This window comes from Naasia lichenicola, assembly GCF_004801885.1.
Lineage (GTDB): Bacteria > Actinomycetota > Actinomycetes > Actinomycetales > Microbacteriaceae > Naasia > Naasia lichenicola.
This window is the reverse complement of sequence record NZ_SSSM01000002.1, coordinates 114,647-212,731: the sequence shown is the minus strand read 5'-3', so window position 1 is coordinate 212,731 and position 98,085 is coordinate 114,647. Positions and strand designations below refer to the sequence as shown.

81 protein-coding genes and 1 pseudogene (1 of these 82 running past the window's edge) are annotated in these 98,085 nt (G+C 70.2%); 48 read left to right on the top strand and 34 right to left on the bottom strand.

All coding sequences use genetic code 11. The annotated features are described in order from the left end of the window. The 6 genes from E6C64_RS05180 to E6C64_RS05155 all read left to right on the top strand — a co-directional run. On the top strand, positions 1–5,684 hold a 5,684-nt coding region (locus E6C64_RS05180), incomplete at its 5' end, for an Ig-like domain-containing protein (protein WP_136426574.1). Positions 5,685–5,771: 87 nt separating this feature from the next. Continuing rightward, complete coding sequence (locus E6C64_RS05175) at positions 5,772–6,743, top strand: AAA family ATPase (protein WP_136426573.1); 972 nt, start codon at positions 5,772–5,774, stop codon at positions 6,741–6,743. 116 nt (positions 6,744–6,859) lie between these two features. Continuing rightward, positions 6,860–8,260, top strand: coding sequence for a DUF58 domain-containing protein (locus E6C64_RS05170; protein ID WP_136426572.1), 1,401 nt, complete (start codon positions 6,860–6,862; stop codon positions 8,258–8,260). Positions 8,261–8,274: 14 nt separating this feature from the next. After that, entirely contained in the window at positions 8,275–11,016 is a 2,742-nt protein-coding gene (locus tag E6C64_RS05165) for a transglutaminase domain-containing protein (protein WP_136426571.1), read from the top strand. A gap of 584 nt (positions 11,017–11,600) precedes the next feature. After that, complete coding sequence (locus E6C64_RS19355; RefSeq protein ID WP_233255477.1) at positions 11,601–12,029, top strand: FHA domain-containing protein; 429 nt, start codon at positions 11,601–11,603, stop codon at positions 12,027–12,029. Positions 12,030–12,249: 220 nt separating this feature from the next. After that, a complete protein-coding gene (locus E6C64_RS05155) occupies positions 12,250–15,018 on the top strand; it encodes an FtsK/SpoIIIE domain-containing protein (protein ID WP_136426569.1) in 2,769 nt (922 codons plus the stop codon). Between the two features lie 9 nt (positions 15,019–15,027). Here the strand turns inward: E6C64_RS05155 and ald are convergent, their stop codons facing one another. From ald to gabT, 3 genes are all read right to left on the bottom strand, one after another. Beyond that, a complete protein-coding gene (ald, locus tag E6C64_RS05150) occupies positions 15,028–16,146 on the bottom strand; it encodes an alanine dehydrogenase (protein ID WP_136426568.1) in 1,119 nt (372 codons plus the stop codon). A 112-nt stretch (positions 16,147–16,258) separates the two neighbouring features. Further along, entirely contained in the window at positions 16,259–17,260 is a 1,002-nt protein-coding gene (locus tag E6C64_RS05145; RefSeq protein ID WP_136426567.1) for an asparaginase, read from the bottom strand. Between the two features lie 51 nt (positions 17,261–17,311). Beyond that, complete coding sequence (gene gabT / locus E6C64_RS05140) at positions 17,312–18,703, bottom strand: 4-aminobutyrate--2-oxoglutarate transaminase (protein WP_136426566.1); 1,392 nt, start codon at positions 18,701–18,703, stop codon at positions 17,312–17,314. 139 nt (positions 18,704–18,842) lie between these two features. Here gabT and E6C64_RS05135 point away from each other — a divergent pair, with 139 nt between their 5' ends. Together E6C64_RS05135 and E6C64_RS05130 are read left to right on the top strand one after the other, a co-directional pair. Next, the gene (locus tag E6C64_RS05135) at positions 18,843–19,310 is read left to right on the top strand and encodes an OsmC family protein (protein ID WP_136426565.1); all 468 of its coding nucleotides are present in this window, start codon (positions 18,843–18,845) and stop codon (positions 19,308–19,310) included. A 112-nt stretch (positions 19,311–19,422) separates the two neighbouring features. Beyond that, entirely contained in the window at positions 19,423–19,845 is a 423-nt protein-coding gene (locus tag E6C64_RS05130; protein ID WP_136426564.1) for a nitroreductase/quinone reductase family protein, read from the top strand. 21 nt (positions 19,846–19,866) lie between these two features. Here E6C64_RS05130 and E6C64_RS05125 read toward each other — a convergent pair whose 3' ends face one another. Beyond that, the gene (locus E6C64_RS05125) at positions 19,867–20,817 is read right to left on the bottom strand and encodes a LasA N-terminal domain-containing protein (protein WP_136426563.1); all 951 of its coding nucleotides are present in this window, start codon (positions 20,815–20,817) and stop codon (positions 19,867–19,869) included. Positions 20,818–20,885: 68 nt separating this feature from the next. Here E6C64_RS05125 and dxr point away from each other — a divergent pair, with 68 nt between their 5' ends. Continuing rightward, the gene (gene dxr, locus E6C64_RS05120; RefSeq protein ID WP_136426562.1) at positions 20,886–21,974 is read left to right on the top strand and encodes a 1-deoxy-D-xylulose-5-phosphate reductoisomerase; all 1,089 of its coding nucleotides are present in this window, start codon (positions 20,886–20,888) and stop codon (positions 21,972–21,974) included. Between the two features lie 16 nt (positions 21,975–21,990). Here the strand turns inward: dxr and E6C64_RS05115 are convergent, their stop codons facing one another. Next, on the bottom strand, positions 21,991–23,982 hold the full coding sequence (locus E6C64_RS05115; protein ID WP_136426561.1) for a serine/threonine-protein kinase: 1,992 nt from the start codon (positions 23,980–23,982) through the stop codon (positions 21,991–21,993). 302 nt (positions 23,983–24,284) lie between these two features. Between E6C64_RS05115 and E6C64_RS05110 the strand changes: the two genes are divergently transcribed. The 10 genes from E6C64_RS05110 to E6C64_RS05065 all read left to right on the top strand — a co-directional run bounded on the left by E6C64_RS05110 (position 24,285) and on the right by E6C64_RS05065 (position 35,921). Continuing rightward, positions 24,285–25,613, top strand: coding sequence for a M50 family metallopeptidase (locus E6C64_RS05110; protein WP_136426560.1), 1,329 nt, complete (start codon positions 24,285–24,287; stop codon positions 25,611–25,613). A gap of 176 nt (positions 25,614–25,789) precedes the next feature. Continuing rightward, entirely contained in the window at positions 25,790–27,031 is a 1,242-nt protein-coding gene (locus tag E6C64_RS05105) for a sensor histidine kinase (RefSeq protein ID WP_158437742.1), read from the top strand. Beyond that, positions 27,028–27,738, top strand: a complete 711-nt coding sequence (locus E6C64_RS05100) for a response regulator (RefSeq protein ID WP_136426558.1) — start codon at positions 27,028–27,030, stop codon at positions 27,736–27,738. Before E6C64_RS05105 ends, E6C64_RS05100 begins: the two co-directional genes overlap by 4 nt. Before the next feature lie 175 nt (positions 27,739–27,913). Beyond that, positions 27,914–28,225 carry an SHOCT domain-containing protein gene (locus E6C64_RS05095; RefSeq protein ID WP_136426557.1) on the top strand — a complete coding sequence of 104 codons (312 nt, stop codon included), beginning with the start codon at positions 27,914–27,916 and terminating at the stop codon, positions 28,223–28,225. A gap of 190 nt (positions 28,226–28,415) precedes the next feature. Then, entirely contained in the window at positions 28,416–29,567 is a 1,152-nt protein-coding gene (ispG, locus tag E6C64_RS05090) for a flavodoxin-dependent (E)-4-hydroxy-3-methylbut-2-enyl-diphosphate synthase (RefSeq protein ID WP_199240961.1), read from the top strand. Positions 29,568–30,039: 472 nt separating this feature from the next. Continuing rightward, a complete protein-coding gene (locus tag E6C64_RS05085) occupies positions 30,040–30,708 on the top strand; it encodes a hypothetical protein (RefSeq protein ID WP_136426556.1) in 669 nt (222 codons plus the stop codon). Positions 30,709–30,857: 149 nt separating this feature from the next. Next, the gene (locus E6C64_RS05080; RefSeq protein WP_158437741.1) at positions 30,858–31,421 is read left to right on the top strand and encodes a signal peptidase I; all 564 of its coding nucleotides are present in this window, start codon (positions 30,858–30,860) and stop codon (positions 31,419–31,421) included. Between the two features lies 1 nt (position 31,422). Beyond that, on the top strand, positions 31,423–32,280 hold the full coding sequence (locus E6C64_RS05075) for a hypothetical protein (RefSeq protein ID WP_136426554.1): 858 nt from the start codon (positions 31,423–31,425) through the stop codon (positions 32,278–32,280). A gap of 41 nt (positions 32,281–32,321) precedes the next feature. Next, entirely contained in the window at positions 32,322–34,088 is a 1,767-nt protein-coding gene (locus E6C64_RS05070) for a choice-of-anchor G family protein (protein WP_136426553.1), read from the top strand. A gap of 54 nt (positions 34,089–34,142) precedes the next feature. Further along, positions 34,143–35,921 carry a proline--tRNA ligase gene (locus tag E6C64_RS05065; protein ID WP_136426552.1) on the top strand — a complete coding sequence of 593 codons (1,779 nt, stop codon included), beginning with the start codon at positions 34,143–34,145 and terminating at the stop codon, positions 35,919–35,921. A 111-nt stretch (positions 35,922–36,032) separates the two neighbouring features. On the opposite strand, the gene E6C64_RS05060 is transcribed toward E6C64_RS05065, so the two are convergent. Further along, on the bottom strand, positions 36,033–36,338 hold the full coding sequence (locus E6C64_RS05060) for a hypothetical protein (RefSeq protein ID WP_136426551.1): 306 nt from the start codon (positions 36,336–36,338) through the stop codon (positions 36,033–36,035). Between the two features lie 155 nt (positions 36,339–36,493). Between E6C64_RS05060 and nusA the strand changes: the two genes are divergently transcribed. The 3 genes from nusA (at position 36,494) to rbfA (ending at position 41,233) form a co-directional block, all read left to right on the top strand. Further along, a complete protein-coding gene (gene nusA, locus E6C64_RS05055) occupies positions 36,494–37,495 on the top strand; it encodes a transcription termination factor NusA (protein WP_136426550.1) in 1,002 nt (333 codons plus the stop codon). 362 nt (positions 37,496–37,857) lie between these two features. Beyond that, positions 37,858–40,686: a translation initiation factor IF-2 gene (gene infB, locus E6C64_RS05050; RefSeq protein ID WP_136426549.1), complete on the top strand. Its 2,829-nt coding sequence runs from the start codon at positions 37,858–37,860 to the stop codon at positions 40,684–40,686. A 109-nt stretch (positions 40,687–40,795) separates the two neighbouring features. Beyond that, the gene (rbfA, locus tag E6C64_RS05045; protein WP_136426548.1) at positions 40,796–41,233 is read left to right on the top strand and encodes a 30S ribosome-binding factor RbfA; all 438 of its coding nucleotides are present in this window, start codon (positions 40,796–40,798) and stop codon (positions 41,231–41,233) included. A gap of 202 nt (positions 41,234–41,435) precedes the next feature. Here rbfA and E6C64_RS05040 read toward each other — a convergent pair whose 3' ends face one another. Next, positions 41,436–42,293, bottom strand: a complete 858-nt coding sequence (locus E6C64_RS05040; RefSeq protein ID WP_136426597.1) for an iron-sulfur binding domain-containing protein — start codon at positions 42,291–42,293, stop codon at positions 41,436–41,438. Positions 42,294–42,456: 163 nt separating this feature from the next. Here E6C64_RS05040 and E6C64_RS05035 point away from each other — a divergent pair, with 163 nt between their 5' ends. Next, on the top strand, positions 42,457–42,942 hold the full coding sequence (locus E6C64_RS05035) for a nucleoside/nucleotide kinase family protein (protein WP_136426547.1): 486 nt from the start codon (positions 42,457–42,459) through the stop codon (positions 42,940–42,942). 197 nt (positions 42,943–43,139) lie between these two features. Here the strand turns inward: E6C64_RS05035 and E6C64_RS05030 are convergent, their stop codons facing one another. After that, positions 43,140–44,123 carry a ketopantoate reductase family protein gene (locus E6C64_RS05030; protein WP_136426546.1) on the bottom strand — a complete coding sequence of 328 codons (984 nt, stop codon included), beginning with the start codon at positions 44,121–44,123 and terminating at the stop codon, positions 43,140–43,142. A gap of 80 nt (positions 44,124–44,203) precedes the next feature. On the opposite strand from E6C64_RS05030, the gene truB reads away from it, so the two are divergent. The 4 genes from truB (at position 44,204) to E6C64_RS05010 (ending at position 47,060) form a co-directional block, all read left to right on the top strand. Next, a complete protein-coding gene (gene truB / locus E6C64_RS05025) occupies positions 44,204–45,172 on the top strand; it encodes a tRNA pseudouridine(55) synthase TruB (RefSeq protein ID WP_136426545.1) in 969 nt (322 codons plus the stop codon). Further along, positions 45,169–45,537, top strand: coding sequence for a hypothetical protein (locus tag E6C64_RS05020; protein WP_136426544.1), 369 nt, complete (start codon positions 45,169–45,171; stop codon positions 45,535–45,537). Before truB ends, E6C64_RS05020 begins: the two co-directional genes overlap by 4 nt. Positions 45,538–45,619: 82 nt before the next feature. After that, positions 45,620–46,114, top strand: coding sequence for a hypothetical protein (locus E6C64_RS05015; protein WP_233255476.1), 495 nt, complete (start codon positions 45,620–45,622; stop codon positions 46,112–46,114). A 1-nt stretch (position 46,115) separates the two neighbouring features. Then, positions 46,116–47,060: a bifunctional riboflavin kinase/FAD synthetase gene (locus E6C64_RS05010; protein WP_136426543.1), complete on the top strand. Its 945-nt coding sequence runs from the start codon at positions 46,116–46,118 to the stop codon at positions 47,058–47,060. A 35-nt stretch (positions 47,061–47,095) separates the two neighbouring features. Here the strand turns inward: E6C64_RS05010 and E6C64_RS05005 are convergent, their stop codons facing one another. From E6C64_RS05005 to deoC, 3 genes are read right to left on the bottom strand one after another with little or no spacing between them, the layout of a single operon-like run. Then, entirely contained in the window at positions 47,096–47,875 is a 780-nt protein-coding gene (locus tag E6C64_RS05005; RefSeq protein ID WP_136426542.1) for a hypothetical protein, read from the bottom strand. Between the two features lie 9 nt (positions 47,876–47,884). After that, on the bottom strand, positions 47,885–48,802 hold the full coding sequence (locus E6C64_RS05000; RefSeq protein WP_136426541.1) for an ROK family protein: 918 nt from the start codon (positions 48,800–48,802) through the stop codon (positions 47,885–47,887). Positions 48,803–48,858: 56 nt separating this feature from the next. Next, the gene (gene deoC, locus E6C64_RS04995; protein WP_136426540.1) at positions 48,859–49,587 is read right to left on the bottom strand and encodes a deoxyribose-phosphate aldolase; all 729 of its coding nucleotides are present in this window, start codon (positions 49,585–49,587) and stop codon (positions 48,859–48,861) included. An 86-nt stretch (positions 49,588–49,673) separates the two neighbouring features. Here deoC and E6C64_RS04990 point away from each other — a divergent pair, with 86 nt between their 5' ends. The 3 genes from E6C64_RS04990 (at position 49,674) to E6C64_RS04980 (ending at position 52,849) form a co-directional block, all read left to right on the top strand. Further along, positions 49,674–51,260: an SDR family oxidoreductase gene (locus E6C64_RS04990; protein ID WP_136426539.1), complete on the top strand. Its 1,587-nt coding sequence runs from the start codon at positions 49,674–49,676 to the stop codon at positions 51,258–51,260. Between the two features lie 81 nt (positions 51,261–51,341). After that, on the top strand, positions 51,342–52,196 hold the full coding sequence (locus E6C64_RS04985) for a CAP domain-containing protein (RefSeq protein WP_136426538.1): 855 nt from the start codon (positions 51,342–51,344) through the stop codon (positions 52,194–52,196). Positions 52,197–52,312: 116 nt separating this feature from the next. After that, positions 52,313–52,849, top strand: coding sequence for a GDSL-type esterase/lipase family protein (locus E6C64_RS04980; protein ID WP_136426537.1), 537 nt, complete (start codon positions 52,313–52,315; stop codon positions 52,847–52,849). A gap of 44 nt (positions 52,850–52,893) precedes the next feature. On the opposite strand, the gene E6C64_RS04975 is transcribed toward E6C64_RS04980, so the two are convergent. The 3 genes from E6C64_RS04975 to E6C64_RS04965 are packed head-to-tail and all read right to left on the bottom strand — an operon-like array spanning position 52,894 to position 55,720. After that, positions 52,894–53,427, bottom strand: coding sequence for an O-acetyl-ADP-ribose deacetylase (locus tag E6C64_RS04975; RefSeq protein WP_136426536.1), 534 nt, complete (start codon positions 53,425–53,427; stop codon positions 52,894–52,896). Continuing rightward, on the bottom strand, positions 53,424–54,377 hold the full coding sequence (gene mmuM / locus E6C64_RS04970) for a homocysteine S-methyltransferase (RefSeq protein WP_136426535.1): 954 nt from the start codon (positions 54,375–54,377) through the stop codon (positions 53,424–53,426). Before mmuM ends, E6C64_RS04975 begins: the two co-directional genes overlap by 4 nt. After that, a complete protein-coding gene (locus E6C64_RS04965; RefSeq protein ID WP_233255475.1) occupies positions 54,377–55,720 on the bottom strand; it encodes a M20/M25/M40 family metallo-hydrolase in 1,344 nt (447 codons plus the stop codon). Before E6C64_RS04965 ends, mmuM begins: the two co-directional genes overlap by 1 nt. 292 nt (positions 55,721–56,012) lie before the next feature. On the opposite strand from E6C64_RS04965, the gene E6C64_RS04960 reads away from it, so the two are divergent. Further along, complete coding sequence (locus E6C64_RS04960) at positions 56,013–57,962, top strand: DUF2207 family protein (protein ID WP_136426534.1); 1,950 nt, start codon at positions 56,013–56,015, stop codon at positions 57,960–57,962. A 105-nt stretch (positions 57,963–58,067) separates the two neighbouring features. Further along, positions 58,068–59,669: a stealth family protein gene (locus tag E6C64_RS04955; protein ID WP_233255474.1), complete on the top strand. Its 1,602-nt coding sequence runs from the start codon at positions 58,068–58,070 to the stop codon at positions 59,667–59,669. A 76-nt stretch (positions 59,670–59,745) separates the two neighbouring features. Here E6C64_RS04955 and E6C64_RS04950 read toward each other — a convergent pair whose 3' ends face one another. From E6C64_RS04950 to E6C64_RS04940, 3 genes are all read right to left on the bottom strand, one after another. Further along, on the bottom strand, positions 59,746–60,849 hold the full coding sequence (locus E6C64_RS04950) for a phosphodiesterase (protein WP_136426532.1): 1,104 nt from the start codon (positions 60,847–60,849) through the stop codon (positions 59,746–59,748). 246 nt (positions 60,850–61,095) lie between these two features. Then, positions 61,096–61,992, bottom strand: coding sequence for a carbohydrate kinase family protein (locus E6C64_RS04945; RefSeq protein WP_158437740.1), 897 nt, complete (start codon positions 61,990–61,992; stop codon positions 61,096–61,098). Between the two features lie 55 nt (positions 61,993–62,047). Next, positions 62,048–62,977, bottom strand: a complete 930-nt coding sequence (locus E6C64_RS04940; protein WP_136426530.1) for a pseudouridine-5'-phosphate glycosidase — start codon at positions 62,975–62,977, stop codon at positions 62,048–62,050. 362 nt (positions 62,978–63,339) lie between these two features. Between E6C64_RS04940 and E6C64_RS04935 the strand changes: the two genes are divergently transcribed. Continuing rightward, complete coding sequence (locus E6C64_RS04935; RefSeq protein ID WP_136426529.1) at positions 63,340–65,457, top strand: DEAD/DEAH box helicase; 2,118 nt, start codon at positions 63,340–63,342, stop codon at positions 65,455–65,457. Between the two features lie 77 nt (positions 65,458–65,534). Here E6C64_RS04935 and E6C64_RS04930 read toward each other — a convergent pair whose 3' ends face one another. The 3 genes from E6C64_RS04930 to E6C64_RS04920 form a co-directional block, all read right to left on the bottom strand. Beyond that, a complete protein-coding gene (locus tag E6C64_RS04930) occupies positions 65,535–67,688 on the bottom strand; it encodes a S9 family peptidase (RefSeq protein ID WP_136426528.1) in 2,154 nt (717 codons plus the stop codon). Then, a complete protein-coding gene (locus E6C64_RS04925) occupies positions 67,685–69,052 on the bottom strand; it encodes a maltokinase N-terminal cap-like domain-containing protein (RefSeq protein ID WP_136426527.1) in 1,368 nt (455 codons plus the stop codon). Before E6C64_RS04925 ends, E6C64_RS04930 begins: the two co-directional genes overlap by 4 nt. An 80-nt stretch (positions 69,053–69,132) precedes the next feature. Further along, on the bottom strand, positions 69,133–69,366 hold the full coding sequence (locus E6C64_RS04920) for a hypothetical protein (protein WP_136426526.1): 234 nt from the start codon (positions 69,364–69,366) through the stop codon (positions 69,133–69,135). 138 nt (positions 69,367–69,504) lie between these two features. Here E6C64_RS04920 and E6C64_RS04915 point away from each other — a divergent pair, with 138 nt between their 5' ends. Next, positions 69,505–69,954 carry a hypothetical protein gene (locus E6C64_RS04915; RefSeq protein ID WP_136426525.1) on the top strand — a complete coding sequence of 150 codons (450 nt, stop codon included), beginning with the start codon at positions 69,505–69,507 and terminating at the stop codon, positions 69,952–69,954. A gap of 65 nt (positions 69,955–70,019) precedes the next feature. On the opposite strand, the gene E6C64_RS04910 is transcribed toward E6C64_RS04915, so the two are convergent. After that, on the bottom strand, positions 70,020–70,256 hold the full coding sequence (locus E6C64_RS04910; protein ID WP_136426524.1) for a hypothetical protein: 237 nt from the start codon (positions 70,254–70,256) through the stop codon (positions 70,020–70,022). Positions 70,257–70,457: 201 nt separating this feature from the next. Between E6C64_RS04910 and E6C64_RS04905 the strand changes: the two genes are divergently transcribed. From E6C64_RS04905 to E6C64_RS04895, 3 genes are all read left to right on the top strand, one after another. Next, positions 70,458–71,642 carry an inorganic phosphate transporter gene (locus tag E6C64_RS04905; RefSeq protein ID WP_136426523.1) on the top strand — a complete coding sequence of 395 codons (1,185 nt, stop codon included), beginning with the start codon at positions 70,458–70,460 and terminating at the stop codon, positions 71,640–71,642. After that, positions 71,639–71,926, top strand: a complete 288-nt coding sequence (locus E6C64_RS04900) for a hypothetical protein (protein WP_136426522.1) — start codon at positions 71,639–71,641, stop codon at positions 71,924–71,926. The genes E6C64_RS04905 and E6C64_RS04900 overlap by 4 nt, the downstream gene beginning before the upstream one ends. A gap of 71 nt (positions 71,927–71,997) precedes the next feature. Then, positions 71,998–73,548: an aspartate ammonia-lyase gene (locus E6C64_RS04895; RefSeq protein WP_136426521.1), complete on the top strand. Its 1,551-nt coding sequence runs from the start codon at positions 71,998–72,000 to the stop codon at positions 73,546–73,548. A gap of 114 nt (positions 73,549–73,662) precedes the next feature. Here the strand turns inward: E6C64_RS04895 and E6C64_RS19190 are convergent, their stop codons facing one another. The 4 genes from E6C64_RS19190 to E6C64_RS04880 are packed head-to-tail and all read right to left on the bottom strand — an operon-like array spanning position 73,663 to position 78,169. Further along, positions 73,663–74,223: a hypothetical protein gene (locus E6C64_RS19190; RefSeq protein WP_199240960.1), complete on the bottom strand. Its 561-nt coding sequence runs from the start codon at positions 74,221–74,223 to the stop codon at positions 73,663–73,665. Beyond that, on the bottom strand, positions 74,220–74,375 hold the full coding sequence (locus tag E6C64_RS18900) for a hypothetical protein (RefSeq protein WP_158437739.1): 156 nt from the start codon (positions 74,373–74,375) through the stop codon (positions 74,220–74,222). The genes E6C64_RS19190 and E6C64_RS18900 overlap by 4 nt, the downstream gene beginning before the upstream one ends. Before the next feature lie 9 nt (positions 74,376–74,384). Next, entirely contained in the window at positions 74,385–75,584 is a 1,200-nt protein-coding gene (locus E6C64_RS04885; protein ID WP_199240959.1) for a YihY/virulence factor BrkB family protein, read from the bottom strand. Then, positions 75,581–78,169 carry an ATP-dependent DNA ligase gene (locus tag E6C64_RS04880; protein WP_136426520.1) on the bottom strand — a complete coding sequence of 863 codons (2,589 nt, stop codon included), beginning with the start codon at positions 78,167–78,169 and terminating at the stop codon, positions 75,581–75,583. Before E6C64_RS04880 ends, E6C64_RS04885 begins: the two co-directional genes overlap by 4 nt. A gap of 92 nt (positions 78,170–78,261) precedes the next feature. Between E6C64_RS04880 and ku the strand changes: the two genes are divergently transcribed. Continuing rightward, a complete protein-coding gene (gene ku / locus E6C64_RS04875; RefSeq protein ID WP_136426519.1) occupies positions 78,262–79,179 on the top strand; it encodes a non-homologous end joining protein Ku in 918 nt (305 codons plus the stop codon). Between the two features lie 190 nt (positions 79,180–79,369). Here ku and E6C64_RS04870 read toward each other — a convergent pair whose 3' ends face one another. Continuing rightward, a complete protein-coding gene (locus E6C64_RS04870) occupies positions 79,370–79,906 on the bottom strand; it encodes a DUF6328 family protein (RefSeq protein WP_136426518.1) in 537 nt (178 codons plus the stop codon). 54 nt (positions 79,907–79,960) lie between these two features. Between E6C64_RS04870 and E6C64_RS04865 the strand changes: the two genes are divergently transcribed. Continuing rightward, complete coding sequence (locus tag E6C64_RS04865; protein ID WP_136426517.1) at positions 79,961–81,427, top strand: FAD-binding oxidoreductase; 1,467 nt, start codon at positions 79,961–79,963, stop codon at positions 81,425–81,427. 166 nt (positions 81,428–81,593) lie between these two features. Here the strand turns inward: E6C64_RS04865 and E6C64_RS04860 are convergent, their stop codons facing one another. Then, positions 81,594–81,800, bottom strand: a complete 207-nt coding sequence (locus E6C64_RS04860) for a hypothetical protein (protein WP_136426516.1) — start codon at positions 81,798–81,800, stop codon at positions 81,594–81,596. 326 nt (positions 81,801–82,126) lie between these two features. Continuing rightward, a complete protein-coding gene (locus E6C64_RS04855; RefSeq protein WP_136426515.1) occupies positions 82,127–82,927 on the bottom strand; it encodes an SDR family NAD(P)-dependent oxidoreductase in 801 nt (266 codons plus the stop codon). A gap of 72 nt (positions 82,928–82,999) precedes the next feature. Here E6C64_RS04855 and E6C64_RS04850 point away from each other — a divergent pair, with 72 nt between their 5' ends. Together E6C64_RS04850 and E6C64_RS04845 are read left to right on the top strand one after the other, a co-directional pair. Further along, the gene (locus E6C64_RS04850; RefSeq protein WP_136426514.1) at positions 83,000–83,908 is read left to right on the top strand and encodes an SMP-30/gluconolactonase/LRE family protein; all 909 of its coding nucleotides are present in this window, start codon (positions 83,000–83,002) and stop codon (positions 83,906–83,908) included. 94 nt (positions 83,909–84,002) lie between these two features. After that, positions 84,003–85,172 (top strand): PrsW family intramembrane metalloprotease, encoded by a 1,170-nt coding sequence (locus E6C64_RS04845; RefSeq protein WP_136426513.1) that lies wholly within the window; start codon positions 84,003–84,005, stop codon positions 85,170–85,172. A gap of 54 nt (positions 85,173–85,226) precedes the next feature. Here the strand turns inward: E6C64_RS04845 and E6C64_RS04840 are convergent, their stop codons facing one another. Together E6C64_RS04840 and E6C64_RS04835 are read right to left on the bottom strand one after the other, a co-directional pair. Then, positions 85,227–86,411, bottom strand: coding sequence for a hypothetical protein (locus E6C64_RS04840; protein ID WP_136426512.1), 1,185 nt, complete (start codon positions 86,409–86,411; stop codon positions 85,227–85,229). A 115-nt stretch (positions 86,412–86,526) separates the two neighbouring features. After that, positions 86,527–87,285: a M50 family metallopeptidase gene (locus tag E6C64_RS04835; RefSeq protein WP_199240958.1), complete on the bottom strand. Its 759-nt coding sequence runs from the start codon at positions 87,283–87,285 to the stop codon at positions 86,527–86,529. Between the two features lie 26 nt (positions 87,286–87,311). On the opposite strand from E6C64_RS04835, the gene E6C64_RS04830 reads away from it, so the two are divergent. The 6 genes from E6C64_RS04830 to E6C64_RS04805 all read left to right on the top strand — a co-directional run bounded on the left by E6C64_RS04830 (position 87,312) and on the right by E6C64_RS04805 (position 92,970). After that, complete coding sequence (locus tag E6C64_RS04830; RefSeq protein ID WP_136426511.1) at positions 87,312–87,683, top strand: FKBP-type peptidyl-prolyl cis-trans isomerase; 372 nt, start codon at positions 87,312–87,314, stop codon at positions 87,681–87,683. A 399-nt stretch (positions 87,684–88,082) separates the two neighbouring features. Continuing rightward, on the top strand, positions 88,083–88,538 hold the full coding sequence (locus E6C64_RS04825; RefSeq protein ID WP_136426510.1) for a PaaI family thioesterase: 456 nt from the start codon (positions 88,083–88,085) through the stop codon (positions 88,536–88,538). Positions 88,539–88,541: 3 nt separating this feature from the next. Then, positions 88,542–89,336, top strand: a complete 795-nt coding sequence (locus tag E6C64_RS04820) for a DUF1353 domain-containing protein (protein ID WP_136426509.1) — start codon at positions 88,542–88,544, stop codon at positions 89,334–89,336. Positions 89,337–89,479: 143 nt separating this feature from the next. Then, entirely contained in the window at positions 89,480–90,004 is a 525-nt protein-coding gene (locus tag E6C64_RS04815) for a MarR family winged helix-turn-helix transcriptional regulator (RefSeq protein WP_136426508.1), read from the top strand. Positions 90,005–90,070: 66 nt separating this feature from the next. Next, positions 90,071–92,287 (top strand): HelD family protein, encoded by a 2,217-nt coding sequence (locus tag E6C64_RS04810; RefSeq protein WP_136426507.1) that lies wholly within the window; start codon positions 90,071–90,073, stop codon positions 92,285–92,287. Positions 92,288–92,472: 185 nt separating this feature from the next. Further along, entirely contained in the window at positions 92,473–92,970 is a 498-nt protein-coding gene (locus E6C64_RS04805) for a VanZ family protein (RefSeq protein ID WP_136426506.1), read from the top strand. Between the two features lie 81 nt (positions 92,971–93,051). On the opposite strand, the gene E6C64_RS04800 is transcribed toward E6C64_RS04805, so the two are convergent. Together E6C64_RS04800 and E6C64_RS04795 are read right to left on the bottom strand one after the other, a co-directional pair. Next, positions 93,052–93,825, bottom strand: coding sequence for a siderophore-interacting protein (locus E6C64_RS04800; protein WP_136426505.1), 774 nt, complete (start codon positions 93,823–93,825; stop codon positions 93,052–93,054). A gap of 90 nt (positions 93,826–93,915) precedes the next feature. Beyond that, positions 93,916–95,103 carry a MarP family serine protease gene (locus E6C64_RS04795; protein WP_136426504.1) on the bottom strand — a complete coding sequence of 396 codons (1,188 nt, stop codon included), beginning with the start codon at positions 95,101–95,103 and terminating at the stop codon, positions 93,916–93,918. Positions 95,104–95,302: 199 nt separating this feature from the next. On the opposite strand from E6C64_RS04795, the gene E6C64_RS04790 reads away from it, so the two are divergent. After that, positions 95,303–96,067 carry a dienelactone hydrolase family protein gene (locus tag E6C64_RS04790; RefSeq protein WP_136426503.1) on the top strand — a complete coding sequence of 255 codons (765 nt, stop codon included), beginning with the start codon at positions 95,303–95,305 and terminating at the stop codon, positions 96,065–96,067. Between the two features lie 106 nt (positions 96,068–96,173). Here the strand turns inward: E6C64_RS04790 and E6C64_RS04785 are convergent, their stop codons facing one another. After that, positions 96,174–97,481, bottom strand: a complete 1,308-nt coding sequence (locus E6C64_RS04785) for an MFS transporter (protein ID WP_233255473.1) — start codon at positions 97,479–97,481, stop codon at positions 96,174–96,176. Between the two features lie 81 nt (positions 97,482–97,562). After that, positions 97,563–98,085, bottom strand: a pseudogene (locus tag E6C64_RS19350) (DUF6518 family protein); it runs 95 nt beyond the window's last position.

The window sequence follows — 98,085 nt, the reverse complement described above, 5'->3', positions numbered from 1 at the left end:
TCGACAGCAGCAACAGCACCGTCGACATCATCGACACCGCGACGTCGACGGTGGATCGCACGGTTCCCGTGCCGCCCGAGGACACCGCGATCTACACGACCGGCGCCCAGGTGGAGGACGGCCGCGCGGTGATCCACGCGCGCGGCACCGGCGACGTCTGGATCCTGCCGGTCAGCTCGCTCGACGGCTTCGACGCGCAGACCGCCCCCGATCTCAACCTCGGGGCAGACTCCGTCTCCTCGATGGAGTCGGATGGCACCTTCTTCGCCTTCAACCCGGGCACGGGGGAGCTCTTCAGGGTGGATGCCGCCACCGGCGACGTCGTCACCCAGACGGTGGAGCTCTCGTTGCCCACCGACGACAGCTATTCGCTGACCTCGGTGGCCGGGGAGTGGGCGCTGCTCGACGAGACCACGCGCATCCTGCACCTCGCCGACTCGACCGTGGACCTCACGGGGGTCATCGGCTCGAACGACGCACCCGTCCTCCAGGCGCCGGTCACCCGGACGGAGGCGGGTCGCGAGGGCGCGGGGCACCTCTACATCGGGTCCTCCGCCGGCCTGGTCTCCGTGCCGATCGGCGGGGGCACGGCAAGCGTCGTCGTGCCGGCCGCCGTCTCCACCGGCACGGCCGCCATCGCCGCGCAGCCCCTCGTCCGCGCCGGCTGCGCCTACGCGGGGTGGACCGACGGCAGCGTGTGGACCCGCTGCCTCGGCGGATCCGATCCGACCGGCGAGGGCGGCCGGCTGACCACCGTGGAGGGCATGCCCAGCAACGCGGTGCTCACCTTCGCCGCGAACGGCGACCAGGTCGTGCTCAACGACACCCGCAGCGGCGCGACCTGGACCGTGCAGAGCACTGGCGCGCTCATCGACAACTGGGATCAGCTGCTGACCCGGGCCACGGACAGCGAGGTCGTCGCCGAGAACTCGGACGACACCCCGCCGGTCTACGAGAAGACCCAGGAGCCGCCCGTCGCCGTGAACGACGACTTCGGCGCCCGTCCCGGCCGCAGCAGCGTGCTCCCGGTGCTGCTCAACGACTACGACGCGAACGGGGACGTCCTCGCGATCAGCGAGCTCACGGGCATCCCCGAGGACCAGGGCACGCTCGACTTGGTCAGCGACGGCCAGCAGGTGCTGATCAACCTGGCCGCCGGCGCGCAGGGCCAGCTGAGCTTCGGCTACACCGTCACCGACGGCCGGGGAGGCTCGGCCGACGCGACGGTCACGGTGACGGTCCGCGGCGACGAGGAGAACTCCGCTCCCGTGCAGTCGCGGCGCAGTCTCGCCACGGTGGCCGCCGGCGGACGGGTGACGACCTCCGTCCTCGGCGACTGGTACGACCCCGACGGGGATGCGTTCTTCCTGACCAGCGCGTCCATCGGAGCGCCTGACACCGTGACCTACAAGCCGGGTGGCGACGTCGTCGTGGTCGACGCGGGCGCGTCCGCCGACACCAAGGACGTCCCGCTCGTCGTCTCAGACGGACGGCTCGACGGCGCGGGATCGCTCGCCGTCACGGTCAAGGAGCCGGGCCAGGTCCCGATCATCGCCGAGCCGTTCATCGTCCAGGCCTACGCCGGCCAGGAGGTCGAGGTCAGCCCACTGGTGCATGTGCGGGGCGGCAGCGGCACGATCCGCCTCACCAACGTCCCCGACAAGGTCGACGTCACCATCGAGCCCGACTACGACGGCGGCACGTTCCGCGTTCGCAGCTCGTCCGTCGGCACGCACTACCTCGACTACACGGTGACCGACGGCACGGTGACGGCCACCGGCGCTCTGCGCGTCGAGGTGTCCGCGCCGCCGGATGCCAACGGCACCCCGATCGCCGTGCAGCACACCGCATTCGTGCGCGAGCAGAGCACGGCCGACGTCGACGTGCTGGCCACCGACGTCGATCCGGCCGGCGGCGTGCTGCTCGTCACCGACGTCGACGACATCTCCGGCGACACCGGGGTGCGGATCGAGATCCTCGAGCAGCGACTGCTGCGGATCACCCTCACCCGTCCTCTCGACAACGGGTCGGTCGATTTCGGCTACACCCTGTCCAACGGCCTCGCCGAGGCCCGCGGCACGGTGACCGTCGTCGAGATCCCCCAGCCCGATCGGACCCAGCCGCCGATCGCGGTGCCCGACCAGATCTCGGTGCGAGTGGGCGACACGGTCGACATCCCCGTCCTCGCCAACGACGAGCAGCCCGACGGCGAGGAGCTGAGCCTCGCCCCCGATCTCATCGAGGCCCTCCCGGCCGGCGCGGGCCTGCTCTTCGCCTCGCAGAACCGCCTCCGCTACCTCGCGCCCGACGAGCCGGGCAACTACACCGCGGTGTACCGGGTCAACGGACCCGACGGGCAGTGGGCGACCGCGCAGGTCTCGATCGCCGTGCGCGAGGCCGACGTGGCCTCCAACAATCCGCCCGTTCCTCCCACCATCACCGCTCGGGTGCTCGCCGGTCAGACGGTGCGGATCCCGATCGACCTGTCGGGCATCGACCCCGACGGCGACTCCGTGCAGCTGCTCGGCCAGCAGTCCAACCCGGAGAAGGGCGCCGTCACCGAGATCGGCGACGACTGGCTGGAGTACGAGGCGGGCGAGTACTCGGCCGGCACCGACACCTTCACCTACCGGGTGATCGACGCGCTCGGCGCCCAGGCGAACGGCACCGTCCGCGTCGGCATCAGCGCGCGAGCCGATGGGGTGCGCAATCCGATCGCGGTGCCCGACGAGGTCACCGTGCAGCCGGGCCGCGCCGTCGCCGTCCAGGTGCTCGCCAACGACTCCGATCCGGACGGCGCTGCGCTCTCGATCATCGACCTCGAGGCCACCACCGACGGGGCGAGCGGTGTCATCGACGGCGATGTCGTGGTCGTCACGGCGCCCAGCACTCCGGGGCGATACGGCTTCGTCTACACGATCGAGAACGCGACGGGCGGCGTCAGCTCCAACTTCATCACGGTGACCGTGGCGTCCGACGCGCCGCTCGCCCGGCCCATCGTCAGCGACACCGTGCTCGGACTGAGCGACATCCTCGGCCGGCAGACCGTGGATGTGAACGTGCTCGACGGCGTCTTCTTCGCCGAAGGGTCGTCGAACCTGCTCGACCTCGACCTGGTCCCCGGCTACTCGGACAGCGCGCAGGTCACTGCCGGCAAGCGGATCCGCGTGACCATCGAGGACACCGCTCAGATCATCCCGTTCACCGTGAGTCACCCGGATGATGCGTCGGTGAACGCCACGGGCTTCATCCGGGTCCCCGGCTTCAACGACGCCCTGCCGCAGCTGCGCAAGTCCGCGCCGCGGCTGACCGTCGTGAGCGGCGAGGCGCTCACCATCCCGCTCGAGGACTACGTCGTCGCGGTCGGCGACGGCGCGGTGCTGCTCACCGACTCGAGCACCGTCCGCGCGACCCACTCCGACGGCTCGTCGCTGGTGGTCGACGGGTCGACGCTGCGCTTCCGCAGCGCGAGCGACTACTTCGGCCCCGCCTCGATCTCCTTCGAGGTGACCGACGGCTCGTCGGCCGCCGATCCGAACGGCCGGGTCGCCACCCTGGTGCTGCCGATCACGGTTCAGCCCCGCGAGAACCAGCCGCCCTCGTTCGACGGCGGCATCCTCGAGGTCGAGCCGGGCAGCACCCGCACCCTCGATCTCACCAAGCTCACCACCTATCCGTACCCGGATGACACCGATCAGCTGACCTACCTGCTGACCGGTGGTCAGCCTGATGGCTTCACCCTGTCCCTGACCGGTCAGCGGCTGACCATCGCCGTGGCGCCGTCCGCAGAGGTGGGCACCGTCGGATCGGTGGTGGTCGGAGTCAGCGACGACACCAATGACGGCGAGTCTGGCCGCATCGAGCTCGACGTGGTGGCCTCCACCAAGCCGCTGGCGAGCCCTGCGCCGGACACGGCGGTCGTGCGACGCGGCACGACGACGGTCGTGGACGTGCTCGCCAACGACCAGGCCACCAACCCGTTCCCCGGCCAGCCCCTGGTGGTCGGCGCTGTCCGCGGGACCAGCTCCGCATCGCTGCCCGACGGCATCTCGATCACCCCGAGCACCGATCGCGCCAGCCTCACCATCCGCGTCTCCGACAGCGCGGAGCCGCAGGACGTCACCCTCCAGTACGAGGTGCTCGACGCGACGGGGGAGCAGTCGCGGGCCGCGTGGGGCACCGTGACCGTCTCGGTCCAGGACGCTCCTGTCGCCGTGTCCAACCTGCGGGCCACCGCATTCGCCGACCGAGCGATCACGGTGAGCTTCAATCCCGGCGCGGCCAACAACTCGCAGATCCTCGGCTACGACATCTCCACGTACGACACCGACGGACGCAGGATCTCGACCACCACCTGCCAGTCGACCACCTGCACCGTCGGCACGCCCGGCAACGGATCGAGCAATGAGGTCCAGATCGGCGTCGTGGCACGCAACTCCGTCGGCTCGTCGGCCGAGGTGCGCCTGGCCGACGGAGTCTGGTCGGATGTCGTGCCCGCCGCGCCCGTCGGGCTCTCATCGCGGGCTCTCGATCACGGACTCCGGGTGTTCTGGAACAAGCCGAACGAGACCGGCGGCTCGGCGATCACCTATTACACGGTCACGGTGGCCGGCTTCAGCGGAACCCTGACGGTGCCCTCCGACGATCCGGTCGGCACGAGCTACTCCCTGGATGTCCGGAACTCGTCGATCGGCAACGGCGCCGCGGTCGCGTACAGCGTGAGCGCGCGCAACGGCTCCTTCGGCGGGCTCACCTCCTGGAACAGCGCAGGAGGCAGCGGCACCCCGGCGGGCTCGCCGTCGGCGGTCGGCACGCCGAGCGCGAGCGTCGTCGACTCCGGCGGCGGCAACGGGACGGTGACCGTGGACTGGGCGGGCACCTTCGACGGCAACGGGGCGGGGATCGGCGAGTACTTCGCCGCCATGTACACGGGGACCCCGCCCGTCTGCTCGGCCACCGACGACGGCGGACGCGGCACCGACCTGAGCGTGCCGGCCGCCAGCGCCACGTTCCAGCATGTGGGGACGGCGACGACCGCGACCTTCAGCGTGCCGACCAATCAGCGCTACACGTTCGTCGTCTACGCCTACAACGGGCAGGGCTGCAGCACCAGCGGCGAGATCACCGCCGTCACCCGCAAGGCCCCGTCGGCGCCGACAGCAGTGGGCATCAGCGGACCGTTCTCGAGCGGCGACACCACCTTCAGCGAGCGCCTCGACTCTGTCGGCTACGCGACGGGCGGCGGCGGACCGAGCGTCGCGTACTACTACCGGGTCGGCGCCGACGCGACGGCGTACCGCACCTCGCTCGGCAGCCTGCTCACCAGCGGCATCACCGCGGGGGAGCCGACCCAGATCTCCGTGCAGGTCTGCGAGAGCTGGCCGGAGAAGACCCTCTGCTCGCCGTGGTCCGGCCCGACCGCGCCGTTCACGGCGGTCGACACGGCTGTCACGGGCCTGCAGTTCAGCCCCGACATCGTCGGCGGCACGTGGAGTTGGACGGCGGCTCCGGCGGGAAGCGGATACTCTGCCGTGGAGTACAGCTGCGACGGGGACGCGACGTGGACGGCCATGCCGCAGTCGGGCAGCTGCGACGCGGGGCTCGTCGCCTCATTCCATGTGAGGGTGACGACAGCGGCGGGGACCTTCACGGGGCCCGTCCGACTCGGGGCGTTCACGGGCTGAGCGCCCGGCCGCGCGGAGCTCGGACAGAACCCGCAGGACAGCAGCACCCGCACAGCACCGAACTGACAGCACCGAGAGGCCCAGCAGATGACGATGACACCGGAGCAGGCGTCCTGGTTCAGCGAGGTCTTCAACCGTCTCTGCGCGAACGTCGAGCAGGTGCTTCTGGGCAAGAACCACGTCATCCGGCTGGCCTTCACCGCCATGCTGTCCGAGGGCCATCTCCTGCTCGAGGACTTCCCGGGCACGGGCAAGACCTCGCTCGCCCGCGCCATCGCGCAGAGCGTCCAGGGCTCCGCCAGCCGCGTGCAGTTCACGCCCGACCTGCTGCCCGGAGACATCACGGGCGTCAGCATCTACGACCAGCGGACCGGCGACTTCGAGTTCCACCAGGGTCCGGTGTTCGCGAACATCGTGCTCGCCGACGAGATCAACCGGGCGAGCCCGAAGACCCAGTCCGCCCTGCTCGAGGTGATGGAGGAGGGATCGGTCACCGTCGACGGCATCCGGCACATGGCCGGCGCCCCGTTCATGGTCATCGCCACCCAGAACCCCATCGAGCAGGCGGGCACCTACCGACTGCCCGAGGCGCAGCTCGACCGCTTCATCATGAAGACCTCCATCGGCTATCCCGACCATGCGGCGACCCTGCGGATCCTCGAAGGGTCGATCGTGCGGTCGCACGAGACCGTCGTTCCCGCGATCGTTCCGGCCGACGTCATCGTCGACATGTCCCAGCTCGCGCGGACGGTCCATGTCGACCCGTCGATCGCGGACTACGTCTCGCGCATCGTCGAGGCCACCCGCAGCGCCAGCGAGGTGCGGCTCGGCGGCAGCGTCCGCGCGGCCATCGCCCTGCTGAGGACCGCCAAGACCTTCGCCGCGTCGAACAACCGGCACTATGTCATCCCCGACGACGTGAAGGCCCTGACCGAGCCTGTCCTCGCGCACCGGCTGCTGCTCGAGCCCGAGGCGGAGTTCGACGGAGTGACCGCGTCGAGCGTGATGGCTCAACTGCTCATCGAGGTGCCGCCGCCGAGCGAACGGCAGTCCGTGTGACCCTGCCCGACTCCCGACTGCCCGACCCACGGCGGCCCGCGTCCAAGCGGAGGCTCGGACGCGGCGCAGCCGCAGAACGTGGTGCTGGCTCGGCGTCCACGCGGACCGGTCTGCGGATGACCGGCACGCGCTCCCGGGCGGCCGGCATCCCGTCGAGCACCACGCAGCTGCGCGCCGACATCGTCGGCCCCGCCGCGACCGAGGGACTGCGCAATGAGCGCACCCGCCTGGTCGGCACCCGCACCGGCCTCGGCGCGGACGCGCTGATCACCCTGGTCCGACTCTGGAGGGCGGTCAGCGGGGCAGCCCTCCGTGCCGCCCGGCAGGTGTCCGCGGTCGTCACGCCGCTCGGCTGGACGATGCTGAGCGTCGTCGTCGTCGCCTTCCTCGTCGGCTACGGCTTCGGCTGGGCGGAGCTCGCCGCCGTGGCCTGGGCGGGAGCGGTCATCATCGTGGTCGCGTCGCTGTTCCTCATCGGCGGTCATTCCCAAGGGATCGAGCTGACCATGGCGCATCCTCGCGTCGTGGTGGGAGACCGGGCGGTCGGCGGCATCACGGCCGTCAACCCGACCCGACGGCGGCTGCTCGGCACGACCCTCGAGATCCCGGTCGGACGGGGTCTGCTGGAGTTCCCGCTGCCCTCGATCGCCCCCGGAGCGACGATCGACGACGTCTTCGTGGTGCCCACCACGCGTCGCGGGCTCATCACCATCGGACCCGTCCGCAGCGTGCGGGCCGATCCGATCGGACTGGTGCGCCGTGAGCACATCTGGCCGGGCTCGATCGAGCTGTTCGTCCATCCGCAGACGGTGTCCATCCCGTCCACGAGCACGGGCTTCGTCCGCGACCTGGAGGGCCAGGCCACCCGGGACCTGACCTCGTCGGACGTCGCCTTCAACGCCCTGCGCGACTATCAGCTCGGCGACGACCGCCGCTGGATCCACTGGAAGTCGACCGCGAAGACCGGCGTCTACATGGTCAAGCAGTTCGAGGAGACCCGCCGCAGCCACCTGATGGTCGCGCTCAGCCTGGCCGGCGACGACTACGCCGACGACGAGCAGTTCGAGCTCGCCGTGAGCGTGGCGGGATCGCTGGGGGTGCGTGCCATCCGCGACGCCCGCACGGTCTCCGTCGTGGTCAGCGAGCGCACGCCCGAGTTCGCCAAGCGGAAGACCTTCGCGGTGCGCTCGCTGAGCACCATCACCCGCACCCGGCTGCTCGACGAGCTCGCCGTGATCGATCGCGCCACCGCCGCGCTCGGCGTCGTCGACCTCGCCCGCGTCGCGGCCGAGCAGGTCGCGGGCACCTCCGTCGCGTTCGTCGTGCTCGGCTCGACGGCCACTCCCTTGCAGCTGCGCGCGGTCTCATCCGCATTCCCCTCGGGAGTCGAGGTGATCGCGGTGCTCTGCGATCCCGGGTACACCCCGAGCCTGCGCCGGGTGAGCGACCTCACCGTGCTGACCATCGGCTATCTGGAGGATCTGCAGAAGTCCCTGGCCCGATCGCAGGCGGCCTAGTGAGCATCGACCAGATGAGCACGAGCATGAGCACGGACGTCACCGCCGATGCGGCGGCCAGGGCGCGGTCGCAGCGCGGGCGCCGCCTCCCGGTGCGGTTCGTCCTCATCGCCGCGCTGCTGCTCGATCTCGCCGTGGCCATCGCCGCGGCTGGCTTCTGGCCGATCCACCGCAGCGGCGCGCTGCTCGTCGCCGTCGGCATCGCTCTGGCCGCCGGCACCGCGATCGGAGTGCTGGGTGCCTACCGCCGGTCGCCGGGCTGGGCCGTCGGCGCGGCCACGATCGTCGCGTACCTGCTCCTCGGGGTGCCCGCCGCCGTGCCGGGGGCCGCCGCGTTCGGCGTGCTGCCCACCGTGCGGGGGCTCGGCGACCTGGTCGCGGGCAGCGCGCTCTCCTGGAAGCAGCTGCTCACCATCTCGCTGCCGGTCGGCAGCTACCAGACCCTTCTCATCCCCGCATTCCTCTCGACCCTCGTCGTGACGGTGACGGCGATCAGCGTCGGCCTGCGTGCGCGCTTCGGCGAGCTGGGCGCCATCCCTCCCATCGCCCTCTTCCTGGCCGGCATCCTCTTCGGACCTACCTTCGCCACCTGGCCGCTCCCCATCGCGCTCGGGCTCCTCGCGACCCTGCTCGTGTACCTCATCTGGTTCCGCGCCCGCCGCCGCGCCGCCGCCCTCGCGCATCTGGCCGAGCAGACCGGAACCCGGGTCGAGCACGGAGGGGATCGGCGATCCGCCGGGCTGCGAAGCGTCATCGGGGCCGTCGTCATCCTCGCGCTCGCAGTGGGCGGTGCCGTGGTGGCGCAGACGTTCGCGCCCGTGACCCGGGATCGAGCAGTGCTGCGCAGCACGGTGGAGGTCCCGTTCGACCCCAACGACTACGCCAGCCCCCTGTCCTCGTTCCGCCGCTACTTCCAGAGCGACCGTGCCGAGGCGCCGATGCTGACCGTCTCAGGTCTCGAGGCCGGTGAGCTGCTCCGCATCGCCACTCTCGACGACTACGACGGGGTCGTCTATTCGGTCGGCGGCGCCTCGGGTCCGAGCGCATCCGGGACGTTCAGCCGTGTCCCGTACGAGATCGAGCCGACGGGCAGCGGACGCCAGGCGAACCTGTCCATCACCATCGACGGCTACTCCGGCGTCTGGGTGCCCGACGCCGGCTCGCTCGAGACGATCGCGTTCGGCGGCTCGCGCGGTCCCGAACTGCAGGACTCCTTCTACTACAACGCGTCGAGCGGCACTGCGGCCGCCACGGCGCAGCTCGAGTCGGGCGACAGCTACACCCTCGACGCACTCATCCCCGCCCGGCTCGACGACGCCGCGCTCGCGCAGCTCGTCCCCGGCTCCGCTCCGCTCCCACCGCTCGGGGAGCTGCCCGACGGCGTTGCGGATACCCTGACGGAGTATGTCGGAGGAGCGGACACCCCGGGAGCGAGCCTCGTGGCGATGATCTCCGCGCTCAAGGCCAACGGCTACGTGAGCCACGGAGTCGGCGACGAGCCGTTCAGCCGGTCCGGGCACAGCGCGGATCGGATCACCGAACTGCTCGCATCCCAGCCGATGCTGGGCGACGCCGAGCAGTACGCGGTGACCGCCGCCCTGATGGCGCGCTCGCTCGGCTTCCCCGCCCGAGTGGTGATGGGCTTCATCGCACCGGAGGGGTCCGATCCAACCGGCTCCGCCGCCGTGGACGTGACCGGGTCGGACCTGTCCGCATGGATCGAGGTCAACACGGGCGGCGAAGGATGGGTGGCGATCGATCCGAACCCCGCCGTGCGTGAGATCCCGGAGCAGCAGGCGGAGGACCCTACGCAGATCTCCCGGCCGCAGTCCGTCGTGCAGCCGCCCGTCGAGGATCGCACCGACACGGACGATCCCGCTCCGCCGGACGTCACCCAGGGCGATCCGACCGAGGTCGAGCCGCTCTGGCTGACCATCCTGCTGCTCGCCGTGCGGATCATCGGTGTCACCGCGGCCGTCCTGGGCATCCTTGTCGCTCCGTTCCTCGGCGTCATCGCGGCGAAGTGGCGTCGCCGACGCCGCCGCCGGCAGGCCGAAGAGCCGGTGCTCCGGGTCGCGGGGGGCTGGGACGAGTTCGCCGACACCGCCATCGACTACGGCTACGACCCGCTTCCGCACGCCACGCGGCGCGAGCTCGCCGACGTGGTCGGCGGACCGGTGCCTGCGGCCCTTGCGGTCGACGTGGACCGCGTCACCTTCTCGCCCGAGCCGCCCAGCATGGAGCAGGCCGATCGGATCTGGTCCGTCGTCGGCGAGCTGCGCGGCACGCTCAGCGAGGGGCGCACCCGCTGGGAGCGTCTGCGCGCGGCGATCTCGCTGCGGTCCTTCGCGGCTCGACGACGGGACCGCGAGTCGCCGGAGCAGGTTCTCGCACGGCTGCTGCCCACCCTGCCGTCGCTGCCCACCCTTCCGTCGTTGCCCGGCGGCTCCCGCGGGGACGCAGGGGGAGTGCTGCGGGTATCTGCCGAGCCCGTGGGCCGTTCGTCGTTCGCTCCCGTCGAGCGGGTCGGCGCGCCGGATGCCTCTCCCATGCCTCCGCTGTCGTCCGACGAGGTCCAGGAGACGAGTGCAGAGCGTCCGCTCGGCGCGCCCGGCATCCCTGGCACGGACCGGATCGAGCCCGGCATCGAGCCCGAGAACGAGCCCGAGAACGAAGTCGGCGTCTACGGCGAACCGGCCGATGCCGATGATCGTGCAGGCGACCGTGCCGACGGGAACACCGAGGAGCGCTCGTGAGGGCGTGCACGGTCTGCGGCGCCGAGCTGTCGCCGAGGGCCGCCTTCTGCGCGGAGTGCGGCGCTTCCGTCGGCCGGCGCCGAGAGGCCGCGAGCACCGGACCGACGCCGGGCATCGCCAGCACCGCGCCGACCGCCGTGGCCGTTTCCGACTTGCCTGCGCCGCCGGTTCCTGGGCCGTTGCCGTCGACCTCTGCACCCGAGCCGGGAGGACTCGCAGCGCCGGTCAGCCTCCCGTCCCCGCTCGCCCCGCCGGCTCCATTGGCCCAGCCGACGACCGGAGCCGTGGCGCCGCGCCCGCCGATGCTCGACGACGCGGTTCCTCCGCCTGTGCCCGCTCTGCCCGAACCTCTGCACGGTCGCCTGCCGCCGCTTCTGCCGGGCGCGGCTGTCCTCCCGCCTGCCCCTATGCCGCCCGCTCCCGTTCGGATGACTGCCTCGATGCCCCCGGAGCTGAGTGCGGTGCCCAGTGCTGTGTCCGGTGGTGGGTCCGATGCTCCGTCGCAGCCAGCGCGCCAGGAATTCACCTCGTCCCTGGATCTCGAGCCCGGTTCGTCTGCCGGTGGCATCGGCGACCCGGTCGTCATGGAGCCGGCGCCTGACCCGGCGACCGTTCCGCCCGAGCCCTCCTTCCGGCAGGTGCTGGACGAGCTGACTCGGCTGCCCGCCCAGCGCCCGGCGCCGACGGCCGCCCGCTTCGTTCTGCAGTTCAGCACCGGCGAGACGTACACGGTCGAAGGCACGGGCCTGATCGGTCGACGCCCCTCGGAGCAGCCGGGGGAGAACTACGACCTGCTCATCAGCCTCAACGACCAGGGGCGCTCCATCTCCAAGACCCATCTCGAGTTCGGTCAGGAGGGCGGGGTGTTCTGGATCAGCGATCGCTACTCGGCCAACGGCACCGTTGTGCGAGAGCCGGATCGGCCGCCGCGCCTCAGCGCGCCGGGCATGCGCAGCAGGGTGGCGCGGGGGAGCCGCGTGGAGATCGGTGAGCAGTTCTTCGTCGTCAGCTGACCCACTTCCCTCGGGTGCACCCTTCCGGTGAGCTGCCCACTTCTGCCGCCTGAAACGCGTGTTGAGCGGCAGAACTGGGCAACTCGCCTTTCGCGGTCGGTCGAGGTGCGTGGCCGATCTCGATGAGTGGCTGTCGCTCACAGGGAGGTCGGACACCGACCTGTACACAGATGCGGGTTTCCGGTGCCCGAGCACACGGGTAGAGGGCTCAGATGTTCGGATGCGACTCGCTCTGCCGCCACCCGTCGCCGAGCGGGCACCGACGCGCTTCCCGCTGCTCGGGGCGCTGCTGCCGATGGTCGCCTCGATCGCGCTCGCCGTGATCCTCCGTGCGCCTCTGCTGCTCGCGTTCGCTGCGCTGGGGCCGGTCCTCGCCGTCGGGGCGTATCTCGACGGCCGGCGGGTCGCTCGACGTGACCTCCGGGTGGCGCAGGCGCGCCGTGCGACCGCGCTCGAGCGGCTGGAGCGCGACATCGCCGATCGCCGGGACGAGCTGCGACGAGCCCTGCTCGCCGCCCACCCGGGGCCGCGCGGAATGCTGGGCGGGCCGCGGCCCGCTGCGGCCGATGCTCCCCTCGTCGTCCTCGGCCACGGCGATGTGCCGAGCGGCATCGAGCTCGACCCGCTGGACGACGCTGATCGGCCCATCGCCGCCCGCGCCGGGCTCGTCGACCGAGCACCGGTCCTCGCGAGGAGCGACCGCGACGGCTGCATCGGCGTCGTCGGCCCTCGCATCCTCCGCGAGGCCGCAGCACGGGCGATCGTCCTGCAGCTCGCGTGGTGGGGCGCCGAACCAGCCCCCGAGGCCCTGGCGGCCCGGATCTGCACGGCTCCATCCGCAGCGGATCTCCTCCGTCATTGCGAGGTCGTCGTACGCATCGACGCCGCAGATCGTGCGGAGGTGATCCGCCACCCGAACCCCGGCGCCCTTGTTGCCATCCGTCCCGGCCTGGTCTCGCATGCCGAACTCGCCGCCGAGCTCGCGCGGCACCGGGTATCGATGCCTGCTTCGGGAGATCCGCCACGCTCCGTGGAATTGGACGTCGCCCTCGCGGAGTCCCCTCGGCATCCCGGCGGCCCTGCCTTCCTCGTGGACGCCGTTGGGCCCTTGCGGGTCGACCTCGTGTCCGACGGCCCGCATGCGGTGATCGGCGGGACGACCGGCAGCGGCAAGAGCGAGCTGCTGACCTCCTGGGCTCTGGCGCTGGCGGCGAGGAGCTCGCCTGACGAGCTGGCGATGCTGCTCTTCGACTTCAAGGGCGGCAGCGCGCTCGACCCACTCGTCGCCCTGCCGCATGTGTCCGGACTCGTCACCGACCTGGACGGGCGGATGATCGATCGCGCGGCGCGAAGCCTCCGAGCCGAGCTGCGCCGACGCGAGGCGGCCCTGCGAGACGCTCGGGCGCGCAGCATCGACCAGGCGCCGGGGCTCGGCCGCCTCGTCATCATCGTCGACGAGTTCGCCGCGCTTCTCGACGGACGAGGCGAGCTGCACGACGTCTTCGTCGACATCGCGGCACGGGGCCGCTCACTGGGCATGCATCTGATCCTCTGCACCCAGCGCCCGTCGGGAATCATGCGCGACTCCTTGCTCGCCAACTGCGGCCTGCGCGTCTCGCTCCGGGTGGTCGCCGCCGACGACAGCACCGCCCTTATCGGCAGCCCTGCCGCGGCCGAGCTTCCGCGATCGGTGCCGGGACGCTGCCTGGTGAGCATCCACGGGGAGCGGCCCGTGCTCGCCCAGGTCGCAATGGTCGCTCCGGATCGACTCGACGCCGAGATCGCGCGCATCGCGCAGCATTGGGCGGGCGATCGCTCGCTCACCCGGCAGCCCCGGGTGGGCTGGCTGCCGCCCCTCGCCACCTCCATTGCGCTCGAACCGCTGCTCGAGCGGCCGCTCAGCGCGACGCGACCACTCGGCGCGGTCGTGCTCGGGGTCTCCGACCGGCCCGAGCTGCTTGACCAGCCGGTCGCCTGCTGGAACTCCGACCTTGAGCGATCGCTCGTGGTCATCGGCGCTCCGGGTTCGGGGCGATCCACCGCTCTCGACAGCATCGCTCAGCAGCTGCGTCGACCAGCCATCCACGGACGCTCCGCCTCCGCCTGCGAAGCGCTGTGGGATGCGATCGAGCGACTCGACGGCGTCGGTCCGGACCGGCAGCGGGCAACCCGCCCGGACGACCCGAGCCCTGAGGACGCACCGACCCTCATCGTCGACGACTTCGACGCCGTGGTCGGCCGGCTCGACCCCGACCACCTGGAGGCGATGACCGATCGCCTCATTGCGTCGCTCGGCAGTCGGCGATGTCGCATCGTGCTCTCGGTGTCCGCCCCGCTCGCCCCATCGGTCCGCGCACTCGTCAGCCGGATGGAGCGCCGCGTGCTGCTGAGGATGCCGACCCGCGACGAGCACCTGATGCTGGGCGGCGCGGCTGCGGACTTCGACGACAGGGCGGCCCCGGGTGGCGGCAGCTGGGACGGGCTGCCGCTCCAGATCGCACGACCCTCGCAGCGTTCCGGGTCTGAGCCCGTCGACCCGGCGACCCATCAGCTCGCGAACCGGCAGATCCTCATTACGCATCGACCCGCGATGCGCGCCATGCAGCTGACCGAGGCGGGAGCGCTGGTGGTCACCGACATCGACGGACTGAGCCAGGGTGGCCTGCGCGCCGCGGGAGCGACCGATCGTCCGCTGGTGCTGGTCGTCGATCATCCGACCTGGTCGTCGACCCCGCAGCTCTGGCGCGCGCTGGAGGAGGTACCCGTGCTCGTCGACCGGTGCGCGAGCGTCGAGTTCCGTCAGATCAGCCGCCGTCGCACGCCGCCTCCGCCGCTCGCCGATCTGCCCGACCGAGCCTGGCTGCTGCATCCCGAGGGAGAGCCGACGAGGGTGCGGCTGCCGCTCGTGCAGACGACGGCCCAGACGCGCACAACGGCCCAGACGCGCACAACGGCCCAGACGCCCACGACGGCGTCAGACGCCGGGTGACGTCAACGCTCAGGCAGCGAGCGCCGCCTCCACCGTCGTGGATGGGAGCCCGTGAGCTGCGGCCACCGCGCTGTTGGTGATCGATCCACCGTAGGTGTTGAGTCCGAGCGCCAGCGACGGATCCGCCGCGAGCGCTGCCCGCCAGCCGAGCGCAGCGAGTGAGCGCACGTACGGGAGGGTCGCGTTGGTCAGTGCGTAGGTCGACGTGTTGGGCACCGCACCGGGCATGTTCGCCACGCAGTAGAACAGCGACCCGTGCACGAGGAACGTCGGGTCGGCATGCGTCGTCGGCCTCGAGTCCTCGAAGCAGCCGCCCTGGTCGACCGAGATGTCCACCAGCACGCTGCCGGGCTTCATCTTGGCCACGAGAGCGTTGCTCACCAGCTTGGGCGTCTTCGCCCCGGCGACGAGGACCGAGCCGATCACGAGATCCGCGTCCACGAGCGATCGCTCGATCTCGTAGCGGTTCGAGGCGATCGTCTTGATCCGGCCGGCGTACAGGGCGTCGAGCTCGCGGAGGCGCTGGACGTTGGTGTCGAGCACGGTCACGTCGGCGCCCAGCCCGACGGAGACCGAGACGGCGCTCGTGCCGGCGACGCCGCCGCCGAGCACAGTGATCTTGGCCGACCGGGTTCCCGGGACGCCGGGCACCAGCAGGCCGGGGCCGCCGTTCGGCCGCAGCATCGTCGACTGGCCGACCAGCGGCGCGAGACGTCCGGCGACCTCGCTCATCGGCGCCAGCAGCGGCAGGGCGCGCGAGGGCAGCTGCACGGTCTCGTAGGCGATCGCGGTGATGCCCGAGGCGAGCAGCGCCGCGGTCAGCTCCGGCTCCGCGGCGAGGTGGAGATAGGTGAAGAGGGTCAGATCGGAGCGGAAGTAGCCGTACTCGGACTCGATGGGCTCTTTGACCTTGAGGAGCAGCTCCGCGCCGGCCCACACGCTGGCCGCATCGGGGGCGATGGTCGCGCCCGCCTCGATGTACTCCTCGTCGGTGATCGACGAACCGAGTCCGGCACCCTGTTCGATCGTGACCTGATGCCCCATCGCCACGAGGTCGTGCACGCCCGGCGGGGTGATGGCCACCCGGAACTCGTTATTCTTGATCTCTTTCGGCACACCGATACGCATGGCATCAGGCTATCGGCGCGGGCAGTCGAAATCAGCAGTGCAATCGTGCGCCGATGACGGATTTCGTGAAGATCGCGTTACCGGAGTGCCGTTCCGGTCTGCCGAGCTGGGCTCACGCGCAGGTGACCCGCAGCCGTCCCACGACGTCGGAGCCGCCTTCGACCTCCAGGCCCAGCCGCGAGATGGCGCGATCCGACGCCTCGCGGGTGATGGCTCCGGCTTCGAGGAGCAGTGCGATGCCCACGGCGACCGGTGCGCGGTTCGCGCCGTCGAGCACCTTGACGGCGACGGTCGTGCCGTCCGGAGCGCTCATCCCGAGCACGCCCTCCGCGCCGAACTTGGCGAAGACGCCGAGCTCCTCGATGGCGACGGCATCGGGACGGCCCCGTCCCGAGATCAGCCACGGGGTCTCTCGGACCGCGGCGGCAAGACGCGCGGCGTCGCGATACAGCGGCCAGGGGGACTCGCCGCTCGCCGTGCTCAGCCGCTGGTAGCTGGTGGCCAGCGCGACCAGCGACAGCGCGTAGACCGGCGCCCCGCAGCCGTCGATCCCGGTGGCCTGGATCTGCTCGCCCGAGATGCGCTGCAGCACCTCGCGGATCCGGACCTGCAGCGGGTGGACCGGGTCGAGGTAGCTGGCCAGATCCCAGCCGTTCGCACGACAGGCCAGCAGCATCGTGGCGTGCTTGCCGGAGCAGGTCATGAAGATCGGGTGCGCCTTGTGTCCATCGCGCACGAGGTCGTCGTGCGCGGCCCGATCCTCCGGCCAGGCGGCCGGACAGCCGAGGGCGGCCAGCGGGATGTCGCCCTTGCGGAGTATGTCTCGCACGATGGTCGCGTGCACCGAGGTGCCGGTGTGGCTGGCGGTGGCCAGCACGAGCTCCTGGCCGGCCAGCTCCGCACCGCTGGTGATGGCGGCGAGTGCCTGGAACGGCTTGAGCGCGGACCTCGGGAAGATGGGCGCGCGGACGTCGCCCACCTTGCGGCGGATCGTGCCATCGGGGGAGAGCACGACGGCGGAGCCGATGTGCCGCGACTCGACGAAGCCGCTGCGCTCGACGACGGCGAGCTCGACGGCGTCGGACGTCGCGAAGGTGCCCTTCGCGGGACTCATTCTTGTGAGGGCCCTCTTCCGGGTTCTCTGACGGCTCTTGGGGCGCCGGTGCTAGAGCGCCGCGAGGGCGTCGTCCAGCACGCTGAGCGCGTCGAGCAGCAGCTCGTCGGAGATGGCGAGGCTCGGCAGGAAGCGCAGCACATTGCCCCATGTGCCGGCCGTGAGCACGAGGACGCCCTTCTGCGCGGCGTAGGCGGCGATCGCGCTGACCGCAGCGGCGTTCGGCACCTTCGTGCTGTCGCCGGTGCCTGCTTCGACGAGCTCGATCGCGATCATCGCGCCCTTGCCGCGGACGTCGCCGATGATGTCGTACTTGTCCTTAAGCGCGAGCAGACCCGGCTTGAGGATCGACTCGATGCGGGCGGCGCTCTTCAACAGCTCGTTCTTCTCGATGAGCTCGAAGACGGCGATGGCGGCCTCCGTCGCGACCGGGTTGCCGCCGAACGTGCCGCCGAGCCCGCCGGGCTGCGCGGTGTCCATGATCTCGGCGCGGCCGGTGACGGCGGCGAGCGGCAGTCCGCCCGCGATGCCCTTGGCGGAGAGCACCATATCGGGCACCCAGCCGAAGTGCTCGCTCGCGAAGTACGAGCCGGTGCGGCCGATGCCGCTCTGGATCTCGTCGGCGATCATGACGACGCCGTTCGCGGTGCACCACTCCTGCAGTGCGGGCAGGAAGCCGTCGGCAGGGACCTGGAATCCGCCCTCACCCTGGATGGGCTCGATGATGACGGCGGCGAGGTCGGTGGCGCCGATGTGCTTCTCGAGGTAGTTGATGGCGCGGGCCGCCGCCTCGGGGCCGGACAGGCCGTCGCGGTAGGGGTAGGAGCTGGGGGCGTGGTACACGTCGCCGGCGAACGGGCCGAAGCCCGTCGCGTACGGCGCGGCCTTGTAGTTCATCGCCATGGTGAGGTTCGTGCGGCCGTGGTAGGCGTGCTCGAAGGCGGCGATGGCACGGCGGCCGGTCGCCTTGCGGGCGATCTTGATGCCGTTCTCCACGGCCTCGGCGCCGGAGTTCACGAGCATGCTGCGCTTGGCGAAGTCGCCCGGCGTGTGCTCGGCGAGCAGCTCGGCCACCCGCACGTACGACTCGTAGGGGGTGATGGTGAAGAGGGTGTGCAGGAAGCGGTCGAGCTGCGCCTTCGCCGCCTCGATCACCGGCTCCTGGGTGTGGCCGATCGTGGTGACGCCGATGCCCGCGCCGAGGTCGATGAACTGGTTGCCGTCCACGTCGATCACGATGGCGTCGTGCGCCTTCTCGATGTAGACGGGCAGGGCCGAGGCGACTCCGGGGGGAACGACCTTGAGGCGGCGCTCGTGCAGCGCGACGGACTTCGGGCCTGGGATGGCGGTGACGATCTTGCGGCCCAGTGGAACCGTGACGTCCGTGGCCTCCGGCGAGGACGACGAGGAGGCGGACGAGGTCTCGAGCAGCGTGTCGGTCATGGATCCCGAGTTTACGCCCGGAGGGGGCGCCTAGGAGGGCGACCCCGGCCGCTCGGCGCGGACATCCACCGACGAGAAACTGCCGACGGAAAGGCGCCATCCCGAGACCGCCCTCACATGCGACGCCTAGCATCGAGGCATGGCCGCCGCGCACCACTTCGCCGTCTCCGTCGAGTGGACGGGCAACCGCGGGACGGGGACGAGTGCCTACCGGGCCTACGGTCGGCAGAACGTGATCACGGGGCAGGGCAAGCAGCCCATCGACGGCTCGTCCGCCCGCGTCTTCCACGGCGATGTCGAGCGCTGGAACCCCGAGGAGCTCCTGATCGCGGCCCTCAGCGAATGCCACATGCTCTCGTATCTGCACTCGGCCGTGAAGGCGGGCGTCACCATCACCGGATACACCGACGACGCGACCGGGACCATGGATCAGGAGGGCGACGGCGGCCGCTTCTCGGAGGTCATCCTTCGTCCGCGTGTGGTGCTCGAGGACGAGTCGCAGCGTGCGCTGGCCGACTCGCTGCACCGCGAGGCGAGCGAGAACTGCTTCATCGCCAGCTCGGTGAACTTCCCGGTCCGGCACGAGCCGGTCCGTCCCGTCGGCTGAGACTCCGAGCCGGGTGGCTGAGCCGAGCGCGCCGCGCTCGAGTCGAAGCCCGGTCAGCCCTTCCCTGGCAGCGTCCGATCCGATGACCGCGATTTCCCGGCAGGATGAGGGCATGACCGACTGGAACGACGTCATCATCGAGCAATTCCGAGCCAATGACGGGGTGGTCGAGCGCTTCGGCGACTCGCTCGTGATCATGCACACCGTGGGGGCGAAGACGGGCGAGCCGCGGATCAAGCCCGTCATGGGCATCCGTCAGCCCGACGGGAGCTGGAACGTCGCCGCCACCTACGCCGGAAACGACAGGAATCCGCCCTGGTACCACAACCTCCTCGCCCACCCCGAGATCGATCTCGAAGCCGTCGTCGACGGCCACGCGACGACGGTGCCTGTGCGCGTCACCGAGCTCGAAGGCGCCGAGCGTGACGCGGCCTGGTCCGAGTTCACGGCCGCCTCCGAGGGCTTCCGGAGCTACGAGGCCAAGACGGACCGCGTCTTCCCGGTGCTGCGGCTGAGTCCACGCGAACAGGGCTGAGTCCGGCTCGCCGGTGGCGGCTCAGCGAGCGGGCGACGACTCCCAGTAGGCGCCGTCGCAGGCTCGGGCCAGGGGGTCGGTGAAGCACGGACCCAGCCAGGCCGGATAGCGATCGTTCGTCGGATCGCCGAACCAGTCCGTGTAGATCCGCCAGAAGTTGCGATTGCCGTACGCAGAGCAGTCGCCGCCGTCGCCGTACAGGTTGCCGATGGCGGCCTCATCGGGCTGATACGGCGTGTAATTGTAGAGATTCGCCGTGGCCTGGTTCTGCACGTCGACGAGCGCGCTCCCGCATGCCGCGTCGGGGTTGAACGCGATGCTGTCCTCGCCTACCTCCACCTGCCTGTCGGTCGGATAGAGGGTGTACTGCCGGAACTGCCACGCGGCGTTGTAGACCTGGTTGAAGAAGCCGAAGTACTCCTGGTCGCAGTCGGCCGTGTCCGGGCATGCGTAGCCGGTCGCTCGCTCGTATCCGCTCGCGCTGGGCCGGGTGATCAGCGACTGCTCCTTCTGAAGCAGCACGATCAGCACCTCCGGATTGATCCCGCAGGCGTGCGCGACGCCGGCGATGATGACGCTCGCCGCCTCCCACGCGTCGCCCGCGTAGGCCTTGCAGTGCCCGAATCCGACATCCGGCACATCGGGCGTGGTCTCGCGGTAGTCGGCCAGGCAGTCCACGCCGTCGGCCGGTCGGCAGCTGCGCGACTCGAGGAAGTCCTGGATCTCCGCGGACGTCAGCGAATCGCTGTCGAAGAACTCCTCGTCGCCGATCAGCAGTCCCGGGTCGAAGTCGTCGGCATCTGCTCGTCGCCATTCGATGCCCGTGTACGACGATCGGGCAACGGGCGCGGCCGCACTCTCGGCAGCCGAGGCAGCAGGAGCGGCCAGCAGGGAGCCACCCGCCATGCCCAGGAGCACCAGGCTCGGCAGCATGACGCTGACCGCCCGTGCGCCGATCGACCGTGCCCCCACAGGTCGAGGGTACGGTCCCACCCTGGACGACGCGTGCCGGTCGACTCGGCCTGTGCAAGGCTGAACGCGTGCGACGCGTGCTCATCCTCGGCTCGACCGGCTCCATCGGCACGCAGGCCATCGATGTGATCGCCGCGAACCCCAATCGCTTCGAGATCGTCGGGCTGAGCGCCGGCACCGATGCGGCCCAGCTCGCCGAGCAGGCGGAGCGATTCGGCGTGGCGCACACGGCGCTCGGCGCGCGCGATGCCGAACAGCTGGTCCGCGACGTCGAGTCGGATGTGGTGCTCAACGGGATCACCGGGTCCGTGGGGCTCGGCCCCACACTCGCAGCGCTCGAGACCGGGCGCACCCTCGCCCTGGCCAACAAGGAGTCGCTGATCGTCGGCGGCCCGCTGGTGACCCGGCGCGCGGCGCCCGGTCAGATCGTGCCCGTCGACTCCGAGCATTCGGCCATCGCCCAGGCGCTCCGCTCGGGCACGGCAGACGAGGTGCGGCGGCTCGTCCTGACCGCCTCAGGCGGTCCGTTCCGTGGGCGCGGCCGAGCCTCGCTCGCCGACGTCACCCCCGAGCAGGCACTCGCCCATCCCACCTGGGCCATGGGTCTGATGGTCACCACCAACTCCGCCACTCTGATCAACAAGGGTCTCGAGGTGATCGAGGCGCACCTGCTCTTCGATGTGCCGTACGAGCGGATCGAGGTCGCGGTGCATCCGCAGTCCATCGTGCACTCGATGGTCGAGTTCATCGACGGCTCGACGATCGCGCAGGCCTCGCCGCCCGACATGCGCCTGCCCATCTCGTTGGGGCTCGACTGGCCCCACCGCATCGCGGGCGTGGGGCGACCGCTCGACTGGACGACTGCCTCGTCGTGGACGTTCGAGGCCCTCGACGACGAGGCATTCCCCTCGGTCGCTCTGGCCAAGCGGGTGGGTGTGGCGGGCGGCAGCTTTCCGGCCGTATTCAACGCGGCCAACGAGCAGGCGGTGTCGGCGTTCCACGCGGGCCGGATCGGCTTCCTGGACATCGTCGACATCATCACCGAAGCGGTGGATACCCACGTCGAGCCGGACGGGGACCTGACCCTCGAGGTGCTGCTCGACGTCGAAGCCGCCGCTCGCCGCCGAGCTGATGGGTTGATCGCCGCGCGGGCGTAGGAGTGAAGGGAACGGCTCAGTCGCCGCTGCCCGAACTCCCACTGCCGGAGTTGCCGCTCCCGGAATCGCCACTGCCGGAATCGCTCAGCTGATCCCGCAGCTTCTGCTGCTGCTCCTGCCACCAGCTCTGGATGCCGCTGAGCACTCCCGATCCACCGGATTCCGATGACTCGGACGAGTCGTCGCTGTTCTGCGCATCCTCTGCGGCCTGACGGGCGGCCTCCTCTTCGGCCTGCTGCCGTGCGGCCTCCTGGGCAGCGGCCTCGCGAGCTGCAGCCGCCTCGGCTGCAGCCTGAGCCGCTGCGGCATCGGCTGCGGCCTGCGCAGCCGCCGCGATCGCGGTCTCAAGATCGGCGTCGACGGTGTTCAGCGCCTGGAGGATGACGCGGTAGCGGGCAGAGGTGACGCGGTCGTCCACCGTCGAGGCGTCGAGATCGACCGACATGGCATCGAGGGCGGTCGATGCCGCATCGAGGTCGGGAACGGCGGCCGCTGTGCCCACCGCGAGCGCGTCCGCCCGAAGGTCGGCGAGGGAATCGGTGGCGAGGCCACCTCCTTCGAGGCTTGTCTGCAGAGCGACGAGGTGCGTTCCGAGCTCGCCGTCGATCGTCGGATAGGCGGGCGGAGGGACGACCGGGGCGGGTGCCAGGATCGACGCGGCCGTCGGCCAGATCGCCACCGTCGCCACGCCGAGCACCACCAGGACGGTGAGGATGAGCGCGATCCGTCGACGCAGGGAACGGGGCTTCGGCACCCTGGTCGCAGCACGGGCGGCCTTCTCCGGTTCGAGCGCGGGTCGCGTGGGGACCCATCCCGATGGCTCCGTGGCGGTCGACTCGGCGGGTCCGGTGCGCGAGGCCCGGAGGAGCGGCGCGAAGAGCTCGGTCGCCGAGGTGGGCGGGGTGACCGAGCTGGATCGGAAGTCGGGATGCGGGGACGTCGCTGCGGCGGGCAGCACCCGGGTCGCAGCGGTCGGCTGCCCAGCCGAACCTCCCGGAAGCTCGCTCGGCACGACTCCGAGGCGCTCGGTGGCAGCCGAGCTCTCCGGACGCATCGGGGGCGTCAGCAGCTCCGTGGCGGCCGTGGCCGCGCGGCGGAGACCGGTCGTCGGATCGTCCGGCTGGAACGGGCCGATCGACGACCAGGTGAGCAGCCGCTCGCGTGCCTCGAGGGCGCTGACTCGGGAATCCGCGTCGAGCGCGGTCATCCGGGCCAGCAGGTCCGCGTCGCGATCGCCGAGTCCGCCGGGCAGCCGCGGCGGCCGCACCGTGCGGGCGACCGCCGACTCGGCCGAGCTGCCGTCGAAGGCGCGTCGACCCGTCAGGCCCTCGAACAGCACGAGTCCGAGCGCGTAGACGTCGCTCGCGGTGCCGACGTGCTCGCCGGTCACCTGCTCGGGGCTGAGGTAGGCGGCGGTGCCGATCACGCCGCCGACCACGGTGATGCGCGACTCGTCGACGATGCGGGCGATCCCGAGGTCGGCGAGCTTCGCGAGCGGTCGGCCATACGGATCGCGGCTGACCAGGATGTTCTCGGGCTTCACATCGCGGTGCACGATGCCGCGCGCGTGGATGTAGGCGAGCGCGTCGCTGGTCTGCGACAGCAGCACCGCGAGCTCGTCCGCCGGGATGCCGTCCTCCATGAGGTCGGCGAGCGTCGGGCCGTCCACGAGCTCGAGGACGAGGTAGGCGGGGGTCCGCTCGTCTCCCGTCGATGCGTCGTAGAGGTGCACGAGCGACGGGTGGTTGAGCCCGGCGAGCATCCGGATCTCCGAGCGGATGCGGCGCAGGTCGCGGGCCTCGGCGACGTCCGAGCGGAAGAGCTTGACCGCGACGTCCCGCCCGGTCTGCGGGTCGTGGGCACGGAAGACCTCCGCCATCCCGCCGCGGCCGAGGGAGGCGCCGAGCTCGTAGCGGCCCGCGATCCGGTCGCCGGGTCGGGCTGATGCGAAGCGAGCGGAGTGCGGACGGGCGTCCGACTGCTGCGGCAGCACCTCGGTGTCCGTCACGTCCACCTGCCTTCGTCCACGTCCGCCGTGCAGCAGGGCTGGGGGAGCCCGCTGCGGATGTTCCCTCTGGATATCACGCGCACCCTGAGAACACGGGTCCGGGCCCCGAACCGTTCCCGGAATGTGAGGAAGATCTCATCGACAGGTCGGAGCGTCCCGTCCGATCGCGCCGTCGGATCGGGCAGGCGAATGCGCCGGCCGCCCGCGAGAACGCCCCGAGAATCATTCGGGCCGCCTGTGGAAGCGGAGCTGGGGCGTGGTCGCGGCGCATCCCGACGCAGCGCCGGGCTTAAGGTGAGCGCGTGAACGACACCCTTGCCTTCATCGTCGGCGTCGTCGTGTTCGTGCTGGGGCTCGCCGTGTCGATCGCGCTGCACGAGGTCGGCCACCTCGTTCCGGCCAAGCTGTTCGGCGTCAAGGTGACGCAGTACATGATCGGCTTCGGCCGAACCATCTTCTCCGTCAAGCGCGGCGAGACCGAGTACGGACTCAAGCTGATCCCGCTCGGCGGCTACATCGCGATGATCGGCATGTTCCCGCCCGCCAAGCCGGGAGGAGCGATGCGGACCGCCAGCACCGGGTTCTTCAGCACCCTCGTCCAGGATGCGCGCGACAACAGCGCCGAGACGGTCGGGACGGGTGAGGAGGACCGCTCGTTCTATCGCCTCCCCGTCTGGAAGCGCGTCATCATCATGGCCGGCGGGCCCTTCATGAACCTCATCATCGCGGTGATCCTGTTCGCGGTCGTCCTCATGGGCTTCGGGGTGCTGCAGTCCACCACCACCGTCGCGTCGGTATCCCAGTGCGTGCTGCCCGCGACCAGCACGCAGACCAGCTGCGCCGCCGACGATCCGATCGCCCCCGGCGCCGCGGCGGGCATCCTCCCCGGCGACAGGATCGTCAGCATCGACGGCACAGCCGTCAGCAGCTGGGAGCAGGCCACCGCGATCATCCGCGACTCTCCCGGCACCGACCTCAGCTTCGTCGTCGAGCGCAACGGCGCAGAGACGACCCTCACCGCCACCCCGCTGCTCACCGAGCGCTACGTGACCGATGCGAACGGCGCCGTCGTCGAGGGTTCGGACGGCAAGGGGATCACCCAGGAGGTCGGCTTCCTCGGCATCGGCGCGTCGAGCGAGCTGACCCCGCAGCCGGCGACCGCCGTGCTGCCGTTCGTCGGCCAGAACATCTCCGGCGTGGTCGGGGTCATCCTCAACCTCCCGCAGCGATTGGTCGACGTGGCCAATGCGGCGTTCGGCCCGGGGGAGCGCGACCCGAACGGCCCGATCAGCGTCGTGGGCGTCGGCCGCCTCGCCGGCGAGATCGCCAGCCTCGACGACGTGCCCGTCGTCTCCAAGCTGGCCAGCCTGATCGGCGTCGTCGCCTCGCTGAACGTGGCTCTGCTGGTGTTCAACCTGGTGCCGCTCATGCCGCTCGACGGCGGGCACATCGCGGGGGCGCTCTGGGAGGGCCTCCGGCGAGGCATCGCCAAGCTGTTCCGTCGCAAGGATCCCGGGCCCGTGGACACCGCCCGGCTGATGCCGATCACCTTCACCGTGGTGATCCTGCTCGGCGCGATGAGCGCCCTGCTCATCTACGCGGACATCGTCAAGCCGGTCAGCATCCTCTGAGCGGCCGACGTCTGCGTTCCGTGTACTCCCGCGGGAGTACACAGAGGGCAGACCTACGCCGGATGAGGGGTTTCGCTCGCCGGGACTACCATCGAGCCATGCCGAGGCCCCCGTGGGATCAGTCCCCATGGGATGAGTCCCACCGGATCGAGTCTCGCTCCGACACGGGTTCCGGCATGGGACCTGGACCGGGCTTCGGACGCGGGATGTCGCCCACGACGCGTCTGTGGCTGCCCACGGTGCTGTGCCTGCTCGTCCTCGTGCCCTTCAGCGTGTTCCAGGCGGTCCGCTCCGATGGTCGTCTGGCGCTCCTCGGGGTCGCCGTCGCCGTGGTTGGGTCACTGGGGCTCCTGGTGCGCCGCCGGCATCCCGGCCCGACGGTGGCCGGGCTCGCTCTGCTCACGGTGCTCGGCATGGTCGTGACGCCCATGGCGGGCGGGTCCCCGGTGGGACCACCCCCGATCGCCCTGGCGATCGCGGTGGTCAGCGCCATCGTGCATGGGGCGCGAACCTGGGCGCTGATCAGCCTCGCGACCGCCTGGCTTGCGGCGCTCGCCGTCGGACTGCTCGGCGCCGAGCTCTGGAGCCCCGGTCGGATCATCTGGACCAGCGTCTTCGTGCTCCTCGCCGTCGGGATCGGCGAGTTCCGCCGCACCCGCAGCGAGCGATACGCCAGCTTCCGCCGCATCCAACAGCAGCGCCGTGACGAGGCGGAGCAGACCGAGCGCCTTCGGATCGCAAGGGAGCTGCATGACGTGCTCTCGCACTCCCTGTCCTCCATCGCGGTGCAGGCGGGCGTCGGCCTGCATCTGATCGACTCCCACCCCGAGCGCGCGGCCGAGGCGCTCGCGAACATCAGGATCGCCAGCACGTCGGCGCTCGACGAGGTGCGCTCCGTCATCGGTGTGCTGCGCGCCGACGGGCATGCACCCCTCCGGCCGGCGCCCGATCTGTCCGGGCTGCCGGAGCTGATCGGCACGGCAGAGGCATCGGGCCTCGAGGTCGCCCTCAACAATGGGATCGTCAGCGACCTGCCCGCGAGCATCCAGCTCGCCATCTACCGGATCGTCCAGGAGAGCCTCACCAACGTCGTCCGGCATGCCGAGGCGTCGTCGGTGACCATCACCCTGCGCGAAGGCGGGGGCGCCGTCGAGGTGACGGTGGACGACGACGGCAGGGGAGCGAGCGTGGCCATCGCGGGCGGTGCACCCAGGACGGGCGTTCGGACGATGGACGACCTCGGCACGATCGGGCCGGTCGCAGGTGGGGGAGCGGGGTTCAACGCGGGCGGACGCGGACTGCTCGGCATGCGCGAGCGCGCGGAGCTGCAGGGCGGCGAGTTCGCGGCCGGTGCTCGCCCCGGAGGCGGGTACCGGGTGACCGCGACGCTGCCCGTGCACGAGAGCGCGTCGCGATGAGCATCCCGCCGCCTGTGGGCCAGACCGGGAGTTACCGCGCGGACTCCGTCATCCGAGTGGTCATCGCCGACGACCAGCAGCTGATCCGCGGGGGATTCCGGGCCCTCCTCGACGCCGAGCCAGGCATCCAGGTGGTCGGAGAGGCCGCCACGGGCACCGCCGCCGTCGACGTCGTGCGCCGCGAACGGCCCGACGTCGTGCTGATGGACATCCGCATGCCGGATGAGGACGGCATCGCCGCGACCCGCAGGATCGTCGCGGACCCCGCGCTCGCCGCAGTGCGGATCGTCGTGGTGACCACCTTCGAGCTCGACGAGTACGTGACAGACGCGATCCTGGCGGGCGCCAGCGGCTTTCTGGTGAAGGACGCGGAGCCGACGGAGCTGATCCGCGCGGTCCGGGTCGTGGCGGCAGGGGAGGCCCTGCTGTCTCCCGGCATCACGCGACGGCTGCTCGACCGGGTCGCCCGCGGGTCGCGCCCCGCAGCGGCGAGCGTCTTCGACGAGCTGACCGACCGGGAGCGCGAGGTGCTCGGGCTCATCGCCGAGGGCCTGAGCAACGAGGAGATCGCCGAGCGGCTCTTCCTCAGCCCGCTGACTGCGAAGACCCATGTCTCCCGGATCCTGGGCAAGACAGGGGTCCGCGATCGGGTCGGCCTCGTGGTGCTCGCCTACGAGACCGGCCTCGCCCGCCCCGGCTGGCGCTGAGCTCCTCCTGCTCGGCCTCCTGCGTGCCCGTCGCGCGGTCCGGGGAACCGAGCGCGGTGGGTGCACCGACCGCGCTCGGTTGTACCGACCGCGCGAGTGGATACTCCCGGCGGAGCAGTCCAGGTGCGTCGTCCCGGCGGATTCGCGAACGCCCACTAATCGCGAGGCTGGATGCATGATCACTTCAGCAGCACTCACCGCCGCAGTCCCGGTCGCCGCCCACTTCGGCGCCGGCTTCGGCTTCCCCTGGTTCGCCATCCTCATCCCGATCTTCTGGATCCTGCTCTTCGTGCTGGTCTTCGGCGTCTTCGGACGTCGCTGGCGACGCGCAGCCTGGGCATCCGGACGCTTCGGCCCCAACGGCCACGGGGGAGCCGCCAGCGCCGAGAGCGTGCTGGCCGAGCGCTTCGCCCGCGGCGACGTCGACGAGGTCGAGTACCGCGCCCGCCTCGAGGTCCTCCGCGCCAGCCGCGAGCCACGCCCCTAGCGCCGAGCACTGCGGTGCGGACAGAACTCCACAGCGCAAGCATGCGCTGTGGGCCCATGCCGTCTACGAGCGTGTTCTGTCCGCACCGCAGTGTTCAGCTGTCCGAAGCGCCCCCTGGACATGCGCCATGTCCCCGCCCACCCCGGCCAGCACCGACGGCGCCCCAGGGAGGGCGGCGTATCCTGAGGACGTGCCAGCAGTCAATCTCGGAATGCCCAAGGTGCCCGAAGTACTGGCGCCCCGGCGCAAGTCGCGCCAGATCAAGGTGGGCAAGGTCCTCGTGGGCGGCGACGCCCCCGTGAGCGTCCAGTCGATGACCACGACGCCGACGACCAACATCAACGCGACGCTGCAGCAGATCGCCGAGCTCACGGCCACCGGCTGCGACATCGTGCGCGTGGCCGTGCCGAGCCAGGACGACGCGGATGTGCTGCACATCATCGCGAAGAAGAGCCAGATCCCGGTCATCGCCGACATCCACTTCCAGCCGAAGTACGTCTTCCAGGCGATCGACGCCGGCTGTGCCGCGGTTCGCGTCAACCCGGGCAACATCCGCAAGTTCGACGATCAGGTCGGGGCCATCGCCGCCGCCGCCAAGGCCGCAGGGGTCTCCCTGCGCATCGGCGTCAATGCGGGATCGCTCGACCCGCGTCTGCTGCAGAAGTACGGCAAGGCCACCCCCGAGGCGCTTGCCGAGAGCGCGCAGTGGGAGGCCAGCCTCTTCGAAGAGCACGACTTCCATGACTTCAAGATCTCGGTCAAGCACAACGATCCGGTCATCATGGTGAAGGCCTACCGGCTGCTCGCCGAGCGCGGCGACTGGCCGCTGCACCTCGGTGTGACCGAGGCCGGACCGGCGTTCCAGGGCACCATCAAGAGCGCGACGGCCTTCGGCATCCTGCTGTCCGAGGGCATCGGAGACACCATCCGGGTCTCGCTCTCGGCGCCCCCCGCCGAGGAGGTCAAGGTGGGACTGCAGATCCTGCAGTCGCTCAACCTGCGCGAGCGCAAGCTCGAGATCGTCTCCTGCCCCTCCTGCGGGCGAGCCCAGGTCGACGTCTACACGCTCGCCAACGATGTGACCGAGGGTCTCCAGGGCATGAGCGTGCCGCTCCGAGTGGCCGTCATGGGCTGCGTCGTCAACGGGCCCGGAGAGGCGCGCGAGGCAGACCTCGGGGTCGCGTCAGGCAACGGCAAGGGTCAGATCTTCGTCAAGGGCGAGATCATCAAGACGGTGCCGGAGTCGGAGATCGTGGCAACGCTCATCGCCGAGGCGAATCGACTCGCCGCCGAGATGGGCCCCGAGGCCCCAGTTGGGGTGCCACAGGTCGTCACGGCCTGATCCGACCATCGTCGGGCCGGTGTCGACCGCGCGCGCGCATCGATCTCAGCGGAATCAGCAGCGTTTATGCCCTACGCGTTCGCTGGGGTATATGCCGTATATCGCGACCGGAGGATCTGGGGCCACCCGTGATCTCAAGAACCTGGGCAGATCGCGGATCCGAGGCTTCTTCACTCGCAGGTCGGTCCTCATCTCGGGGGACGGTCGTCATCGTTCCGCGGACTCGTGCGCCGTCGATGCAATATAGATGGTGCTTATGAGTATCACGATCTCTGAGCTAAATCGGCTCACCCGGTCTGTGCCTCGTCGTTCCGCTCCACAAGCGGCCTCCTGACGGGGGCAGCCGACGGGGGCGTGTCCGCTGCGCGTTTACGACCTATACCTCCGTTTATGGTTGCCCAGAAGTCACCACGGGTCGTTGGGATCGCGTGGTCTTCGGTGGGAACCGAAGCACGAACTTGGGGGCAACAGCATGCGCAGATTCAGCGGACGCCGGATCACGCGTCGCGCCGTGGCAGTCGCCGCGGCCGGCATCGTCATCGCGGCAGGTGCGACGGCGACGTCGCTCGCCGCGTGGACCGACACCGAGTGGGTCTTCGGCTCCGCGACAGGCAACGCCCGCCTCGGCACCAGCGTCTTCGGCGTGCAGCAGAGCGTCGTCGGCGACAGCACCGCGTTCACCGATCGCTCCACGGCCGACGGCGGCAGCATGGTGTTCACCGTCAACGCCGCAAGCCTCTCGCCCGGCGCTGACGTGTTCGGATACGTGAACCTGCGCACCATCGTCAAGTCGGTCGGCGCGACCGTCGTGCTCAATCCCGCCACTCAAGGTGCCACGACCGATGCCGACCTCTTCGCCGCCCTCGTCTACTCGGCCAGGGTCGTCGGTGCCTCGGTCACCTGCGACGCCTCCGTCTTCTCCGCCGCCACCAGCGCGTCGATCCAGGAGATCGTGCCGACGACGACCGCGCTCACCGTGGGCTCGGGATCGAGCACCTTCGCGCTCGACGCGGGCACGACCACTGACCCGGGCACCGCCAAGCGGGTCTGCTTCCGGGTCACCCTTCCCGCCGGCGCCTCGTCGTCGCTGCAGGGCAAGGGCGCCTACCCGGTGTGGAACTTCGTCTCGACGTCGTCCTGATCATGACGCGCACTGAACCCCGCCTGCGACCCATGTCGCTGAGCTGGCGCAACCAGCGTGCCGCAGAGACCGGCGGCCCGAGGACTGGCTCCGGCCCGAGGACTGGCTCCGGCCGCCGAGCATCTACAGACGTCATCCGCCGCTCCCCGATGCACGCACTCCGCGCGCTGCTCGAGGCCGTCTCGATGGTCACGATCCTGGTCTGCGCCGCGGTGATCCTGGCCCCGCTGTTCGGGTTCCACCTCGTGCACCTGGCCACCGGTTCGATGTCCCCGTCCCTGCCGACGGACTCCCTCGTCATCGCCCGCGATGTGGATGCGAGCACGGTGAACGTCGGCGACATCGTCACCGTCCAGCGTGCCGACGGGCAGGCCATCACCCACCGCGTCCTCACCACGGGGCAGACCGACTCGGGGTGGCAGTTCACCCTCAAGGGCGACGCCAACCAGTCGGCAGACCCGGCGGCCTACGACGTGAGCCGCGTCGGCCTCGTCACGTTCGGCATCCCGTTCGGCGGGCAGGTCATCGACTTCGTTCGCACGCCCGGCGGCACCGCCGTGCTCAGCATCATCGTCTCCTCGCTCATCTTCTGGACCATCTGGCCGACGAGCTCTCGGCGCAGACGCGACGAGGACGAGGCCGACGCTCTGGCGGATTCCGCCGCGCGCGAGGCATCGACGCTCATGTCGAATCGGGCTTCTGGAACGATCTGAGATGTCTGCACCTCGTGCCGCACGATGGGGGATCGTGGCGGGTTTCGTGCTGATCGCCGCCGGCATCTCCCAATTCGGCGGCGCGGCCTATGCAGCCGTCGACATCGTCGATGTCGGCCAGGACGGGCCGCTCGACCTCAGCGTCGAGCGGATCGACTGGAAGGACGAGATGGGTCCCGGCGACGTCAATGTCATGCACGTGACGGCCGAGCTCAAGAGTGGCTATGCCGCTCATCTCTACGCGTCGCTCGATGCGCAGGGCTTCCTCGCCGACCGCGCCGACGCGTTCTGGGTGAAGCTCAAGAGCTGCTCGGTGGACTGGGTGGATCACGTCCCCTCCGTCTGCAACGGCGTCGAGCGCACCTACTTCGACGCCTCGGCGAGTGCCGTCGACCCGAGCCAGTCGTGGGATGTGGGCGAGATCAGCCATTCATCGTGGGTGCGGCTGAAGGTCGAGATCTCGCTTCCCGGCGACGCACCCGTCGAGATGCAGGGACGCAGCGGTCAAGTGGGCCTCGGTCTCACCGCAGCGGGCGACGCCGTTCGCGTGTCGACCCGCACGATGGTCTGCGACCTTGACGGTGACGGCGACATCGACATCTATGACGAGCACTACGACGGCAACGGTGACGGGATCGCCGACCTCTGCCCCGGAGACCCGGGACCGCAGACGGCATCCGCCGACTCCCTCGCCTTCACGGGCTTCGACATGCGCGGTCCGTTCTGGGCGGGATTCCTGCTCATCGTCGCCGGCGGCTGGGTCACCTGGCTGTCCTCTCGCGGACGTCAGCGGGTGAGGCAGGAATCGGCGCGTCCGATGGGCCGGCAGCCCATCCAGCGACGGGACAGCGGTTGGTGAGGGGCCGGCTGGTGAGGGGCCGGCTGCGGGCTGCGCTGGCAATGGCCGTCGGTACCGCAGTGGTCGCCTCGCTGTCGGTGACCTCGTCGCTCGCCGCGTGGACCGATCGGGAATATGTCCGCGCCGCGAACGTGAGCACGCTCAACTGCGCTTCCGCAGCGCCCGTCAACAGCACGTCCTGGGCGCGGGTGATGGCCGACAGCGTGCTCACCAGCAACCTCGATGCCGTCGCCGCGCTGAACGGGATCACCGTGAGCAACATCAAGCCCGCGACCTCGAGCTCTGCCACCGGCGTGGCGTCGCCCACCCCACTGGGATCGGATGCCTGGTCGTCGCCGGTCGACCTCAGCGCGGTCTCGGTGCCGGTGAGCGCCGGTGTGACGTACCCGATCGGCGCCAGCACCGGCGCCTACACGCAGTACGGACGCGACACGAGCGCGGGGCTATCGGTCGGCGCCTCAGGCGCGGTCACCTCGGGCAGCGGCGGGGCCGTGGCATTGGAGACCCCGGGTGCCGCGACACCACGTGAGGCGGACCTCGCTCTGTCGAGCACCCTCAACGGCATCCTCCCGGCCGCGGGGACGACCGTCGCGAATCTCGCCGACGTCCACCTCAGGGTCGGCGCTGTCGGTGCCCTCGCCAGCTACAACTCCTGCGCTGTGCTCTGGGCAGGCAGCTCAGCGCTCGCCGGCAACCTCACGCGCAACTACCTGGTCAACGGCATGAAGCTGGAGTTCACCAGCCAGGTCGTGAAGGACCTCGGGACGTCGATCAACGGCCAACTGACGACCCTCCAGACGACCCTCAACGCGCTGACGGGCAGCGGCAGCTCGGTGACCGGCAGCACCTTGACCGGGCTCAAGGGAGCCGTGAACGGGCTCACCGGACTGGTCACTACGTCGGGCGTCTCGATCATCCCGCCCACCCTGAGCACCGCCACCGTTTCGGTGAACTACAACCTGACGCCCGTGAAGAACCTGCTGAGCACCACGGTCGGCGGCGGCGGGGTGACCGCGAACCTGACGACGGGTGCCGTGACGGCAGACCTCGCGACGATCTTCGGCGATCGCTACGGCACGAGCGGACTGAACGGCCTCTCCCCGAACACGTCGGTCCTCACTCCTGAGGTGTTGAGCGATGTAAGTTCGCGGCTCGGCACGGTGCTCGGCGCACTCGTCGGCTCGTCGGGAACCCTCGCGACCGCGCTGACCGCGGCTCTCAATGCGGCGACGGTCACCGTCGTCTTGCAGGGCAGCATGGATCTGAGGCTGGGCCTCATCACCCTGCTGGGCTTCCCCTACACCGCGACGATCTCGGGAACCGTCGGAAGCTTCGCGGGCGCGGGCACCCAGCCGACCGTCTCAGTGGCGGTGCAGGCCGGCACGGGGCTACTGGACACGGTGCTGGCCACACTCGGCATCACATCGGCGACATTGCTGCAGCAGGTCGGAGATGCCCTGGTCACCCCGCTGATCAACTCCGTCTACCCACTGCTCAAGCCCATAGTCGCAACACTGATCAGCACGGCGCCCACGCTCGCCGCCGGCACGGTGTCCAATCTCGGAACCGTCACCGTGCCCTCCGCGCTTGTCAACCTGGCGCCGGTGCTCACCATCCTCCGGACCCTTGTCAGCGTCACCGTCAACGCGCGCCCCGACCAGCCGAACCCCGTCGGCTACCCGGCGACCGCCGCGACCGGCCGGTACTTCGTCAGCGCGCTCAAGGTCGGTGTCGTGAATGCGACCTCGACCCCTGTCGTCGGGCTCTTCCTGGCCAGCGCCTCGGTGGGGCCCAACACCGTGCGCTGAGCCGGCTCAAGCGGACGAGGGCGGACGGGAGCGGGCTCGGTAGGCTTGATCTCCGTGCCGACCCGTCTCTCTCAGCTCTTCGTCCGTACCCTCCGCGAGGACCCCGTCGATGCGGAGATCATCAGCCACCGCCTCCTCGTGCGGGCCGGCTACATCCGCCGCCAGGCGCCCGGCATCTTCGCCTGGCTGCCGCTCGGACTGCGCGTCCGCAGCAAGGTCGAGAAGGTCATCCGCGAGGAGATGGCGGTGGCTGGAGCCCAAGAGGTCCTCTTCCCCGGGCTGCTTCCGCGTGAGCCGTACGAGATCACCGGTCGCTGGGAGGAGTACGGCGACGGAATCTTCCGCCTCAAGGACCGCAAGGGCGCCGACTACCTGCTGGCCCCGACCCACGAGGAGGTCTTCACCCTGCTGGTGAAGGACCTCTACGGCTCGTACAAGGACTTGCCCCTCACCATCTTCCAGATCCAGGACAAGTACCGCGACGAGGCCCGTCCGCGTGCCGGACTGCTGCGCGGCCGCGAGTTCTCGATGAAGGACGCTTACTCGTTCGACGTCACGGACGAGGGTCTCGACGCGAGCTACCAGCTGCAGCGCGACGCGTACGAGCGGATCTTCGCCCGCCTCGGACTCGAGTACGTCATCGTCGCCGCGGACGCGGGCGCCATGGGCGGGTCCAAGAGCGAGGAGTTCCTGCACCCCACGCCCATCGGGGAGGACACCTTCGTGCGCTCGGCCGGTGGGTACACCGCCAACGTCGAGGCCTTCACCACTCTGGTGCCCGACGCGATCCCGTTCGACGGGCTGCCGGAGCCGACGGTCTTCGACTCGCCGAACACCCCGACGATCCAGACCCTGGTCGACCTCGCCAACGCGGAGCAGCCGCGTGCGGACCGCGCCTGGACCGCCGCCGACACGCTGAAGAACGTCGTGCTCGCGCTGAAGCACCTCGACGGCAGCCGTGAGCTCGTCGTGATCGGCCTGCCCGGCGACCGCGACGTCGATCTCAAGCGCGCAGAGGTCGCCTTCCAGCCCGCAGAGGTCGAAGCGGCGAACGAGACCGACTTCGTCGGCAACGCGGGGCTCGTCAAGGGCTACATCGGGCCATGGTCGGCGACCGGGCTCATCCTCGGCTCCGAGTCGAGTACCGGGATCCGCTTCCTGCTCGACCCGCGCGTCGTCGACGGCACGTCATGGATCACGGGCGCCAACATCGACCAGAAGCATGTCTTCGGCCTCGTCGCCGGCCGCGATTTCGGCTCGGACGGAACCGTCGAGGTGGCGGCCGTCCGCGCCGGCGACCCTGCTCCTGACGGCTCAGGACCGGTCGAGCTCGAGCGGGGAACGGAGATCGGCCACGTCTTCCAACTGGGCCGCAAGTACGCCGAGGCCCTCGGCCTCAAGGTGCTCGACGAGAACGGCAAGCTCGTCACCGTCACGATGGGCTCGTACGGCATCGGCGTGACCCGCAACCTCGCGCTCGTCGCCGAGGCGAACGCGGATGAGAAGGGCCTCGTCTGGCCGCGGGAGATCGCGCCGTTCGATGTGCACATCGTCGCGACCGGACGCGAGGAGGCCGTCTACACGGCTGCCGCGCGTCTCGCCGCCGAGCTCGAGCTGATCGGCATCGACGTGCTCTTCGACGACCGCCCGAAGGTGTCGCCCGGCGTGAAGTTCGGTGACGCCGAGCTGCTCGGCGTGCCGACCATCGTCATCATCGGCCGCGGACTCGCGGACGGCGAGATCGAGCTGTGGGATCGCCGGTCCGGCGAGCGCACTCCGATCCCCGTCCACGACGCAGCGCAGCGGATCGCCACCGAGGTCCGCGGCGCCTGATCCGCACTGCTTGAACGGCACTGCTCCGTGTCGTGAGTTGCCCAGTTTTGCCGCCTGCGACGCATTTGAGGCGGCAGAACTGGGCAACTCGGCGTTCAGGACGCCCGTGAGCTACGCGACGGCCTCGACGAAGCTGAGCTTCGAGCCGGCGATCCGGTTCGGCACGCCCGCGAACACCGCGGCGCGCTCGGGGGAGACCTTGTACTCCTCGTCGATCCGAGTGAACTCCGCTTCGTCGCCGGGCAGGCTGACCGCCCAGGTCACCGCGTTCGCGTCGCGATCGATGTAGGCGAACTCCACCCGGTAGCCGTAGTCGATCCGCATCGGGATCACGTCGGCCGTGAACCAGGCGACGAAGTCGTCGAGGGTGCCGGGGATGATGTCGTACTGACGGAGTTGAACGGTGCGCTGAGCCATCCTCCGATCATGACGGTGATCACCGCCGATCGGGTAGCCTGGACGACGCCCGACGACTGGATAGCGCAGCCGGGCAGCCCTCGGCACTCTGAGGGCGATGAGTACCGCCCAGCATCCCAACGGGAGCGGGCGACAAGCGAATAGTGGGTACCGCCGTGGACATCGATCTGACCGTCCTGCGCCTGATGGAGCGCGAACGCGAGATCCCCTTCGAGGAGCTCGTCGGAATCATCGAACAGGCGATCCTGACCGCCTACCTCAAGCACACGGGTGCGCCAGAGGTGAAGCACGGATCCGATGCCCCCGCCGCCGCGCGCGTGCACATCGACCGCAAGTCGGGCCACGTCGCGGTGTTCGCGACCGAGTTCGACGATGAGGGCGCTGTCGTCGGCGAATCGGAGGAGAGCCCCAGCGACTTCGGCCGGATCGCGGCCTTCGCCGCCAAGCAGGTCATCAACCAGCGCCTGCGGGACATCGGCGACGACAAGGTCCTCGGCGAGTTCCGCGGACGCGAGGGCGACATCATCGCCGGCGTCATCCAGCAGGGTCCGAACCCGCGGATGATCCACGTCGATCTCGGCACGATCGAGGCCATCCTGCCTCCCGAGGAGCAGGTCGCGGGGGAGTCCTACCCCCACGGAGAGCGCATCCGCGTCTTCGTGACCAGCGTGACCAAGGGCGCCAAGGGCCCGCAGATCACCGTGTCCCGGACCCATCCGTCGCTGGTCCGCAAGCTCTTCGCGCTCGAGGTGCCCGAGATCGCCAGCGGTCTGGTCGAGATCGTCTCGCTCGCCCGCGAGGCCGGCCACCGCAGCAAGATCGCGGTCCGCGCCACGCAGCCCGGCATCAACGCCAAGGGTGCATGCATCGGCGAGCTCGGACAGCGGGTCCGGGCGGTGCAGACCGAGCTGGGCGGCGAGAAGATCGACATCGTCGACTACTCGGACGACCTGCCGACCTTCGTGGCGAGCGCGCTGTCTCCCGCCAAGGTGTCCAGCGCCTTCATCATCGACGCGAACCTCAAGGCCGTCCGCGCGCTGGTGCCCGACTACCAGCTCTCGCTGGCGATCGGCAAGGAGGGCCAGAACGCCCGCCTCGCCGCCAAGCTGACGGGCGCCAAGATCGACATCCAGCCGGACAGCATCCTCGACGACTAGACCACGCCGCTTCTCGCACGGATCCGGAGACGGCGGAGGTACCGCTGGTGATCGGCGGCGATTTCGCGCCGATCGGTCGGATCTACGTGGCGCTCTCCGGATCCGCGCAACTTCTCCGGATCCGTGAAAGCCAGCGCGGATGGGTTCACGGGTTGTTCAGAGGTCGAGGGAACATGCGTTGGGCCCGGGGCGTTACACTGATCGAGTCCCCCTCTCGATTGCACGCGATTCCGCATGCCCGACGAGGTCAACCGTAGAGACAAGGCTGAAAAGGCTTATGGACACCAAATGAGCAGCTCCAAATGAGTTCCTCACCCCTCTAACGGTCTGCCCTGCCTGGGTAGACCCCAGACAGGAGAAAAGTGGCAGCGAAACCACGCGTGCACGAGGTCGCAAACGATCTCGGCATTGATACAAAGGTCGCCCTGGCGAAGCTCAAGGAGATGGGCGAGTTCGTCAAGGGACCGTCCTCGAGCATCGAGCCCCCGGTCGTCCGCAAGCTGAAGGCCCGACTCGAGGCCGACGGCATCACGGGCAGCAAGCCCGCGGCAGCCGTCGCAACGGCTCCGAGCACCCCCGCCGGTACCCCGGCCGCCCGACCCACGTCGGCCAGCCCGGCATCTGCAGCGCCCGCCCCGGCGCGCGCCGCGACCCCGTCCTCCATCGCGCCCGCTCCGGCCGCAGCCCCTGCGCCGACCCGTGCCCCCGAGGCTCAGCGTCCCGCCGCCAGCGCGCCCGCGCCCGCCAGCGCCCCGCGCTCTCCGCAGAGCCCGTCCGCTCCCGAGCGTCCGGCCGCCGCGGCATCCGCCCCGGCTCCTGCGCCGACCGACGGATCCTCCGGGATCCCGCGTCCGGGCATCCCGCGCCCCGGCCAGCCGCGTCCGGGCAACAACCCCTACGCCAGCAGCCAGGGCATGCAGCGCCCCGGCGCACCGCGCCCCGGCAACAACCCCTTCGCGGCCAATCAGGGCATGCGTCCGGGCGGAGCACCCGGCGCGACCGGCCCCGGCGGCATCCCGCGTCCCGCAGCACCCCGCCCCGGCGCCCCGCGCCCGGGTGGACCGGGTGCTCCCGGCGCACGTCCCGGCGCACCCGGCTCGCGTCCCGGATTCCAGCAGCGTCCCGGCAGCCCGGGAGCACGTCCCGGCGGCGCCGGCGGCGGCTTCCAGCGTCCCGGCGGCGCGCCCGGCACCGGGTTCGGCGCCCCGCGCCCCGCAGGTGGCGGCGCAGGCGGCCGTGGCCGTGGACCCGGCGGCGGCACCGCTGGTGCCTTCGGTCGCGGTGGCGGCAAGAGCAAGGCCCGCAAGTCGAAGCGCACGAAGCGCGCAGAGTTCGAGATGCGCGAGGCTCCGTCGCTCGGCGGCGTCAGCGTTCCCCGTGGCGACGGCACCACCGTGGTGCGTCTGCGCCGCGGCGCCTCGATCACCGACTTCGCGGACAAGATCGACGCCAGCCCCGGAAACATCGTGACCGTGCTGTTCCACCTCGGTGAGATGGCGACCGCCACGGAGTCCCTCGACGAGGCGACCTTCGACGTGCTCGGCACCGAGCTCGGCTACAAGATCCAGATGGTCTCTCCCGAGGACGAGGACCGCGAGCTGCTCGCCGGCTTCGACCTCGACCTCGACCAGGAGCTCGAGGACGAGAGCGACGAGGACCTCGAGATCCGTCCGCCCGTCGTCACCGTCATGGGTCACGTCGACCATGGAAAGACGCGCCTGCTCGACGCGATCCGCCAGACCAACGTCGTGGCCGGTGAGGCGGGTGGCATCACCCAGCACATCGGTGCGTACCAGGTGTGGACGGAGCACGAGGGCTACGAGCGCGCCATCACCTTCATCGACACCCCCGGTCACGAGGCGTTCACCGCCATGCGTGCCCGCGGCGCCCAGGTGACGGACATGGCGGTCCTCGTGGTCGCCGCGGATGACGGCGTCATGCCGCAGACGGTCGAGGCGCTCAACCACGCCCAGGCCGCCGGCGTGCCGATCGTCGTCGCCGTCAACAAGGTCGACAAGGAAGACGCCAACCCGGCCAAGATCCGTCAGCAGCTGACCGAGTTCGGTCTGGTCGCCGAGGAGTACGGCGGAGACGTCATGTTCGTCGACGTGTCGGCCCGCAACGGAACCGGCATCGAGAACCTGCTCGACGCGATCCTGCTCACCGCCGACGCCGGCCTCGACCTGCGTGCGAACCCCAACAAGGACGCACGCGGCGTCGCGATCGAAGCGCGCCTCGACAAGGGCCGCGGCGCAGTCGCGACCGTGCTCATCCAGTCCGGGACGCTGCGCGTCGGCGACTCCATCGTGGCGGGCACGGCCTACGGCCGTGTTCGTGCGATGAGCGACGAGAACGGCGTCGCGATCTCCGAGGCGTACCCCGCACGGGCCGTCCAGGTGCAGGGCCTCTCGTCGGTCCCGCGCGCCGGCGACACCTTCCTCGTCACCGAGGAGGACCGCACCGCGCGTCAGATCGCGGAGAAGCGCGAAGCCGTCGAGCGCAACGCCCAGCTGGCCAAGGCCCGCAAGCGCATCTCGCTCGAGGACTTCACCCGTGCACTCGAAGAGGGCAAGGTCGACGCGCTCAACCTCATCATCAAGGGCGACGTCTCGGGTGCTGTCGAAGCACTCGAAGAGGCGCTGCTCAAGATCGAGGTCGACGACAGCGTGCAGCTGCGGATCATCCACCGCGGCGTCGGCGCCGTCACCGAGAGCGACGTCAACCTCGCGACCGTCGACAACGCGATCATCGTCGGATTCAACGTGCGCCCCGACAGCAAGGCACGCGAGCGTGCAGCCCGTGAGGGAGTGGACATCCGCTTCTACTCGGTCATCTACGCCGCTCTCGAGGACATCGAGAGCTCGCTCAAGGGCATGCTCAAGCCGGAGTTCGAGGAGCACCAGTCGGGCCTCGCGGAGATCCGCGAGATCTTCCGCTCCTCCAAGGTCGGCAACATCGCCGGTGTGCTGGTCCGCTCGGGAATCATCACCAGGAACGCCAAGGCGCGGGTCATCCGCAACGGCGTCGTGGTGGGCGACAACCTGGCGATCGACTCGCTGCGCCGCTTCAAGGACGACGTCACCGAGGTGCGCGACGGCTACGAGGCCGGTATCGGTCTGGGCAAGTTCAACGACATCCAGATCGGCGATGAGATCGAGACCATCGAGATGAAGGAGAAGGTGCGCGCCTAGCGGACCCCATCCCTACCTACGTTCCGGTCGGATACCTACGCTATTTCGTAGGCATTCGGCCGGAACGTAGGTATTTCTGCAGGACCTGGTTCCAGAAAGGACCACACCCATGGTCGACCACGGACGCGCGCTCAAGCTCGCGGATCGCATCAAGGAGGTCGTGGCCAAGCGCCTCGACAAGGGCATCCGCGACCCCCGACTCGGCTTCGTCACCATCACGGACGTCCGGGTGACCGGTGACCTCCAGCACGCCTCGATCTTCTACACGGTCTACGGATCGGATGAGGAGCGCGCCGACAGCGCCGCTGCGCTCAAGGCGGCGACCGGCATGCTGCGCACCGAGGTCGGCCGCAACATCACCACGCGACTCACGCCCAGCCTCGAGTTCATCGCCGACGCGGTCCCCGAGAACGCGGCCGCCATCGAGTCGCTGCTCGCCGAGGCGCAGCAGCGTGACAAGGCGGCTCAAGAGCTCGCGAGCTCGGCCGCGTACGCCGGCGACGCCGACCCGTACGTGAAGCCGCGCGAGCTCGACGACGAGGAGTAGGACGGCTCGACCGACGCTTCAGCTGGCCCGTCGACTCTCCGGCTGAACCGGAGAAGAGACGAGCCGCCGGAGGCTCGGGTGGCGCGCCGCCGGCGACTCATCGACGATTCTGCCCTCTGTGCAGGCGTTTCGCCCAATCTGTTGTTCAGCGAACGTGCTCATGGGTGGTCCCTCGACAGGATGACGTCCTACCGGACGACGCTCAGGGCAGGGCGTATCCGTCGGTCGTGTCCACGATCAGCCCGTCGGCGAGCAGCCCCGCGACGGAGCGATCTCGCTGGTCGGGATCGGGGATCAGCTTGGTCAGAGCCGCTCCGCCGATGGGGATGTTCGTCGAACGGAGCTCACCGAGGATTCGTCCACGGGCCTGCCGATCGGATCCCTCGTAGCGCTTCTGCACCGGCGTCCGAGGCCCGGTGAACTCCGGATAGCCGGCGGCGCGCCAGGCGCACAGCGCGGAGATCGGGCATTCGTCGCACCGAGGGGCTCGCGCGGTGCAGACGATCGCGCCCAGCTCCATGGTCCCGGCGTTGAAGGCACGGGCCTCGCGGATTCCACCGGGCAGATGGGCGTCCATCGAGGCGAGATCCTGAGTCGTCCGCGCGGGGCCGGGCTGTCCCAGGCCGTCCACTGCACGCGCCAGCACGCGCCGCACATTGACGTCGACGACCGGGTGCCGATGACCGTACGCGAATGCGGCGACGGCCCGCGCCGTGTACGGGCCGATGCCGGGCAGGCCCAGCAGAACCTCGACGTCCTCCGGCACCTCGTTGCCGTGCTCCGCGGCGATCGCGGTGGCGCACGCGTGCAGCGCGAGCGCCCGTCGCGGATACCCGAGGCGCCCCCAGGCCCGAACGGCCTCGCCCGGAGGGACCGCAGCGAGATCGGCAGGGGTCGGCCAGCGCTCGAGCCATTCCAGCAGTCGCGGGATCACACGGACGACGGGCGTCTGCTGAAGCATGAACTCGCTGACCAGGGTTCCCCAGGCGCTGAACCCGGGACGACGCCAAGGCAGGTCCCGTCCGTTCTCGGCGAACCAGTCGATGATCGGCTCGGCCATTTCGGACGGGCGGGAGTCGGAGGCGGACTGCAGGTCCGTGATGCTCGACTCGTCGCTTGATTCCTGCCCCGCCGCCTGCCCTGCTTCCCGCCCCGACCCGTTCACCGGCTCGATCCTAGGTGCGCGCGGAGGACGGGAGCCCGCCGGAGCGTAGGCTCGACGCATGGCCAGATGGGCGCCGGCGAAACAGGACGTCTTCGACGACTTCGCCACTGAGATCCTGCACAACTACGGCACCGGACGCTGGCTGGTCGCGGTCGACGGTCGTGCGGGCGCCGGTCAGGGCGAGATCGCCGACGGCATCGCCGAAGCCATCCGCCGTTCCGGGGGTGGAGCAGAGCGGGCGAGCTTCGACTCGTTCAGCCCCGGGGCATCGGCCGACGCCTTCCGCGCGGACGTCGTGCTCCCGTTCCGCGCAGGCGAGGGCGACGCCATCCTCGTCGTCGATGGAAGCGGCCTCCTGCAGCCGCCGCTGTCGAGCGTCTTCATCTACTCGATCTGGATCGGCGTCGCGCCCGAAGGTGCCGAGGATCGGAGCACGGGGCAGCTCGACTACGAGCGCAGCTTCCGCCCGCGCGTCGCCGCGACCGCCAACCTCGACAACGGCGACCCGGAGCATCCGCGGCGCACCTTCTCCGACAGCTGCTGACGCGGAGGGCCTCGATACGGCCGTGAACGGCCTACTCGACCACCGGGTGGGTGGGCAAGGGCCTCGATAGGGCCGTGAACGGCCTACTCGACCACCGGGGCAGGTCTCCTCGAGCGGCGGGGTCGACGCGCAGCCCCGCGCTCGGTGGTCGAGTAGGCGCGCCAGCGCCGTACCGAGGCCCCCCGCGGCCAGACGGCTCAGCGCACCTGTTCGGCGACCTCGGCGGGCGTGAGGAAGACGCCCGTCCGCTCCACCTCATGCACCAGCCGGGTCAGTCGCTCGTTGATCGGGGCGGCGACACCGGCGCGCGCGGCCGCCGCGACCACCGCACCGTTCAGGTAGTCGATCTCCGTCGGCAGGCCGCGCCGGATGCTCTGCAGGGTCGATCCGTAGTTCGGCACCTGGCCCATCCGCCGCGCCATCAGCCGGGGCAGCTGCTCGGCGAGCCGAGCGGGCACCCCGCGGATGACGGAGAGCAGCGGATCCGACAGCCCCTGGAAGCGCGCGAAGCGCACTCCGGCCGCGCGGGCGACGCCCACCGTCTCGCGGATGCTCGCCGTGAGCACCCGCCGAAGGTCCGGGTCGGCCACCGTCTCCTGCACGCTGAGCCCCGTGATCGCGGGGAGCGCATTGACCTGGTTGACGACCAGCTTCGACCACTGCGACGCGACGAGGTCGCGGGTCGCGCTTGTCGGCACCGCCTCGCCGAGCAGCTGCACGATCGGATCGGCGTCGTCCGTCGGCCCGATCACCAGCGACCCGGGTGCGGTGACCAGGATGCCGCCCGGCCGGGTCTGGGTCGCCGCCCACACCGACAGCCCGCCGAGGAGCCGAGAATTCGGGAGGAGCTCGCCGGCTCCGGTGATCGCGTCGAGCCCGTTCTGCACGATCAGCACCGGGGTGCCCACGCAGGCGCCGGCGTTCGCGGCGAGGGCTGTCGAGGCGTCCATGGCCTTCGTGGCGAAGACGACGAGGTCGTACGCCACGCCGCTCGGCAGGGTCTCCGCCGCCGAGGGGTGCGCGGTGTACTCCCCGAAGGCGCCCGTCAGCTGCAGCCCCGCCGAGCTGATCGCCTCGAGCGTCGCACCACGCGCAGCGACCGCTATCTCGTGCCCCGAGCGATCGAGCAGAGCCGCAAGGGTTCCGCCGATGGCGCCCACCCCGACCACTCCCACCCGCATGTCCCGATCCTAGGAGCCGTCGCGGCGGTCGCTGCCGTCCTGCGGGGGAGCGCCCTGCCGATGCGTGCGAGAATTCGGGCATGCCCGCACCATCCGAATCCGCGGGCATCGCCGCCGCAGCGCAGATCAGCACCAGCAACAGCACCGGCGTCCCGAACGGAATCCTCCTCGTCGACAAGCCGAGCGGCCCGACCAGCCACGACGTCGTATCGCGGGTGCGCCGAGCGGCGGGCACCCGCAAGGTCGGCCACGCCGGAACCCTCGACCCGATGGCGACCGGACTGCTCGTGCTCGGCCTCGGCCCCGCGACGCGGCTGCTCACCCACCTGGTGGGGATCGACAAGGTCTACCTGGCCACCATCCGACTCGGCCAGGCCACGACCACCGACGACGCGGAAGGCGACCCGGTCGGTCCGTTCATCGACGCGACGGCGGTCCGACAGGACGCCGTGCTCGACTCGATCGCCCGGCTCAGCGGAGCGATCCAGCAGGTGCCGAGCTCCGTCAGCGCCATCAAGGTCGACGGCCAGCGCAGCTACGCCCGCGTGCGTGCCGGTGAGGAGGTCGACCTGCCCGCCCGGCCCGTCATCGTCAGCGAATTCCGCGTGCTGGACCGACGGGATGCGACGGACCGGCCGGGCGCCGTCGACCTCGATGTCGTCGTCGCCTGCTCGTCCGGCACCTACGTCCGGGCGCTCGCCCGCGACCTCGGCGCCGCGCTCGGCGTCGGCGGGCACCTCACCGCGCTGCGCAGGACCCGTGTTGGGCCGTTCGACATCGAGGAATCCACCCGGCTGCAGGACGTCACCTCCGCGGACGACGCCCTGGCACCGGCAGCCGTCGCACGACGCCTGTTCCCGGCGATCGAGCTCGATGCCACCGACGCGATCGCCCTCGGGCACGGCAAGCGGATCGCGCTGCCCGCCTCAGCGCCCGGAGGCCCCATCGCGGCCATCGGTCCGGACGGCGCTCTGGTGGCCCTGATCACGGTGGGGGACGACCACGTGGGCCAGGTCCTGACCGGCTTCCCGTCCGTGGGACCGGCATGATCCCCTGGCTCGCCTATGTCGAGATCGCGGTCGCCGCAGCGGCGGGCCTGCTCGCGGCGGTGTCCGGACTGCTCGGCCGTCGGCCGTCGGACCTCACCCTGGGCGGAGCCGCACTGGTCGAGGTGCTGCTCATCGCGCAGATTGTCGTGGCGATCGTGGCGCCCTTCACCGGCAACAGCCCCACCGGCAATCCGCTCGAGTTCTGGGTCTACCTGGTCAGCGCCGCCCTGCTGCCGGCCGCCGGCATCGCCTGGGCGCTCGTCGACCGGGGGCGCTGGAGCACCGTCATCGTCGGCATCGCCTGCCTCGCCGTCGCGATCATGCTCTACCGGATGCTGGTGATCTGGACCGTCCAGCAGGCCTGAGCCCGCGCCCCGCGCCTCGCCGACCCATCCTGCGCCTCAAGGCGCATCGTCCCGCCCGCGCCCTGGGATAATCGAGAGCGTCATGACCAGCACCGAGCAGGATCCGCAGCCCCGCAGCTCCCGACGCGTTCGCGGGGTCGGCGTCGTGCTCATCGCCGTCTACGGTGTGCTCGCGCTCGCGGCCACGGGCCGCTCGACCGTCCAGATCATCACCGGCTTCGATCAGGCGCCGATCGCCTATTCGCTGTCCGCACTGGCGGCCGTGGTGTACATCCTCGCGACGATCGCCCTCATCGCGCCGGGCGCAGTCTGGTACCGGATCGCGCTGGTCACGATCAGCTTCGAGCTGCTCTTCGTCCTGGTCGTCGGCACACTGTCCGTGGTGGATGCCGAGCTCTTCCCGCGCAACACCGTCTGGTCGTACTACGGCATCGGCTATCTGTTCGTTCCCCTCGTGCTGCCGATCTTCGGCCTGCTCTGGCTGCGTCGTCAGCGCCGGGTCGCCGCCGCGCACATCCAGGGCCATACGATCGCAGCCGACACGGTCTCCAGCCCCGTCCCGCCGACCGGAGTCTGACGTGGAGGTCTTCCGCGACCTCGCCGGGCTGCCCTCCGGCTACGGCCCGAGTGCGGTCACCATCGGCAAGTTCGATGGCGTCCACACCGGGCATCGGATGATCCTCGACGAGATGCTGGCGCAGGCGCATCGGCGCGGGATCGCCTCGGTCGTGGTCACCTTCGACCGCAACCCGCTCGCCCTGCTGGCACCCGAGCGGTGCCCGGAGAGCCTGGTCAGCCTCGACCAGAAGCTCCAGCTGCTGGCGGAGACCGGGATCGACGCCACCCTCGTGCTGACCTTCGATGCCGCCATGGCCGCGAAGTCGCCCGTCGAGTTCGTCGACGAGGTGCTCGTGCGCGGCCTCGCTGCCCAGGTCGTCATGGTCGGCCCCAACTTCCGCTTCGGCGCCCGAGGTGCGGGGGACGGGGCGATGCTCCAGGAGCTGGGCGCCGAGCGCGGCTTCGAGGCCGTCGTCGCTCCGATCCGCGAGTCCGACGGCGACGCCGTCTCCTCGAGCCGGATCCGACGCCTCCTCGACGAGGGCGATGTCGCCCGCGCCGCGCAGCTGCTCGGCCGAGAGCCCCTCGTCCACGGGATCGTGGTGCACGGTCTGAAGCGGGGTCGAGAGCTCGGCTTCCCGACCGCCAACCTCGCCGCGGAGGCGGTCGGCTTCGCGCCCGGCGACGGCGTGTACGCGGGCTGGTTCACCGACCACTCGGTACCGGGCACCCCGCGATACCCGGCCGCCATCTCCGTGGGCACCAATCCGACCTTCGACGACGTCTCGCGCAAGACGATCGAGGCGCATGTCCTGGATCGCACGCTCGATCTCTACGGCCACGAGGTGGACGTGACCTTCGCGGCGCGCATCCGCGGCATGGTCGCCTACGACGGCGTGGGTCCGCTGATCGCTCAGATGGGTCGCGACGTCCAGGACGCTCGGGAGCTCCTGGCCGGCGGCTAGGGACTGCTCGTCGGTCCGACCCGGACCACCGCGGCTCAGGCGAAGACGGGGCGGACGTCCCGGCCGGCGACCCAGAGCAGCAGCACCGCCGAGGTGGCACGGATGTCGGGCCCCGATCCGATCCGCCAGGAGGAGTCCGTGGGCGCCAGGGTGCGCTGCTGGACGATGCTGCGGATCGCGGGCGATGACGTCGCGGCCCGTGCGAGCACCGCTGCGCCGAATGCCTTCGTGTCGAAGCGCCGGAATGGCGGTGCGGACGCTGAGTCGGCCCGGACGGAGGTCACCGAGTCGTTCGCCGCCGCCGCTTCGGTGACCACCGGTCGTGTACCCGCAACTCCTGCGGACGAGTCGATGGGCGGCAGCTCGATGCCCAGTGCGTGGGCTATGTCGCAGGCGGCGAGCATCACCTCGGTCAGGTCGCGCACTCCGCGTCGCGTGAGGGCGGCGGCCGCATCCCGCAGCGCGGCCACCAGCTGGTCGGGAGATCGAGGGTCGGATCCCACGAGGAGCGTCGGGAAGAGCAGCTCGAAGGTGGTGCTCTCGACCCGGTGAGCGAGCCGCTCAGCCACCGCAGTCACGGTCATGAGACCGGAGGACTCGTGCGGCGCATCGTCTCGGAGCGGACCCCCCAGAATCGACGGTCGACGCGACGGGCGCATGCTGTCGCTGCTCCAGGCGTCCGGGGGCAATGACTCGAGCAGATCCGCCAGAGCCATGAGCGACTGCGACGTCAGAGGCCGCCAATCGCCCGTGACGCCGCTCTCATCGACCGGCTCGCGGTTGCTGAGCGGGAGGTAGCGTCGGAAATCGGCCACGCGGCCAGCCTAGGCAGAGCGCAGGACGAGGGCGGCCGCACCGAGCAGGGGGCCGTCGCCGCCGAGTCCGCTTGGCACGATCTCCGCGCGGGCGACGAAGGGAAAGGGGGCGGCCTGATCTCGGGCCTCCCGGACCAGGGCGAGATAGTCGGGCGAGACCGCGACGAACCCCCCACCGATCACCACGACGTCGAGGTCGAGCAGGGCGCTCGCCGAGGCGATGACCGCGCCGACGGCGCTCGCGCTGCGTCGGACGGCGGCGACGGCCAGCGGGTCCGCGCCGGCGTAGGCAGCGGCGAGCTCCTCGCCCGTGCGTCCCTGCCAGCCGAGCTCCCTGGCCCAGCCGACGATGTTCGGCCCGCTCGCCAGGCGCTCGGAGGTCGCCGGCAGTCCGCCGACGCCCTCGGGAAGGTAGCCCGGGACCGTCACCTGCCCGATGTGTCCGGCATTGCCCGTTCCGCCGAGCAGCGGGCGGCCGTCCATGACGATGCCTCCGCCGATTCCGGTCGAGACCACCATGCCCAGCACGCTCCGTCGGCCGACCGCCGCGCCGACCCAGTGCTCGGCGAGCGTGATGCACAGTCCGTCCAGCGCGAGGTGGACGGGAAGCTCGGGGCGTGCGGCCGAGACAGTCCGGCGCAGCGGGAAATCGGCGCAGCCGGGCAGGTTCAGCGGCGAGACCGTGCCGGCGTCGAGGTCGAGCGGCCCCGCGCTGCCGATGCCGATCCCCGTCAGCCCGGATCCGGACGGCAGCTCGCCGAGGGCCCCGCCGATGACCGTCGACAGCGCGGCGGACAGCGAGGCGTGCGTGGAGTCCGGACCCGTCGGCGCACGTCGGCGCGATCGGGCGAGCACGACGGCATCCTCCGACACCAGCGCGGCCTCCACCTTGGTGCCGCCGAGGTCGACCGCCAGTGCGAAGCGCATCGTCCTGTCCTTGTCCTGTCCTGGCCTGTCGTCAGGTGTTCGGGAGTGCGGGGCGATCAGTAGGAGCTGGAGTCGGTCGTCGAGGCGGAGGCCTCGCCGTGCTCGAGTCGATGCGCGAGGTCGTCGAGGATGGTCGCCGTCGCGCTGGTGCCGAACCGGGTCACTCCCAGCTCACGCATCTCGAGGAGGGTGTCGAGATCGCGGACGCCGCCGGATGCCTTGACCTCGACGCCGGCCGAGACGCTGGCGCGCATCAGGGTGAGGTGAGGGATGGTCGCCCCGCCGCCGGCGAATCCGGTGGAGGTCTTGACGAAGTCGGCTCCCGCGCGCTCGGCCGCCTCGCAGCCGGCCACGATCTCCTCATCCGAGAGGAAGGCGGTCTCGAGGATGACCTTGACGAGCGTGCCGTCGGCCGCGTCGACGACGGCACGGATGTCGTCCTCGACATCCGTGATGAGACCGCTGCGCAGCCGGCCGATGTTCAGCACCATGTCGAGCTCGGCCGCGCCGTCCGCGATGGCCTGGCGCGCCTCGGCGGCCTTGGCCTGGGATGACGTGGTGCCGTGCGGGAATCCGATCACCGTGCCCACCAGCACGCCGCTGCCCTCGAGCTTCGAGACGGCGTGCGCGATGTCGGACGGCCGCACGCAGACGCTGAAGATGGAGTACTGGGCCGCGGTGTCGAGCTGGCTGTCGACGTCGGCGCGGGTGAGCTCGGGCTTGAGGATCGCGTGATCGATCAGTCCGGCGATCTCGGCGACCGAGGGGAGAGTCTGCGTGGTCATGGGCCCAGCCTACGAGTCGCCGCGCGACCGGAGGCGGCGGGGCGACTCCCAAGCTCCCAGCCGGACCCGCGGCGTACGCTGACGCGATGACCACGAGCCCCGACGGATCCGATCAGGCAGCAGCGAAGCCGACCCAGCAGGGAGAGGCGACACCGGCCGGCGACGTCCGGCGCGTGCTCGTCACTGGTGCAACCGGCTACGTCGGCGGCCGCCTCGCTCCGCGGCTGGTGGAGGCGGGATTCGCCGTGCGGGCACTGGTCCGCGATCCGCAGAAGCTGGCCGACGTGCCATGGGCGCCCGATGTGGAGATAGTGACGGCCGACCTCGCCGACCCATCGACCCTCGAGGCCGCCTTCCGCGACGTCGAGACCGTCTACTACCTCGTGCACTCGATGGCCAAGGGTCACGGCGAGCGCTTCGAGGACGTCGAGCGCGGCAACGCCGAGAACGTCGCGAAGGCGGCGAAGGCGGCGGGCGTCTCCCGGATCGTCTACCTCGGCGGCCTGCACCCCGACGGCGAGAAGCTGAGCCGGCACCTCGAGAGCCGCAAAGTGGTCGGCGAGGTGCTCATGGCGTCGGGCGTGCCGACGGTCATCCTGCAGGCGGGCATCGTCATCGGGTCCGGAAGCGCGTCGTTCGAGATGATCCGCCACCTCACCGATGTGCTGCCGTACATGCCCGCGCCGAAGTGGGTGCGCAACTTCATCCAGCCGATCGCCGTCCGCGACGTGCTGCACTATCTGGTCGAGGCGGCCGATCTGCCCGTCGGGCTCAACCGCGCGTTCGACATCGGCGGCCCGGATGTGCTGCGCTACGGCCAGGCCATGAACGGCTACGCCCTCGAGGCGGGCCTGCATCAGCGGCCGATCGCCAGCCTGCCCCTGCTCACGCCGGGACTCGCCTCGCACTGGGTGAACCTCGTGACCCCCGTGCCGCGGGCGATCGCCGTGCCGCTCGTCCAGTCGCTGCAGCACGACTGCGTGGTCCGGGAGCACGACATCGACGCCTACATCCCGCCGCCCGCCGAGGGGCTGCTGCGCTACCGCCTCGCCGTCCGCTACGCGCTGCAGCGCGAGCGAGACGGCCAGGTCGAGACCAGCTGGCGCAACTCCAGCGTCTCGGGCACTCCGTCCGATCCTCTGCCCACCGATCCGAACTGGGCCGGCCACACCGTCTTCACCGACGACCGGACCCAGAAGAGCGCGGCGCCCCGTGAGGAGCTGTGGAAGGTCATCGAGGGCATCGGCGGGCAGAACGGCTGGTACTCCTTCCCGCTCGCCTGGGCGGTGCGCGGCTGGATGGACAGGCTGGTCGGCGGGGTGGGGCTGCGCCGCGGCCGCCGCGACGCCCAGCGGCTGCACACCGGCGACGCGCTCGACTGGTGGAGGGTCGAGCACATCGAGCGGGGCAAGGTGCTGCGCCTCCGCGCCGAGATGAAGGTGCCGGGGCGCGCCTGGCTCGAACTGTGGGCGACGGACGGCGAAGGCGGCGGATCGGTCTACCGCCAGCGAGCCGTCTTCTTCCCCCGCGGGCTCAGCGGCAGGCTGTACTGGTTCGCGATCCTGCCCTTCCACGGCATCATCTTCAGCGGAATGGCCAACCGGATCACGGCCACCGCCGAGAAGCAGCCGGCGCGTGAGGCCGGCACTGTCAGGCGCAGTCAGGCTCGGTGAGATCCGCGACCGGAGCTCGCGACAGGTGCGGTCCGGGTCGGGTCCGATGAGGCGCTGAGCGCCGAGCGAGAGGGGAAGGCCATGCCGGTGCTGGTCCACCTTCGCGCACTCCTCACGGCAGCGATCTGCGTCGGCATCGCGGTGCTCATCGCCCTCAGTGGCGCACTGCCGGCGCAGGCGTACGACGAGGACACCATCGGCGGACTCGTCGACCAGGCTCGCTGGGACAACGGGCAGAACGGCCTCAACCGCAACGCCGCCATGGATCAGGTCGCCCTCGCCTGGGCGCAGCAGCTCGCGGCGAACGGCACCCTGTCGCACAACCCGGACTACTCCTCCCAGATCCCCGCGGGCTGGCAGGGTGCCGCGGAGAACGTCGCCCAGGGCTACGCGACGGGCGCGTCCCTCCACCAGGGCTGGATGGATTCGCCCGGCCATCGCGCCAACATCCTCGGCGACTACACCGACATCGGCATCGCACTGATCGAGGGCGGCGGCACGACCTGGGCGGTCGAGGTGTTCGGCAAGTACCCGGGCAGCGTCGGCCCGGCGGCGCCTGCTGCGGCCCCTCCCGTTGTCACTCCACCGTCGGCGACGCCATCCTCCGCGGCGCCCGTCGATCCTTCCCCAGTGGCGACCCCGCAAGCTGCCGAGGGCCAGGCACCGCCCACTGCCTCCGTACCGTCCGCCGCGGCGACTCCAGATCCGTCAGCGGCCCCGACGAGTCCGGAGGAGCCGACGGGTGCGGCTGCCGGTGCATCTGATCCACCGGTCGCGCGGCAGGCTCCGGCCGTCGCTCTGACAGCGGAGGACGGCGCTTCGGGACTCGCCGCCCCCATCCTGATCCTCGTGGGGGTGGGTCTCGCCGCGGCCGTCGCTCTTCCCTTCGTCCCGCTGCTGCTCCGTCGTCGAAGGGAAGCGAAGGAGGGAATCTGAAGTCCGAATGCCAGATTGCCGAAAGACGACCCTGATCAGCTGTCCGGGTACCGTGGACCACCCGTCGAGGGGCTCTTCCATTGGCGCGACACACCATGCCGCCCTAACCTCGAAGGGTGAACGACACCACAGGCACGACCGCGCGCACGACGATCTTCCTCGGCGACAGCCTCACCGAGGCCGGCAACTGGGCTGAATGGTTTCCCGATGCGGGGGCGGTCAACCTCGGGGTGGGCGGCGACACCACGGAGCTCGTCCTCGAGCGGCTCGAGTCGGTCATCGAGCAGGCGCCCGGCACGATCGTGCTGCTGATCGGCACCAATGACCTCGCCTGGCGACGCCCCGTCGAGCAGACCGTTCGCAACATCGAGTCCATCCTCTGGAAGATCCACCACGAGCTGCCCGAGACCCGCGTGATCGTGCAGTCCGTCCTGCCGCGTGACCGCGAGCTCGCGGACCTCGTGCGCGAGATCAACATCCACGTCCGCCAGTTCGCCCCGACGGTGAAGGCCGAGTGGGTCGACCTCTGGCCGGAGCTCGCCGAGGAGGATGGCGAGATCAAGCCGGAGTACAGCGACGACCGCCTGCATCTCAACGACGCGGGCTACTCCGCCTGGGTGGCCCAGCTCCGCCCGGTGCTCGAGAGCGCCTGAGGCGACGACGTCCGACTGTCCTGCAGCGGCCCGGCCTGAAGCGGTCAGGCCGCGGAGATGGCCAGCTCGAATTCCCGCAGCGCATCGTCGCTGAACAGCACGAAGCGCACCAGGTCGAACGCGTCGGGGCGCTGAGCGATCGTCTCGCGCACCGCCCGCACGGCCACGCGGGCCGCGTCGTCCATCGGCCAGCCGTAGACGCCGGCGGAGATGGCCGGAAACGCCACGGTCCGTGCGCCGAGGTCGGCGGCCACGTCGAGTGAGCGCCGGTACGCGCTCGCGAGCTGCGCGGTCCTGTCCTCCCGAGTGGAGTGCACCGGTCCGACGGTGTGGATGACCCAGGTCGCCTGCAGGCGTCCCGCGGGAGTCGCGACGGCGTCGCCGGTGGGCAGTCCGTCGGCGAGCGCTCCGGCTCGGAGGGCGCGGCAGGCGGCCAGGATCTCGGGTCCGCCGGCTCGGTGGATGGCGCCGTCCACACCTCCACCGCCCAGCAGGCTGCTGTTCGCGGCGTTGACGATCGCGTCCACTCTCTCCCGCGTGATGTCGCCGCGGATCGCCTCGAGCGTCGTCTCGGTCATCGGGGTGCCTCCTGGGGCGATTCGGCTTGCGGCGGCACCTCGGGTGCGGCGCGCGACTGGTCGTGGACGACATCCGCCATGCCCCGGATCTGAGCGGGTCCGACGCGGCAGCAGCCGCCGATGACCGACGCCCCGCCATCCAGCCAGTCGCGGACGAGGGTATCGGGGAACGCGGCGCTGCCGAGCCAGGTGCGGTTCGTCGCGTCCCATCCCTCTCCGCTGTTCGGATATGCGACGAACGGGAGGTCGGTCGTCTCGCGCGCGATGCGGAGCGCGTCGGAGATCTCGGCTGGTGCGCTGCAGTTGACGCCGATCGCCAGGACAGCCGGGAAGGATGCCGCGATACGGAACGCGTCCGCCATCGATTCCCCTGACCGCAGCCGCCCATCGTGCACCGTGATGCTGATCCAGCCGGGGGCGCCAGCCGCGTCGAACTCGGCGGCGACCGCCTGCACCTCCGCGAGGCAGGGGATCGTCTCCGCGGCCAGCAGATCGGCGCCCGCGGAGGCCAGAGCGGCGATGCGCGGGCGGTGCCAGTCGCGCAGCTCGTCGACCGACATGCCGTAGTCCCCGCGGTACTCCGAGCCGTCCGCGAGCATCGCACCGTAGGGGCCGACCGACGCCGCCACCCACGCCTGCCGATCGGCTGCCGCAGACCGGGCGAGGTCGACGCTGATGCGCATCAGTGCAGAGGCCTGTGTGGCGTCGATGCCGATCCCCGCGTACCCCTCGAAGGTCGACTGGTAGGAGGCGGAGATCACGATCCGAGCTCCCGCGTCGACGAATTCGCGGTGGGCGTCGGCGATCACCTCGGGGCGCTCGGCCAGCAGACGAGCGGACCACAGGCCGCTCGAGAGATCGTGCCCATGCGCCTCGAGCAGGGTGCCCAGGCCGCCGTCGAGCACGATCGGACCCGATGCGAGCGCGCGGAGCAGCGTGGCCGTCGACATCAGCGGCTCGAGAGCAGGGTCTCGTAGAAGTCGATGCCCCGCAGCCAGTTGACGACGCGGATGCGCTCGTTCCTGGCGTGCAGGGTCGCGCGGTCGGCGGCGTGCAGCTCGAACGGGGTGAAGCGGTAGACGTGGTCGCTGATGGCGGTGAAGTGGCGCGCGTCGCTCGCGGCCAGCATCGTGTACGGCGTCGCGATGGATTCCGGATAGACGGTGGCCAGCGCGGCGGAGATCGCCTCCCAGGCGGGCCCGGTGCTCGGAGAGATCGGCGACGGCTCGCTGGGGTGGAGGACCTCGATCCGAACCCCGTCGTCGCGGATGGCGCGACGCACGTGGCGCAGCACCGAGGCGACGCTCGAGCCGATGCCGATCCGGATGTTGACGATCGCCGACGCCTGCTCCGCCAGCACATTGGCGCCGTCGCTGCCGTGCAGCTCCGTGACGGCGGCGGTCGTGCGGACCATGGCGCGGGTCTCGTTGCCCAGGGCGCTGAAGAGGACGAGGACCAGGGGCTTCGTGTAGCGGAGGTTGCGCAGCAGCCAGCCCTGGGGTCCGCCGCTGTTGGCACCGAGCACTCCGATGAAACCGGCGCTCGCCGCATTGAGACGCGCGGGGAAGGGCGATCGGGTGAGCCGCGTGATGGCGCGGGCGAGGCGCGCGGTCGCGGTGAGCTTCGGGGGAGTGGAGGCGTGGCCGCCCGCCTCGTCGACCGTGAGCCGCAGGCTGGTGATGCCCTTCTCGGTGACGCCGATGACGGCGAGCGAGCGGTCGACGCCCTTGACGAGGCCGGGCTCGACCACGGCGCCGCCCTCGTCGAGCACCAGGGCGGGGCGGATCCCTCGCGAGCGCAGCAGCTCGACGATGGCGCGGGCACCCGTGCCTGCGGTCTCTTCATCGTGTCCGAAGCTGAGCAGCACGTCGTGCTCGGGCTGGAAGCCGGCCGTGGCCAGACGCTCGACCGCCTCGAGGATGGCGACGAGGGCTCCCTTGTCGTCGATAGCTCCGCGCGCGTGGATGACCCCATCGATGAGCTCCGCGGCGAACGGCGGATGCTGCCAGCCCTCGTCGGAGGCCGCGACCACGTCGTAGTGCGCCATCAGGACGGTGGGAGTCGTCGAGGTCGCGCCCTCGCGTCCCGGCCAGCGGTAGAGCAGCGAGTGTCCGTCGACGGTCTCGCGCTCGAGGGACGCGTGCAGTGCGGGATAGAGGGCGGGCAGGGCTACGACGAAGGCATCGAAGGCGGCCCAGTCGGTGGCATCGCGGTCGAGCTTCGAGACAGTGGGGATGCGCAGCAGCTGACGGAACCGCTCGACCGCGGCGTCTTCGTCTGCAGTGATGCTCACATCAGCACTGTAGTAACGGTCGCCCTGTCGGAGGCGAGGGTCAGAAGGGCCGCGGGTTCGTAGTGCTGATGATTCGTTGGTCGAGCAGGTCGCGCAGCGACCGGATCGAGGCCGTGGGTGGGCTTCGACACGGGCGCTGTGCGCCCGGCTCAGCCACCGGATGGTGGCCACTAGTCGGTGGCTGAGCCGGCCCAAGGCCGTGTCGAAGCCCACCCTCGACATCCCGAGGGGCGATGACTTCGCCGCGGCCTCGTGGAGGCACGGATCGGGGTCCCCGTCATAGAGTCGACTCATGCGGCTTATCGCTCGGGTCGGGCTCGTCACTCTGGCTCTCAGCGTCGGATCGGGTGCGCTGCTCGCGGGTCCGGCGATCGCCGCTCCAGCTGATCCGGTCGCGGCGGTGAGCGTGCTGAGCGACGCCGCTCAGACGGGGTCGCCGCGCGGTGTCAACGACTTCGAGTTCTCGTCCTTCGCCGCCGACTACTACCTCGATCGCGACGACGACGGCCGTTCCACCCTCACTACGGTCGAGTCGCTCACCGCCGTCTTCCCGGACGCGGACCAGAACCACGGCATCGCCCGCGCGCTGGTCGAGGACTACCAGGGTGCGCCGACCGACCTCGACATCGTCTCGGTCACCGATGAGACGGGTGCTCCGCGCAGCTACGAGACCGAGAGCGACGACGGCATCCTCCTGGTGACGATCGCCGACGACGACTTCGTGCACGGCAGCCAGACCTACGTCCTGACCTACACGCAGCACAACGTGACGCGATACTTCGCCGACACCGATGACGACGAGTTCTACTGGGACACGAACGGCACCGAGTGGGGGCAGCCATTCGGATCGGCGGTCGCCTACGTCCACATCCCGGCCGAGCTCGCGGCCGCTGCCACGGGCAAGAGCCTCTGCTTCCAGGGCGTGCAGGGAGCCCAGACTCCCTGCACGATGGATCAGCTTCCCGGATCGCCGACCGCCGTCACCGCGCCCGAGGGAACCGCCCCCGAGGGAGCGTCCGACGACGGGGTCGTCATCGCGGGCACCTCCGAGGGGCTCGGTCCGGGGGAGAACCTGACGATGATCGTCGGCTTCGCGGCGAACACCTTCGTGCCGCGAGACGACTCGATGTTCGCCGGCCCGGCTGGCTTCGTCTTCGTGCTGGGCATGCTCATGCTGCTCGCGGGCCTGGTCTGGGCGATCGCCTACCGGGTCACGGCGCTCCGCGACGCGCCGCGCCGCCCCGTGATCGTGCCCGAGTACCTGCCGCCGGCCGCCCCCGAGATCCTAGTCAGCGCCGTCCTCCTCGGCAGATCCACGAGGGCCGTGGCGTCCACCCTGATCGCCTTCGCGGTGCGCGGCATCGCTCGGATCGTGGACGGAGGGAGCAGCTTCTGGGGCAGGACGAAGTGGAGCCTCGAATACGTCTCCGCCGACGGCGCTCCGAGGATGGGCAGCGGCCCCAAGGGGGTCGTCGGACTCGAGCGGACCCTCGCCCACTCCTTCTTCGGCTCGACCTTCGAGCCCGGCGAGCGCGCCGACCTCAGCGCGCCCGACTCGGCTCGCGGCCAATCCATCGCCGGAGTGCTGCGTGAGGCGAAGGCGGCCGCTCTGTCCCGTGGCTATCAGCGGACCGGACCGCGGGGGCAGATCGTCGGCATCACCCTGATCTCCCTGATCGGAGGCATCATCGCCGTAGGCGCCGCCTTCTACCTGCTTGCGAACGCACGGGGCGGGGGAGTGCCGGCTCTCGCCTTCCTGCTCGCGGTGGTCACGGCGATCGTCGTCTCCGTCAGCCTCGCCAAGCGACCTCTGACGGAGAGCGGCGCCGAAGTCCGCGACTACCTGCTCGGGGTCAAGATGTACCTCCAGCTCGCGGAGGCGGATCGGCTCCGCGTGCTGCAGAGCCCACAGGGATCGGAGCGGTCCGCGGTCGATCCGAGGGACGGCACGGCGGTCGTCCATCTCTATGAGCGACTGCTTCCCTACGCGGTGCTCTTCGGCATCGAGCGCGACTGGATCCGTCAGCTCGGCGCCTACTACGAGAGCACGGGAGCGCAGCCCGACTGGTACGCCGGCTCGGCCGCGTTCAACGCGTCCGCCTTCGTGTCGGGCATGGGCTCGTTCTCCTCGTCGACGGCCTCCGGCTTCTCGGGCAGCACCAGCTCGAGCTCGAGCGGAGGGTCCGGGGGCGGCGGGTTCTCCGGCGGGGGCGGCGGAGGGGGCGGCGGAGGAGGCGTCTGATCAGGCGCGAAGGTGCCGAGAGCGAAGGAAGCGTGGAAATCGGCCGCGGCCAGGTACTCTGAACCCGAACAGAGAAATCTCATGGTCGGACGGAGGAAGATTCCCATGCCTGTCGAGCGCACCCCGACCAGATCCCTCAGCCCCGTCGGACCCCGTCACGTCATCGCCAGTCGAGCAGATGTCGTCGAGCGGGATGGACGTCTGACTCTCGTCAACACGACCGCCTCGCCGCTCGAGGCGATGGTGGACGACCTCCTCTTCATCCGCGCCGTGCTCGATGGCGCGGGGATCTCCTACCTGCTCATCCGCGGCAACGACGCGCGCCCTGTGCTCGCGATCGACGCGGAGCGCTACGGCGACTTCTCCGAGGCGTTCGTCGAGGCCGCGCAGGCCGAGCCGTTCTACGCCGACACCATCCGCCCGAAGGACCTGACCCGTCGCGGCGCATCGATGCTGGCGGCCGAGGGCATCTCCGCGCTCAGCTCTCCCAAGCTCCTGCGTCTGTACCGTCCGCGGATCGACCAGGGCGGCTACCTGCCATACGGCGAGAACTCGGCCGTGCAGATCGAGCTCTGGTCGCGCGCAGGCGACGAGATGATCGTGCCGGTCGAGAACGCGCTCACCCGCCGCAGCCTGCCGATCGACGAGATCGTCGAGGTCACGGTCGAACGCTATGGACAGACGTGGCCGACGATCGCTCAGATGTTCGAGCCGCTCGCGACCGATGTCGACTTCGAGATCGACATCGTCTTCAGCTGGGTCGACGGCACCGACAAGGAGTGGCAGCGCGCCCGCGCCAAGCGGATGGAGAGCTACGTGGTCGGCGAGGGCGACGACAACGAGGCCCGCTTCCGTCAGCTCGACGAGCTGCGCTACGCCCTCCGCAGCGTCTACATGTACGCACCGTGGATCCGGAACATCTACATCGCGACCGACTCGCCGCGCCCCTCCTGGCTCGCCGAGCACCCGCGCGTGCAGATCGTCCGCAGCGAGGAGTTCTTCGCGGACACCTCCGTGCTGCCGACCCACAGCTCTCTCGCCGTCGAGAGCCAGCTGCACCACATCCCCGGGCTCAGCGAGTACTTCCTCTATTCGAACGACGACATGTTCTTCGGCCGTCCCGTCTCGCCGGACATGTTCTTCTCTCCGGGCGGGCTGACCAAGTTCATCGAGGCCACCACCCGCATCGGACTCGGCGACAACAACGCCGGGCGCAGCGGACACGAGAACGCGGCACGGGTCAACCGCCGCCTGCTCCAGGAGCGCTTCGGCCGGGTCACCACCCGGCACCTCGAGCACACGGCCGCGCCGCTGCGCAAGAGCGTGCTCGACGAGCTCGAGCGCACCTTCCCCGAGGACTTCCGCCGCACCGCGGCCAGCCGCTTCCGCTCTGCGGACAACATCTCGGTCACCAACTCGCTGTACCACTACTACGCGCTGCTCACCGGCCGCGCGGTGCAGAAGGTCGGCGCCAAGGTGCTCTACATCGACACCACCATGCGATCGGGCCTGCGCCGGATGAAGGGCATGCTCGGAAAGCGGAAGTACGACTTCTTCTGCCTCAACGACGGCAGCTTCCCCGAGGTCACGCCCGACGAGCGCGCCCGAAAGATGCGCGCCTTCCTCGACGCCTACTATGCGACCCCCGCGCCGTGGGAGCGCACTGCCGCGGCGCAGGAGCTGCCTCTGGAGCAGTCCGCCGGCTGACTCACCCGTCGGCTGGATGACGCATGACGAAGGCCCGCCATCCGATCGGATGACGGGCCTCCTTCAGCATCAGGCTCTAGCGCCGGGCGAAGAACCGCGACCTGAGCGGCCGTGCCTCGACGGGCTGAGGTGCAGGCGGCTGCACCGATCCCTGGGCGGGCTGCTGCACGGATCCGGCCGATATCGGCGCGGTCTGCGGCACCGTCGCGCGCACGTGGCGGTTGACGGGCGGCGGGATGAGGATGCCGGCCTCGGCGAGCAGCCGCTCGGTCTCCTCGGGCGACACGTACGAGACCTGCTCGTATCCGCCGATCGGCACCACGGAGTGCAGAACCGTCTCGTCGTAGACGTGCACGAGGTTGAACGCCTGAGCGCCGTCCTGCGCGCGAGTCCCGCCACGACGCACGGTCAGGTCCTGCGAGTAGCAGGTGGCCGAGGCGACGGAGACGGGGATGCCCGCGAACGTCGCGGTCGTCGAGTAGTGCAGGTGACCGGCGATGATCGAGCGCACATCCGATCCGCGCAGCACCTGGGCGAGGCGCTGCTGGTTGCGCAGCTCCACGGCGGTGGCGAGGTCCAGCACGCTGGGCACGGGCGGGTGGTGCATGGCGAGGATGGTGCCGTGCGGAGCCGGAGTGGCGAGGACCTCGGCCAGCCAGGCCAGCTGCTCGCGGCTGATGTCGCCGTAGTGGTGGCCGGGAACGGTCGAATCCAGGGCGATGACGCGGAGGCCGTTGACGTAGTGCACGCGGTCGATCGGCTCGTAGCTGGCCTGCTCGCCGAGCAGCTCCGTGCGGAAGTTGCTGCGATCGTCGTGATTGCCCATGCACCAGATGACCTCGGCGCCGATCCGTTCGGCGAAGGGCTCGATGATGCTGCGGAGCGTGTCGTACGCACGGGTCTCGCCCTTGTCGGCGAGGTCGCCGGTGAGGATGATCGCCTCGGGACGCTGGCCGGACTGCTCGAACTCGTCTGCGAGCCGGCGCAGCGTGGCGACGCTGTCGACCGTGGAGCCGTAGAGGTTCTCGTCGGTGCCGAGGAGATGGGTGTCGCTCAGGTGGAGCAGGAAGTGATCCGGCCGGGGGTGCTCCGCGATGCGGAGATCCGTGACTGTCTCTCGGTTCTGCAGCTGACGTTGACGATCGGTGAGTCTGTCACCCTCCGGATTCGGAGCAGTCATGCGACGCGGGCCTCTCTCTTAGACACGGCGACCAATGTTACGGGCATGTTACGGATAGTCAACCAAGGCGAAGCATCGTCGCTGCGGCCTGTCGGCATCCCGCGTGAGACGTCTATGTGAACAGACAGTGAACTCGTCCGCCGGTAGCGACGCGCGTCCCACTCCGGGGGGAGTCGCATTTCCGTCCGGCAGGAGAGAGGCCGCACGAACGGGAGGCATTCGCAGCCGTGGTGCGCTCGGATCGCCCTACAGTGCGTGTGCGGGACGGCCGCCGGCGGCCATGACCGCAACGGCTGCCGCCCGATGGCCGGCCGTCGCGGCGTCGATGCTCGATGCGCCGAGCGATCTGGCGGCGAGGAAGCCGGCGCTGAATGCGTCTCCGGCGCCCGTCGCATCGACCGCGTCGATCCGCGGCACGGTCGACACCTCCTGCACGCCGCGTGCGTCTGCCACGATCGCCCCGTCGCGCCCGAGGGTGAGGACCACCAGCGGGAACCTGTTGGCCAGAGCGCTCGCCACCTCCATCGGCTCGTGCCGCCCGCTCAACACCCGACCCTCGTCGAGATTGGGCAGGAGGATGTCCGTGCCATCGATGGCGCCGAGGAACGCGTCGACTCCGTAGTCCTGGAGATAGCCCGAGGAAGACGGATCGACCGACACCGTCAGACCGGCGGCGTGCGCTCGCGCGATCAGTGCGGCCCAGCCGGCCAGCGTGCGGATCGGCCCGCCGCTGAAGATGGAGTAGCCGCTGATGTGCAGGTGATCGGCGGCGGCGAGCATCTCATCGGTCAGCAACGCGGGCCCGGTCGTCCGGTTCGCGCCGCGCGAGGTCAGCATGGAGCGGGAGTCGCCGCGGGCGATCACCACGATGGTGCCCGTCGGCTCATCGCTCGCCGAGAGGCTCGCGCGGACCCCGTGCACGATCAGCTCGGCCGAATGCCGTGCGACGTCTCCCACGGCGACCGTGCCGACGAACTCCACTGCCGCCCCGAGGTAGCCGAGCCATGCGGCGACATTGGCTCCCGATCCGCCGGCGCGCAGCTCGATCACCGCATCCGTGTCGGTGTCCGGCCGGATCTCCGATTCCGGGCGCACGACGATGTCGTCGATGACGTCGCCGAGCACGAGGAAGCGGAAGCTCACAGGGGTCTCTCCTACTAGCCGGCGAGGGGGCCGTCGGATGCCGGTCTGCGGTCGATCATGCGGCCAGTGCGAGGGCGATCTCGCCGGCCAGCCGCACGTTGTTGCGGGCGAGGTCGAGGTTGACCTCGAGCGAAACCCCCTGCGATGCGTTGACGATGAAGCCGAGCAGGAACGGGGTGACGGCCTTGCCGCGCACGCCGGCCGCGGAGGCAGCGGCGAACGCCTCGAGCAGCACCCGATCGTGCTCGGCCGGATCCCACTGCTGCGCGAGCGGCACCGGGTTCGCGACGACCATGCCCGGTCGGCCGATCCGCGGAGCGTCAGGGCCCGCGGCGGCATCCTGGGCCCGGATGATCGCGGCGATCTCCGCCGGGCTGTCCACCCGCCAGTCGAGGGCGAGGTCCGATTCCGACAGCCAGAAGCGCGGGAAGACGTCCGTCCGATAGCCGACGACGGGCACGCTGAGCGTCTCGAGGCGCTCGAGGGTGGCCGGCACGTCGAGAACCGACTTGACTCCGGCCGAGACGACGGCGGTGGGGGAGGTGGCGAGGGCCTGCAGATCGGCCGACTCGTCGAAGGTCTCGGACGCGCCGCGATGGATCCCGCCGAGCCCGCCGGTGGCGAAGACCCGCACGCCGGCGAGAGCGGCGAGGCGAGTGGTCGCCGCGACGGTGGTGGCTCCGCTGCCGCCCCGCGCGGCGAGGATCGGCAGGTCGCGGATGCTCGCCTTCGTCATGTCCTCCTCGGCGATGCGACGCACGCCGTCGGAGTCGAGGCCGACCCGGGGGATGCCGTCCAGCACGGCGACCGTCGCGGGGGTGACGCCCATCCCGGTGAGGATCGCCTCGAACTCCCGTGCTGCCTCCAGATTGCGGGGGCGGGGGAGGCCGTGGGAGATGATCGTCGACTCGAGCGCGACGACGGGGCCGCCGCTTCGGAGCGCCTCGGCGACGGGATCGGACAGCAGCAGGGTGGGCGAAGTCACCTCTCCACCGTATTGGTCCCGGAACCCATCGGCCGACGAGGGGTGGTGCGCCAACCGTTGGTGGAGGAGGCCGCCTCTTCAGCGGGGTTCCGTTGGTCGAGGAGGCCGTCCACGGCCGTCTCGAGACCGGTTGAAGCGGCGCAACCGTTCTCGAGCCCCATACGCCCCCCCGACGGGCGGTCGAGCGGAGCGTGTGCACGCGATAGACTTTCCGGGATCCTTCCGCTTCATTCCCGAATCGACCCCGGCTGCCCGGGTTGCGCGCTTCTCGAGTTGAGGGATCGCGATCGGCCTGTGTGACAGCGCAGCCGACATCCGCTCCGCTGCCAGTCCGGCTCGGAGCATGTGCATCGAGGAGGACCATGGCTCGATCGAGCCAGACCCAGGCACCGCGCGCTCGCGCCGGCAAGCAGGTCGACAACGAAGGACTCATCCCCGTGCTCGCCCGCGCCGTGCGCGAGGTGGAGGGAGCCGCCCAGCGCGGTCCCGTGAGCCCGGCCAACCGGACCAAGTTCCAGGTCATCGCGCTGCTCGTGCGCGAGGAGCGCCAGCGCGCCAAGGCGGCGCCGATGAGCGACTCCGACCGCGCCGAGACGCTCAAGCGGCTCGACGGGGTGGCGACCATCCTCGCCAAGACCGCCGCGCGCGACACGAGCCTCATCGCGCTGCTGGAGAGCGACAAGGGAGCGAGCGACGCCGCGAAGGCGCTGCGCCGACGCATGCTCGAGGATGCAGGTCTCGCCGAGCCCGAGGAGGAGGCGCCGCCCGCGCCCGCCACGAGCGCCGCACCGGTCGAGAAGCAGGTCGTGCCGGACTCCGTGCGTGCGCGTCAGCTGGCGAACCCCTTCCTCGCCCCCGACTTCGCGGCCGCCGCCTACACGCCGCCGGTGCCGGCGCGTCGGCTGTCGAACTGGGAGCTGATCGGCCCGCTCTTCAAGAGCTTCGAATACGGCTCGAACGGCAGCGCCGCGAGCATGGAGCTGCCCGTCCCCTCGGACCGCGATCGCTACGCCCCCTCGGGTGCCGAGCTGATGCAGCACCAGGCGGGCTTCATCGAGAGCGTCCAGCGCGGACACCGTACGTTCCTGCTCGCCGACGAGCCGGGCCTCGGCAAGACCGCGCAGAGCCTGATCGCCGCATCCGTCTCCGGCTCCTATCCGCTCCTCGCCGTCGTGCCCAATGTCGTCAAGATGAACTGGGCCCGTGAGGTCGCTCTCTGGACGCCCGGTCGCCGCGCCACCGTCGTGCATGGAGACGGCAACGACCTCGACGCGTTCGCCGATGTCGTCGTCGTCAACTACGAGGTGCTCGACCGGCACATGTCGTGGCTGCGCACCCTCGGCTTCAAGGGCATGGTCGTCGACGAGGCGCACTTCATCAAGAACCTCACCTCTCAGCGCTCGAAGAACGTGCTCTCGCTCGCCGCGAGCCTGCGCGAGCGCAACCGCAACCCGCTGATGATCGCGCTCACCGGAACGCCGCTGATCAACAGCGTCGAGGACTTCCGTGCCATCTGGCAGTTCCTCGGCTGGATCGACGACAAGGGCCCGCGCCCCGCTCTGCTGGCGAAGCTCGAGGAGACGGGGCTCACCCCCGCCGACTTCGGCTTCTTCCCCGAGGCCCGTCAGGCGGTGGTTGATCTCGGCATCGTCCGTCGCCGCAAGATCGACGTGGCCGCCGACCTGCCGTCCAAGCGCGTGGTCGACCTGCCGGTCGAGCTCGACGACGACCTCGGGCGCTCCATCCGCCAGGCGGAGAAGGAGCTCGGCGCTCGTCTGCTCACCCGCTACAAGGCCGTGCTGAAGAACCGCAGCACCGACGCCAGGTCGGTGTCGGCCGCCGAGCGCGCCGAGGTCGTCCGCCTGGTCGCCCAGGCCGAGCTCGACGAGTCGAAGGCATCCAAGACCGGTGAGAACGTCTTCACCATGGTGCGCAAGATCGGGCAGGCCAAGGCGGCGCTCGCCGCGGACTATGCCGCGCAGCTCGCCCGCTCGGTCGGCAAGGTCGTGTTCTTCGCCAAGCACATCGACGTGATGGACCAGGCGGAGGCGGTGCTCGCCCGTCGTGACATCAAGTCCATCTCGATCCGTGGAGACCAGACCGCGACGGCTCGTCAGAAGGAGATCGACGCCTTCCAGAACGACCCGACCGTGCAGGCGGCCGTCTGCTCGCTGACCGCTGCCGGCGTGGGCCTCAACCTGCAGGCGGCGTCGGACGTCGTGCTCGCGGAGCTGTCCTGGACGGCCGCCGAGCAGCAGCAGGCGATCGACCGCGTCCACCGCATCGGCCAGGAGGTCCCCGTGACCGCATGGCGCATCATCGCGGCGCACACGATCGACTCGAAGATCGCGGAGCTCATCGACAGCAAGGCGAGCCTCGCGGCCCGCGCGCTCGACGGCGACGACTCCGACGTGACCGCCGAGGGCAGCGTGCAGCTCGCCGCCCTGGAGCACGTCCTCAACCAGGCGATCGGCAATTAGCTCGGCGCGGTAAGAACTGGCTCCCCGCTGCGGATGTTTCCGTAGCGGGGAGCCAGTTCCCGTAGCGGGGAGCCGCGTCAGTCGGTCTCGTTGAGGACGTCGAGGATCCAGGCGAGCTCGAAGGCGCGTTCCTTCCACGCGGAGTAGCGTCCGCTGACTCCGCCGTGGCCCGCGCTCATCTCCGTCTTGAGCAGCACGGGAGCGCCGACGTCGCGCAGGCGAGCGGTCCACTTGGCGGGCTCGACGTAGAGCACCCGGGTGTCGTTGATGCTGGTCACGGCCAGGATCTTCGGGTACGCCTGCTCCGTCACGTTCTCGTACGGCGAGTACGACTTCATGTACGCGTAGACCTCGGGATCGGCGAGCGGATTGCCCCACTCGTCCCACTCGATGACCGTGAGCGGCAGCTCGGGGTCGAGGATCGAGGTCAGCGGATCGACGAACGGGACGTTGGCGAGGATGCCCGCGAAGGTCGCGGGCGCGAGGTTCGCCACCGCACCCATCAGCAGGCCGCCGGCACTGCCGCCCTCCGCGACAAGGCGCGACGGCTCGGTGTAGCCGCTCTCGATGAGGTGCTCGGCCGCGGCGATGAAGTCGGTGAACGTGTTGCGCTTGGTAAGCATCTTGCCGTTGTCGTACCACGCGCGACCCAGCTCGCCGCCGCCGCGCACATGCGCGATGGCGAAGGTGACGCCGCGGTCGAGCAGGGAGAGCCGCGCCGCGGAGAACGACGGATCGATGCTGATCTCGTAGGAGCCGTAGCCGTAGAGCAGCAGGGGAGCGGGACGGGCACTCGATGGCCGGTCGAACTGCTCTCGTCGCGCGACGAGCGAGATCGGGATCCGCGCGCCGTCCGAGGCGGTGGCCCAGACGCGCCGCTGCTCGTAGTCGGTGGGGTCGTAGCCGCCGAGCACGGGCTGGCGCTTGAGCAGTCGGAGCATGTCATCCGCGACGACGTAGTCGAAGACAGACGCGGGCGTCACCAGCGAGCCGAAGGTGAGGCGCAGGGTCGGCTGCTCCCACTCCGGGTTGCTGCCGACGCCGGCCGTGAAGAGGGGCTCGTCGAAGTCGATCTCGTCGAGGCCGTCGGGGCCGAGCATCGCCACGCGGGCGAGCCCGTCTCGTCGGAACGACACCGCTGTGTGGTCGCGGAACGTGGACACGCCCTCGAGTCGTGTTCCCTCGCGGTGGGGGATCACGACGTCGCGCTCTCCCCGCGGATCGGCTACGGCCACCGAGACGACCTCGAAGCCCTCTGCGCCGTCGTTGTGCAGCACGTAGAGCCGGTCCTCACCATCGACGACGGTGTGCGAGACCTCGTACTCCACTCCCTCGCGGCGTGGCCAGACGACCTCGAACTCGCCGGTCGGGTCGGAGGCGTCGAGGAGCAGCACCTCGCTCGTGATCTTGGAGCCGAGCTCGATCTCGAAGTACTTCCGCGAGCGGGTGAGCCCGAAGCCGACCCAGTAGCGCTCGTCGGGCTCGGTGAAGACCTTCACCGCCGACTCTGCGCTGGTGCCGAGCTCGTAGCGCCAGACGGTGTCCGGGCGCCAGGCATCGTCCACGGTCGTGTAGAAGACGTAGCGGCCGTCGGGGCTCAGGGTCGCGCCGGGCGACGTGTTCGGCACCGTCTCGGGCCGATCCTCACCCGTCGCGAGGTCGCGGAAGCGCAGCGTGTAGCGCTCGTCGCCGACCGTGTCGACGGCGTAGGCGAGCAGGCCCCCGTCGGCCGAGACGTCGAAGCTGCCGAGCGAGAAGAAGTCGTGCCCCTCCGCCTCGACGTTCGCATCGAGCACGATCTGCTCGCCGTCCACCGGCACCCCCGGCTCGATCCGGGGCGGCGTCCAGTCGTCGGGTCCGTCGATAGGGGCCCGGCACGAGGTGGCGTACTGCTTGCCCTCCTCGGTGCGCGAGTAGTACCACCAGGATCCTTCGCGGGTCGGCACCGAGAGGTCGGTCTCCTGCACGCGGGACTTGATCTCGTCGAAGATCCGTACGCGCAGTCCCTCGAGGTGCGCGAGCTCGCTCTGCGTGAACGCGTTCTCCGCTTCGAGGTACGCGACGACCTCGGGATCCTCCTTGGCGCGCAGCCACTCGTAGTCATCGATGACGGTGTCGCCGTGATGGGTACGCGGGGCGGGCACCCTCTTCGCGTCGGGTGGGGTGGCAGCGGGTGCGGTGGCGGGTGCGGCGGCAGTGCTGGTCGGGGTTCCTGAGGGGGAGTCGGTCACCCGTCCAGGCTAACCAGTCGCACGATGGCGGCGGTCGGGATGGGGAGCCAGGTGGGTCGGTTGCGCGCCTCGTAGACGGCCTCGTACAGCGCCTTGTCGAGTTCGAGCGCGGCGAGCAGCTGGGCGTTCTCCTGCAGCTCGATGCCGGCGCGCTTCTCGTAGCCGGCGAGGAACGCGCGCCGGGCGTCGGCCGCCCAGGCACGGGCCGTCTCCGCCTGCCCCGGATGGGTGCTGATCAGCTCGGACGCACCCGCGGCGTAGTCGAACGATCGGAGCATGCCCGCCACGTCGCGCAGCGCGAGATCGGGCACCGCGCGCTCGCTCATCGGCCGGAGGGGCTCGCCCTCGAAGTCGAGCAGCACCCAGCCGCGGTCGGGAACGAGCAGCACCTGGCCCAGGTGGTAGTCGCCATGGATGCGCTGGAACTGCGGCCACGGCTCGAGCAGTGCGGCCGCGTAGACGCCGTCGATCGCCTCGCGGAGGGGAGCGAGCTCCGGCACGGCGGCGATCGCCTGGCTGGCGCGGGCGGCCATGCTGTCGATGATGCCGGCGACGCGCTCCCGGGAGGGGGATGCGGTCGGGAAGACCTCGGAGAGGATCTCGTGCACTTCGGCAGTGGCGTCGCCCAGGCCGGCGGCCTCGGTCTCGAACGGCGTTCCGGAGTTGACCGCGGCGGTCGCCACGCGCCACGCGTCCTCGGTGCCGGGCAGGAACTCCTGGGCGAACGCGAGGTGCCCGAGCTGGCCATCCCACACGCCCTCGATGCTCCCGATGGAACGGGGTACGGCAGTGGAGCCCGTCGCAGCGATGGCGGTCTGCAGCTCGACGTCGGGATTCTGGCCCGGATGCAGCGTGCGGAAAAGCTTGATGATCACGGGGTCGGCGGCGACCCGCGAGACGTCGACGGTGTCGATGATGATCGAGGTGTTGGACTGCTCGCCCGACAGCACCTTGGACGAGGCGGCCCGGAGGACTCCGGATGCCGAGGGCACTCCCGTGACCTGCACACCCGGGCCCGACGCATCGCCGCCCTGCGAGGCGAGCTGGAGCAGGGCGGATGCGAACGCAGGATCGGAGGCGCCGTCGTAGACGATTCCCGCATCGGTGCTGGCGAGGGGCTCGCGGCCCTCCGCCGGGTCGCGGCGGGTGGTGATCGGCACCTGGTAGAGGGTCCGCTCGCCGCCGGCGGTGTCCGCGATGAGCGCGACGTCCGCGGTGACCGCGTCGTCGCCGGTGGCGAGTATCCAGCGGCCGATCTCGTGCAGCTCGGGAGTGCGCCCCTTGCCGCCGAACCAGCGCTGGGTGGCGATCCAGTCCGCCAGCCAGGCGGGGACGGGCCGGTCGGTTCTCGTCGAAGCGTCCATAGGCCGACCCTACCCGCCGAGCCTCCGGCGCTTCCGGGGAATCGACGTCAGCAGCCTCGTATGCCCGGGCTCCTGCACGGTCAGGGCAGGGGAGCGGGGCCGCTCGCCGGACCGCCTTCGGGCAGGGGTGGCAGTCCGTTCTCGGTGAGCAGCTCGTTGTCCTCGTTGTCGTCGTCGATCGGCGACTCCTCCTGCTCTTTCTCAGAGGCCTCCTCAGCAGGCGCGGCGGCGGTCGGGTGGGCGCTCTGAGAAGCGTCTGAGTCGGCGCGCTCGGGGTCGTCGCGTTCGGGGTCCAGTCCAGTGGAATCAGTCATCTTCGAAGCGTACGACGCGTCTCCGCTCCGTGTCTGCAGACTCATATCCCGCGCATAGTCCCGCCATCGGGCCTGCTCAGCCCGACCTCGGACGCTGGATCCTGCACTCTCCAGATCGTCGCAACAGATTGGTACCCGATGTCGATCACCACCGCGGGCAGCTCCGCAGCTCAGACTCCAGCAGGCCAGACCCCGGCAGGCCAGACCCCGGGGGTCCTCGATCCCGCCGCTCAGGCGCCCGCCGGCGAGTCGAGCCGGATGTCCGATGCCACGACGACCGGCATGGTCGACGAGGCTCCACGTCCTCGACGGCGCCGCCGCCGGATAGCCGCGATCGTCATCGGTGCCCTCCTCATCGTCGCCGCGGCTTTCGGCGGCGGCTACTGGGTGGGAGCCGCTACTACCTCAGCGGCGACGACGAGCCAGTTCGGTCCGGGGGGCCGGTTCGGCACGCCGCCCGACGGAGGCCAGGGTTTCGGTCCCGGTGGGCAGGGTGGATTCCCGGGCGGCACCGCGCCGGACGGAACGACCGACGGCACCACTGACGGAACGACCGACGGGACGACCTCGGACGGCTCCACGACCTGATCGGCGCGACTGCTCGGCGAGCGCTGGAGATCCGACCGTCAGGCGGCGTGCATCAGCGCAGCCGTTCAGGCGATCGGGATCGCGGTGAAGGGATCGGTGTAGGCCGACTGCCCTCTCGCCCGCGCCTGATCCGCCTGCTCCTCGTCGATGCTGGGCCCGACCTGCTCGTCGTCGACGGGGGCGTCCGCGTTCTCGCTGGCCTCGGCGTCGGTCTCGACGCTCAGGGCGTCCGGGAGGACAGCCGGCGCCTCGACCTGGGTCTGGGTCTGGGTCTGGGGCTCGGTCTCTCGTTCGTCACTCATGTGTCGACGGTAGGCGCGCATTCCTGGATATGGGGTGCCAATGGGACCCCGCCGGACACCGCCGACTCGCGCGACTGATTCGCCGTCAAATCGCCCCCAGGTCAGGAGTAACGCTGCTGGCCGAATAGTTCACCGGGTGTTCATCCCAGTAGAGTTGCGCCGTGGTTTCCGCAATCTGCCGCGTCTCCGAGTAGGGCGCCCATGGACCTCACCCTGATCGTCGTACTCGTCATCGCCCTGGCGATCTTCTTCGACTTCACCAACGGCTTCCACGACACCGCCAACGCGATGGCCACGCCGATCGCGACGGGCGCGCTCAAGCCGCGCACCGCGGTCGCCATCGCGGCGGTGCTCAACCTGGTCGGCGCGTTCCTGTCCACCGAGGTCGCCAAGACGGTGTCGGGCGGGATCATCCGCGAGGGAGCGGACGGGGTGCAGATCACGCCGGAGCTGATCTTCGCCGGCCTCATCGGCGCCATCGTCTGGAACCTGCTCACCTGGTACTTCGGGCTGCCCTCGTCCTCGAGCCACGCGCTCTTCGGCGGCCTCATCGGCTCGGCGCTGGTCGGGGCGGGGATCGGCGCGATCGACCTGGGCGTCGTGCTGTCGAAGGTGATCCTGCCCGCGCTGTTCGCCCCGCTGATCGCGGGTCTCGCCGCATTCGTGGCCACCCGGATCGCCTATGCGATCACTCGCCGTCACGACGGGCGACCCGACGGCCGCGGCGTCTTCCGCTACGGACAGGTGTTCTCGTCGTCGCTCGTCGCGCTGGCGCACGGCACCAACGACGCTCAGAAGACGATGGGCGTCATCACGCTCACCCTGATCGCCGCCGGCATGCAGGATCAGGGAAGCGGACCGCAGCTCTGGGTCGTCGCCGCATGCGCATTCGCGATCGCCTTCGGCACCTACTCCGGCGGCTGGCGGATCATCAAGACCCTCGGCACCGGCCTCACCGCGGTCAAGCCCGCGCAGGGCTATTCCGCCGAGACCAGCACCGCGGCCACCATCCTCGCCTCGTCGCACCTGGGCTTCGCGCTCTCGACCACGCAGGTCGCGTCCGGCTCCGTCATCGGATCGGGTCTCGGCCGCCGCGGGTCATCCGTGCGCTGGTCGATGGCAGCGCGGATCGTGCTCGGCTGGCTGATCACGCTCCCCGTCTCCGCCGCGATCGGCGCGCTCGCCGCCCTCGTCATCGGACTGGGCGTCGTCGGCGTCGTGATCGACGCGATCGTCGGAGTCGCCTTCATCGTCGCGATCTTCGTGCTGTCGCGGAACACCCGCGTCGACCGCGCGAGCCTCGAGAAGGAGGTCAACGCGGCCGGTCAGATGATCAAGATCCCCAAGTCGGGCCGCCGTCGTCCGAAGGGGAAGCAGCACGCATGATCGACTGGTCAGCCCTCCTCCTCGTCGCGGCCGTCGCCATCGGCGGCGCCGCCATCATCGTCAGCCTCTTCGCCACGGGGATCCGCTTCCTCTCCACCCCTCCCGTCGCCGAGACGGTGGGTGCAGCGGCGAGCGCCGGCAGTGCTCGCGACGATGAGATGGACGACGTCAGCGATCCGACCCGACCCGCATCGGCCACCGTCGGAGGCGTCGTCTGCTTCGTGCTGGCCGGCCTCGGCGTGCTCTACGGCGTGTATCTGATCATCCCCGCGCTGCACGGCTGAGCACCTCTCGGGATCGGTCGGCGGCCGAGGAGGCGAAACGCCGCAGGGGCCCCGGCTCGTCCCTGGACGGGATGCTCCATCCGCGTATCGTCGGTGTGGTGTCCGACGAAGCGCTCATCCAGACGACCCCTGCCCTCGATCAGTCAGCACAGCCCACGTCGCCGGGGGGAACGCGGACGGAGACCGACTCGCTCGGCTCGATGGAGATCCCCGCCGACGCGTACTGGGGGATCCACACCGCGCGGGCGCTGGAGAACTTCCCGATCTCCCGCCGTCCCATCTCGGTCTATCCGCACTTCGTGCATGCGTTCGGCGCCGTCAAGCAGGCCGCCGCCCGCGCCAATGTCGAGCTGGGGGTGCTCGCGCCCGACAAGGGCGCCCTCATCGAGGCGGCCTGCGAGGAGGTCAAGCGGGGGCTGCTCGACGAGCACTTCATCGTCGGCGTGGTGCAGGGCGGCGCCGGCACCAGCACCAACATGAATGCGAACGAGGTCATCGCCAACCGGGCGCTCGAGCTCGCCGGGCGGCGCAAGGGCGACTACGCCCACCTGCATCCGATCGACGACGTGAACCGCAGCCAGTCCACCAACGACGTCTATCCGACCGCGCTGAAGATCGCGCTCTGCATGGGCCTCGACCAGCTCCTCCAGGAGCTCGACGAGCTCCGGATCGCCTTCGCGCACAAGGGCAAGGAGTTCGCCCACATCCTCAAGGTGGGGCGGACCCAGCTGCAGGACGCCGTGCCGATGACGCTCGGCCAGGAGTTCCGCGGCTTCGCGGTGACCCTCGGCGAGGATCACGCCCGCCTGCGGGAGACCATCCCGCTGCTGTTCGAGCACAACCTCGGCGCGACGGCGATCGGCACGGGCATCACGGCCGATTCCCGCTACGCCGAGGCGGTCAACCGGCATCTGCGGATCGTCACCGGCTACGACACGGAGACCGCGGCCGACCTGGTCGAGGCCACCTCCGACGCGGGCGTCTTCATGTCGCTGTCCGGGGCGCTCAAGCGGTCCGCGATCAAGCTGTCGAAGATCTGCAACGACCTCCGCCTGCTCTCCTCGGGCCCGCAGGCCGGGTTTGGCGAGATCAATCTGCCTCCCCGCCAGGCGGGGTCGTCGATCATGCCCGGCAAGGTGAATCCCGTCATCCCCGAGGTCGTCAACCAGGTCGCGTTCTCGGTGGCAGGGGCGGATGTCACGGTCACGATGGCGGCGGAGGCGGGGCAGCTCCAGCTCAACGCCTTCGAGCCGATCATCGCCCACTCGCTGCTGCAGAGCCTCGCCTGGGTGGGCGGCGCCTGCCGCACCCTGCGCGTGAACTGCATCGAGGGCATCACGGCCAATGAGGGTCGCCTCGCCCAGATGGTGGGCTCATCGGTGGGCGTGATCACGGCTCTGACGCCCTACATCGGCTACGCGGCGGCCGCCACGCTCGCCAAGCAGGCGCTCGCCGGTCAGCGCGACGTCGCGGACCTCGTCGTGGAGTCGGGCCTGCTCACCCGCGAGGAGGTCACCAACCTGCTCGCCCTGGAGCGCATCTCGGGACAGCCGACGGAGACCGCGCCGATCCCGGTGCTCCCGCCGGTCCAGCCGATGATGCCTCCGCCCGCGACCCGCTGACGCACGGGCTCGCTGGCCGAAGGGCCTCGATACGCGCCTGGCGGCGCTACTCGACCATCGATGGGATGCCCGGTGGTCGAGTAGGGCGCTCTGCGCCCGTATCGAGGCCCTCGGTCAGTCCTCGTCTTCGTCGTCGTCGAATGCGGCGAGCGCGTCGTCGCGGGACTCTGCGGCCGTGCGGAGGGCCCTATCGCGCCGCTCCTTGAGGTCGTCTGTCGCCCCGTCGATCTGCTTCTGCACGTCCTCGACGGTGTCGGTCACCCGGTGGGCGACGCCCTTGGCCGCATCCGCCGTGCGCTCGGCGGAGTGCTTGGCCGCATCCGCCGACTTCTCGTAGGCCTCGCGGGTCGCATCGACCGTCTTGGTCGCGGTCTTGGTGGCGACGTCAGCGGTCCGCTTGCCGAAGCTCTCGGCGGCTTCGGCCGTCTTGACGGCGGTGCCCTTCACCGCGTCACGGGTCTTCTCTGCCGCGTCGATGGCCGCATCCCGGAGGACCGGCGCCTGCTCGCGCGCGTAGCGGGCGGCGTCCTCACGAGCCTTGACGGCGCGGGGATCGTGCCAGAGCTCGTCCGCCTTCTCCTTGAGCTGCAGATAGCGGTCGCGACCGGCGCGGGTACCCAGGACGTAGCCCAGGCCGAGGCCGAATCCGAAGATGATCCTGGTCCGGAGACTCATTCCGAGTCCTCCGATCCATTCCGAGCGGCGTCCTCGTCGGAATCGCTGGCGGGGGAGGGGCGCAGGTCTGCGTCGGCCGGGATGGAGAAATCGGTCTCCACCGCGTCGGCTGTCGTATCCCCGGAGGAGGTGTCGGCTGGCCTCTTGGTCATGTCCCCAGACTAGGCCAGCGGACTGGTCACCGGACTGGGAGGGGCGTCGGCCGAGGCCGACGCCGAAGCCGGTCGCGCGGAGGCCTCGGACGGCTCATCCTGGCCCGCATCCCGGCTCGGTGAGAGTGCCGGCTCCGGGGCCGGCTCGAGGGGCGCCACCAGGTGCTTGGCACGCTGCTCGCGCTCTGCATCCGCCTCGAGGCGGATGGCGCGGCCCTCGGCCTCGTCGCGTGCGAGTGAACGGGCGATGACCAGGTTGCGCGAGGTGTCCCGCATGGGGACCCGGATCGCCACCTCCGACTCGATCCCTCCCCGCAGCTGCCGCACCCGCACCAGCTCGGCGTCGAGACCCGCGCCGAAGATCAGCACGAGATTGCTGATGTACAGCCAGAGCAGGATCACGAGGGCGCCGCCGAGGTAGCCGTACAGCTCGTCGTAGTGAGCGACGTGGGTGACGTACACCCAGAACAGCGTGGTGGCGCCGGTCCAGCCGATCAGCGCGAGCACGGCGCCGTAGGAGAAGTACGGGGCGGACTGGCGCTCCACGGTCGGCGTCCAGTAGTACAGCGCGGCGATCAGGGTCGATGCCAGCCCGACGAGCAGAGGCCAGCGGACGACGTTCCAGACGGTCACCCACGGCTCGCCGAAGCCCAGCAGTTCCGCGGCGGCGTCGGCGACGTTGGGTGTGCCGAGCAGGAGCAGCGTCGCGAGCCCCATCCCGATCGCCAGACCGGCGGCCACGATCAGCATGAGGCTGCGGAACTTCCAGATCCTGCGGCCCTCCTGAACCCCGTAGAGGCTGTTCAGCGCCCGGCCGAAGGCCGTCGCGTAGGCCGATCCGACCCACAGCAGCACCACGAGCCCTGCGGCGAAGGCGAGCCAGGGATTCGGGATGTTGGTGAGCTGGTCGAGCGGGCCGCGGACGGTCTCGACCGTCGAGTCGTCGGCGACCTCGTTCACCACGCTGAGCACGAAGTCGATCGCCGAGTCGTCGTTGCCGCCGATGATGGCGAGTCCGGACAGGGTCGCGAGCGATGCGGGGAACAGGGTCAGCGCGGAGAAGAAGGTGAGCGCCGCCGCGGAGTCGAGGCCGCGGGTGCGGATGAATCCGTGGCCCGCGCGGCGGAACGCGTAGGCGATCTCCCGTCGACCGAGCGTGCGGACCGACGCATGATCCTGACCGGAGGTCGCCGCGCGTCGCGCGGTCACGACCCCTCTCCGACGGCGCCTTCGCGCACCACGTCATCGGCCGACTTGTCGGGCCTCCAGCCGCGCCAGCTGGGCTGGCGCAGGCGCCCGGTCGAAGTCCACTCCGCGAACTCCACCTCGCCCACCAGCTGCGGGGTCACCCAGTGCGCGTCGGCCGCGTCGGGGCGGGGGACGTCCGCGAATGGACTGGTCTTCCGGCTCATGCTGTCCATCTTCGTGCCGATCTCGTCGAGATCGCGGTCACCGAAGCCCGTGCCGACCCGACCGACGTACACCAGTCCGTGCTCGCCGGGGATTCCGAGGAGCAGGGATCCGATCCCATCGGCCCGTCGGCCCTTGCCGGGGCGCCAGCCTCCGATGACCACTTCCTGCGTGCGGGTGTGCTTGAGCTTGACCCAGGCTGCCGATCGGCGACCCGCCGTGTAGGTCGAGGCGAGCTTCTTCGCCACGACGCCCTCGAGGCCGAGTTCGCGGCTCGCCGCCATCGCGTCCTCGATCCCGCGCTCCGGACCCTCGTCGTGACCCGCGTCGAAAGCGGGCGGCACCTGCACGAGACCCGTCGAGGCGACGTCGGCCACGAGGCGCTCGCGGCGCTCGACGTAGGGGGCACGCAGCAGGGAGTGGCCGTCGAGCTCGAGGAGGTCGAAGACCATGAGCACGACCGGCACCTGCGCGGCGGCCCGATCGATGTCGGCCGACTTCGTCAGGTTCATCCGCTGCTGCAGGCGACCGAAGTCGGGTCGCCCCTTCCGATCGAGCGCCACGATCTCCGCGTCGAGCACCGCCTGGTGGTCGCCGATCGCCTCAGCGACCGCTGCGAGCTCGGGGTAGGCCTTCGTGAGGTCGTTGCCGTTGCGACTGGTGAGCCGCACGACCGGCTCGCTGCCCGGGTCGATCTCCACGAGTGCGCGGATGCCGTCCCACTTCATCTCGAAGGCCCAGTCGTCGCTCGCGGTGATGGACAGCGGGGTGCCGAGCGTCGCGAGCATGGGGCCCGTGGAGAGCACGGTGCGGACGCCGGGGCTGTGCTCGACGCCCTGGTCGCGACCGGACGCCGTCCTGGCGGGGGCCGATGCCTTCGGGGCCGGCGACTCGGTCGACTCGCCTTCAGCGGATGCGGCGTCGAGCGCCATCCGGTGGATGAGCCAGTTCTTCTCGTCCCCGCCTCGCGCGGTGCGGATGAGCGCGACCTTGACCGGACCGCCTAGGGGACCGTCCGGGCGGCCGTGCAGGACAGCGATGACCTCGTCGTCGCGCCACTTCTCGAGCTCGTACGTGCCGGCGTCCCAGATCGTGACCTCGCCGCCGCCGTACTCGCCGGCCGGGATGCTGCCCTCGAAGGTGCCGTACTCGAGCGGGTGGTCCTCGGTGTGCACGGCGAGGTGGTTCTCCTTGCCGCTCGTCGGCACGCCCTTCGGCAGCGCCCACGACACGAGCACGCCGTCGTTCTCGAGTCGGAAGTCCCAGTGCAGGCGACGGGCGTGGTGCTCCTGGATGACGAAGCTGCGGCCGTCCGAGGGGATCGAGGGCTCGGCGGGCACCGGCTCCGGGGTCTTGGCGGCATCGCGCATGCTGCGGTAGGTGGCCAGCCGATCGCGGGCCTCGGGAGTCGCCTGGAAGGACGCCGTCCGTTCGGGGGTGGGCTCGAGCGGAGGCCTGAGATCCTCGGGATGGCCACCCTCTGCGGAGCCGTCGTCGAGGGCGGCGAGCAGGTCGCCCCGCTCCTCCACCCGGGCGAGCACCTCCTCGTAGTCGAGCTGGCGCAGATCCGCCGAGTCGAGCTCGTCCCAGGTCCGGGGGGCCGCGACCATCGGATGAAGCCGGCCGCGCAGCGAGTACGGCGCGATCGTGGTCTTGTTCCCGTTGTTCTGCGACCAGTCCACGAGCACCTTGCCGGTGCGCAGCGTCTTCTTCATGTCGCTGACCACGAGGTCGGGAAGGTCGGCCTCGAGGGCGCGGGCGAGCTCATGGGCGAAGGCGGAGATCTCGTCGCTCGACCTCGTGCCGTCGAGATGGGCGTAGAGGTGAATGCCCTTGCTGCCGCTGGTGACCGGCATCGGGTCGAGCCCGACGCCCTCGAGGATGTCCTTGACGTGCCGAGCAACCTCGGCGCACTCGGCCAGGCCGACGCCCTCGCCCGGGTCGAGGTCGAGCACGATCCGGTCGGGGTCGTGCCGGGCGCCGTTGCGGCCGAAGCGCCACTGCGGCACGTGCAGCTCGAGCGCGGTGAGCTGGGCCAGCCAGGTGAGGGTGGCCCGGTCGTTGAGCAGGGGGTAGGTGTTGACGCCGGAGCTGTGCTCGATCTCGCGCCGCTTCACCCAGGAGGGCGCGCCGTCTTCGAGGTTCTTCTGGAAGAAGACCTGGCCCGGCTCGTCCGCCGTGCCAACGCCGTGCACCCAGCGCTTGCGGGTGAGGGCGCGGTCGCGGGCATGGGGGATGAGGACATCCGCGATGCGGGCGTAGTAGTCGAGGACGTCGGCCTTCGTCGTGCCCGTCTCGGGGTAGAGCACCTTGTCGAGATTGGTCAGCTTCAGCCGGTGGCCGTCCACGCTCACCAGCTCACCGGATCCGGACTGCTTGGCCATCCCTGCCTCCGGTCGACGCGGCTCGGACCCTCACGCTGAAGGTCTCCTCCTCAAACTACCTTTCCGGCTCCGATCAGGGGAATACTGGGCGGATGAGGTCTATCTGGAAGGGCGCGATCACCTTCGGCCTGGTCAACGTGCCGGTGAAGCTCTACAGCGCCACCGAGGACCACGACGTGGCGATGCACCAGGTGCACGACAAGGACGGCGGGCGCATCCGCTATCAGCGCCGCTGCGAGATCGATGGCGAGATCGTGGACTACGAGCACATCGACAAGGCGTACGACGACGGGGACCGCACGGTGGTGATCACCGCCGAGGATCTCAAGTCCCTGCCGGTCGAGCAGAGCCGCGAGATCGACGTGGTCGAGTTCGTGCCGACCGATCAGGTCGATCCGATCATGTTCGAGAAGGCGTACTACCTCGAGCCCGATTCCAAGTCCTCGAAGGCCTACGTGCTGCTGCGGCGCACTCTCGAGGAGACGGATCGCACCGCCATCGTCAAGTTCGCGCTCCGTCAGAAGACCCGGCTCGCCGCCCTCCGGGTGCGGGACGACGTCCTCGTCCTGCAGACCCTGCTGTGGGGCGACGAGGTGCGCGACGCGAAGTTCAAGGCCCTCGATGAGCACGTGAACATCTCCGAGAAGGAGCTCAAGATGTCCGCGTCGCTGGTCAAGAGCTTCGAGAGCGACTTCACCCCCGAGGACTACACCGACGACTACCAGGTGCAGCTCAAGCAGCTCATCGACGCCAAGCTCGAGCAGGGCGACTCCATCGACACGGAGTCCACCTTCGGAGCGTCGGACGACTCCGCGGACGACGACGGGGGAGAGGTGCTCGACCTCATGGAGGCCCTGCGCCGCAGCGTTGAAGCAAACCGGGCCAAGTCGGGCAAAGGATCGAAGGGCGCGTCCAAGAAGGACGACCATCACGACGCCGGTGACGACGAGGCTGACGATGAGGCTGACGAGAAGCCCAAGCGCAAGTCCCCGGCCAAGAAGCGCGCCTGAATTCCTCTCCGTCTGATCGGGGGGAATGGCATTCGAGAATGGAACGTCACGGAAACAATGGCGGGCAGAGCCTGAATGCACGATGCGGTTCCTGAATTCAGGAGATGGCGAAGAATTCAGGCCCCGTAGAGACTTCTGTTCCTGAATCAACCACCTTCTCCTGAATTCAGGAAGGAACGACGGCAGCGATTCAGCGTGGATCGCTGCCGCGGTTGGGTCGGTTGGTGATCGGCAGCGCCAGCCAGACCAGCGCCAGGAGCACCAGGGTCGCCCCCGCCGCGATGAAGCCGGCCGTGCGATTGGCGACCACGTCGAAGATGAGCAGCGCCACTCCCGTGGTGAGCAGGCCGATGCAGACGAGGGCGCCGCGCAGCAGCCGATCCGCGATGGTCACGATCTCCTCTTTGGCCTTCTTCCGGAACAGCGCCCGGTGCAGGCTGACCGGCGCAAGCCCGAGGGCGGTGGACAGCACGGCGAGGCCCACCAGCACGAGGTAGACGTCGAGCTCGAACCGGTCGAGGTCCTCGAAGCGCTGCTGGAACGGCAGGGTCAGCAGGAAGCCGGTGAGGATCTGGGTGCCGGTCTGCGTGACTCGGAGCTCCTGGAGGATCTCGTTCCAGTTGCGGTCCATCCGCTCGGCCTTGGTCTCGTCCCGACCGTCGCCGGGATCGGCGTCGACATCGGCGGGGTGGGGTGCTGAGCTGGGGCGCGGAGCGTCGTCGGCCATAGGGGAATGGTAGCGACGGATGCCCCTCGGAAACGCGAGATCTAGAGTGTGCACATGGCGCCTGCACCCACCGAACGCGAGCTGGTCTCCCGGCTTCTCGACGAGCTCGGCGACGCTGTCCGCACCGACGACGAGGCGCGAGAGGCGGCTCGTCTCGACAAGAGCGGCTGGCTCGCCCCGGGACGTCCGATGGCTGTCGTCGAAGCGACGACGATCGACGAGGTGCAGACGACGATGCGGATCGCAAGTGAGTTCGGCATCCCCGTGGTGCCACGCGGGGCGGGGACAGGCCTCGCCGGTGGCGCGATCGGATCGACGGGCGAGATCGTGCTCTCGGTGCGCGGGATGCGGAGGGTGCTCGAGGTCAACGTCGCCGACGAGCTCGCCGTCGTGGAGCCGGGGATACTCAACGCCGAGCTGAACGAGCTGCTGGCCGAGAGCGGACTCTGGTGGGCTCCTGACCCCGCCAGCAAGGCGATCTCATCGGTCGGCGGAAACATCTCGACGAACGCGGGCGGCATCCTCTGCGCCAAGTACGGCGTCACCCGCGAGGCGGTCCTCGGGCTCTCGGTGGTCCTCGCGGATGGCCGGCTGGTCGAGGTCGGACACCGCTCGGTGAAGGGCGTGACCGGATACGACCTCACCGCGCTGATGATCGGGTCGGAGGGAACGCTCGGCATCATCGTCGGCGCGACCCTGAAGCTGCGGCCGCTGCCCACGGGGGTCGTGGCCACGATCGGCGCCTACTTCTCCGACGTCGTCGGGGCGGCCGCGGCGTCGGCGGCCATCACCGCAGCCGGTCTGCGGCCGGCTGCGCTCGAGCTGCTCGACGCGGCCTCGCTCGCTCTGCTCGATCGTCTTCTCGCGGGAGAGCCCGGGCACCAGCCGCTGTCCCAGCGCGGGTCGGCGTATTTGCTGGTGCAGACGGACGGATCAGCGTCCGAAGCGGAGGCGCGGGAGGCGCTCGCCATCATCCAGGCGGCGGGCGGAGATGCCGAGCTGACCACGGACCCCGAGGAGGGCGAGCGGCTCCTGCGGGTGCGTCGGATGGCGCACCCCGCCTTCGAGCTCGCCGGGCAGGTGCTCATCGAGGATGTCGCCGTGCCGCGCTCGCAGCTGCCCGCCATGTTCGCCGCGATCGAGCGGATCTCGGCGGAGTCGGGCATCGCGATCCCGACGATCGCGCACGCGGGCGACGGCAACCTGCATCCCAATGTGATTATCCCGCCGGACATGCCCCGGAGTCGGGACGGCGAGGTGCCCGAGCAGATCTGGCAGGTCGCCGACCGGCTGTTCCGCGCTGCCATGGAGCTGGGCGGGACCCTGACCGGTGAGCACGGCGTCGGACTGCTCAAGAGGCGCTGGCTCATCGACGAGCTGGGGCTGGACGGGATGGAGCTGCAGCGGGGCATCAAGGCGGTCTTCGACCCGCAGGGGATCCTCAACCCGGGAAAGGTCTTCGGCCCGATGTCACTCGAGCCGGAGCTCGAGATGGCGTCGACGAGATCGGGCGCCGAATAGCTCGCAGCTCGTTCGGAGGGCAGGGCTGCCGTGCGGATTCCTGGCCTGCGCGGCTCATATGCACCAACCGGCATGCGTGCGAAAGGCCCGGACTCGCAGTCTGCGAGGCCGGGCCCATCGGATGGTTCGGATCGTGCGCCCGAGAGGGCGCGTCAGGTCGTGCGAATCAGATCGGGTTGTCGTCGTGCCAGCGCAACCAGGCCGTGGCCTCGAACAGTGTGGGGTGGGCACCGTCGAATGCACGCACCACGATCGACTCGTCGTGCCAGGGGTACACGACGTACTCGGTGGTGCCACTGTCGCGGTTCACCCGGCTGTGCACGAAGCCCAACGGGCGATGCGTCTTCGGGTCTTCGACGATCCACTCGCCCACGTCGATCGACCGAGCGAAGGGATGGTATTCCGCTGTCGTCAGCTCTGACGTTGCGCCATCCGTGGTCAACGATGACCTTCTGGTGTCTGTGCTTCTCATATTCACTCCCGCAGTCTTCTTTGCTCTGCAGTCCAGAGATTAGCGGCCGAGTTCTCGACACGCGCTGATAAAGAGCATTTTCTCAGCCGCCCCCGAGTGGGGGCGCCAGTGACGACCATAAACGTTGCCTCGGACAACGAATAGGGCTTGCGTGAAAACCGAAAAGGTGAGCGGTATTCGGGCCGCCCAATGGTCGCGCTCCCACGTCCGGTGAGAGGTAATGGGCCTCAGATGGTGGCGACCGAGCCTGAGTCGACCCGATAGTTCGAGCCGTTCACGAAGGACGCCCGCTCACTGCACAGGAACGCGATGACCGCGGCGACCTCATCGGGCTCGCCACGTCGCTTGAGCTCCATGTAGGGCCGTTCCTCGTCGAGGAAGCTCGCGATCGCCTCGTCCTTCGAGTTGCCGCGTTCGTCGGCCCGCTTGTCCATCATCGCGTCGGTCATCGGCGTGGAGATGAAGGCTGGCGACACGGCGTTCACCAGCAGTCCCTCGCGGGCATAGCTGCGGGAGAGCCCCTTGGCGAGCGCGAGCACGCCGGCCTTCGCCGCACAGTAGGGCAGCTCGTCGTCGTAGGGCTGCACGGCATCCTCTGAGGCGACGAAGACCAGCCGTCCCCAGCCGCCCTTCCTCAGCGAGGACAGGAATGCGCTCACCAGTCGCACGGGGCCGAGGAGGTCGACCTCGATGGTGCTGGTCCAGCCCGCGTCGTCGATCTCGTGGAAGAGTCCCTGCGCGCCCGTCACGCCCGCCGACTGGACGAGGATGTCGATGTCGCCGACCGCGGCCGTCACCTGCTCGTGCAGACGGGCGATCGATTCGACGCTGGTGAGGTCGGCCGCGAAGGCGAACAGCCGGCCGTCCGGTGCGATCAGCCTCGCCGCCGCCGCGTCGAGCTCGTCCTGCTCCTTGTCGGTGATGACCACCGTCGCGCCCTCATCGAGCAGGATGCGGGCGGTGCTCCATCCGATGCCGGAGTCGGCTCCGCTGACGAGCGCGATCCTGCCTGATATGCCGAGGTCCATGCCATGAAGCTACTCCCGCCCGACGCCCTCACCTGGGGGCGCGATGGGAGCAGGATGTGCTTGGCTGGAACGATGACGAAGGACGGCGACACGACGCTCGGTTTTCCGCCCGCGGCCATCGGCCACCCGGTGATCTGGCGTTCCGGCGGGGCCGTCCTGGCTGAGAGCCTCGTGTGGCAGAACGGCTCGCTGCACTGGTGCGACATCCCGCTGGGGACTCTGCATATCGGCTCGGACTCGGGTGCGGTCGACGGAAGCGATGATCGTGTGATCCGCTTCGATCCGCCGCTCGCCTCGTTCCAGCCGAGGGCGGGCGGAGGCTTCGTGCTTGCGCTCGGCGCCGACGTGGTGGTGTGCGATGAGACGGGGGATGAGCGCCGCGTGCTCGCGAGGATTTCCCACGCCCACGCCGGGATCAGGAACAACGAGGGCAAGGTCGATCCGACCGGCGCGTTCCAGGTCGGCTCGATGAACATGACGACCGGGGAACCCGACGCCGCCGTCTACCGGGTGCTCGGCGACGGCTCGGTCAGCACGATCCGAGGCGGGTTCGGCACTGCCAACGGGTTCGAGTGGTCCGCCGATGGCACGGTGGCCTATCTGACCGATACGAGCTCGCAGACCGTCTATCGGGCGCCGTGGACCGCAGAGGCTGGTCCTGGCGAGCTCCAGCCGTGGGCGGTGGGCCGGATGCACGACGGGCTCACCCTCGATCGGGACGGCTTCCTCTGGAGCGGCGTGTACGGCGACGGCGCAGTGGTCCGGCTCAGCCCAGAGGGCGACGTCGTCGAACGCGTCGAGGTCCCCGCCCCGAACGTCACCTCGGTGGTCTTCGGCGGGGACGACGGCTCAGTTCTCCTCATCGCCACGGCCCGAGGGAACCTGAGCGAGCAGGACCTCGAGCGCTGGCCGCTGTCGGGCGGGATCTTCGCGCTGCGCACGCGCACCGCCGGATATCCGGTCCGCTCCTTCGCAGGCTGACGGCTCCACCGCTGCGGCCCGACTACGACGCGGCGTCCCGCGATTCCGGGGGCGGATCCGTCCGCCGGTCGGGGGCGGGACATAGGGTTTCCCCATGTCGATGCCGGGTCACCTGCCTCCTGCCGCCGCGCCCGCTCCTGTCCAGCCGCTCTGGCAGCAGCCCCGCACCGGGGCGAGCACCGCATCGATCGTGCTCGCGGTGTTCGGCATCGCGCTCGGCGCCCTGCTGCTGGTGCTGCTGTTCGTCTACTTCATCCTCGGCTTGGGCGTCGGAGGCGTGATCATCGCCACCGTGGCGGCGCTCGTCCCCCTGGTGATCGTGCTGCTCGCGGTCCGCTGGGTCGACCGATGGGAGCCCGAACCGCGCTCGGCGCTCTGGTTCGCCTTCCTCTGGGGCGCGGGAGCCGCGGTCGTGATCGCGCTGCTGTTCGACCTGTCGGTGCAGATCGCCTCGTACGCCAGCGGCGTGACGCTGCAGTCCGACCTCACGGCCTCGGTCCTGCAGGCGCCGCTCGTCGAGGAGGGCGCCAAGGGCTTCGGCGTGCTGCTCATCCTCTGGGTGGGGCGGCGCTACTTCGATGGGCCGGTCGATGGACTCGTCTACGCGGCGACGGTCGCCGGCGGCTTCGCCTTCTCGGAGAACATCCTCTACTTCGGCAGTGCGCTCGCAGAGGGTGGCGACAGCTTCGTCAGCACCTTCGTCGTCCGCGGAATCTTCTCGCCGTTCGCGCACGTGATGTTCACCTCGTGCACGGGGCTCGCGCTCGGCTTCGCCTCTCGGAGGACGGGTCGGGGAGGCGCGATCGGCTTCTACCTGCTCGGACTGATCCCGGCGGCCGGGCTGCACGCACTCTGGAACGGCGCGTTCTACGTCGTCTCCGATGTCGTGTCGTACTACCTGATCGTGCAGGTGCCGCTGTTCCTCGGCGCCATCGCCCTCGTCGTCACGCTTCGCGTCACCGAGCGGCGGGTCACGCGAACCCGCCTCGCGGAGTACGCGGAGGTCGGCTGGTTCGCGCCGAGCGAGGTGGACCTGCTCTCCACGCACACCGGGCGCAGACAGGCGATGCTCTGGGCCCGCGCCCAGCCGGTCGTCCCCGGGCAGGACAAGGTCGCCGCGATGAAGCGGTTCGTCCGCGACGCGACCCGTCTGGCTCACACCCGGCAGCGTCTGGTCCGCGGGCGCGCCGCGATCGGCTCCGCCCCCGATGAGCTGGCACTGCTCAGCGCGATCGGCGAGGACCGGCGCGCCCTGCTCGCCTGATCGGCACACCGGCTCGGTTCTCCGCCTCGGTCCGCCGGGCGACGCGCGGAGGAGTCAGCGGGGGAAGCCGAACAGTCCTGAGACGAATCCGACCAGTCCGGCGAGCAGATCCTGGCCCCAGAGCACGGCGAAGACGGCCAGGAAGACGAAGATCGTGATCCACGAGGTGCGGCCCCGCAGCCGACGGCCCTGCGGAGCGATGGTTCCGGCCGCGCCGCGCTGGTCGGAATAGCGAACGGTCTGCCGAAGGGTCTTGCTGCCCACCGTCGTCACGATGCCGAGCAGGCGCTGCCACACGCCGGGATCCGCGAGGTCGAACGGAGCGCTGGAGTAGACGTACATCCGGTCGTCCACGATCTCCACATCGAATGCAGCCCGTCGGCCGCGGGATCCGCCGCCCGTGCCGCCCACTGTGCCGCCCACTCGTGTGTCGCCGACCTCGTCGACGAGCAGCGCCATCAGATCGGGGGTGAACACGTAGAGCGCGTCGCGCTCGTACTGCCGTGGCGCGTAGAGGGTGAAGTAGCGGTCGAAATCGCCCTCCAGGGACAGTCGCTGGTCGGGCGAGACGGACGACGGCAGGTTGCTCACGCGGCGACCGAAGAACGAGGAGTCGTTTCCGGTGGCGTCGAGCAGCATGTGGGGGAGAGGCCGGTCGAGCTGGATGCTCAGGCATCCCCAGTTCCAGGTGCGGGCATCATCGCCCGATCCCGTCGTGTAGCGGTAGTTGCCGATCCGGACGGCGCTGCTGAGCCAGCCGTCGCCCAGTTCGAAGAGGTCGAGGTTCGTCCGGCTGCTGCCCTGGTTGAACACCATGCCCGGCTCGATCCCTGCAGCGACCACAGGGGAGTAGCGCATGCCGTTCACCGCCGCGAAGCGATCCAGTCGTGCCCACCGCTGCCAGCGGCTGATCCCGAAGGCCTTGCGGAGCGAGGCGATCGCTCCCCAGATGATGCCCGCGATGATGAGGGCGGGGGCGAGCACGAAGATCCACGCGCCGAGCCTGAAGGCGCCGAGGCCCTCGAGATCCACCGAGACCAGGTGGATGCCGACGAACAGGAATCCGCCGGCGAAGAGCAGCGCGAACAGTCCGACGCCGACCGTGATCACCACGCGGACGATATTCAGCGCGTCGAAGTTCGGCCCGATCGCGCCGATCTGCACGGCGTGCTGTCGGTAGGCGGTGACGTGCTCGCGCGGCAGCGGCGTGATGAGTGGGGCGTAGTCGACCGACGGCACGGCTCATGGTAGCCAGATGGCTCGCGCGGTCGTTGGAACCGAGCGCGGTTGGTCGACCGACCGCGCTCGGTGTTCCAGACCGCGCGAGCCCCGCGTTCGGCGCTCTGCCGTCTCATCAGGGCAGCGGGGGCAGCTCGGGCAGGGCGACCGACAGGGGGAGCCGCAGCAGCAGGGCGCCGCCCACAAGAGCCGCGCCGAGGGCGATGACGAGGAAGACCCCGACCCAGAGGATCGGCGGGGTGCTCGAGATCCGGCCCAGCTGGTCGGCGTCGGTGTCCCCGGAGCGCTCTCGGCGTCGGGCCCCCTGCAGCTCGAACACCGTGCGCACTGCGGCGACGAGCAGGAAGGCGCTGACCGCGGTCGCCGCGATGCTCTGCCAGGGGGAGGGCAGCCACCAGGTGAGCGCGAAGACGCCGAAGCCCGCCAGCAGCACGGTCCAGAGTCCGAACCAGTTGCGGATCTGAACGAGGACGAGCAGGAGCATGCCGAGCAGGGCCCAGAGCAGGCCGACGGCGTGGCCGATCCCGATGAGCCAGGCGGCGCCCAGGCCGACCAGGGCGGGTGCCGTGTAGCCGCCGATCAGGGTGACGCCCATCCCGAAGCCGCGGGGCCTCCCGACGCTGACGGTGACGCCCGAGGTGTCCGAGTGCAGCCGGATGCCCGCCAGGCGGCGACCGGTCAGCGTGGCGCCGAGGCCGTGCCCCGCCTCGTGGATGATCGTCACGCCGTGCCGCGCCACCCGCCAGATCGGACCGAGCAGCACGCAGAGCACGGCGATCGCCACGGTCACGGCCAGCGTGCCGAGCTCGAGCGGCGGCTGCACGGCCGCGATCCGCCCGAACAGCTCGGCGACGGCCGTTCCGAGTTGCTCCACGTCGCCATTCTCGCTTGACTGACGGCATGACCGATCTCAATTCGAAGCCAGAAGTCGACGCGCCCGAGGGACCCGCCCCGACCGAGCTGGTGATCAAGGACATCGTCACGGGCGATGGTGCAGAGGCCGCGCCCGGCGCGACCGTGCAGGTGCACTACCTCGGCGTCGAGTACGACACCGGCGAGGAGTTCGACTCCTCCTGGAGCCGCGGCCAGTCCATCAACTTCCCGCTCCGCAGCCTCATCGCAGGCTGGCAGCAGGGCATCCCCGGCATGAAGGTCGGCGGACGACGCGAGCTGATCTGCCCGCCCGACCTGGCCTACGGACCGGCAGGCGGCGGACACCGCCTCAGCGGCAAGACCCTGGTGTTCGTGATCGACCTGCTCGGCGTCAGCTGATCCGCACGAGCTGAATCGCATCAGCTGATCCGCGTGGATCAAGATGGCGGCGGGTGTCTGACGGCACCCGCCGCTTCGTCTGTCCGGGCCAGCTTCTGCGGCGGCCCTTTCGGACGTCTCCTTCGGGAGAGAACCAAAAAACTCGCCTGTCCGATGGCGGGGCGCTGCCTCCGACTCGACCGGACTGACGAGTTCTTTAGGCCTCCAGAATGCGCCTTTCCGAGGCCGGGTGCAAGGGGTCAGAAGTGCCCCAGTTCTGCGCCCCCTTCAGCCCCCGCCCGATCTCCGTGAGTTGCCCAGTTGTGCCGCCTGGAACGCCTGTCGAGCGGCAGAACTGGGCAGTTCGATCCCTGGGTAGGGTCGAGGGATGGATGTCACGGGCGCGACGCGGGTGGACGGATGAGCGGCGGGCTCGCCGACGAGGTCGCCCCGGGCGCCACCGGGCTCGAGCAGCTGCAGGCACTGCTCGCGGCAGGCCGCATGCCCGGCATCGGCACATCGCTGCAGTTCACCCTCACCGAGATCGACACGGGTCGCGCGGTCTTCGAGGGCACCCCGGGGGAGCACGCCTACAACCCCATCGGATCCGTGCACGGGGGATATGCGGCGTCGCTCCTCGACTCGGCCTGCGGCTGCGCCGTGCACTCGACGCTCTCCGCGGCCGAGGCGTACACGACGGTCGAGCTGAAGATCAGCTACGTCCGAGGGATGACGAAGGACACCGGACCGGTGCGCGCCGAGGCGGTCGTCGTCAACCGCGGACGCCGGGTGGCCTTCGCGGAGGCGAAGCTGACGGACGCAACCGGTCGTCTGCTCGCCACCGCCTCGTCGACGCTGCTGATCATCGAACGCTGAGCCATGCCCTTCGCACGGATGGACGGCGGCCGCCTCGATCGCATCCACCTGTCCCAACGAGCTCCCGGCACGTTCCAGCTCCTCGAGCCGTTCAGCTACCTCGAGCCAGGTCGGCCCGAGGAGGAGCGGATCGTCATCCGCGCCCATGACGAGTCGCAGCCGGCCAAGGGTGCGAACGCGTCGGATCTCGCCTCGATCCCGCCGTTCCTCTGGGGTCTGATCTCCAATCACGGCCGGCACACCGCCTCGGCGCTGATGCACGATCAGCTCTGGTGGGAATGCCTCGATCCCGATCGGCGGCTGTGGATCGAGCGGCGCCGAGAGGCGGACCGTGTCTTCCGGGTCTCGCTGCGCGAGGGGAACTCCAGCGCGGTGCGCTCCGCGATCCTCTGGTCCGCCGTCTCGATCGAGCGGTTCTGGGGTCCCCGGCGCTGGCAGGCGATCGCCATGGCGGTGCAGATCGTGCTCGGCGTCGGCGCGATCTATCTGGGGATCGCCGCACTGCTCGGGCTCGGCGACCTGCCGCTCATGCTCGCGACGCTGGTCGCGGCGCCCGCCCTGCTCGCCCTGCCGTGGCGGCGGGACGCGGCGCCGATCGAGATCCTCACCCACCTCGGGATCCTCTTCCTGCCGATCGCCGTCGTCGCGATCGTCGGCCAGTTCGCGCTGGCCGGTCTGGAGGTCGCCGGTTGGGCCCTCGGCGGGCGCAAGGGCCCAGCGCCCCGACGAGGACCCGTGGGACTCACCCGCCCCGTCAAGGTGCGAGCCCGCAACCGCGTGCGCGCCGCCGGCGACTGAGGTTCGATCCGCGGTTCCGGTCTCGATCCTGCGCCTCGGGGAATGACAGGACGCGAAAGAGCGTTGTCATCGGGGAATCGTCGCGCGCGCCCTGGAGGTGCGACGCGGCCCATCGCTAATCTGAGGGCCTGAGGAGGTCTGCCATGTCGGACAGCCAGCCCATCAGCGACGCGGACCGACAGGTCTGGCGCAGCTTCCTGATGATGCGCCGCCAGCTGGACCGCGCCCTCGAGCAGCGGCTGCAGGGCGACGCCGGGGTATCCGGAGCGGACTTCGAGATCCTCACCACCCTGCAGGCCTCGCAGGACAAGCAGCTCCGCGCACGCGAGCTGACCGAGCTGCTGGGCTGGGAGAAGAGCCGCGTCTCGCACCAGGTCACCCGCATGGAGGCTCGCGGCCTCGTCGAGCGCAAGGACTGTCCGACGGACCTCCGAGGCACGTGGGTCGCCCTGACGGCAGCGGGCACCGCCGCCGTGCTGACGGCCTCCCTCGGCCACGACGACGAGCTGCGGCGGCGGTTCTTCGGGGTGCTCGACCTCGACGAGAAGTCGACCATCGGAGCGGCGTCCGAGCGGATCATCGACGCGGTCAACCCCACCGCCTGCGAGCGGGCCGATGAGATCCTCGGCGAGAGCGTCACGGACGCGCCCGCCCGCATCGCCTCCTGACCGCTTCTCCCGGCCGAGACCGTCGGCGACCTGACGTCTTTGCAGGCGCTGTAGACTTTTCGCCCCATGTCTGAGCCCACCTCCGCCTCCGAGCTCGACCGCGAGCAGGACTACCTGTTCCTCCTCTACGGGCGCCTCGACGCGGTGAAGGCGGAGGCGCAGCGGGAGCTCGAGAAGGTGCGGATGGGCACAGCCGGCGGCACCCACCAGGCCCGTTCCGAGCGCGACGCCATGGCCCGGATCTACGAGGACCGGATCGCACAGCTGCGCGAGGTCAACGACCGCCTCGCCTTCGGCCGGCTCGAGACCACCGAGGGCGACCTGCGCTACATCGGCCGGATCGGGCTGCGCGATGCGGACCTGCAGCCGCTGCTGCTCGACTGGCGGGTTCCGCAGGCGAGCGCGTTCTACCAGGCCACCGCGGCGCACCCACTCGGCATCCGCGCCCGTCGCCACCTCAGCACCCAGGGCCGCTCGATCACCCGGATCGAGGACGAGGTTCTCGACGCCACCGGCCTCGACGACAGGCCGCTCACCGGCGAGAGCGCCCTGATGGCCGCCCTCACCGCGCAGCGCACCGGCCGGATGCAGGACATCGTCGGCACCATCCAGGCGGAGCAGGACCGGATCATCCGCAGCGATCTGCGCGGGGTGATGGTCGTCCAGGGCGGGCCGGGCACCGGCAAGACGGCGGTTGCCCTGCATCGTGCCGCGTACCTGCTCTACACCTTCCGCGAACGGCTCGCCTCGTCCGGTCTGCTCGTGGTCGGGCCCTCCCGCAGCTTCCTGCAGTACATCGAGCAGGTCCTTCCGTCCCTCGGCGAGACGGGGGTCGTGCTCTCGAGCGTCGGCGGGCTCTATCCAGGAGTCGATGCGCGGGCGGACGACGCCCCTGAGACCGCGGCGGTCAAGGGATCGGCGCGGATGACCGACCTGCTTCGGCGTGCGGTCGCCTCCCGCCAGGTCGCGCCGGCCGAGCCGCAGTCCGTCTGGATCGACAACGAGCGTCTCGAGGTGCACCCGGGTCTGATCCAGCGTGCGATCCAGAAGGCGCAGGACAGCCGCAAGCCGCACAACGAGGCTCGGAACACGTTCGTCTCGTCCGCTCTCGCCGCCCTGACCAATCAGCTCGTCGACCAGCTCCGCGAGGGCGGAGACACCATCGACTCCGACGACGTGCGGATGCTGCGCGAGGACCTCCGCTCGAGCCATGACGTGCGGGTGCTGCTCAACACCGCCTGGCTGCCGCTCACCCCTGAGAAGCTCCTCCGGGACCTCTACGCGCGGCCGCAGTGGCTCGCGACGCTGACGCCCTCGTGGCCGGCGGAGCGCCGGGCGCTGCTCGAGCGCGATCGCGACGCGGAGTTCACCGTCTCCGACGTGCCGCTGCTCGACGAGGCCGCCGAGCTGCTCGGCGAGGCCCCCACTCAGACCGACGCGTCCGAGAAGGAGGCCCGGCGACAGCGCAAGCGCGACATCGAGAACGCCGAGCAGGCGATCGCGAACATGGACGTCGAGGGCATGGTGAGCGCAGAGGCGCTCGCCGACGGCTTCGCCGAATCCGGTCCTCGTCTGACGGCTGCAGAGCGCGCCGCGACGGATCGCAGCTGGACCTACGGACACATCGTCGTCGACGAGGCGCAGGAGCTCACCCCGATGCAGTGGCGGCTGCTCCGCCGTCGCGCCCCTCTCCGCTCCTTCACCATCGTGGGCGACATCGCCCAGGCCAGCTCGTCGTCGGCCGCCGGCACCTGGGGCGAGGCCATCCGGGCGCTCACCGACGACTTCCGGCTCGAAGAGCTGACGGTCAACTACCGCACGCCCGCGCAGATCGCAGAGCTCGCCGAGCGGATCGCCGAGGAGCACGGGCTGCGGATCACCCGCTCGCGCTCGGTGCGGGAATCCGAGTGGGCGCCGGTGCGGATCGTCGCAGCGGCTCCCGTCGTGGCGCAGGCGCTCGTCGACGCGGTGGAGGCGGACCGCGCCATCAGCACGGCGGGCACTCTCGCCGTCATCGCCCCGGACGCCGACGTGCCCGAGCTGCACCGCGCATTGTCGGCGCGCTTCGGACCCCTGGTCGGACTGGGTGTGGACGGCCTCCAGGCCGCCATCACGGTGATGGGGCCGCGGACGTCGAAGGGGCTCGAGTTCGACTCGGTCGTCGTCGTCGATCCTGACGGGATCATCGGGGCGGAGCCGCGCGGTGTGAGCTCCCTCTACGTCGCACTGACCCGCGCCACCCAGCGCCTCACGATGATCACCCGTACCGCGGACATGTTCTGACCCCCGCCCTTGCGCCGCGTCAGTTCCTACGTTCCGGCTGAATACCTACGTAATTTCGTAGGTATCGGGCCGGAACGTAGGTGACCAGCAGCGGATCCGGGGGCGCCTCGGCGGTCCGTGCCCCAGATCGGAGGCTCTGGGGATTCGTGAGGCTCCTCCTCAGGACCGCGGTGCAAAATTGAGCGATGTTCCGCCGCCACCCGCTGCTCTCGATCGTGACGGTCCTCTATCTGGGGTTCGTCGGATGGCTCACCCTCTCGCCGTCGCTGCCCTTCGGCGATGGCACCGACGGTGTCGTCTGGCGGGTGCTGCGTGCACTGGACGAGTTCCCCGGCGCTCGCTGGCTCGACTACTCCGACGTGGAGTTCGCCGCCAACATCGCGATGTTCGCGCCGATCGGCATGTTCTTCGTCCTGCTCTTCGGCCGCGCGCGCTGGTGGCTCGCGATGCTCCTCAGCGTCGCTCTGTCCTGCGCGATCGAGCTCGCTCAGCTGCTCTTCTTCACCACCCGCGTCGCGGACGTGCGCGACATCGTCTCGAACAGCACCGGCGCCATTGTCGGAGCGGTCGTGGTGCTGATCCTCACCGCGGGCAAGGCCCGGCAGCTCCGCCGCGAGGCGACCGCACGCCGCAACGCCTCGGTCCGCGCGTCGGACAGGCAGCCCGCCTACCAGCGCTGGTGATCCCGCCGCCTGCCGCAGCCCTCGCCGCCGCGGGTCCGCGGGTTTATCGCCCGTCGCCACTGGTCGCGTGACCGGCCGCGCTCAATCCTCGGGGTCGTCGGGATCGAGCGGGGCGTGGTGGTCGAGCTCTGCGGTGCCGAACTTCCAGTAGCCGTCGACCTTGACCTGGGACGCTGCCAGGCCCAGCTCGCGACGCAGGTGACGGCGGACCGGGATCAGTGCCGTCGCCTCGCCGGCCGCCCAGATGTAGGTGTCCTCGTCGAGGTGCAGCCCGCCGAGTGCGACGAGCGCAGCCTCCGACCCGACGCCGATGGCGGTGACCGCCACGCGGTCGCCGTTCGGGAACGGGTAGTCGAGGATCGCGGGGTCATCCGACTGGACGAACGCGATGACCTCGGAGACATCGCGGGTGGCCACGATCCAGCGCGAGAGAGCGGGCACAGCCGACTCGTCGGCGAGCAGCACGATCCTGCGGTAGCCGTTCGGGGCCAGTCGCGATCCGCGCGGTCCGCCGATGTTCAGGGTGTCTCCGACCTGCGCGCCCGAGGCCCACGCGCTGGCGGGCCCGGAGTCGCCGTGTAGCACGAAGTCGAGGTCGAGCTCGCCGGTGTCCGCTCGATGCACCGCAGGGGTGTAATCGCGGGCGATCCGCTCACCGGGAGGCGCAGGGAAGAGGATCTTGACGTGGTCCTCGGGGCCGACGCTCGAGAAGTCGGCCAGATCGTCGCCCGCCAGCGTCACGCGGGTCAGATGCTCGGTCAGCCGCTGCACCGCCGTCACGGTGAGCGAGCGGAGCTTGAGGTCGTGGCGGACGACCTCGCGGGTCCGTGAGGTGCTGAGGGGGAGTGCGGTCACCCGACCATTCTGTCGCGAGATGCCCGGTCCCCCGTCGCGAGCGGTGCCTGACGACCGCCGGCGCACGGCGCGCTGCCGGCTCGAGCCAGGTCAGTCGGTGGTGCAGCTCCCGGACGAGACGGCGTCGGAGTACGAGGCTGCGCCGACCAGGACGGTGGCGATCTCGTCGACCGTCATGGCGTAGCCGATGTTGGCGGTGTCCGCGCTCTTGGCGAAGACGATGCCCGTCACCTCGCCGGCGGTGCTGAGCAGCGGGCCACCGGAGTTGCCCTGCTGCACGTTCGCGGCGAGGGTGTACACCTCGCGCTCACCGGTGCCGGTGTCGTAGATGTTCTGCACCTGCAGCTCGTCGACCGAGATCACGCTCGCTCCGCCGGAGCTGAACGGACCGCCGAGGGGATAGCCGTCGAACACGGCAGAGTCGCCGGGCGCGAGCTCCGCGCCGATCTCCAGCGCGGGAGTGGCCAGCCCGTCGACGGCGATGATCGCGAGGTCGTGCTCCGGGTCGAAGTAGACCACCCGGCCGGCCTCGGTGCCGTCGTTCGGGGTCTCGACGACCGGCTCCTCGACGCCGGATACGACGTGGGCGTTGGTGACGACCCGACCCGGAGCGATGAAGAATCCGCTGCCGGTCTGGCTCTGACCGCAGGCGAACGCGTTGCCGCTGATCCGGACGACGGAGCGCGCGGCCGCCGCGAGCGCGTCGGTCCCGGTGTCCAGGCTCGGCACGGTGGGCTGGATGCTCGGTGCGGCGAGGCCCGAGATGGTCGGAAGGCCGTCGGCGGTGACGGTCGAGCGGATCTCGGCGAGGATCTGCTCGAGCGGATCGGGGATGGCGCCGTCGATGACCTTGAGCACGGCCGAGTTGCCGATCGGCTGGCTGAGCTGCGGAACTCCGAGCGAGGCGATGCCGCCCGCGGCCATGAAGGTCACCAGCGCGGCGACGACCAGGTTCACGGCGGCGCCCAGCAGACGGTCGACGAGCTGGAGCGGACCGCGCAGCAGCACCTTGGATGCCGTGTGCCCGACCGTGACGCCGATCGCGTGCCCGAGCGCCAGCAGACCGACGGAGATGCCGATCGTCGCGACGACACGCCAGACGGGCTGGGAGACGACCGTGTTGAGGATGGGCACGAGCAGCAGCGCGGCGATGCCGCCGACGATGACGCCGAGGATGGCGAACCCGCTGCGCAGCAGGCCCGAGTGGTAGCCGTAGACGAGGTAGCCGGCGAGCATCAGGCCGAGCGCGATGTCGAGGATGACCGTGGTGAGCTCCATCGACCCCCCTCGAGTCTGAACAGGCGGTCCGCACCCGTCCGCGGATCGGTCCCACCAGGATCAAGGGTGCCTCATCCAGGGCAGGGAAACCCGCGAATGGACCGTTCGCGTGTCGCGGCGCGGCCCTCGCGCGTCACGTCACATCGCGCGCATCGCCGGTCTCGCCGGAGGTTCAGCGGCGTCGTGCCACGATGGCGGAATGGATGCTGACAGCCGAGGACGCCGGGTCGAGATCGAGACGACGGGCGGGCCGATCCACGCCTACCGCGCAGACCCGGAGGAGGGCATCCCGCTTCGCGGCGGGCTGGTGCTGATCCACGAGATCTGGGGCCTCGTGCCGCACATCTGCGATGTCGCCGACCGCCTCGCCGCAGAGGGCTACCTCGTCGTCGCCCCCGACATCCTCAGCAATGCGGGAGTGACTCCCGACATCGGAGCCGATCTCGCGGCGCGGATGTCCGACCCCGACCCCGCCGTCCGGCACGAGGCGCAGCCGCTGCTCCGAGAGGCGCTCAGCGGGACCCACTCGCCGGAGTACGCGGAATGGGCCGTCGGCGTGCTCACGCAGGTGGTCGACTACGTCGACGCGCAGGGCGGCGTGGACGGGCGGATCGGCGCGGTCGGCTTCTGCTTCGGCGGCACCTACGTCTGGGCTCTCGCGGCGGAGGACACGCGGCTGAAGGCGGCGATCCCCTTCTACGGCTCCGCCCCTTCTGCGGCGACGCTCGCCGACATCACCGCGCCCGTGCTCGGCATCTACGGGGCGGACGACGAGCGGATCATCTCCGGCCTGCCCGAGCTGACAGAGGCCCTCTCAGAGGCGGACGTCGAATTCACGCCGGTCGTCCACAGCGGCGTCGGACACGCGTTCTTCAACGACACCAATGCGATCGCCTACTCGGCGGACGCGGCAGAGGACGCCTGGGTCACCACCCTCGCCTTCCTCGGCGCCCGCCTCCGCTGAACGCCACTCCTCTCACGCAGCCCTGACAGCGCCGAATTGCCACATTCGGCTCGTATGACGCTGATGTGAGGACCATATGCGGCAATTCGACGGCTGCGGAGTGGGGTTACGGGACGGGGTTCAGGGCGTCGTAGGAGCGGAAGCTCGCTGAGCGGCGGACCAGGATCGCCACGAGGACGACGATGATCACCCCTCCCACGATCGGCGGCACCCAGAGCATGCCGATCGTCGCCGCGATGCCCACATAGAGGTCGCCGATCCGCGGTCCGCCCGTGACCACGACGACGAAGACGCCCTGCAGGCGCCCGCGGTACTCGTCGGGAACGGCGGACTGCAGCATGGTCGAGCGGAAGATCGCGCTGACGTTGTCCGAGGCGCCTGCGCCGGCCAGCATGAGCGCGGCGAGCCCGATGGCGAGCAGCTGGCCGCCGTGGAGATCGGTCTGCCGGCCGGTGGAGAGACCGCCGAGCATGACGACGGCGAGCACGGCGCCGAAACCTGCGATGAACGTGCCGTAGAACTGCACGGCGATCCCGATCGCCCGGCCGTGCATCCGGATCGTGCCGAGCCGGCCGGAGAAGACGCTGCAGATCAGCGCGCCGATCGCGTAGGCGGCCGTCAGCACGCCGACGGTGATCGCGCCGCCGCCGAGCACCAGCGCGCCGGCGGCCGGGAAGAGCACACGGGGAGTGCCGAAGACCATCGCGATGATGTCGACGAGGAAGTTCATCCGGATGTTCGGCGCGATCCGCAGGAATCTGAGGCCTCCCGCGATCGAGGCGAAACCGGGCCGGGCGACGGATGCCAGCGGCGGCATGGCGGGAAGGGTCAGGATGCCGACGAAGGCTGCCACGAACAGGATGACATCGACCGAGTAGGTCCAGCCGAAGCCGACCAGCGCGACCAGCACGCCGGCGACCGCCGGGCCGACGGTGATCGAGATGCCGCTCGTGATGCCGCCGAGCGCGGACGCCGCGGGCAGCAGCTCCTTGCGCAGCAGCCGAGGGGTGATCGCGAACTGCGCGGTGCCCAGCACGGTCGCAGCTGCGGCGGTGATCGCGGTCAGCACGTAGAGACTGCCGACGGACTCGGATCCGAACCACGCCAGCGTCGCGATCGTCCCGGTCGAGATCCAGGCGACCAGGCCGGAGATCAATGCGACGCGGCGGCGGTCGAAGGCATCCGCGAGCGTGCCGCCGTAGAGCCCGGCGATCACCGTCGGCCCCAGGGCGATGATGCCGACCAGCGAGACCGCCAGCGTGGATCGGGTCAGCTCGTAGATGTGCAGCCCGACGGCGACGATCGTCATCTGACCGCCGATGCCGGAGATCGCCTGGCCGACCCAGAGCCGCGCGAACGCGGGGCTCTCTCGGAACGGCGTGACATCCAGCAGGAGGGATCGGGATCGCGGCACCCGCTCGATCATTCCCTATGCCCGGACGCCGGGATGCGCGCGACCCCGGGGTGCCCCGGCCGGGACCCGCCCGCGGCGTGGTCAGACGAGACCGCGGCTGCCGTAGACGAGGAAGGATCCGGTGGCGACCACGGCGACGAGTAGCAGCTGCACCGCGATCCAGCCGGCCGAGCGCACCCTCCGGGCCGCAAGGAAGCCGATCCACACGAGAGTCAGAGCGTCGACGGCGATCCAGAGCGGACGCTGCTCGGGATAGCCGATGGTGAGCATCGCATGCAGCGACTCACCGACCAGCACCGCCGCGACCACCCCGCTGCCGAGCGCAACCAGCGCCGAATGCCGTGAGCGGATGCCCCAGACCGCGAGACCGAGCACAGGGCCGACGACGAGGCCGATGAGGTTCCAGTCGAGCGGGTCGTAGGAATAGCCGCGGGCAGTGGAGACGATGCCTTAGCCGGAGTTGATCAGCACCAGGGCCAGGGGAGCGAGGAGAACGGATCGGATCAGCGATCCGTCGACGAGCCAGACCGCGACGAGGGTGAAGACGACCCACGGCGTCGCGGCGTTCGCGAGCGGCGCGAGCGGTGGCGGTAACAGCAGCTGG

Coding starts and splice junctions, on each gene's coding strand:
- E6C64_RS04910 (WP_136426524.1), bottom strand. CDS start 70,256: ATGAGTGACGAACGAGAGACCGAGCCCCAGACCCAGACCCAGACCCAG.
- ald (WP_136426568.1), bottom strand. CDS start 16,146: ATGCGTATCGGTGTGCCGAAAGAGATCAAGAATAACGAGTTCCGGGTG.
- E6C64_RS05030 (WP_136426546.1), bottom strand. CDS start 44,123: ATGCGGGTGGGAGTGGTCGGGGTGGGCGCCATCGGCGGAACCCTTGCG.
- E6C64_RS04960 (WP_136426534.1), top strand. CDS start 56,013: ATGCGGCTTATCGCTCGGGTCGGGCTCGTCACTCTGGCTCTCAGCGTC.
- E6C64_RS04850 (WP_136426514.1), top strand. CDS start 83,000: ATGACGAAGGACGGCGACACGACGCTCGGTTTTCCGCCCGCGGCCATC.
- E6C64_RS05155 (WP_136426569.1), top strand. CDS start 12,250: ATGCGACTCGCTCTGCCGCCACCCGTCGCCGAGCGGGCACCGACGCGC.
- E6C64_RS04790 (WP_136426503.1), top strand. CDS start 95,303: ATGGATGCTGACAGCCGAGGACGCCGGGTCGAGATCGAGACGACGGGC.
- E6C64_RS18900 (WP_158437739.1), bottom strand. CDS start 74,375: ATGACCAAGAGGCCAGCCGACACCTCCTCCGGGGATACGACAGCCGAC.
- E6C64_RS04810 (WP_136426507.1), top strand. CDS start 90,071: ATGTCTGAGCCCACCTCCGCCTCCGAGCTCGACCGCGAGCAGGACTAC.
- E6C64_RS04915 (WP_136426525.1), top strand. CDS start 69,505: ATGTCGATCACCACCGCGGGCAGCTCCGCAGCTCAGACTCCAGCAGGC.
- E6C64_RS04855 (WP_136426515.1), bottom strand. CDS start 82,927: ATGGACCTCGGCATATCAGGCAGGATCGCGCTCGTCAGCGGAGCCGAC.
- E6C64_RS04900 (WP_136426522.1), top strand. CDS start 71,639: ATGATCGACTGGTCAGCCCTCCTCCTCGTCGCGGCCGTCGCCATCGGC.
- rbfA (WP_136426548.1), top strand. CDS start 40,796: ATGGTCGACCACGGACGCGCGCTCAAGCTCGCGGATCGCATCAAGGAG.
- E6C64_RS05085 (WP_136426556.1), top strand. CDS start 30,040: ATGCGCAGATTCAGCGGACGCCGGATCACGCGTCGCGCCGTGGCAGTC.
- E6C64_RS04920 (WP_136426526.1), bottom strand. CDS start 69,366: ATGACTGATTCCACTGGACTGGACCCCGAACGCGACGACCCCGAGCGC.
- E6C64_RS04815 (WP_136426508.1), top strand. CDS start 89,480: ATGTCGGACAGCCAGCCCATCAGCGACGCGGACCGACAGGTCTGGCGC.
- E6C64_RS04795 (WP_136426504.1), bottom strand. CDS start 95,103: ATGGAGCTCACCACGGTCATCCTCGACATCGCGCTCGGCCTGATGCTC.
- E6C64_RS05000 (WP_136426541.1), bottom strand. CDS start 48,802: ATGCGCTTCGCACTGGCGGTCGACCTCGGCGGCACCAAGGTGGAGGCC.
- E6C64_RS05105 (WP_158437742.1), top strand. CDS start 25,790: ATGGGACCTGGACCGGGCTTCGGACGCGGGATGTCGCCCACGACGCGT.
- ku (WP_136426519.1), top strand. CDS start 78,262: ATGAGGTCTATCTGGAAGGGCGCGATCACCTTCGGCCTGGTCAACGTG.
- E6C64_RS05060 (WP_136426551.1), bottom strand. CDS start 36,338: ATGGCTCAGCGCACCGTTCAACTCCGTCAGTACGACATCATCCCCGGC.
- deoC (WP_136426540.1), bottom strand. CDS start 49,587: ATGACCACGCAGACTCTCCCCTCGGTCGCCGAGATCGCCGGACTGATC.
- E6C64_RS04865 (WP_136426517.1), top strand. CDS start 79,961: ATGGCGCCTGCACCCACCGAACGCGAGCTGGTCTCCCGGCTTCTCGAC.
- E6C64_RS05165 (WP_136426571.1), top strand. CDS start 8,275: ATGAGCACGAGCATGAGCACGGACGTCACCGCCGATGCGGCGGCCAGG.
- E6C64_RS04845 (WP_136426513.1), top strand. CDS start 84,003: ATGTCGATGCCGGGTCACCTGCCTCCTGCCGCCGCGCCCGCTCCTGTC.
- E6C64_RS05020 (WP_136426544.1), top strand. CDS start 45,169: ATGATCCCCTGGCTCGCCTATGTCGAGATCGCGGTCGCCGCAGCGGCG.
- E6C64_RS04950 (WP_136426532.1), bottom strand. CDS start 60,849: ATGACTGCTCCGAATCCGGAGGGTGACAGACTCACCGATCGTCAACGT.
- truB (WP_136426545.1), top strand. CDS start 44,204: ATGCCCGCACCATCCGAATCCGCGGGCATCGCCGCCGCAGCGCAGATC.
- E6C64_RS05035 (WP_136426547.1), top strand. CDS start 42,457: ATGGCCAGATGGGCGCCGGCGAAACAGGACGTCTTCGACGACTTCGCC.
- mmuM (WP_136426535.1), bottom strand. CDS start 54,377: ATGTCGACGGCCACGCTGCTCCGCGCGCTCGCATCGGGTCCGATCGTG.
- E6C64_RS05075 (WP_136426554.1), top strand. CDS start 31,423: ATGTCTGCACCTCGTGCCGCACGATGGGGGATCGTGGCGGGTTTCGTG.
- E6C64_RS04990 (WP_136426539.1), top strand. CDS start 49,674: ATGACCACGAGCCCCGACGGATCCGATCAGGCAGCAGCGAAGCCGACC.
- E6C64_RS05130 (WP_136426564.1), top strand. CDS start 19,423: ATGACCGACTGGAACGACGTCATCATCGAGCAATTCCGAGCCAATGAC.
- E6C64_RS19190 (WP_199240960.1), bottom strand. CDS start 74,223: ATGAGTCTCCGGACCAGGATCATCTTCGGATTCGGCCTCGGCCTGGGC.
- E6C64_RS05080 (WP_158437741.1), top strand. CDS start 30,858: ATGCACGCACTCCGCGCGCTGCTCGAGGCCGTCTCGATGGTCACGATC.
- E6C64_RS04955 (WP_233255474.1), top strand. CDS start 58,068: ATGCCTGTCGAGCGCACCCCGACCAGATCCCTCAGCCCCGTCGGACCC.
- E6C64_RS04975 (WP_136426536.1), bottom strand. CDS start 53,427: ATGACCGAGACGACGCTCGAGGCGATCCGCGGCGACATCACGCGGGAG.
- E6C64_RS19355 (WP_233255477.1), top strand. CDS start 11,601: ATGGAGCCGGCGCCTGACCCGGCGACCGTTCCGCCCGAGCCCTCCTTC.
- E6C64_RS05135 (WP_136426565.1), top strand. CDS start 18,843: ATGGCCGCCGCGCACCACTTCGCCGTCTCCGTCGAGTGGACGGGCAAC.
- E6C64_RS04985 (WP_136426538.1), top strand. CDS start 51,342: ATGCCGGTGCTGGTCCACCTTCGCGCACTCCTCACGGCAGCGATCTGC.
- E6C64_RS05145 (WP_136426567.1), bottom strand. CDS start 17,260: ATGAGTCCCGCGAAGGGCACCTTCGCGACGTCCGACGCCGTCGAGCTC.
- E6C64_RS05070 (WP_136426553.1), top strand. CDS start 32,322: ATGGCCGTCGGTACCGCAGTGGTCGCCTCGCTGTCGGTGACCTCGTCG.
- E6C64_RS04805 (WP_136426506.1), top strand. CDS start 92,473: ATGTTCCGCCGCCACCCGCTGCTCTCGATCGTGACGGTCCTCTATCTG.
- E6C64_RS04925 (WP_136426527.1), bottom strand. CDS start 69,052: ATGGACGCTTCGACGAGAACCGACCGGCCCGTCCCCGCCTGGCTGGCG.
- E6C64_RS04905 (WP_136426523.1), top strand. CDS start 70,458: ATGGACCTCACCCTGATCGTCGTACTCGTCATCGCCCTGGCGATCTTC.
- E6C64_RS04830 (WP_136426511.1), top strand. CDS start 87,312: ATGACCGATCTCAATTCGAAGCCAGAAGTCGACGCGCCCGAGGGACCC.
- E6C64_RS05170 (WP_136426572.1), top strand. CDS start 6,860: ATGACCGGCACGCGCTCCCGGGCGGCCGGCATCCCGTCGAGCACCACG.
- E6C64_RS04935 (WP_136426529.1), top strand. CDS start 63,340: ATGGCTCGATCGAGCCAGACCCAGGCACCGCGCGCTCGCGCCGGCAAG.
- E6C64_RS04820 (WP_136426509.1), top strand. CDS start 88,542: ATGCCCTTCGCACGGATGGACGGCGGCCGCCTCGATCGCATCCACCTG.
- E6C64_RS05015 (WP_233255476.1), top strand. CDS start 45,620: ATGACCAGCACCGAGCAGGATCCGCAGCCCCGCAGCTCCCGACGCGTT.
- gabT (WP_136426566.1), bottom strand. CDS start 18,703: ATGACCGACACGCTGCTCGAGACCTCGTCCGCCTCCTCGTCGTCCTCG.
- E6C64_RS05040 (WP_136426597.1), bottom strand. CDS start 42,293: ATGGCCGAGCCGATCATCGACTGGTTCGCCGAGAACGGACGGGACCTG.
- E6C64_RS04825 (WP_136426510.1), top strand. CDS start 88,083: ATGAGCGGCGGGCTCGCCGACGAGGTCGCCCCGGGCGCCACCGGGCTC.
- E6C64_RS05175 (WP_136426573.1), top strand. CDS start 5,772: ATGACGATGACACCGGAGCAGGCGTCCTGGTTCAGCGAGGTCTTCAAC.
- E6C64_RS04880 (WP_136426520.1), bottom strand. CDS start 78,169: ATGGCCAAGCAGTCCGGATCCGGTGAGCTGGTGAGCGTGGACGGCCAC.
- E6C64_RS05100 (WP_136426558.1), top strand. CDS start 27,028: ATGAGCATCCCGCCGCCTGTGGGCCAGACCGGGAGTTACCGCGCGGAC.
- E6C64_RS04895 (WP_136426521.1), top strand. CDS start 71,998: ATGCTCCATCCGCGTATCGTCGGTGTGGTGTCCGACGAAGCGCTCATC.
- E6C64_RS04870 (WP_136426518.1), bottom strand. CDS start 79,906: ATGGCCGACGACGCTCCGCGCCCCAGCTCAGCACCCCACCCCGCCGAT.
- E6C64_RS05095 (WP_136426557.1), top strand. CDS start 27,914: ATGATCACTTCAGCAGCACTCACCGCCGCAGTCCCGGTCGCCGCCCAC.